Raw genomic sequence first — 115,343 nt, forward strand, 5'->3', positions numbered from 1 at the left:
GGTAGCGCCACCGTGGCGACCAGCAGCACCTGTCCGAAGCTCACGCCGGCCCCACCTCCCATCGCCGCCAGTGGAACCAATGCCGTCGACTGGCTCATCCGGCACCGCCCAGGATCGTCATCCGGCACCGCCCAACACCACGGCGGCCAGCCCGATCAGCAGCGCACCGGCGAGTACGGCGGTGGCCGCCCGAGGCAGCCCGGCCCGGTGCAGCGAGCCGAGCCAGCCGCCCAGGCCCGCCGCGCCCCGGCCGGTGCCCTCGACCACCCCGTCCACGACCGTCTCGTCTCCCCAGCGCACCGCGCGGGCCAGCGCCCGCACTGGGCGTACGACGAGGGTGTGCTGCACCTCGTCGAGCCAGAAGGCGCGGGCGAACGCCGGCCGCAGCGGGCCCAGCGTGCTGGCCGGGTCGCCGGTCGGATCCCGCCGCCAGCACCATCCGGCCAGTCCCGCCCCGAGCAGCAGCAATGCCACCGGCAGCAGTAGGAATCCGTTGAGGTGCACCTCGTCGAGCTGGAGTCCGGAGCGGAACGACGGAACGAAGACGGCCAGCCCGAGCAGGGCGCTGGGCACCGCAAGCAGCAGCACCGGCCAGCGCATCAGCGGCGGCGGGTCGTGCGGGTGGGCGGCCGGGGAGCGGGTGTCGCCGAAGAAGGTGAGTAGCAGCAGGCGGGTGGCGTACCAGGCGGTGACCGCGACGCCGAGCAGTCCGGCGAGCCACACCAGCCAGGCGAGCCAGACCGGCGTGGGGCCGGTGCCGTGCCGGGCGGCCTCTTCGGCGACGACCAGGATGCCGTCCTTGCTCCAGAACCCGGCCAGCGGCGGTACGCCGGCCAGCGCGCCCAGGCCGATGAGGGTGCACCAGAAGGTGACCGGCATGGTGCGCCGCAGGCCGCCCATGGTGGACATCAGGGTGCTGCCGATGGCGTGGATGACACAACCGGCGGCGAGGAAGAGCAGTGCCTTGAACGCGGCGTGGCTGAGCAGGTGGAACAGCGCGGCGGGCGGCGATCCGACGGCCAGCGCGCCGGCCATGTAGCCGATCTGGGAGACCGTGGACCAGGCCAGTACCCGTTTGATGTCGTCCTGTGCGGTGGCGGCGAACGCGCCGAGCAGCAGGGTGACCACCGCCATCACGCCGAGCACGGTCAGCGCCACCGGGGCCTGCTCGAACAGCGGGTAGACCCGGGTCACCGCGTAGATGCCGGCGGCCACCATGGTCGCGGCGTGGATCAGTGCCGAGACCGGGGTGGGGCCGGCCATCGCGTCGGGCAGCCAGGTGTGTAGCGGGAACTGGGCGCTCTTGCCGGCCACCCCGGCGAGCAGCAGCAGGCAGGCCACGGTCAGCGTGCCTCTGGAGTAGTCGTGGGCCAGCACGTCGGCGATCCGGAAGCTGCCCGCCTCGATGCCGAGCACCGCGATGCCGAGCAGGAAACCGACGTCGCCGACCCGGGTGACCAGGAACGCCTTCATCGCGGCGGCCGGTGCCTCGGGCAGTCGCCGGTCGTGGGCGATCAGGAGGTAGGAGCAGATGCCCATCACCTCCCAGCCGACCAACAGCATGATCAGGTCGCCGGACACCACCACCAGCAGCATGGCGGCGGTGAAGAGGCTGATCTGCGCGGCGTACGGGGCGTACCGGTGGTCGACGTCGCCCTGACCGGCGGGCGCGTCCCGGCACAGGTAGGAGATCGAATAGACCTGGACGGCGAGCGCCACGGCGGAGACGGCGACCGCCACCATGGCGGCGACGGCGTCGAGCCGGACCCCGAAGGTGACGGCCAACCCGCCGAAGTCGATCCAGACGGTGGAGGTCTCCGTCGGCCCGTCCAGGGTGGCGAGCAGCGCGATCGAGACGACCAGGGCCACCACCGCGCCGCCGATGCCGAGGCCGGCGGCGGTCCGGCGTACGCCGGGTTGGCGCACACCTCCGCCGGTGGCCGACCGACTGCGGGGTGCGGCCGGCAGCATCAGCCCGCCGAGGGCGGCGGCGAAGGGTACGGCCGGTAGCAGCGGCCCGAGTACGCCGACGGCGCTCACGGCGTCCTCACCTGCACGGTCGGATTGGCCGGCTCAACCGCCGGGCCGGTTTCGGCCGGCTCGACCGCTGCCTCGCCGGCTGGTCCATCCTGGATTCCCGGACGGTCGAGGGGCACCTCGTCCACGGCCACGCTGGCGCGCATCCGATAGAGCTGAAGCACGATCGCCAGCCCGACCCCCACCTCGGCGGCGGCGACGACGATGACGAAGAGGGCGAACACCTGCCCGGTGTGGGCGGCCGCCGGGGCGGCACCCGTGCCAGCGGCGGCCAGGGGAAGCGCTGCCGAGGCGGTGACCAGGATCAGGTTGACCGCGTTGAGCATCAGCTCCACGGACATCAGCAGCAGTACGGCGTTTCGTCGCCGCAGTACGCCGTAGACGCCCAGCCCGAACAGCAGCGCGGCCACGACGTACGGGATCACCGGTCTCATGGGCGGCGGCCGATCTCGGGACGGGACAGCACGATCGCGCCGATCAGGGCGGCCAGCAGCAGGACCGAGAGCACCTCGAACGGCAGTACCCAGGCGCTGAAGATCTCACCGCCGAGCTGCTCGGCGCTGCCCGGCTCGGTCGGCGGCTCCACCTTGGACCAGCGGTACGCGTCGACGAACAGTACGGCCAGGCCGAGGCCGGCTCCCCCGCCGATCAGGGCGGCCGGCCAGCCGGGCCGGTCCAGGTCGGTGGAGGCCCCGATCGGGGCTCGGGTGAGCATCACCGCGAAGAGCAGCAGTACGACGACCGCGCCCACGTAGATGAGCACCTGCACCCAGGCGACCAGTTCGGCGGTGAGCACCAGGTAGAGCCCGGCCATCGCCCCCAGGCAGACCACCAGGTAGAGGCCGGCGCGGACCAAGTGCTTCGTGGTCACCACCAGCGCGCCGGCACCGACCGCCACCGCACCGAGGGCTAACAGGAGCACGTCCGCACCGGTCATTCTGTCGCCCCGGACGCCTCGGGTGGTTCGGCGGGCTGGGCCGATGGCTCGGTTGACGCGGCCGGTGGGGCGGCAGAGTCCACTGGTGGGGCGGCAGACGCGGCCGGCGGTCCGGGTCGGGCAGGACGCGGTGGTCGTACTCCGGGGGTGCTGGCCGATCGGGCGGCCGGGCCGGGACCGGCGGCGCGGGGGGTTGCGGCCGGACCGGCGGCCTTACGCGCGGCGGCGGTCTCCTCCTTCGCCGGCTCGCCCCGCCGGTCGTGCGCGGGCGGCGGCGGTACGGTCGCCATCCACTCCCCGAGGTGGTCCTTGTCGTGCAGCAGGTCCTTGATGTCGTACTCGGCGTATTCGAACTCGGGGGACCAGTAGAGCGCGTCGAACGGGCAGACCTCGACGCAGATGCCGCAGTACATGCAGAGTGAGAAGTCGATGTCGAAGCGGTCGAGCACGTTGCGTTGGCGGGGGCGGGCCGCGCCCGGCACCACCACCTCTTCCTTGTGGGAATCGATGTAGATACACCAGTCGGGGCACTCGCGGGCGCACAGCATGCAGACCGTGCAGTTCTCCGCCAGCAGACCGATCACCCCGCGCGAGCGGGGCGGCAGCTCAGGGGCGACATCCGGGTACTGCTGGGTGTGCGAGCGGCGGGTCATCGTCTTGAGGGTGACCGCCAGCCCCTTCGCCAGCCCCTCTCCAGGCACGCTCATGGCGACCATCCTGCCCTGTCGGCCCCGTACGCGCGACCACCCCCTACCACTCCCTCCTCGTTGATCAAGAGGTTCGCGTCACGGGAACAGTCGAAATCCGACGCCGATCTCTTGATCAACCAGGGAGGGCGACATCAACCAGCGACATCAACCCGGGAGGGCGACGCGGACGGCGGCGGTGAGCACCAACTGGCCCAGTGCCACCGGCACCAGGACCAGCCAGCACAGCCGCTGTAGCTGGTCCTCGCGGAGCCGGGGGTAGGTCACCCGGAACCAGATGATCACGAAGGCCACCGCGAACACCTTGAGTAGGGTCCACAGCCAACCCAGGTACTCGTCGCCGAACGGCCCCTGCCAACCGCCGAGGAAGAGCACGGTGGTCAACGCGGAGATCACCACGATGCCGACGTACTCGGCGAGGAGAAGGAACGCGAACCGCAGCCCGGTGTACTCGGTCATGTAGCCGGCGACCAGTTCGGAATCGGCGACCGGCATGTCGAACGGCGGGCGGCGGATCTCGGCCAGTCCGGCGACGAAGAAGACGATCATCGCCGGGGCCTGCCAGAGCAGCCACCAGGGCTGCCAGGCCTCGACGATGCCGGAGAGGCTCAACGTGCCGGCGGCCATCGCCACACTGGCCGCCGCCAGTACGAACGGCAGCTCGTAGCCGAGCAGCTGCGCGGCCCCACGCAGGCCACCGAGCAGGCTGTACTTGTTGGCCGACGCCCAGGCCGACATCAGCACCGCCACCACGCCCACCCCGACCACGGCGAGCACGAAGAACAAGCCGATGTCCAACGGCTGCCCCACCAGGTCACCCGGCCCGAGCGGAATGACCAGCAGGGCCAGCAGGTACGGCACCAGCGCGACCACCGGCGCGAGCCGGAACACCGGCCGGTCCGCCTCCCGGGGCGTGACGTCCTCCTTCTGCACGAACTTCAGTCCGTCGGCGATGAGCTGGGCCCAACCGTGGAAACCCCCGGCGTACATCGGGCCGAGCCGGCCCTGCATGTGCGCCATCACCTTGTGTTCGGTCTGCCCCACCACCAGCGGCAGGACCAGGAACGCCGCGACGACGCCGACGATCCGGATGGTCAACTCCAACCAGACCGGCATCAGGCACCGCCCCACTCACCCGGGGCGGGCACGCCTGGCGGCCGCATCGCCTGCCGGCGGCTCCCGCCCGCCTCGGACTCGCCCGGCTCCTTTGCCCCCGGCCAGGGTTTGGCCACCCGGGAGGCGAGCACGAACTCCTTGCGTAGCGGGTGCCCCTCGAACTCCGGGGGCAGCAGGAGCGGTTTGAGGTCCGGGTGCCCGTCGAATTCGATGCCGAACATCTCGTACGTCTCCCGCTCGTGCCAGGACGCGCCGGGGAAGACGTCCACCACGGAACGGACCCGGGCGTCGGAGCGGGGGATCCGGGTCCGGATCAGCACTCCGTGCCGTCGGGTGGTCGACCACAGGTGGGCCACCACGTCGAAGCCGTCGGCCAGCTCGTCGACCGCCGAGAGCCAGTCGAAGAAGTCGCAGGCCAGTTCGGTGTCGTCCCGGGCGGCCAGCAGCGCCGGCCGCCAGCTGTCCGGCGGTACGTCGACGGTCGCGCGGGCGTACGTCTGCCCACCGGACAGTCCGACCGTCACGTCCGTCTCCGCGAGCAACGATCCCAGCCGCGCTCCGACCTCTTCCGGCGTCATGCCGCCGATCCTATGACCACCCGGATACGACCGGGACACCGTCGACCGCCCGGCGGCGGATGACGATACGAGTCGAGGCGGATGACGATGCAGGTCGGGACGGATGACGATGCGAGTCGATGGGGCCGTCAGCCAACCCGATCGACCCGAGAACTGTACGGATTCGGACGCGGCGTGCGGTCGGGCGGGGAAGAATCTCCGGTATGCGTGCCTTGACGGTCAGACCGGGAACCCCGGACTCGCTGCGACTCGTAGACGATCATCCGGAGCCGCCCACCGACGAGGGCTCGGTGCTCGTCGAGGCGCTGTCGGTCGGCATCTGCGGCACCGACCACGAGATCATCTCCGGCCAGTACGGTGAGCCGACGCCCGGCTCGACGACCCTGGTGATCGGCCACGAGTCGCTCGGGCGGGTGATCGAGGACCCCACCGGCACGTTCGAGCCGGGTGACCTGGTGGCCGGCATCGTCCGCTACCCGGATCCCGTACCCTGCCCCAACTGCGCGGTCGGCGAGTGGGACATGTGCCGCAACGGGCTCTACACCGAACACGGCATCAAGGGGCTGCCAGGCTTCGCCCGGGACCGTTGGCGCGTCCCACCAAAGTTCGCGGTACGACTCGACCCGAACCTGGCGCAGGTGGGGGTGCTGCTCGAACCCACCAGCGTGGTCGCGAAGGCCTGGGCGCACATCGAGCGGATCGGTCAGCGGGCGGCGTGGAAACCGCAGACCGCCCTGGTCACCGGGGCCGGGCCGATCGGCCTGCTGGCCGCCCTGCTCGCCAGTCAACGCGGGCTCACCGTGCACGTCCTGGACCGCGCCACCGGTGGCCCCAAGCCCCAACTCGTCGGTGCGCTGGGCGCCACCTACCACACCGGCAACGTGACCGACCTGGACTTCGAGCCGGACGTCACCCTCGAATGCACGGGCGCGCCGGTGGTCGTACTGGGCGTGATGCAGAAGGCCGCGCCTACCGGAATCGTCTGCCTGACCGGTGTCTCCAGCGGCGGACGCATGATCGACCTGGACGCCGGTGCACTGAACCGGGAACTGGTGCTGGAGAACAATGTCGTCTTCGGGTCGATCAATGCAAACCGGCAACACTGGGACATGGCCTCCGAGGCGCTGGCCGCTGCCGATGCGCAATGGCTCGCCGCGCTCATCACCCGCCGCCTGCCGGTTTCGGCGTACGCGGAGGCGTACACGCCGAGCGGCGAGGACATCAAGGTCGTAGTCGACTTCACCCAGCCCTAAACCGCTTTTCTGTCAGAAGGGCCCCTTTACCGGCAGAATCCGCCCCGATGACAAGGGGCCCTTCCTAACTCCCGGACTTTTACCGGATACGGCGATAATTTGCGCCCCTAGAAATTGGGTCGGCAGATATATACACTCCCCGATACCCATCGGGAGGTGTAATGGCCGACCTGCTCATTGGACCCGCCGGAATACGGTTACCGGTTGCCCGGCTGGACGAACTCCGTACGCTGCTCAGCCCGGTGCTCGGCGACCACACGGAGACGTTTCTCGCCGGTGGACTGGCGGCGCTGCGCGCACCTGAGTCGAGTCGGGACTGGGTACAGGTCGGTATTGCGCCCGGGGCGCACCGATGGTCGGTGGTCTACGCCGGACTGGACGAAATCGCCACCGAACTACTCGACAAGCAGATCGCCACCAACTTCTTCTTCATGCACAAGCCGCCGGGGCTGCGGATACGCTTCGAGACCGCGACCGGCCAGCACCAACCACTACACGACGCGCTCCACACCCGGCTGGACCGGCTCCGTACCCACCTCGACCAGCTGACCCCCGGCATCTACGAGCCGGAGCAACTGCTCTTCGGCGGGCCAGCCGCGATGCCGTACGTCCATCAGATCTTCACCGCCGACGCACGGGCCTGGCTGGGTTACCACCAACTCGCCGAGCCCCCCTCAGCCTGGGCATTCTCCCTCGCGCTGGTCCGTCAGCTCCTCAACGGCCTACGCATCGCCGGCTGGGAGGACCTGGAAGTGTGGGAGCGGATCAGACGACAGGCCCACCGGATGGTCCCCCAGGCCATCGACCCGGAGAAGGTGCGCTCGGTCGGTGGCGCCATCCGCACGATGTGGGCCGAGCCGGACCAGCTACGCAACAGCCTGCCCGCACCCGCGCTGGAGTTGGTGGACCGGTGGGGCGACACGGTCCGCACGATGGCCGAGCAGTGGCACACCGACTACTTCGCGGGGCCGGGGGCGTTGATCGGGGAACGGGAGGCCGCCGCCTTCGTCACGATCTTCCACTGGAACCGGGGTCGACTGTCGGCGCTCACCCAGGCGCTGGTCGCCGCCGCACTGGCCGACCGGACCAGCCGACCATGACCACGCCCACGGTGACCACCGCACCGATCCTCGGTGGGTCGGTGTTGCTACGAATGGCTGGACTGCCGCTGTCAGCGCTCGCCCAGGGCGGCGATCCACAGCTCGCCACCCGCCTCGCCGAGTGGGACCGGGACACTGCCATCTACCAGGAGCGGGCCAGGCAGGTCGCCAAACAACTCGGTGACCTGCTCGTACCGCATCCCGGGCTCCACCGCGCCCAGCGGGGCACCGCCCTGCGGGTCCGGCGAGCGCTGCACCGAGGTGACCCAGTCCCGGCCAGCTCCACCGGCCTGGCTGACCTCGCCGTGGAACTCCTGCCTGACTCCGGCCTGGCCGAGGCGCTACGCGAGACGCACGCCGCTGCCGACGCACTACGTCACGCCGGCCACGCCATCGAAGGCTCGGTGGCAGCGGAGGAGGCCCGGTTACTGGACCTGCCCTGGCGGATCCTGCACGAGCATCCCGCCGGCCGACACACGCTGCGGCACGGGGACGTGGCCATCTTCGAGGAGATCTCCCGCCGGGTGGTCCGAGGTGAGCCGTGGACGACCAAACGGATGCGTCAACGCAGCGAGTACCTGTGGCGGATGCTCACCCGGGGCAGCGCGCGGGCCACGCCCCGGGGTTGGCTCGCGCATGTCGGCCCGCTTCCGGTCAGCGAGACCGGTGCCACCGGCTGGCTGGCCGGCAAGGCGATCGTCGTACGGGACCTCGCGGCCACTGAAATCGTCGACAACCTGGACGAGTTCCGCAAACTACGGGCAACCTCGGCGACGGTGCTTGCCGACGATGGGGAGACGGTCGCCATCGCCCCACTGAGCTGGCAGGACGTCGGGCAGGTGGCGGTCTGGCTGGTCGATACCGAGCAGCACGGCCATGGTGAGCAGCCCGAACACGGCAAGCAGCACAGCCATGGTGAGCAGCCCGAACATGGCAAGCGGCACAGCCGGGACAAGCAGCGCAGCCGGCTCGTGGCGGTCCGCCTGCGCCGCAGCGCCGTCCTGGACGCGGTGTGGTCACTGCTCGACAGCGGGCCCCGCCCGGTCGTACGACTCGTCGACGCGCTGGCCGGCAGGGATCCGGACCGGCGGGACGCCCTACGCCGGTTCCTCGCGCACCTGGTCGAGGTCGGCGCGCTGCAACTGGGTGCCGCCCCACAGCCGAGATACACCGGATGGCAGCCGGTGGCGGCGTTCCAGCTGCCGGCCAACCCGAACCAGTTACCGGCCAACCCGGATCTGGCCGCTGCCCCGGCGTTCGTCGACGTCTACCGGCAGCCAGCCGGTGACCTGGGCCGGGCGTACGCGAGCGAACTCTCCGAACTGATCGGCCAGGCGCTACGGGTGATGGCGCTGGCCGGCTCGGACAGCCCTGCCACACCGCCCGCCCTCCCACGAGCCCTGACCGAGAAGCCGCGGCGGCTGTTGGACGTCGTCGCGGAGTGCGTCGAGGAGGACGACAGCGGCTTCAGCGGGCACGGTGACCACCGACACGACTGGCCGGTACCTCGCGACGCAGACTCCGGCTACGCCCGACTCTTCCGGTGGATCGACGCACGGCTGCCGAATGGCGCCGCTCGGGTCGACGGGGACGGGATCGACCTCGGGCCGGCAACGCTCGACCGGTGCGGCGCGCCCGAGCAGCCGGTCGACTGGCCAGTGGACGTCCTGCTGCGACCCATCGCCAGCCGGACGGTGTCCGACCACTCCAGGCCAGTAACACCCGTAGCCGACCGCTCCAGGCCAGTGCCAGCCATACCCGACCATTCCGGGCCGGTTGCGCTGCTGGCGGACCTCGCCCCGGCCGGGGTGCTGGACGCCCGGTTCCTCCCCGCGCTACGGCATCTGGGCGCAGATCTGCCCCACGCCGAGGCGTACCGGCGATTCCTGAATCGACTCGACGACCTCACCGACGTGCCCTTCGTCGAACTGCTCATCCCACCGATGTCCACAATGGCGGCCAACGCCGTACGTCGCCCCGGCTACACGCGGCTCTGGACCGGTGACCCGGACCAGACCGGCTACTTCCCGGACGGGGCACGACGACCGACGACCTACCTGCCGCTGTCCGCCATCACGCTGCGCGTCACCGACGGACGGGTGATCGCCGAAGCCGAAGGCCGGCAGATCTGGCCGGTCATGCACACCGCCCGAGTGCCCCGTCCCCCGTGGGACGTCATCCGGGCCCTGCTTCTGGGCGCATCACCGCAGACCGACCGGCGTGCCTGGCGGCCCCTGACCCACTCACTTCCCGCATGGCCGGACCGGAACTACGTACCCCGGATCACCGTTGGTGGCGGCCGACTGGTGCTGACCCCGGCACAGTGGCGGATCAGTCGAGCCGATGCTGGCCATCCCGACGAGCCGCTGGTCGACCGGATGCGAACTCTGGTGCGACTGCGCCACCGACTTGACCTGCCCCGTTGGGTCACGGTCGTCACCAGTCCGCACGACGAGCCGACCACCGTCGACCTGGAGAGCGTACGGGCCCCCCGGGTGCTGGACCGGCTGCCGGCCGGACACCCGGCGCTGCTCGTCAGCGAACTACTGCCAGCGCCGGACCAGTTGCCCGTACGCGACGAGGCGACGCCGGTCGACGGTGGGAGCCTGGCCGAGTTGATATTCCGGGTGCCCTTCGACACCACCGCCGACGCGGCGGCCGGACTGGTCGCCGCACGGATCCACCGACCTCCCGGCCCCTCGCCGGAGGCTCCGCCGGACCGACCGGTACCGACGGAGAACCCACCGCCCGACCAGAGGATGGTGCCCCATGGACCAGTTCGGAACCGCTGAGCTGCGGCTCGACGATGTGGACAGCCTGATCGCCGAGTTGGAGGTCGACTTCCAGGAACTGCGGGAGTTGACCCCGGAGGCGGCCAACGGGCTGACGAACAACAGCTGCTGCGGGATGGGTAGCTGCCACACCTTCTGATGTCCCTGGTTCCGGTGCGTCCTCTGCCGGGACGCACCGGAACCACCCATCGCGAGAGGTCCGCCGTGCGCTCTGCCGTCGACCCCATCGGGTACGCGCTGGCCCGCCGCACCCTCACCACCGCCGCCCAGCAGACGTCCGCCGCCCAGGAGGTCGCGGCCCGGGCCGACTGGGGCATTCCCCTGCTGGCCCGGCTGGTAACCACGGTCGAGTCGACTCCGGCGGCCGACATCGACCCGACGATCGGGGTGACCGCCCGGAGAGCTGTGCTGACCTGGGTGGCCCAGCGTCGGGGCGGGGTGGCGGCGGCCCGGTTGTACGGGGACGGGCTGGCCAGCCTGGTCGTCGGTCTGGGACACGCCTGTGCTGTGGAGCCGCGACTGCGTACAGTGGCGCAGCTGTCCCGGGACCGGCTCGTCGCGTGGTGTCGACAAGAGCCCCATCCCGACGGACCGCTGGCCGTGGACTACGACCTGGTCAACGGGGTCGCCGGCGCGGTGCTCGCGTTGACGGCCAGCCCGGATCCTCGCCCCGAGCACCTGCGACCGGGGCTGCACTACCTGCTGCGCCTCTGCACCGGACCGGGGTTGGCCGGGCTACGACACAGCGCCCGGGAGCCCGATTCCCGGCTGCGCTGGAACGTCGGTCAGCTCAACCACGGTCTGGCCCATGGCGTACCTGGGATCCTCGCCGCCCTGGTCGCCGCGCATCCCGTGGTTTGCGGAGCCGAGCGGGACGAGGTGACCGAGGTGGTCGCCCGGCTGGCCGGACATCTCTGCCGGTCGGCGATCCGTGACGGGCGCGGGGTGCTCACCTGGCGACGGGGCAGTGACGAGACGGCCGCCACCACCGATCCCCGCCGGCAGGCCTGGTGTTACGGCGCTCCCGGCGTAGCGTGGCAGTTGGCCGAGGCCGCCCGGGTGCTGGACGATCCGACCGTCTCCGAGGTCGCCCGGTTCAGCATGGCCTCGCTCTGCGCCGCCTGGGACGACGACTACTACCTGCGCGCCGAGTCTGCTGACGCGCAGCTCAGCCTCTGTCACGGCGCACCCGGGTCGTACGCGGTGGCCCGCGCCTTCGCCGACCACGACGGGCTGGCGGGCGCTGGCACCCTGGCCGAGCATCTGCGGGACCGCATAGTCGAACGGTTGCCCGGCTGGTACGACTCGACCCGTGCCGGGGCAACCATGCTCGCCGGCACCGCCGGCACCCTGGCCGTGCTGCTCGCGGATGGGCCGACCAGCCGGGGCTGGCTCGCCCCGCTGGCGCTGCGCTGATCGATCAGGCGGACGAGCGGCGCGCAGCTCAGGCGGATGAATGGCGCTGCGCTGATCGATCAGGCGGATGGGCAGCGCGCAGCTCAGGCGGACGGGTTGGTGGCGGGCGGCCGAACCAGGGGCGCGGTCAGCGATTCGACGCTACGCGCTTCGGCTGGCTGGTCGGTCGGCTGGTCCGCCGGGGAGGCGAGCGGATCCGGTCGGGGCACCCCACCGATCCCGGACTGCTCGGCGGCGATCTTCTCCTGGAGCCGCAGGATGCCGTGCAGCAGCGCCTCGGGACGAGGCGGGCAACCCGGAACGTAGACGTCGACCGGGATGATCTGGTCGACGCCCTTGGTGACCGAGTACGAGTCCCAGTACGGGCCGCCGCAGTTGGAGCAGGCACCGAACGAGATGACGTACTTCGGCTCGGGCATCTGGTCGTAGAGCCGCTTGATGGCCGGGGCCATCTTGTCGGTGACGGTGCCGGATACCACCATCAGGTCGGCCTGACGTGGTCCGTGGGCGAACGGGATCACGCCCAGTCGGATGAAGTCGTGCCGGCCCATGCTGGCGGCGATGAACTCGATCGCGCAGCAGGCGAGCCCAAAGTTGAAGACCCACAGCGAGTAGCGCCGACCCCAGTTGAGCACGAACCGGATCGGCTCCCCCAACACTCCCGGCAGCTGCACGGTCGTCCCCCTTCGGTCTGCCAACCGACAGTGAACCACAGCGGTGGGAAGGGTGGATTCGGCACGCGTCCCGACCGGGGTCGGGCAACATCCCGCCCGACGTCAAGCAAGCAGTTCGAGCATCTGGTCGATCTGGGCGGTACGCGACAGGTCGATCCGCCGGGCCAACTCCCGGGACTGCTGATGCACCCCGAGCCGGATCTCGGTACGGGCCAACTCCACGGCCCCATGCTGGTGCCCGGTCATCAGGTTGAGGAAGGTCCTGTCGAATTCGGCTCCGCTGAGCTGCCGCAGGGCGGCGATCTCCTCGGGGCCGGTGGCCGGCATGCCACCGTGGTCAGCGTGCGCATGTGCGTTCGGATCCGCCGAGGTCGGACGACCCCAGTCACGTAGCCAGCCCTGCATCGTGTCCCGTTCGGCGGACTGGGTGACGTCGATGGCGGCGGCCAGGATCTTCAGCTCCGGTCGCTGGGCCCGGGTCTCGGCGAGCCGTACCAGCTCGATTCCCTGCTCATGATGGGTGACCATCATCTGGAGGAACATCACGTCGGCGGCGTTGAACTCTCCGATGGCCGAGACGACGGCGGTCGGGGCGGGCGATGCTTCCGGCGGGGTGCTGGTCGGTGGGGTGGGCGCGGTGGCGCTGCCGCAGCCGGTGAGCAGTAGGAGGCTCGCGGCGAGCAGGCTACGACGGTAACGGGTCATGTCGTGGATCTCCGGCGTCTCGTCGTCGGGCGCGAGCCGGCCCGGTCGGGAAGGGTGCAGGTCCGGTCGGGAAGGGTGCGGGTCCGCGCCTGGGCCGGCTGGCTCACACGGCGCCAGCTCGTAGGCTGCCGGCTCGTGCAGTGCCAGCGACCGGACGCGGACCCGCGATGCTGGTCAGAGCTGCTGCCAGAGGGATGGAACGTTCGGAGGTTCCCAGCCGGGGATAGCGGTGTGCGCCTGTCGGCAGCGGTAGGTGGTGCCGCCGTAGGTGACGGCGCTGCCAACCTGGTAGGCGGTGCCGGCACTCCAGGTGCCGCCGGTCGGCGGCGGGGAGGTCGGGTTCGGATCGGGCGTGGACGTAGGCGTAACGGTGGGGGTCGGGTTCGGCCCGCCGCCGATCTGCACGTCGACGCAGGCGTAGAAGGCGTTCGCCGTGTCGGCGATGTTCCAGATGGCCAGGACCTTCTGCCGTCCGGTGTAGCCGCCGAGGTTCACCTGGTGGGTGACGGTGGCCCCGGGTTGGCGACCGCCGTCGTTGAACAGCGCGATCCGCTGGCTGCCGATGTAGTACTCCCAGGTGCTGGTGGCGTGCCGGGCGGTCAGCACCCAGCTGAACGTGGCAGAGCCGCCGCCCACCGAGGTGGCGGGCCAGCCCTTGCTCTCGTCGTCCAACTGGGCGAACCGGCTGTTACCACCGCTACAGCTGCGCAGCCCCTTGGGGCCTTCGACACTCTGCGGCTCCCACCGGATCTCGCCGCAGTTCGCCACCCGGCCCTGTGCACAGAGTGCCTGCCGGCTGGGCGGGGATGACACGTACCCGTGTGCCTGCGCGGGCGAGGCCACCACCAGGGCGCTTCCCACGACGGCGGCCACGGTCAGGAACGAAAGAACGAGCGGTCTTCGCATGACGGGACTCCTCACTCGACTTGAATCGGCAAGTTGCTCCCAAGTTAAAGTAAGGATTCTTAACAGTAAATACCTACGGACAAACAATCATCGATGGATCAGAGGTTGGCCACCCCACCCGTCACGGCCGATCGGCAGCCTCGGCAGGCCACCAGGCGTAGCGAGACATGTCGACCCGCTCGCTGCGGAACACGATGCCCTCCGCCATCAGGCGCGCCCGCGCCTCCCGTTCATGGCCAGGTGGCAGCCGGCCGGCGGCGTTGACCACCCGATGCCAGGGCACCCCGCCGCCGTGCCGAGCCATGATCGAGCCGACCAGTCGGGACGACGTTCGACCGGACCGCTCCGCCAGATGGTCGGCGATCGCCCCGTACGAGGCCACCCGCCCCGGCGGGATCGCCTCGACGCAGGCGAGCACGGTTTCGACGTACTCCTCCGGGGTCATCGACCCCTCCCGATCCGAATCGGTCAGGCCCAGGTCGGGCGCTGCAACAGGCTGAAGAACTCGACCAGTAGTCGTTCCCGCAACGCCGGCGGGGCGGCGTCGAGCAGCGTGTTCACCGTCGCCATCCGCTCGGGCGTGGGCCCGCCAGTCGAATCGGGACCGCCACTGCCGGCGGCACCGAGACCGATCCCACCGGCCAGGCCGGCGACCAACTCGGGGGTGAGCATGTCCGGGGTGAGGGTGGTGGCCAGCGCGCGCATCTCGTCGGGCAGCCGCACCGGACCGAGCTTGCGGGCGTCCGCCGCCGCAGCCGCCAGGTCCGGCCCGAACTCCGCCACCCGGGGTGCCACCGAGGCGGTCACCGTCAGGTGAATGCTGGCCGGCAGGTCGGCGTACGCCAACTGGGGCTGGGTGTGCCAACCCCGGGCGGTCAGCTCGTCGGCGAGGACGAAGAGGTCCAACTCGGCATCCGTGCTCGTGAAGCAGACCACGGTCGACTCCGGCTCGGCCATCAACCGCAGCCCCGGCACTTCGCGTACCGCGTCGGCGAGTCCCCGTACCGCACCGAGGGTCTGCTCGGCGAGCCGCAGATAGCCCTCGTCGCCGAGGTGCCGCAGGGTGGCGTAGGCGGCGGCGACCGGCCCACCCGAGCGGGTCGAGGCGATGCCCGGGTTGATCATCGTGTAGCCCGGCCAGTCAGCCGAGGCGAAGTACTGCGGCCGGCGTAGCCCGGCGTCCCGGTGCAACAGCACCGACACACCCTTCGGGACGTAGGCGTACTTGTGCAGATCCACCGAGATCGAGGTGACCCCGGGCACGGAGAAGTCGAACGCCGGCCCGTCGAACCCGAGCCGACGCAGGTAGGGCAGGGTCCAGCCGCCGAAGCAGGCGTCCACGTGACAGCGCACCCCCGCCGCCGCCGCGACCGCCGCGATCTGGCCGACCGGGTCCACCACCCCGTGGGCGTACGACGGCGCGGAGCACGCCACCAGCACGGTCTCCGGCCCGATCGCCACCGCGATGTCGGCCACCTCGGGACGCAACGTCTCCGGCGACACCGGCACCAGGTCGAGCGCCACCCCCAGGTAGTGGGCTGCCTTCGCGAACGCGGCATGCGCCGTCGCCGGGGCCACCAGCCGGGGCCGGGCCACTTCCGGTCGGGCGTCCCTGGCCGCCTTGACGGCCAGGATCAGCGACTCCGTACCGCCGCTGGTCACGCTCCCCACCACGTCCGGCGCGGTCGTGTCCGGGCCGCCGCCGAGCACCCGGGCCGCCGCCCCGACCAGGGCGTTCTCCATCGCCAGCAGCGACGGAAAGGCGGTCGGGTCGAGCCCGTTGACGTGCGCCGAGAGCGCGTACGCCGACATCGCCAGGTCGTCCAGCCCGGCCACCGCCGGGTCGTAGACATAGGCGAAGAGCCGCCCGCCGTGGGTCGGTCGGTCCGCGGCGCGCAGCCCGCGAATCTCGGCCAGCACCTGTTCCACCGGTACGCCCCGCGCGGGCAACGCCTCGATCATGGCGGTCACCGTACCGTCAGCCCGGTCGGAGATCACTCGCTGACCCGCTCAGCCGCCGGCGCGCCGGGACTCCGCTCGGCCGCTGCCATCCGTTCCGCTGCCATCCGTTCCGCTGCCATCCGTTCCGCCTCGGCGAGCCGCTCGGCGGTCAGGTCGTAGCCGCGCAGCAGCAGCACCGCGAACCCGACCAGCACGGCGGGCAGCACGGTGAAGCCGAGCAGCACCCCCAGCCGGGCCGAGTCGGACTGCACCGCCGTCGTACCGGTGGCCGACGAGGCGTACCCGGAGATCTGGAGGACCAGCCCGTAGATCCCCGGGCCGAGGGCCAGGCCGAAGGTCTCCCCCGCCGTCCACAGCCCGGTGAAGACGCCCGCCTGTCGCCGGCCGGTACGCGCCGCGTCGTACGCGATGCAGTCCGGCAGCATGGCCAGCGCGAACACCTGCTGCCCGGCGTAACCGCAGCCGATGGCGGCGACCAGCGCGTAGACCGCGACCGGCGGCAGCATCGGCGCGACGACCAGGGCGAGTGCCCCCACCGCGAAGATCGCGGAGGCCCAGCAGAAGGCCGGTAGCTTGCCGAGCCGGGCCCCCACCCGGCTCCAGACCGGCATCACCAGCAGAGCTGGCCCGACGAAACAGGCGAAGAGAACGGTCGGGCCGGCGGCGGAGCCACCCAGGACGTGATCCGCGAAGTAGTTGACCCCGGCCAGGATGGTGGCGATCCCCGCCGACTGGACGACGAAACAGATCAGCAGCACCCGGAACGGCCGATTTCGGGCCGCAACCGCGAGCTGGGCCCGAAAACTCGCCCCGGCCGACTCGTCCCGGTCGGCCGCCGTCCCGTCCCGGCTGGTTGCCGTCCCGTCCCAGTCGGCAGCCGTCGCGTCCCGGCTGGTCGCCACCTCGCCACCGGAAGCGGACCGAGTTGCCGTGCCGAGAAACGAGCCGACCGTCCCGAGCACGATCAGCGCGGCCACGAACAGTCCCATCCAGCGGTAACCCGGAATACCCTGGCCACCGGCGGCGACCACGGCCGGAGCGAGCGCGCCGGAGACCAGGATGGTCAGCGCCAGCACCGCGATCCGCCAGGTCATCAACCGGGTGCGCTCCTGGTAGCCGGTGGTCAGTTCGGCCGGCATCGCCACGTACGGCACCTGGAAGAAGGCGAACGCGGTCGCGGTGGCCAGGAAGGCGAAGGCGACGTACGCCCCGGCCCCCGGGCCGGTGCCGAACGGCGCGGCGAAGATGGCCGCGAAGAGCACCGCCAGGGCGAGCCCCGCCCCCAGGAGGTACGGCCGGCGGGCACCCCAGCGGGACCGGGTCCGGTCGGAGACCCGTCCGGCGATCGGATTCACCAGCACGTCCCACGCCTTCGGGCCGAGCACCAGCAGGGCGGCGACACCGGCCGCGACGCCCATGGTGTCGGTCAGGTACGGCAGCAGCAGCAACCCGGGCACGGTGCCGAACGCGCCGGTGACCAGCGAGCCGGAGGCGTAGCCGAGGTGCACCCGGCGCGGCAGTACATGGTCCCGGACGGGCGGCGACACTGACATGAACCTGAGTTTCATCCATGTTCCAGGTCCCCGGAATCCTCCGAAGATCCCCTGTCAGGGGCGCGGACGACCGCCACGATGTGGGAGGTGCGCGTCCTGGACCGGCCCCCACCACGCAGAATGGGCGGGTGCGGGAAACAGTCACGGCAGCCCAGCGGATCGTGGTCAAGGTCGGCTCGTCGTCCCTGACCACCACGGAGGGCGGGCTGGACACCGCGCGGATGGACGCCCTCACCGGCGTACTCGGTGGCCTGGTGGCCGAGGGCCGGGAGGTCGTACTGGTCTCGTCCGGGGCGATCGCCGCCGGGCTGGCCCCGCTCGGCCTGCGTCGCCGTCCCCGGGACCTGGCCACCCAGCAGGCCGCCGCCAGCGTCGGGCAGGGGCTGCTGATCGGGCACTACGCCGCCAGCTTCGCGCGGCAGGGGCTGACCGTCGGGCAGGTGCTGCTCACCGTCGACGACGTCACCCGTCGCGCGCACTACCGCAACGCGTACCGGACCCTGCGCAAACTGCTCGACCTGCGGGCCGTACCGATCGTCAACGAGAACGACACGGTCGCCACCGACGAGATCCGGTTTGGCGACAACGACCGGCTCGCCGCACTGGTCGCCGCCCTGGTCCACGCCGACCTGCTGGTGCTCCTCTCCGACGTGGACGCGCTCTACACCGGTGATCCGGCCCAGCCGGGCACCAGCCGGATCGCGGAGGTCCACGACGCCGCCGATCTCGCCGGGGTCGCGATCGGCCGGGCTGGCAAGGCAGGCGTCGGCACCGGCGGCATGGTCACCAAGGTCGAGGCAGCCCGGATCGCCACCGGCTTCGGCATCCCGGTGGTGCTGACCGCCGCACCGCTGGCCGCCGAGGCCCTCGCCGGTCACCCGGTGGGCACCTACTTCCACCGGGTACGACAGCGGCCGGCGGCCCGGCTCTTCTGGTTGGCGCACGCCACCTCGCCCCGGGGCCGACTACACCTGGACCCGGGGGCGGTGCAGGCGGTGGTGGACCGCCGTAAGTCGTTGTTGCCTGCCGGGATCACCGCCGTGGACGGTGCCTTCACCGCCGGCGACCCGGTCGACCTGGTGGACACCACCGGTGCGCCGGTGGCCCGAGGGCTGGTCAACTACGACGCGGTGGAGTTACCCGGTCTGCTCGGGCGGTCCACCGGGGAACTCGCCGCCGCCCTCGGCCCCGCCTACGAACGTGAGGTCGTCCACCGCGACGACCTCGTCCTGCTGTAAGTAAGGGCTCGTACAGATTGCTGTAAGGAAGGGCTCGCGCAGAAACCGAGAAGGAGGGGCCCTTCCTGACATCCCCGGAGAAGGAGAGCACGATGAGCGTCACGGAGCAGGCGCGGCGGGCCCGCGAGGCGGCGAGCATGCTCGCCACGGCCACCCGTTCCGTCAAGGACGGCGCGCTGCACGCGATGGCCGACGCGCTGGTCGCCCGTACCCCGGAGATCCTGACCGCGAACGAGGCGGACCTGGCGGCGGGGCGCGAAGCCGGCCTGTCGACGGCGGTCCTGGACCGGCTGGCGCTGAGCGCCGAGCGGATGGCCGGGATCGCCGACGCGCTGCGGCAGATGGCGGCGCTGCCCGACCCGGTCGGCGAGGTGGTACGCGGTAGCACGCTGCCCAACGGCCTGGAGCTGCGGCAGATCCGGGTGCCGTTCGGGGTGGTCGGAATCATCTACGAGGCGCGGCCGAACGTGACCGTGGACGCGGCCGGCATCTGTCTCAAGTCCGGCAACGCGGCACTGCTACGCGGCTCGTCGTCGGCGGTCCGCTCCAACGCGGCGCTGGTGGCGGTGCTGCGCGACGCGGTGGCCGGGGCCGGTCTGCCGGCCGACGCCGTCCAACTGCTGGACGCCACGTCCCGCGACTCGGTCAAGGAGCTGATGCGGGCCCGAGGGCTGGTCGACGTGTTGATCCCGCGCGGCGGCGCGTCGCTGATCAGGACGGTGGTCGAGGAGTCGACCGTGCCGGTGATCGAGACCGGGGTGGGCAACTGCCACGTCTACGTGGACGCCGCCGCCGACCTGCAGAAGGCGGTGGCGGTCACCCTCAACGCCAAGACCCAGCGCCTGTCGACCTGCAACACGGCAGAGTCCCTGCTGGTGCACGCCGACATCGCCGACGTGTTCCTGCCGGCCGTGCTGGCCGCGTTCGCCGAGGCCGGCGTGACCGTGCACGGCGACGAGCGGGTGCGGGCCTACTCCGACGCGGTCGTGCCGGTGAGCGAGGAGGATTTCGGGACCGAATACCTCTCCGCGGACATCTCGGCCGCCGTCGTCGACTCGCTCGCCGACGCGGTCGGGCACATCCGGCGGTACGGATCAGGGCACACCGAGGCGATCGTCACCGACTCGGCGGTGGCTGCCCGGGAATTCGTGGCCCGGGTCGACTCGGCGGCGGTGATGGTCAACGCCTCCACCCGGTTCACCGACGGTGGCGAGTTCGGCTTCGGTGCCGAGATCGGCATCTCCACCCAGAAGCTGCACGCCCGGGGACCGATGGGCCTGCCGGAGCTGACCTCCACCAAGTACGTGGTGACCGGCGACGGGCACATTCGCACCTAGTCTGTCCGACATGGACGATCATTCGCCGCATCAGCGGACCGCCGACTCGCGCCCGGAGCCGGCCGAGTCGGCGGCGGGGACAGTCATCGACCGACCACAGGCGGCGCGGCTCGACCGCATCCGAGCCACCTTCGCGCAGCTCAAGACGGTGGAAGCCGAGTGCGGATTCGGCGTGCTCCTCGCTGACGGGACGCCCCTGGAGCCGATCCCCGGTATCCCCGAAGCAGCCTTCGAGGTGTTTCGGATCGTCGGCGGGATCGAAGGAAGCAACTTCCGGTTCGAGCCGCCCCCGGAGTTGGGCAGTGCGGCGGTCTTCCAGGCCAATCCCCATGATCCGCACGATCCGATGGGTCCGAACCTGCCCATCGGCTGTGAGCTGCACAGCGTACCCAGGTGGCTGCGCGGCGAAATCAGGGGCGAGGGCATCTACCTCGACCTCACTGACGGTGACGTCTACCACTTCGACCCGGACGAGTACGTGTTCTGCTACGAGCATCCGGACGAGGATCTGGAGATCCACATCTTCGCGCCCGACATCGTCACCTTCTTCGACGAGTTCGTGCTGGGCCCCCGATACCTCGAACTGGTTGACACCGTCCTGTGGCCGGGGGCCCGGGAGCACCGGGTGCGGAAGGGCCGATTCCGGGGTCAGTACGAGGACACCTGGCTACGTCTGCTGGTGACCGCCGGAGTGGTTGACGGTCAGGAAGGGCCCCTTCCAGGGCAGAAAGCGACAAGAAGGGACCCCTCCTGACGTCAATACGTCAATACGTCAGTACGCGGGCAGCGACGGATCGATGTGCTTGATCCAAGAGAGCACACCGCCCTGGACGTGTACGGCGTCGCGGAACCCGGCCGCCTTGAGCGCGGCCAGCGCCTCGGCGGAGCGTACGCCGGACTTGCAGTGCAGCACGATCTGCCGGTCCTGAGGGAGCTGAGCCAGCGCCGCACCGGAGAGGATCTCGCCCTTGGGGATCAGCGTCGCCCCGGGGATGCGGACGATCTCGTACTCGGCCGGCTCCCGGACGTCCACCAGGAAATGGTCCTTGCCGCTGTCCTGCCACTCCTTCAGTTCCTGCGCGGTGATGGTGGCGTCGACCACCGCCGCCTCGGCCTCCGGCGAGACCGCGCCGCAGAAGTCGTCGTAGTCCTCCAGCAGGTCGGTGACCGTGGGGTTCTCCCCGCACAGCGCGCAGGCCGGATCCTTCCGGACCTTGATCTGCCGGTACGACATCTCCAGGGCGTCGTAGACCATCAGCCGGCCGACCAACGGCTCGCCGACGCCGGTAAGCAGCTTGATCGCCTCGGTGACCTGGATCGAGCCGACCGAGGCACAGAGCACACCGAGCACGCCGCCCTCGGCACAGGAGGGCACCATCCCCGGCGGCGGGGGCTCCGGGTAGAGGCAGCGGTAGCAGGGGCCGTGCTCGGCCCAGAACACCGACGCCTGACCGTCGAACCGGTAGATCGACCCCCAGACGTACGGCTTGCCGAGCAGCACCGCCGCGTCGTTGACCATGTATCGGGTGGCGAAATTGTCCGTCCCGTCGACGATCAGGTCGTACTGGGCGAAGATGTCCCGGACGTTGTCCCGATCCAGCGCGGTGTTGTGGATCACCACGTCGACCAACGGGTTGATCTCCCGTACGGTCGCTGCCGCCGACTCGGCCTTCGGCCGGCCGATGTCGGACTGGCCGTGGATGACCTGGCGTTGGAGGTTGGACTCGTCGACGATGTCGAAGTCGATGATGCCCAGGGTGCCGACCCCGGCGGCGGCGAGGTACATCAGCGCGGGCGATCCGAGGCCACCGGCCCCGACACAGAGCACCCGGGCGTTCTTCAGCCGCTTCTGCCCCTCGACCCCGACATCCGGGATGATCAGGTGGCGCGAGTAGCGGCGGATCTCGTCGACGGTCAACTCGGCGGCGGGCTCGACGAGTGGGGGCAGCGACACGGTGGACTCCCCGGTTGCGGTCCTCGCTCAGCGGCAGGCTGAGCATGACGGTGTGGCATGTCGGGCCATTGTCGCTCGCCACCCCGCGCATCGACCATGAGGCGGAACACCTGCCCGCCATCCGGGATCGGGAATAGACCACCGGTGCCGGCTCTGTACGCGGCGGCAGCACGACGCCGGCCGCAGCCGCACCACTCGCGAGAACCGGTCATTGCACCGCCGGGCCCGCATACCGCCGGCCGTTCGGGTACGGCCAGCCGTTGGCCCGGCACCCCGACAACCCGTACGTCTGTTGTTGCATCACCGGTGCCAGCCGGCCCTCGCCCGGACACGCCTCGTGTCCCGCACCGAGTTCGTGCCCCACCTCGTGGTTGACCGCATACGCCCGGTAGACGTCCAGCACCGCGCCGTACTCCGGCACTCCGGTCAGCCAGCGGGCGAGGTTGATGATCACCTTGCCCGGCACCTGGCATGAGGTGAACCGCTCGGTCTGCAACCCGCCGGCCGCACACATGCGTTCCGAGGTGGCCGGGGTGGCGAGGTAGACGGTGAAGTCGGCGGCGGAAGTGCCGGAAACCCGGCGCAGCCGCAACTCGCGGGAGGCGGTCCAGCCCCGGGAATCGCCGAGGATCACGTCGACCGCAGCCGCGAAGGTCGCGGCCCGCTGGCCAGTCCCGTCCTCGACCGCCACCCGGTAGTGGCGTACCGGCCCGGCGACGCCGCGTACCCGCGGCTGGCCGGTGGCGTACCGGAAGGTGCCCGGCCCGGTCTCGGGGTAGTCGGCGGTGGGGGCGCTCACCGGTCGTCCCGAGGCTGGCGGACCGGTCCCGGTGCCGGGTTCGCCACCGGGATCCCGAGGTCCGCCGCCCGGACCTGCGGACCCGACCACAGGCCCGGTGGGCGCGACACCGGAACCGGCGTCGGACGGGTCGATCGGGTCGGGCCAGTTGTGCGGAACGCCAGCGAGGTCCGATCCGAAAGGCGGAAGGCCCAGTAGCGGCGTTGGTCTACCCAGCGGGGTGGGATCACCGGTCGACCGGCCCGGGGTTCGGGTCGGGGACCCACCCCGGGTCAGGTCTGCGCCGACCAGGCCGGCGGCGATGAGCAAGACGGCCAGCACCGCCGTACGTCGACGGCGACGTCGCATCCGGCGGGCCCGGAACGGGTCCGGACCGATCGGCAGCCACCACCCGAAGGCCGGCACCGGCGCGGCCGGCGGTTCGGCCCCCGGGCGACTACGAGCGGGATGATGCGGATGCGTCATCATGGCGCACACAGAGTGTCACGACAGCTAGCGACAACCAGTAAGCGACGCGCCGACTATCCGGTTATTGCCGGATATCGCCTACTGTCACAGCGGTGGGCCGGCGTACCGCTTCCCGTTCACGTACGGCCACGGATTGGCGACACAGCCCCGGAGGAAAAGGGTCTGCTGCATCATGACCGGAGCGGTCCTACCGGCCCCCGGGCAGCGCTCGTGCCCGTGGCCCAACTCGTGGCCGACCTCGTGGTTCACCACGTACAGCCGGTAGCGGTCCAGCGGCACCTTGGCGGCGACGAAGTGCGGCACCGACTTGCGCCACCGGTCCAGGTTGAGGATCACCCTGCCCGGTGCTCGACAGGACGTGTACGGCTTCCCGTTCAGCCGGATGTCCACGTACCCGGCCTGGCACATCCGGCCAGCGGTGCTGGCGGTGGCCAGGTAGACGGTGAAGTCGTGACGCGACCCGTCGGGTACCCGCTGCAGGCGTAGCTGGCCGCTGCCGATCCAGCTGGCCGGATCACCCAACGCCCGGTCGACCGCCGCAGCGAACTCCTCGATGTCCTCGTTCGCGCCCTGTTCCACCGCGACCCGGAACCGCTGCAACGTCCCGGAACGCCCCCACACCGGCCCGCCGGTCCGGGCGTAGTCGAATCGCCCGGTCCCGGTGCCAGGCACCGTTCCGGGGAGCTGAAGCACCAACTCGGGACTTGGCGTCGGCGTCGGGGTGGCGACCGTGGGAGTGGCGACAGTGGACGGGGCGGGGGCGGTGTCGGGCACACCGCTGTGGTCGGCCGGTTGCGCCACATCATGCGCCTGGTCGTTGCCGCCCGGAAGCCGGTTGGTCACCGAGAGCAGGACCGCTCCGCCGCCCAGGAGCAGTACGACCACGGCCAGTAGTCCGCTCCACCGGATGTGCCGCCGGGCGGCGCGCTGAGCCGATGGTTTCGAATGGGAGTGAGGTTCGGTAGGGGGTTGCTTCTGCATCGCTTGGGTAGACGCTCCGCATGGTGGCTGACGTTGCATGATCACCACACGCTCCCGATGTGATCCGGATCGCGCGGGTCAGGCGAGGAGGGCTTCCAACCGTCGATTGACCGCCGCGAGGGTGGCCCGGACGACCGCCTGCCGGGGATCGCCGGAGACGAGCGCCGAGCCGGCGAGTTGCTCGACCCAGCCGTCACAGACCAGCAGGACGACCACGGTGGCCACCTCGCAGTTGCCAAAGGGGATGACCGCGACATGCTCCACGAAGCATCTACCCCGCTCGCTGACCCGGCTCGACCTGTCCAGCAGTTCGTCGATCGCGGTGCCGGCAGCGGTCGCACACAGTCGCAGTACGTACCCGTCGACCGCCGGCCCGGTAGCCAGTCCGGCCGCCCGTCGGCCGCCCGCAGCGACCCGAACCTCCACCGTGGCGTCGAGGCCGAAGGTGCTCACCTGGACGTGGTCGATGACGACCCGGGGGCCCGGGGGCCCGTCCGGGTTGAGCGGCCGTGAGGGTGCTGTCTCGGTGGTGGTGACCTGTCCCCCCGAGTACGACGTGCCAGCGGTGAGTGGCCCGCCCGGGGGTGTCCCGATGGGGCCCGGTGCCGTCACCTGGTCGGGAACGGCGGTGTTGGCGGAGGGTCCCCCGACGGTGGCACGCCCCTGGTGTGGGGGGGAGGCCTGACGACGGCGACGTGGGACGTTCGCCAACGGGTCGATCGGTGCGCTCGTAGCGGCCGGTTCCCGGCGGTCCGCCGCTGACCGTGCGGCCCGGTAGCTGGTCGCCGGGGCGGGCGGTTCAGCCGATGCTGGCCGATACGGTGCGGCGGTCCGCTCCATCCGTCCGGGACGGTACGGCGTGGCGGGTGGTTCCGGCGCGGACCGATAGGGCGCGGCTGCGGGGGCGGAGAGACCGGGTACGTTCTGCGGTGCCGCTGCGAGCCCCATCCGTTCCTGGAGCAGTCGGGCGACCTGGCGGCTCACCTCGGCCGGGTCGGCACCGTCGGAAAGGTCCAGTCGCAGACTGTGGGCTCCGGCGGGAGTGGTCCGCAGGGACGCACCCCGCACCCCGGCGACATCGCGTACGGCGTCGAGGATCGCGTCGACGTCGAATCCCTCGGGACGCTCCAACTGCGACGGTTCGTCCTCCCGTCGCAGATGTGTGGCGATCCGGGCCAGCTCCGGAGCTTCGGTCGAGGGTTCCACCGCTGGCGGCTCGGGCACCGTGGGTACATCCGGCTCGGCGGGGACCCGTTGCGGCAACGCGGCTGTCGACGAATCGGCCGGGCCGGACGGCTGGTCAGGCACTGGCGACTGGTCAGGCACCGGCGGCTGGTCAGGCACTGGCAACTGGTCAGGCACCGGCGGTACGGCCGGGTAACGGTTACCCCCGCTCGACGGCGGATACGGCTCGCGCTGCCTCGGCGCGACGACCGGCTCCTCACCACCGAGCGGATATCCCGATCGGGCCGCTACGGGCTCGGTGGCCGGGGGCACTGGCTCGGACCAGCGAGGTGCCCATTCGTCACCGGAACGACGGGCAGGCTGGGCAAACCGGGGAGTCTCGGGCTGCGCGGCAGCGGCCCGCCCCGGATCAGGCGACGACGCGGCGGGTCGCCCGGAGTCAGGCGACGACGCAGCGGCCCGCCCCGGATCAGGCGTCGGTGCGGCGGGCCGCCCGGAGTCAGGCGTCGGCACGGCGGGATGTGGAAAGGCCGGCGCCCAGGGCGGTGCCCACCCTGAGTGGGAACCGTCGGCCGCTGCCGCCCCGGTCCCGGGCTGCTCGCTCACTGCCCTCGGCACCCATCCGGAGGGCTCGGGCGGCTGGTAGGCGCGGTCCGACTGCCAGCCTTGATCCGGAATCCGCTGCCGGGACACCACCTCGGGCTCGACCTGGTCGGACTCCCAGGCACTTCCGTCCGGCCTGCTCGCCGGCCCAGGCGAGGTCGATGGCCCGTAGCCGGTTGCCGGCCGGAAGCCTGGCGGAGCCTCGTACGACGATTGCGCCGCAGGCGGTCCAGCCTCGTAGCTCGGCTGTCGGTATCCCGCCGGTTCCCCGGCTGCCGGCACCGGGCTGGCCGGCCAGCGGGTGGGCTCTCCGCCCGATCCGACGCCTCCAGATCTGGCGCCCCGCGGCCCGGGATCGTCGTCCAGAGCATGCCGGGCCGACTCGGTCTCGTCGGTCATCTCCATCGCGGGCTGCGACTCGGACAGGCCGGTACGGTCGGGCACCGGTGCCGGGCGCTGGGCTGGAAAGGCCAACCGCTCGTGGGCAGGGGCCGGGGCGTGGTTCGCGACAGACTCCTCATGCGCACGGGGCGGTGCGCTGACCGGTTCCCGCAGCGCCACGGCGGGAGCGTCCACGTACCGCTCGCCGTGGCCAACGTTGGTGCTCGGCTGCTGGCCACCCTGATCGACGGGATCGGTGGCTTGGTGCCCCCCATGGCCGACCCCATTCGCCGCCTGCTGACCAGCATGGCCGACCCCATTCGCCGCCTGCTGACCTGCATGGCCGACGCCGTTGATTGGTTGGTGTCCGTTGGTGGCTGGCCGCTGCGCGACCGTCGGCAGTGTCGGTAGGTGGGAATAGCGCGTCGACCGCTCCGCCCAGGCCGGTACGGGCTGGGGCTCGCCCGCCTCCCGCCGCTGGGACCGGGTCGAATCGGCGTCGGGACCGTCGGTCGCGACCGGCTCGGACCACGCCGCGCCACCCGGGGCCCAACCGTTGGACAGTCGGGTCGGATCCCCTTCTGGTTCTGTCCCGTTGCCATTCTCACCGGATCCGGCAACCCCGGGTTGCCCTGTTTCGTCCACCGTGCGCTCCTTGGTCGCCCCCGCTGAGGCTACCGTGTGGTGACAGTGGCGATAAGTTACAGCGGCGGGCTATTTCGGCGATCGGACAGCCGGCACGATCGGTGCTGGCGAAAGGTCGGTCCCGCGTAAGCGAACTTGGAGGTGCCCATGACGGCAGCGGGCAACGGTGCACAGACGGCCGGCCGACCCACTCGCCTGCCCCGATCGGCACGGCGCAAGCAGCTGCTGGCGGCGGCGCAGGAGGTGTTCGTCGCGCAGGGCTACCACGCTGCCGCGATGGACGACATCGCCGAGCGAGCCGGCGTTTCCAAGCCGGTGCTCTACCAGCACTTTCCCGGCAAGCTGGAACTGTATCTGGCACTCCTGGACACTCACTGCGACGCCATCGTGGGCAAGGTGCACGAGGCGATGCAGGCGACGAACGACAACAAGGAACGGGTCAGCGGGGCGGTCCGCGCCTACTTCGACTTCGTGGATCACAAGAGCGAGGCGTTCCGCCTGGTCTTCGAATCGGACCTGCGCAACGAGCCGGCGGTACGGGAGCGGGTCGAACGCGTCGAACAGGGATGCATCGCCGCCATCACGGATACCATCATTTCGGACACCGGTGTAAACCGGCCCAGTGCCGAGCTGCTGGCCTCCGGATTGGTCGGCGCGGCGGAGACGGCCGCCCAGTTCTGGCTCGCCGGAGGCCGCAAGGTCCCCAAGGCCGAGGCGGAGGGCCTGCTGACCGCGCTCGCCTGGCGTGGCATAGCGGGCTTCCCGTTGCAGGGCGAGTCAGCCTGACGGTTGCCACCACTGATCGGCTAGCCTTCAACGGCGCAGTTTTCCGTCCAGGTGAGGAGGCCCCCGTGGAGGTCAAGATCGGCGTGCAGTACGCGCCCCGCGAGCTGGTTATGGAGAGCGCGCAGTCACCGGCTGAGATCGAGCAGATCGTGACCGAGGCACTCTCCGGGGCCAGCACCCTGACCCTGACCGACGAAAAGGGCCGGCGGGTGATCGTGCCGGTCGACAAGCTCGCCTATGTCGAGATCGCCGAGGCGGCTCCGCGTGCGGTCGGGTTCACCGTTCGCTGAACGGCTCCGGTCGGGTTCGCCGTTCGCTGGAACGGCTCCGGTCGGGTGCACCTGACGTACCCGGCCGACAGGGAACGGCGCCAACCGGTAGCGAACGACTTCGACCGGTTGGCCGGATCAGACAGCCGGTGGGCCTGAATCAGTTGTTCAGGCCCACCGCCGTCATCCGGGTGGTGTGTGCGGCGGTGAGCCGCCGGAAGAGTTCCTGCACCCCGGTCTGGTCGCTGGAGCCGGTCACGATCAGGGTGGCCAGGGCGGTCCGGTCACCTGCCACCCGCCCCGCCTGCGACAGCCCTTCACCAACCAGGCGTCGGGCCCACATGGACAGCCGGTTGGCCACCTTCGGGTCGGCGGCGATCGCAGCCCGGATCTCCTGCCCGGCGAAGTCGTCGTAGCGGGTGTCGTGCAGGACGTCGAGGACCAGTTGCCGGTCGGGTCCGGTGAGGAATCCGGCCACTTCCCGGAAGAAGTCGTCCGCGATCGCATCGCCGACGTACGCCTTGGTCACCGCCTCCAACCAGTCCTTCGGCTCGGTCGAGTCGTGGTACGCCTGGAGCGCCGTCACGTATGGCGTCATCGCGTCGTCCGGGGAGACCCTCAACTGAACCAACCGGTCGGCGAGCCGGCGGTAGTTGGTGATCTCCACCGCCGCCATCTCACTGAGGGCGGCCCGCCGCCGCAGGTCGGGCGCGAGTCGGGCATCGGCTGCCATCCGATCGAAGGCCAGCAGTTCGCCGTAGGCGACCAGGCCGAGCAGGTCGACGACGGCATCGATCGACTCCGGGACGGTGTCGGACAGTGACGCGTCGCCGGGTGGTGACGGTGCGGTTCTCGGGCTGATCGTGGCACCCGGGGCACGCTCGACAGGTGCTGACTCGGCGGGTTCGGTGGGGGCGGACACGCCCGCAGATTACCGCCCGGACCGGTCGAGAGGGTGCCGGTCGGCGTACTGGGCGAATGCTTGGCCAAGATGTGGCCAATGCCACACCGAAGGACCCCGCCGCACCGTCTTCCATCAGAGCCGGGGCGACGTTTGCCCGGCTCAGGTAACATGGACCAGTTACCGCAGGCCAACGAACTCATCAAACTTCCTGCCTGCGTCGCGCGTGCGGCCCGGTTCGACCCCGGCACAACAGCCGTCGAGCCGTGTGGCCCGCGCCATTACCGAAAACCGCGCCCTACTCCACTGGCGGGGCGCACCACGAGAGGGCACCCCCACAACCAAATGGACATTAACCACGAAACGGCAGGCCAGGATTTGGCCGCCATCGCGCCGGTACGCCCCGAGGCTCCTACATTTGCCGCCCTCGGCGCGCGCCAGGAGACCGTCGACGCGCTTGCCGCGGTAGGCATCACCCACGCCTTCGCCATCCAGGAGTACGCGCTGCCGATCGGGCTGCGCGGCACCGACCTGATCGGCCAGGCACCCACCGGCACCGGCAAGACCCTCGGCTTCGGCATTCCGCTGCTGGAGCGGGTCTTCGCCCCGGGTGAGGGCGGGGACGGTCTGCCCCAGGCGCTGGTCGTCGTACCCACCCGCGAACTGGGTCTCCAGGTCGCCAAGGACCTCGCCGCCGCTGGCAAGACCCGAGGAGTACGGGTCCTGCCGATCTACGGTGGCGTGGCCTACGAGCCACAGGTCGAAGCGCTCCGCCGAGGGGTGGAGATCCTGGTCGGTACCCCCGGCCGGCTGATGGACCTGGCCAAGCAGAAGCAACTACGCCTCGACCGGGTGCACGCGCTGGTCCTGGACGAGGCCGACCGGATGCTCGATCTGGGCTTCCTGGACGACGTCGAGAAGATTCTGGCGATGTTGCCCGAGGACCGGCAGACCATGCTCTTCTCGGCCACGATGCCCGATCCGATCGTTGCCCTGTCCCGGCGTTTCCTGCGCCATCCGGTGACGATCCACGCGGGCCACACCGCGGAGACCGGACCGTCGCCGCAGACGCAGCAACTGGTCTACCGGACCCACTCACTGAACAAGATCGAGATCGTCGCCCGCATCATGCAGGCGGAGGGTCGCGGCCTGACGATGATCTTCACTCGTACCAAGCGGGCCGCCGACCGGGTCGCCGAGGACCTCGACTTCCGCGGCTTCGCCGTGGCGGCCGTACACGGGGATCTCGGGCAGGGTGCGCGGGAGCGGGCACTGCGCGCCTTCCGAGCCGGAAAGATCGACATCCTGGTCGCCACCGACGTGGCGGCCCGAGGGCTGGACGTCACCGGCGTCACCCACGTCGTCAACTACGACTGCCCAGAGGACCAGGACACCTACACGCACCGGATCGGCCGGACCGGTCGAGCCGGCGCGAGCGGCGTGGCGGTGACCTTCGTCGACTGGGACGACATGCCGCGCTGGCGGATCATCGACAAGACGCTGGGGCTGGAGATGCCCGAGCCGCCGGAGACGTACCACACCTCCGCGCACCTCTACACCGATCTGAACATTCCGACCGACGTCGCCGGCACCCTGCCGACCGCCGAGCGCACCCGCGCCGGGCTCGCCGCCGAGGTCGAGGAGGACCTGGGCGGACGGTCCCGGGGCAGCGGGCGGCGTACGGAAGGTCCCGGCCGGGGCCGACAGTCCCGTCGCCGGGGCCCGGACGGTGGCACCGGCAGCACCACCGACTCCGACTCCGGCACCGAGGAGCCGTCGGAGGTCAGCCGCCCGCCGCGCCAGCGGCGTCGGCGCCGGGCCGGTCAACTCGTCAGCGGCGCCGAGGCCGGCGAGGCAGGTGCCGGTGAAGCAGTCCCCACCGAGGCGAGCCGGGTGGCCGGCGACGAGCCCGGCGGGGCGACGGAGGAGGCGAAGGCTCGGACCCGGCGTCGCCGCCGTCGCGGCGGCCGTGGGTCCCGCGGCGAGTCCGCCGCCGCCGCCTCGGACGCACCGGCAGCCGACGTCTGAGCCCTGGACACACCCGATGGTGTCGGGACCGGTTGGCGGTCGATGAAGGATCGGACAGGTGAGGTCGCCGCGCTCGTCGAGGCGGGCGCGGACGGCAACCGACCGACCGACCAAACTGCCGCCCGGATCCAAGACCACTCCTGCCAGCACACTGTCCTCACCGGGCTGATCGGGGCCATCGCCGGCGTCCCGATGGCCCCGGACACGTTGCTCGCGGACACCGCCCGCCATCGTGGCCACCGTCGACCGTCACGAACCAGGACCCCACGAGCGAATCGCCGTACGTGGTCGGCATTTTCGCCGGACGCCCCGACGACCACCGCTGATCTGCGGCGGCGCAGAATGTCGACATGCCGGAACCGCTGGATGTGGTGCTCGCCGAGGTGCGCGCCCTACTGCTCGATCCGGGGCTGACCCGGGCCGTGGCCGCCGGCCGACGCCGGGGGCGGCTCCCCTCGGTCGTACGCGCCGAACTGCGGCCGGTAGCCCTCAAGGGCGGTTCTCGGCTACAGATCGTCAGCTCCGACGGTAGCCGGCCGTACACCCGCAACGTGGTGCCGGGGCCGGAGGCGGAGGTGGCGGTCGACGCTCTGCTGGCCGAGCCGTTCGGCAACTGGCATGTGGAGACCACGGACACCACCATGCAGGTACGGGTGACCAAGAAGGGCGACGCGCAGGTGCACCGGGCGGCTGCCACCCGGCCGGCAGCGCCGCCAGCCGGGCACGACCGGGAGAAGGACTACCTGCTCGACCCGGGTGATCCGCTCTTCGCCGCGATCGGTGGCAGTGCCGCAAAGCGCCGTCAGGTCGACGCGTTCCTGCGGGCGTTGGCGGCCACGTTGCCCGACGACCTGACCGGGCCACTGCGGGTGGTGGACCTCGGCTGTGGAAACGCCTACCTGACGTTCGCGGCGTTCCGCTACCTGTCCGACCGGGGCATCGAGGTGGACCTGGTCGGGGTAGACGTACGCGAGGACCAGCGGCGGCGCAACACCGAACTGGCCACGGAACTGGGCTGCGCCGGTCGGGTACGGTTCGTGGCCGGCACGATCCTGGACGCCGTCGTCGACCCGGCTCCCGACCTGGTGCTCGCGCTGCACGCCTGCGACACGGCCACCGACGAGGCGCTGGCCCGGGCGGTGCGCTGGGGGGCCCGTTGGGTGCTGGCCGCCCCCTGCTGCCACCACGACCTCGCGGCGCAGTTGCGCGACCGGCCACCACCCGAGCCATACCAGTTGCTCACCCGACAGGGCATCCTGCGCGAGCGCTTCGCCGACGTACTCACCGATGCGCTGCGTGCGGCGCTGCTGCGGTTGCACGGTTACCGGGTCGAGGTGGTCGAGTTCGTCGACTCCCGCCACACCCCCCGCAATCTGCTGCTGCGGGCCCGGCGCACCGACTCGCCACCGACCGGGCAGCAACGGGACGAATACCGACGGCTGGTGACGCAATGGCAGGTCACACCACGACTGCTGACCCTGCTGGGCGCGGCCGAGGAGTCGGTGCAGCCCAGGTCGGAAGGGTCTGTCCCGGCGGATCGAGCCTGATCGGCCACTGGCCCGGTGTCCCGCTGCCCCCTCGCCAGCGGGACACCACTGCCGCACCGGCGAACCGGCCCGTGCACCGTCGGGGCCGACCGGGAGGGGCCGCGCACGGGGCCGACGACCAACGGTGGCATCCACAGTAGTCAGTCTCGTCTACGGGACCAACAGGTTGCACAGCCGAATCCATCGCACCGGACTACGCTCTAGCCCAACCCGCCGTGATCTGTCAGGAAGAGGTCGTCCCCTGGGTGCGATGAAGGCCGCCGACGAGTCACCACAGGCGGCGTTCTCCCAATTCGTACGGCAGGTCGTTGACCATGCTCGGGACGAGCGCGGCTGGACCGTCACCGATCTGGCCGCGCACACCCGGGTGGGGCGTTCCACGGTGTTCCGCTGGTTGGCCGGCGACTGGCACGACTATCCGGAGTTGGCCAAGGTGCGCGGCTTCTGCGAGGCCCTGGACGTGCCCGTTGTCGCCGCCTTCTGGGCGCTGGGCCTGCCCGACGCGTTACCCGTCGGCCAGTCGGACCGCCGCCGGGCCGCCGCCGAGGACGCCAGTTCGGTGGCGGCCGATGTGCGGACGATCATGGCTCGGCTGGCCGACCCAGCCGTACCGGTCGCAGAGAAGCAGCTGATCCGCGACATGTTGCGCCATCTGGCCCGACGACCCGATTCGACACGTACGACGCAGCCCGCCTCGACACGTACGACGCAGCCCGCCTCGACACGGACGGCGCGGCCCGGCTCGACACGTACGGTCAGGGCACCGTCAGTGTGAACTCGGCGGTCCGGACGACACCGGCCACCTGGAAGTCGAAGAAGAGGCGGTAGCTACCGGGGCTCGGCACCGACAGCCAGAACTTGACCGCGCCGCCGACCAACTGCTCCTCCGGATGGACGTGCACGTAGCCGAGGTCGCCCTGACGCAGCGCCACCAGGTGCCCGTACGCGCCGAGGTAGCGCTCGATCCCGCCGACCGGGCTGCCGTCCTGGAAGACCCGGAACAGCAGCGGCTGGGTCGCGTCGACCTGTGGGGTGCCCTCGTAGGTGACGGTGAAGCCGTCGACGGTGGCCTCCCGGACGGCGACGGGCAACGGCCGGGGCGCGTAGTCCCCAGCGGCCACCAGGTCGACGCCGAGGGTCGACGCCGTCTCCCGGCCCGCGTCGTCCCGGGCGGTGAAGTCGGCGTACGCCCGCCAGATGCCCGCCTCGGGCAGGGTCAGCGGAATGCTCCAGGTGCCGTCGGGGGCCATGCTCGGGTGCAGGTGCTGGAAGCCGGAGAGGTCCCGGCGTACGACGATCAGATGCATCGGCTTCTCGTGCACGACCGCGAAGTCGGTCACCGCCGTACGATCGGCACGCCGCACCTGGAAGCGGAGATCCTGCTGCCGGCCGACCGGATACGAAGTCGTGCTAGGCACCAGGGTGAACCCGCCCGCGCTGAGCGACAGCCCGCCCACCGCGCTGTCGGCTGCGCTGCCCGTCGTGCCGTTGCCGGCGTGCTCGTGTGGTGCGGTGCCGGGCGGGTGGAGGTGGCCGTCGTCGGCGGTGCCGCCAACCGAACCGCCGGCTGCCGGGGCGGCTCCGGTGTCGATCCGGCCGATGGCGAAGCCCGCCAGCAGGGCGAGCACCAGACCACCCAGCACCAGTGCCAGGCGGAGCGAGCCGAGGTCCAGGCCCGACCGGATCTGCTTAGCGGACATTTAGCACAAACTCCCTGAATGACCGAGTACACGACAACGCGCACCCCGACGACCATGGCAAACCGGCACCATCACGTCGAGGATACCCCCCTGCCGTATTGACATTCATTCATTTCCTGCTCACGTAGCCTTTGACGGACATAAATCGTTGTACCGATCGTGCCGACAACCACCTTGCCGCGCCGCGCTGCCACTCTGGCAGCCGGGGTGACCGTGGCCCTCGCGCTCGTACCTGTCCCCGCTCTCGCCGAACCACCGGACGAACCGGGTCCGGAACGGGTCGCCGCCTCCGCGGACGGCCTGGAAAAACTCGTCGAGGAGCACACCGACCTACAGGAGGAACTGCGCTACACCCGCGCCCGCATCGCGGCCCTCACCGATCAACTGGTCGCCCTGGAGTATCGGCTCAAGGCCCAACGCGACCAGATCGGGCGGATCGCGGTGACCCACCGCAGCCGGGGAACCAATCCGATGGCCAACCTGGCCGGGGCCCGGTCGAACACCAACCGGGTGGATCCGCTGCTGACCCTGGAGCGACTGGACCGCCGGCCGGAAGAAGTCGTCTCGGATCTGTCCCGAACCACCGAACGGCTACTCGCGGACCACCGCGTGGTACGGGACGAAATCGTCCTACAACGCGCCCGTGAGCAGCAACTCGCCGTACGGAACCAACAGATCGAGGCCGAGATCAGCCGGCTGAACCGGCTCCGCGCGGAGCAGGGGGGCGCGCCACCGGTTACCGAGCCGGGGACCGAACGGGCCCCCGCCCCGCCCCCGGCCGGCGCACGGGTGGTCCGGTTCGCCTACGCGCAACTGGGCAAGAACTACCGCTGGGCCGGCTCGGGCCCGAACGGTTACGACTGCTCCGGGCTGACCCTGGCTGCCTGGGCGACGGTCGGGGTGAAACTGCCCCACAACGCCGCGCAGCAGTGGCGGGTGGTGACCCGGATCAACCGGGCCGCACTCCGCCCTGGTGATCTGGTCTTCTACTACCGTCACATCGGACACGTCGGGATCTACGTGGGGAACGACAAGGTGATCCACTCTCCCCGGCCCGGCAAGCAGGTACGAGTCGACAAGACCGACTTCCAACCCGTACACGGCTACGGCCGACCCCGCTGACCGAGCGACGTCAGAAGGGGCTGTCCAGCGCTGGACAGCCCCTTCTGACGCAGGTGGTGTGACCCGGGTACTCCGGTCGGGCCGGTCAGCCGGCGATCGCCAGGGCCAGTGGCAGCACGCCCGGCGCGCCGGCCTGACGCAGCAGCCGGGACACCATGGTCATGGTCCAGCCCGAGTCGACCAGGTCGTCGACGAGCAGCACCGGACCGGTCACGCCAGACAGGGCGGCCACCAACTCGTCCGGAATGACGAAGGCGTCGTGCAGCGCGCGTACCCGCTGGGCGCTGTTGCCCCGCGCCCCGCCGTCCCGCGCGGCCGAATCCCGAGCCGGCACCTCCCCGAGCAGGGGCAGCCGGCCGACGGTGGCGATCCGTTCGGCCAGGCTACGTACCAGCCGGGGCCGGTGGGCCGACCCGACGGCGACCACCCCGACCGGCCGCTGCGCCCACCGGTCATCGCCGTGGGCCCACGCCTTCAGCACCTCGATCACCGCGCCGGCCACGTCGTCCGGCACCGGCCCGTCGGCCGCTTCCGGGCCGACCAGGGTACGCAGTCGCCCACCCCAGCCGAGGTCGGAGAGGCGCCCGACGGCCCGCCCCGGCAGCGCCTGCTCGTCCGGGCTGATCTTCCCGCGCAGGGACACGCCGACCGTCGCCAGTCCGGTGGGCCACATCTTCTTCGGCATGATCTCGGACCCGGGGCGACCGAGGAACGCCTGCGCGGCGGCGAGGGCCGGGGCCGACACGTCGGCGTCGTACTGCGGTCCGGCACAGCGGTCACACCGACCGCAGCGGGTGGCCCCGTCATCGTCCAGGCATCGGCGCAGGAACTCCATCCGGCAGCCGGTCGTTGCGGCGTACTCCCGCATGGCCTGCTGCTCGGCGGTGCGCGCCTGGGCGACGCGCCGCAACCGCTCGGCGTCGTAGTGCCACGGCTCGCCGGTGGCGAGCCAGCCGCCGCGCACCCGGCGGACCGCGCCGTCGACGTCGAGGACCTTGAGCATCAGTTCGAGTCGGGTACGGCGCAGGTCGACGATCGGTTCGAGGGCGGCTGTCGACAATGGACGGTCCTCGGGGAGCGCGTCGAGCACGGCCCGCACCTGGTGTTCCGGCGGGAACGCCAGCGAGGCGAAGTAGCGCCAGATCGCCTGGTCCTCGACCCCGGGCAGGAGCAGCACCTCGGCGTGCTCGACCGCCCGTCCGGCTCGGCCGACCTGCTGGTAGTACGCGATCGGGGAGGAGGGTGCGCCCAAATGCACCACGAAACCCAGGTCGGGCTTGTCGAAACCCATCCCCAGCGCCGAGGTGGCCACCAGCGCCTTGATCTTGTTGTCGAGCAGGTCCTGTTCGGCGGCCCGCCGGTCGGCGTCGTCATCCTGGCCGGTGTAGGAGGCCACACTGTAGCCCCGGGAGCGCAGGAACTCGGCCGTCTCCCCCGCCGCCGCGACGGTCAGGGTGTAGATGATGCCCGAGCCGGGAAGCTGGTCGAGGTGGTCGGCAAGCCAGCCGAGCCGGTGGGCCGGGCTGGGCAGATCGAGGACGGCCAGCCGCAACGACTCGCGGTCGAGCGGACCGCGCAGGACCAGGGCGTCGCTGAGCTGGGCACCAGGATCGTCGACCGGAGCGCCGACGGTGCGGGTCTCGGTGCTGAGCTGTTCGGCGACGTCGGCGGTGACCCGGCTGTTGGCGGTGGCGGTGGTGGCCAGTACCGGGGTGCCGGCCGGCAGGTTGGCCAGGAACGTGCGTAGCCGGCGGTAGTCCGGCCGGAAGTCGTGCCCCCAGTCAGATACGCAATGCGCCTCGTCGACCACGAGCAGCCCGGTGGTGGCCGCCAACTGGGGCAGGACGCTGTCCCGAAAGTCCGGATTGTTGAGCCGTTCCGGGCTGATCAGCAGTACGTCGACCCTGCCGGCGTGGATCTCCCCGGTGATCTCGTCCCACTCGTCCAGGTTCGCCGAGTTGATGGTGCGGGCGCGGATGCCGGCTCGGGCCGCCGACTCGACCTGGTTACGCATGAGCGCCAGCAGCGGCGAGACGATGACCGTCGGTCCGGTTCCGGCGGACCGGTCGTCCGGACCGGCGTCGAGGGCACGGAGCAGGGCGGTGGCCACGAAGTAGACCGCCGACTTTCCCCAACCGGTACGTTGCACGCAGAGCACCCGCCGCTTGTCGACCACCAGCGCCTCGATGGCCCGCCACTGGTCCTCCCGCAGCCGGGCCTGTTCGCCTGCCAACCGGCGCAGCACCGCCTCGGCCTGTTCCCGTACCGCCACCCGATCGACATCCATCCGGCATTTCTACCAGGATCGGACGGGGCATCACCGCCAGCCGGGTCGCCCGTCAACGCCCTGCTCGCACTCGGGCCACCGATCCGCCGGCTCGCCGGGTGTTCTGGCGACGGCCGCCGCGCCCGTTCCTGACCGCGATGGCCATCGGCACGATGCGTGGGGGTTTCCTGGCCGTCGGCTATCAACTGCTGCGGGAAGCTACCGCAAACGCCTGGCCAGGTCGAGCACCTCAGACAGTTGCTCGCTGGTCAGCCGCCGGGCATCCCAGGCCAACCGGGCAAGTTCAACGTGGTTGCGGTGCAGTCGTGGATCAGTGGCTGCAGCAACCCCGGCAACGGCGGCCAGGTCGTCGTCCGGGATACCCAGGACGGTGGCGAACGCGGTCACATACTGCGGTGTCAGCCGCGTTCGGCCGGGTCCCAGCATCGCCATCGTGGAGTACGACACCACCGGCCCGTCGCCGATTAAGTACAACACCTTCGGGCTGTACGGCCTGATGTTGCGGTTCAGCAGTAGCCGCAACATGATCTCGCCAGGGCCCAGCGGGTAGCTGTGATGCGGTGGTGCAGGCGGCCACACCGGCGGATGCTCGGGGAGCGACCGGACGAACTCGTGCAACTGGCGCAGTGACTGCTGCGCCGACTTGGCCGCCATTTCCAGTACCGTCCCGACATGCCAAGGCCCGGTACCGCTGGCAGCCACCAGATCTTGCGGCAAATCGAGCCCGGCGACCACAAACAAATCCGCCGTATGCATCCCGAGCGTCGGTGCCAGCCGCCGCACCAACGAAGAACTGGCCACGCCGCCGCTAAGCACGGCGTCGAGTTCCGGCCGCAGAGCACCCGCTGTCACGGCGACCTCCAGCCACCGGCGCGCCAACAACCGCCTAAACGCGGTTCCGCTCTCAGCCTCCACCATCGGGGCAGCGTAGCCACCAACAAGCACCCACAGCTTGTACGCGTCCGCATGGCCCGCCTCCGAGAGAGCACCACACCTCAAGGCGTTGCCACCGTTCCGGTACGCCTGGGCCTCAGTCGTCAGCGTTCAGGGACGGACGGGCTGACTGTGCCGAGCGGTATGCGCGGGCGACCGTGGACGAGGTCGCGGCCAGCTGCGGACGGGCCGGCAGCCAGACGGTCTGAATGCCGAGTTTCTCGTTCATCGCAGCAAGCTGGTACTCGTAGTGAAGATCCACGGCCGTGCGTACGCCACGGACGATGACCGTGGCACCGCGGCGCAGGCAGTAGGCAGTGGTCAGGCCGGTCCAGGTGTCCACCTCGACATTGCCCCAGGCCGCCGGCATGGCGTCGCGCACGAGTACGGCCCTGGTCGTGGCCTCGGCCGTCGGCCGCTTGTCGGCGTTCACCGCCAACAACACGATGATCCGGTCGAAAACCACCCGGGCCCGGGCCACCAGGTCGCGGTGCCCCGGGGTGAACGGATCGAACGTACCGGGATAGACCGCCAATGAACCGTGTACCGGCGCCGCTCCGCGATCCGATGTAACCGTCACCGAGACTCCAACCACATGGCCACGATCATCTCAGTCGTGTGCGCTACGGCTCGCCATCGACCATCACGTTCCGTACGCCGCTCTGACCGGCCCGGTCTCAGTGCGCTTCGAGGACAAAGAAGATGAAGCAGAGGAACGACGTGCGGTCCCCGAGTTGTGGGGGCAGGAGTTCGCGCGGAGTCTCGGGAGAGATGGGGGGTTCGCTGATGACCGAGATGCGGAAGCCCGCGTCGGTGAACGCCTTCGTCATCGCGTGCAGCGGCCGGTGCCAGAAGGTCAGCTCCGTGCGGTGACCGTCGAACGTGTACTCGTCTGTCCAGCGCGCGAGGGCGAAGTAGTCGGAGCCCGGGTGCACCGTCGGGTAGGTGATCGGGTGGTTCAGGGACAGGAAGAGCCGGCCCCCTGGCCTCAGGATCCGTCGCAGCTCAGCCAAGGGTGCAGCCCAGTCCTGCAGGTAGTGCAGGACCAGGGAGACGACGACGTCGTCGAACGCACCGTCGGCGAAGGGAAGCGGCTTACTGAGGTCGGCTACCAGCAGTGTGACGTCCTCGCCCAGCCGCCGTTGGGCCAGCTCGACCATGGCGGGACTGGAGTCGAAGCCGGTCACGATGGCCCCTCGTTCGCGAAGAGCCGCAGACAAGGGACCTGAACCGCAGCCGGCATCGAGGATTCGCCGACCGTTCACATCCCCGGCGAGTCCGATCATCGCGGGCCGCTCGTAGTAGCCGTTGATGAGGTTGACTTCGTTATCCGCGGAGTAGCACTCGGCGAAACTGTCGTAGTGGCCGGCCTTCACCAGGCTGCCTCCTAGACATGTACTCCAAGGTCGAAAGCACGAGCCTGCCATGGAGGCGGAGCCACCACTACCCCTGCCGCGCAGTCCGATGCGCGCTCATGCCGCGATCCGGGCGTCGACCGGAGCAGCAACGACAACGCCCCCGCATCGGCACGATGCGGGGACGCGTCGGAAGTCTGTCGTCAGGACTGCTTGGCGAAGCCGACGAAGGCCCGCCAGGCGGCCGGACCGAAGGTCAGGGTGCCGCCGTCCCGGTCCTTGGTGTCCCGCACCAGGACCACACCGGGCAGGTTGTCGGCGACCTCCACACATGCCCCGCCGTTGCCGCTGGAGCGGGTCGACTTGCGCCACTTGGCGACGGTCATGTCCATGTCTTCGCCACCTCCTTGATCAAGTCGATTGACTGGCGGCGGGGAAGCGCGATGGAGCGGATCGCCTCCCACGTCTTGGCGAGTCTAGCAATGTCCATCGAATCGTCCATGATCTGTGCGCGGAGCTGGTTGTCCGCATAGGCGACCCGGCCGCCGTCGGCCAGTTCGGCGATGATGAATTGACCAGCGAACCCGAGATAGATCCCCTCGGCCGGCACGACATGCAGTTGGACGTTCTCCCGCTCCGCGTCTGTCACCAGCCGTTCCAATTGCTCGGCCATCAGCCCTGGATGCTCCGGCACCGGCCGGCGCAAGATCGCCTCGTCGATCACGGCGATGAAATGCGGCGGGCTGTCCCGGTCCAGGATCGCCTGGCGTTCCAGTCGAGCCGCGAGCTGCTGCTCGACCTCCTCGGCGGTGAACCGGCCGCCGGCCAGGGTCGCCCGTGCGTAGGCCTCGGTCTGAAACAGCCCCGGAATGACCAACGGCTCGAACCAGCGCAGGGTGGTCGCCTGACGCTCGAAGATGATCCACTCACGCAACCAGATTGGCGTCGCCTCCAACGCCCCCAGTTTCTTGAGCATCCGCAGGAAGAGCCCCCCGGTCTGGAGGCCCGCGTCCACGGCCTCCATGTAGGACAAGGTGGGCGACCGCTGCCCGGTTTCCACACTGCTGACGTGGGACGCCGAAAATCGGATCAGTTTGCCGAACTCCTCCTGACTGAGACCTCGTGAGGTACGCGCAAGCCGTAACTCCCCCAGAATGTACTCCATTGCTACGCTCATCGATCCCCCAGACTCTACCCAAATTCTCCCCGGATTTGCCGTGCCGAATTCCGATCACACACGCATAGGCACCAGAACTGCGCGGACGGCAATGAGGTATTCCGAGAGTAGCGGTTCGGATACCAACATGTCTCTATCGGATGTGGTGGTCCGGCAAGGCCACGTCAGAAACGCATCCGGCGCGGGGCCATCGCGGCCTTCCCACCCGACCAACGTGATGGCCCCGCCCCAGCCACTTTCCCGGAGGCGACCCACCATGACCTACAGCGGCGACTACGAACCGATCCCACACCGGCCGCTCCAACCATTGCGCGGCCAAGACGCAGCGCCCGCCACCGACGGCGACACGGTTCATGATCCGCTATTCGGAACGGATTCCGGCGCGGAATCCGAGCCGGAATCCCAACTCTCGTCAAAAGCTCCCACCGAATCGGCGATTCGCCAACGTACGCCAAACCGCCGCTCTATCTGATGTGGAGTGAGCAGTGCCGCCTTCCGGCTCTGCCGTACCCGCGTCGCGTACTCGGCTGAGATCGTGACCTCCCGCCAGGCGGCGGTGACGCGCTCCACGATCTTGGCTGCGTACGAGTGAATCATCCGCTTATGTCGAGATGACGGGCTGATCCCGTGATATCCAAGGGCGGGTGAGGGCTCGGGGATTGACGGCGTCCGTCCTGCGATACCCGGTCCGGGCCGTACCGCTGGCCTTCCTGGGGGCGATCGCGGTGGTGACCGCCCTGCTGATGCTGCCCGCCGCTCGGGCCGGCCCAGGCAGCGCCTCGTTTCTGCCGGCCCTCTTCACCGCCACGTCGGCGGTCTGCGTCACCGGCCTCAACGTCACCGACACCCTGGAGTACTGGTCCACCTTCGGCCACGTGCTGATCACGGTGGCCACCCAGATCGGCGGCTACGGCATCATGACCGTGGCACTGCTACTGGCACTTCTCGTGTCGCAACGGCTCGGTCTACGCAACCGGCTGCTGTTGCAGACGGAGAGCGGCGGGCTCTCCCTCGGCGACGTACGGTGGGTGCTGTTGCGGGGTGCCCTGATCGTCCTGGTCTGCGAATCGACCATCGCCGTGATACTGGCCGCACGGCTCTGGCTCGAATACGCCTACCCGCCGGGTCGGGCCCTCTGGTACGGCGTGTTCCACGCCGTACAGGCGTTCAACAACTGCGGATTCGCACTGTTCGACGGCAGTCTGACGAGGTTCGTCGGCGACGCGTGGATCTGCCTGCCGATCACGTTCGGGGTGATCGCCGGGTCGATCGGCTTCCCGGTGCTGTTCGACCTGCGACGGTGGTGGCGGCAACCAGCCCACTGGTCGGTGCAGACCCGGCTGACCATCGGCGGTTCGATCACGCTGCTGGTGGTGGGTTTCCTGGCCATACTCGCCGCCGAGTGGGCCAACCCGCACACGCTCGGTCCGTTCGACGTGCCGACCAAACTGCTCGCCGCCTTCGTACAGGGCACGATGCCGAGATCCGGCGGGTTCAACAGCGTCGAGTACGGCCAGATGCGGGACGAATCAATCGCAATCACCATTGGGCTGATGTTCGTTGGTGGCGGTAGCGCCAGCACCGCTGGGGGTATCAAGGTCACCACGTTCTTCCTGCTCGCCTTCGTACTCTGGGCGGAGATCCGCGGCGAGCCGGACGTGGTAGTCGGTCGGCGGCGAATCGCCACGGCCACCCAGCGCCAAGCCATGACGATCGCACTACTCGGCGTGGCGATGGTGGCGGTCGGAACGCTGCTGATGATGGCGTTCACCCGGGGCCTACGTTTCCACTGGGCCATGTTCGAGGTGGTCTCGGCCTTCTCCACCACCGGCCTGACCGGTGGCGTCACCGGGGCGCTACCGACCGAGGGACAGGTCCTGTTGATCGTCCTGATGTACGTCGGCCGGCTCGGCACGATCATCGCCGCATCGGCACTCGCGCTGAACACCCGGCACCGGCTTTACCAATACCCGGAGGAGCGACCCATTGTCGGCTAGAAGGAACGCCAGGAGGAGCGCTGCGGCGGCCGGAGGTGTCGTGGTGATCGGCCTGGGCCGGGTCGGCAGCCAGGTGGCGATCACGCTGACCCAGCTCGGGCATGAGGTGCTCGCCCTCGACCGAGACCCGAAGGTCGTCCAGAGCCTGTCCCAGCAGCTCACCCATGTCGTACAGACCGACTCCACCGACGAGACGGCACTACGGCAGCTCGGCGTGCCGGACTTCGAACGGGTGATGGTGGCCCTCGGCAGCGCCGTCGAGGCTAGTCTGCTGACCGTCCTGGCCCTGACCGAGATCGGCGTCTCGGAGATCTGGGCCCGGGCGTCCTCCAACGCCCACGCCAAGATCCTCAACGCGATGGGTGTCGCACACGTGATATTTCCCGAGGCTGCGATGGGCCAGCGGATCGGCCATCTACTGGTCAGCAGGATGCTCGACTTCGTCGAGATCGGTGCCGACTTCGCCCTCGCCAAGGCCCGGGTGCCAGGCGACATGGTCGGTAGGTCCGTAGCGGAACTATGTCTCTGGGAGCGGTACGGAATCTCGCTGATCGGAGTCCAGAGCCCCGGTCAGAACTTCGCCCACGCCCACCCTGACCTGGTGCTGCCGCCGGACAGCATCCTCATCGTGGAGGGCACGATCGATCAGGTCCAGGCCTTCGCCGCCCTGACCTGAGGGTGCGAGCCGACGACGAAACCTAGTCGTCGCCATCGTCATCGTCGCTATCACCCTTCTTTGAGCCATTGCCGCTGCCCTGGCTGTTCTGGTCGCCCTGACCCTTCTGGGATTTGTTGCCCTTTTCGCCCTTCTTGGCGCGATCGCTCTCCGGACCAGCCCCGGAGCCCTTCCGGTTACCGGCCCCCGTCCCGGCGAGCGGTGTCCGAGCGCTCGGCGGATCAGCCGATGCGGCAGTCACCCCAGAATCAGCGGCACTCCCCGCAACACCGGACACCTTGGCCGCACAGGCCGAATCGCCGAGCCGGAACTCCACCGGGAGCGGATTACCACCTGCGTACTCGCCGGTCAGGCCGAGCGCGGTAGAGCCGCCGGGGGCAAGTACGCCCTGTCCGACGGTCGGCCGGACCACCACCTGCCTTCCCCGCTGCTCCCACCGACCCGACTTCCCCTTGGTGATCGCCTGGTCCCCGGGGAACGAAAAGATCAACGACCAGTCCCGTACCGCCTCGACCCCGGTGTTGGTGACAGTCAGATCGGCGTCGAAGCCGCTGCCGGAGTCCTGGCGTAACGCGTACTCGACCTGGCAGGTCGGCGTCGACGCCGGTGCCTGCGCGGCGGGCGCGGCACCGCCACTGGCTGGCGGTTGCGCGGTGGCCGACCAGACCAAGCCGGTCAGCGCCAGCAGGCCGACACCGGCTGCGGCAACGCCGCTCCGGCCCGCCAGCCACGCCCCGCCCCGACCTCGGGGAGCGTCGTCCACGCGCCACGCCTCGGTCGACCAGTCCAACTCCAGCAGGCGGCCGGTTGCCTGTGGGTCCCGGTCCGGCCCGGCCCCGGACTGCTCGTCGGCAGCCACCAGACCAGCCGCCGCATCCGAGCCAGTCGCCGCATCCGAACCAGTCGCAGCCACCAGACCAGCCGCCACATCCGAGCCAGTCGCAGCCACCAGACCAGCCGCCACATCCGAGCCCGCCGCCGCGCCCATCGGTGAGTCGATCAATGGCCTGGTCAGTGTCGCCGGGCCGGCGGCGGCCATCAACACGGCGGCCACCTCCGCGCTGCTCGGCCGCTCGCCGGGTGACTTCGCCAGGCACCGGGTACACAGCTCGACCACCTCGTCGGGAAGGCCGTCCAGCGCGGGCATCGGCTCCGGCTCCCGACGTCGATGTGCCCGCAGCACCTGGGTGGTGGTGCTCACCCGCCACGGTAGGCGACCACTGAGGGCGCGATAGAGCAGCAGTCCGAGCGCATAGACATCGGCGGCCGGGGAGACCTGGCCGCCATCCAGCCGCTCCGGCGCCAGGTACGCGGGGGTGCCGAGCAGACTGCCGTCCTGGCTGACGTCGCGCTCCCCGATCAACGCGGAGATGCCGAAGTCCACCACCTTCGCACCGGTCGAGGTGAGCATGACATTGTTCGGAGTGATGTCCCGGTGCACCACACCCCGGGCGTGCGCACCGGCCAGCGCGGCGGCCACCTCGGCGCAGACGACCACGGCATCGCGCCAGGGCAGCCGTTCCCGCTCGGTGAGCAGGGCCGCCAGAGAGCGGCCATCGACGAGTTCCATCACGACGTACGGGATGGTCAGGCCGTCGTGGCGGGACTCTCCGTAGTCGTACACGTTGGTGATGTGCGGGTGGCACAGCCGGGCTGCCGCCTTGGCCTCCATCCGCAGCCGGTTTCGGAAGGCCCGGTCGCCGGCCAGCCGGGGAACGAGCATCTTCACCGCGACCTCGCGACCCAGAACCTCGTCGTGCGCTCGCCACACCACCGACATGCCGCCCACGCCAAGTCGGTCGACGAGCCGGTAACGCCCGCCGAGCGATTGCCCAACGTAACTGCCCGTGCCTCCCATGACCAGGGTTTATGCCCGTCGCGCGCACCACTTACACCTTGCCGGCGCGGTTCTGGTGAATCGTTCTCGGATCAGGAGGTGGCGAGCAGCTGGTCGACCGGGGCGTACTCGTCGGTGAGCACCAACGCCCCGCCGACGAAGTCGGTCAGGGCGGAGCCGGAAAGCAGCGTGACCGGCCCGTCGCTCACCACGTCGAGGCGCGCCCGCAGCGCGGTGAGCGGTAGCGGCGTCTGGGCCGCGACGATCACGAAGTTGGCCCCCTGCGTACCGGTCAGCGCGTCCGGCTCGGTGATCAACGCGACGTGCGAGAACTCGGCGGCGACGGTGGCCAACTCGGCTCGGATGAACCGCAGCGGCGGATAGTCGATCACGTTCTGCACGTAGCTGCCGTTCGGCCGGACGACCCGCCGGATCTCGGCGGCCATCTCCCGGGTGGCCAGGTGCCAGGGCACCGCGATGTGCCCGAAGGCATCCCCCACCACCAGGTCCGCGCTGGCGTCCGGTCGCGCGGCCACCAGCATCCGGGCGTCCCCGACCACCGCGCGCAGGTCCGGCCCGGGGCGGGCCGCCAACTCCCGCTCGGCCAACTTCACCAGCTCGCCGTCGATCTCGTAGACCACGTTGTCGGTGCCGGGCCGGGTCGCGGTCAGGTATCGCGGCATGGTGAACCCGCCGCCGCCGAGGTGCAGGGCGTCGAGTCGTACGCCGGGCGGGGCCAGCACGTCGGCGACCGCACCGAACCACCGGGTGTAGGCGAACTCCAGGTGGGTCGGATCGGCGAGGTCGACGTACGAGTGCTGTGCCGAGTTGAGCAGCAGCATCCGGCCGCTCGGCTTGGCCGGGTCGGTGGCCACCCGGGCACAGTGGTACGCCGTCTCCACGTCGCACGGGTTCGGGGCAACGGTGGTCAGCCCCGCGCCGACCAGGCCGAGCACCGCCACGACCGCCTTGATCCGGGGCTTGCCGGGGACCGTGGTCCGATTCTGCCGACGCAGGTAGACGCCGAGGGCGATGCCGGTGACCCCGAGCACCCCGGCGAGTCCGAGCATGATGGCGCTGCTCGGCAGTGCCGCGACCAGCACGAATCCGGTGCCCAGGGTGGCGGTGATGCCACCGAGCGTGCCGATGCTGGAGAGCCGACCCACCACCTGACCGGTCCTGCGCAGGTCGCCGAGCTGCAACTTGACCACCAGCGGGGTGATCGCGGACAGCAGGGCCGCCGGCAGGAACACCGCCAACGCGGTCAGCAACAGGATCCCGGCGGTCGCCCCGCCGCGCAGCACCTCACCGGCGTAACGGACCAGTGGCAGGGTCACCGCCGTGGCGATCCCGGCGAGCACCAGCGCCGGGGCCAGCAACGGGCGCGGGTCACGCCGGTCGGCGGTCCACCCGCCGAGCCAGGCCCCGTACGCGATGGCGGCCAACGCCACCCCGATCACCGAGCTGGTGACCTGGAGGGTCACTCCGACGTACGGGCCGACCAGGCGCAACGAGGCGGTCTCCAGTACGAGCACCGCGCCGCTGGACAGGAAGACCAGTACGGCGGCCAGGGGGGACGGCAACGGGCGGGGTGCCACCACCTGCCCGTCCGGTACGGGGTGGGTGGCGGCGACGTCCGACGGTGGAGTTTCCATCGCTGAGATGGTACGCAGCGTCATCCCCGCTGCGGGTCAAAGCATCGATAGATGAACATGGTTCGTGTGATCGCTGGCCGGGGAGCCACCGCCGTTGTAGGCCCGCCAGCCGGTGCCCGGCATCCAGATCTGCCGATACCAAATCACATAGAGTACGCCGAGCCGGTTGGCGTTCTTGACGTAGTAGGCGGCCAGGTTGTTGCCGTAGGTCCGTTCCGCCCCGGTCGCATTGGAGTTCTTGAAGCCGCCCTTGGCCGAGGCGAAGTCGCACGCCTTGCCCTTGGGGTGCTCACCACCGCCACCACTGCGATAGCAGGAGACGTACCAGGTGAAGCCGGCGGCCTTGGCCTGGTTCATCGCGTGCAGGGTGCGCGGGCTGATGCAGCCGCTGGTGGTCGGGTCGTTGACCGTGCAGGACTCCTTGGGCCAGGAGCCGTCCGAGTTGCGGGGAGCCGGTTTGGCCGCTGGGGAGTTGGCGTTGACGTAGCCGCCGCTGCTCCCACCACCGACGGCGGCCAACGCCCGCTCCGCGTCCTGCTTCCGCTTGGCGATGATGGCGAGCTGCTTGGCCTGTTCCGTCACCTCGTTGTCGATCGCGGCCTTTGCCCGGGCCGCCTGCTCGCGCGCTGCGGTGAGCGCTTTCAACTGCCGATCGTCACGCTGCGCCATCATCTCCAGCATCGCGGCCCGTTCCAGGAACGCGTCCGGGGAGGCGCTGTTGAGCAGCATGCTCGTCGGGGTCAGTCGCCCCATCCGGTAGGACTGCGCGGCAACCACGCCCACCCCGGCGGTGAGGTCCACCAGCCGCAGTTCGATCTTCTGGAGCTCGGTGGCCAGTGCTGCCTGCTGCTTCTGTGAACTCTCCAGCTTGGCCTTGGCCTCGATGTGTCCCTTGGACGCGGCTTCGAGGGCCTCGCGCAGGTTCTTGCTGCCGCCCTCGTCACCGGGGCCCGGTACGGCGAGCGCCGGTGTCACCGGGCCGCCGAGGGAGAAGACCGTCGCGGCGACCATGAGCACGATCGACCACAATGTGCGATGCCGGTTGACTGCCGTCCTGGGCACGAAGCACAAATCCTTCCGTCGGCCGCCCACCCCCGGTGTGGTCAGCTGACCAGTCGGCGGCAGTCACCGCCGGCACCCGGATGGACACCAGGGCGGCGACCGCGGGTCAGCCTACCGGACCCCTGTCGTTACCTCGATCCGCCAGCCCGTCCGCCCCGGCGAGCAGCGCCTCGTGCACCTGCGACCAGACGCGTTCGTTGGCGGCCACCAGCAGACCGGTCTGCTCGTCGGTCGGGTCGTAGGGGTTACCGTCCAGTCGCCGGACCACCCCGCCCGCCTCCTGCACCAGCAGTGCACCGGGGGCGTGGTCCCACGGCAGCGTCCGCCAGAAGAGTGCGAACTGCTGTACGCCGAGCACAATGTCCGGATATTCCTGACCGGCGCAGTGCTGCCCGGGCAACAGCTCGCCCAACCCTTTCGCGCCGGCCACCACCCGGACCTGTAGGGCTGTGGGCAGGAACCGGGTCGACACCGCACCACGTAGGGCCGAGCGGGGCAGCGCCAGGTCCGCGCTGCGCACCCGCACCCCATCCAGGTACGCCCCGGCACCGGCCCGGGCCACCGCCAGCCGGTCGGCCACCGGATCGAGAATCCAGCTCGTGTCGGTGACCCCGTCGCGCAACAGCGCCACCATCACGGCGAAGGGCCGCTGGCCGGTGGCGAAGTTGGCCGTACCGTCGAGCGGGTCGACCAGCCACACCGGTGCCGTGCCGTGCAGATGGCGCAGCAGCTCCGCGTCGGCGGCGACCTGCTCCTCACCGACCACGACGGAACCGGGCAGCAGCCGCCGCAGCCCGTCGGAGATGATCTGCTCGGCCTCGCGGTCGGCCACCGTCACCAGCTCGCCCGGGGTCTTCTCCTCGATCTCCGCCTCGTCCAGCCGACGGAACCGGGGCAGGATCGCGGTGGCGGCAGCCGCTCGTAACAGCGACCCAACCTCTTCGATCATGGCGTCACTTGCGCGGCGGCAGCTTGACCACGCTGACGAAGAACTCGTCGATCTGCCGCACCACGGTGATGAACCGCTCGAAGTCGACCGGCTTGGTCACGTACGCGTTGGCGTGTAGCTGGTAGCTGCGCAGGATGTCCTCGTCGGCCTGGGACGTGGTCAGCACCACGACCGGGATCCGGCAGAGCTGCTCGTCCTTCTTGATCTCGGCGAGCACCTCCCGCCCGTCCCGCTTGGGCAGGTTGAGGTCGAGCAGGATCAGATCCGGGAGCACCACATCGGCGTACTCGCCCTCCCGGCGCAGGTAGGCCAGGGCCTCCGCACCGTCGGACACCACCGTCAACCGGTTACGCAGCTTGTGCTCCTCGAACGCCTCCTGCGTCATGAGCACGTCGCCTGGATCGTCCTCGACGAGCAGTACCTCGATGGGGCTCTTGCCATCCGCTGGGGCCGTCATGTCGTCACCTCATCCCGCTGTTTCCGCTTGGAGTCTTCTTCGTTTTCGTCCGCCGTCGGTCGGTCACCGGACGGGTTCTCGCCCGCCACCGGCTGCTCACCGGACGAGTCGCCGGCCGTCTCGGCAGCGGGCCGCTCGCTGGCCGTACCGGCAGTCGCCTGATCGACCGGTCCAGTCTCGTCGATGGTTTCGGCCTCCTCGGCACCGGGCCCCTCCACCAGGTCGTCCAGGCTCGCGACTGCCGGCAGGGTGAACTTGATCTCCGTACCGCCGCCCTCGGCGGGCACAGCCCAGATCCGGCCGTCGTGGTACTCGACGATCTTCTTGGCGATCGCCAAGCCGATGCCGGTACCGGGGTAGGCGTCCTTCGAGTGCAGCCGCTGGAAGATGACGAAGATCTTGTCGGCGAACTCGGGCTCGATACCGATGCCGTTGTCCCGACAGGTGATCTCCCACTCGTCGCCCGCCCGCTTGGCCGTGACATGTACCCGGGCTGGCACGTCGGGCCGGCGGAACTTGAGTGAGTTGCTCACCAGGTTGACCAACAGGTTGGTCAACAATGCCTCTTCGCCCCGGACGACCGGCAGCTCCGACCAGGTCAGCTCACCGTCGGCATTGCGTTGGGCCGTCTCGGTCTGCGACGACACCTCCGTCATCAGCTGGTTCAGGTCGATGTCGGAGAAACCGCTGGTCAGCCGGCCGATCCGGGAGAAGGCGAGCAGGTCGTTGATCAGCCGCTGCATTCGCTGGGCCCCGTCCACCGCGAAGGCGATGTACTGGTCGGCCCGCTCGTCGAGCTGTCCCGCGTAGCGGCGTTGCAGCAACTGACAGAAGCTGGCCACCTTGCGCAACGGTTCCTGTAGATCGTGTGAGGCCACGTAGGCGAACTGCTCCAGGTCGCGGTTGGACCGGACCAACTCCTCCGCCTGCTTCTCCAGTTGGCTGTTGACCCACTCGATCCGGGTGCGCGCCTCGCGTACCTCGGCCAGATCCTCGGCGATCTTCCGGCGCATCCCGTCGATGTCCTCGGCGAGCCGGGCCAGCTCCGGCGGCCCAACCCGCTCGATGCTCCGGTCGTAGTTTCCCTTCGCCACCTGACGCACCTGCGCGGCGAGCGCGGTCACCGGGCCGATGATGAGCCGGTTCAGCGAGGTCAGCAGGGCGGTCCCGGCGACCAGTACGACGACCGCCGCGATGATGAGCAACAGGACCAGTGCGTTACCGCTCTGCCTGGCGTCCTCGGCGACCCTGTTGCGCAGCTCCAGAATCTGTTCCCGCAGTACGTCCACAGCGGCGCGTAACTGGTCGAACAGTTGCGTACGCTGCGCCGTGAGCAGGGCCTGTCCGGCGTCCGTACCGCTGGTGGCGGTCGTGTCGATGGCCGGTACGGCGACCGTGACCCGCCACTGCTCGGCCTGGTCCCGCACGGCGTACAGCTGCCGGCGGATGGCGGGCTGGCTGTCGAGCAGGGCGTCCATCGACGCGATCAGTTCCCGCTCCTTCTCGACGCCGTCGCGGTACGTCCCCAGCTCGCGCTGGTCCCCGGTGACCGCGTAGCCCCGGACCCCGTTCTGCTGGTCGACCATCGCGTTGAGCAGCCCCTGCACGTCGATCCGCAGCGGGCCGGTCTTGTTGAGCAGAACGTCCAGGTACTCCCGGTTCTTGGCCGCCACCGTCGCCTCGCCGGCGGCCAGGCCGGAGAGCACCAGTCCGACCACGACCACCAGCACGCTGACCCGCCGACGTAACGTCCAGCGGCCCCGCCCCGAACCCGATCCGGCCTTGCCCATCACCGACCACCTCCCCGACTCACCAGCAACATCGCCACATCGTCGGCGAGCGGGCCGCCGTTGAGTTCCTCGGTCCGACCGACCAGCCATCCGGGCAGTTGCGGCAACGGCACGTGGTGCGAGTCGCCCGCCCCGAGCAGCGCGCTCAGGCCCGGCACGTCGAGCCGTTCGTTCCCCTTGCCGACCCGGCCCTCGATGAGGCCGTCGGTGTACAGCAGCAGTGACCAGTCCTCCGTGTCGAAGTCCACCTCGAAGGCGACCGGCCGGCGGGGCTGCACGCCGAGCAACAGGCCGCTCGGGGCCGGCACCGGTGAGACCGTCCCGGCGGAGAGGATCAGCGGCGGCGGATGGCCGGCGAGCCGGACCGTGGCCCGGTTGCGGGCCAGGTCGAGTCGGACAGCGGCCACGGTCGCGAAGATCTCCCGCGCCGACCGCTCACTGATCAGCACCTGCTCTACGGCGGGCAGCACCTCGTCATCGGCAACACCGGCCAGCGTCAGCGCCCGCCAGGCCACTCGCAGCTCGACGCCGAGCGCCGCCTCGTCCACCCCGTGCCCACAGACGTCCCCGATGATCAGATCGATCCGGTCCGGCGCGGTCTGCACCACGTCGAGGAAGTCACCGCCGATCAACGCGGCGTGTCGACCGGGACGATAGAAGGTGTGCACCGCCACCTGGTCGGTGTCCATCAGGGGCTGCGGCAGCAGGCCACGTTCCAGCCGAGCGGACTCCATCTGCCGCAGTTCCACCTCGCGCAGCCGACGGGCGTTCTCGTCGGCCCGCTTGCGCTCCACGGCGTAGTGCAGCGCCCGACTCAGCAACACCCCGTCCACCTGGCCTTTGACCAGGTAGTCCTGCGCGCCCTCGGCCACCGCGCCGATGCCCAGGTGCTCGTCCTTGCGGCCGGTGAGCACGCACACCGCCGCCCGACTGGACATGTCCAGGACCTGGCGTAGTCCGTCGAGCCCCTCGGCGTCGGGCAGGCCGAGGTCGAGCAGCACACAGTCGACCCCGCCGATCCGCTGCCGGGCCTGGGTCAGGCTGGTGGCGACGACCAGGTCGACCGCCGCGTCGGCCTCGGCCAACAGCTCGCGGACCAGGAATGCGTCTCCCTCGTCGTCCTCGACGAGGAGAACCCGGAGTCGTTCCCTCTGGGGCAGACGTTGGGGATCACCGGGACCGCCGGGCACCTGGGCCACTCGCGGTACGGTGGAGGAGCCGGTCATATCGCCACCTCGCTCCTGCCGATGTATGGAATCTTCCCGAGCGCTCGCTGATCCTGCCTTACGCGGCGTAGCCACACAACACAGGCGACATCCGTGCCCGGTGCCGTCATCCGAACCGTCATCCGAGGGGTCTCTCCGCGTCCGTTCCAGCCGCCCACTGGACCCGTTCCGCCTGCTCGGAGATTCGTTCCGCCCGCTCGAAGATCACTGCGCCGAGCACCCCGTGCAGGCGACCGCAGTCCTGGCAGTGCAGGTTGTCGTCGAGTCGCCGACCACCACAGCCCGCACAGGTGCCCCGATCCGCCGGATCACGGTAGCTGGCCAACGCCTCGACCAGCGCCCGGGCCAGGTGCGGTGTGAGTCGGAACTCCCCCGACTCGTGGCCGTGGTCGATCCCGACCGTGCCGACGGTGGCCGCCGGATCCGGGTCGTACGGCGTGATCCGCTCGACGAATTCCCGCAGCGCGGTGAGCGGATCAGACACATGTGCTGATGCCATACGTTCCACGCTATGCGACCGGCCGGATGACCGGTAACCCACCGCGCCCGAGGGCGCGGCAGGATGGTGAGCCCCGACACCATCTCAGGAGGAAACCCGTGGTGGGCCCACCTCTCACACACCCGGCCGACCGGGCGCTGGCCCGGCCCGCGCGCCGTCCACTAGCCGCCGTGGCGGCGCTCGCCGCACTGCTCGCCGTCGGCGCCGCCGTCCTCTTCGACATCCGTACCCCCACCCCGCTGGGCGTGGACGCCCCCGCCGACCGGTTCAGCGCCGAACGGGCGTACGGGAACCTGCGAGTCGTCGCCGACCGGACGCATGTCGCCGGCAGCCCGGCCAACGATCAGGTCCGCGCCCACGTCGAGGGGGTGCTGCGCGGTCTCGGCCTGGAGACCGAGGTGCAGGACACCATCGGCGGGGAGGCAGGCGAACTCAGTGGCGGCGCGGGGGGCAGCACCCTGGCCCACGTCCGCAACGTGGTGGCCCGCCTGCCCGGGACCGACTCCACCGGTCGGATCTTCCTGGTCGCGCACTACGACTCGGTGCAGGTCGGTCCCGGCGGCAACGACAACGCCGCCGGCACCTCGGCCATCCTCGAAGTGGCCCGGGCGCTGACCACCGGCCCTCGGCCCCGCAACGACATCGTCTTCGTGCTCACCGACGCCGAGGAGGCGTGCCTCTGCGGCGCGGCGGCGTTCGCCGCCAGTCACCCGCTCGCCGCGGACGGCGGCGTGGTCATCAACCTTGAGGCCCGGGGCAGCACCGGACCGGTCGTCATGTTCCAGACGTCGGAGAACAACGCCGCCCTGGTGGACGTCTTCAGCCGGGCCGCACCGCACCCGGTGGGCACGTCCTTCGCCGTCGAGGTCTACCGGCTGCTGCCCAACGACACCGACTTCACCGCCTTCCTGGACAACGGCTTCACCGGCCTCAACTCCGCCTACATCGACGGGGGCGCGATCTACCACACCCCGTTGGACACACCCGAGTCGGTGGACCGGGGCAGCCTGCAACACCATGGCGACAACGCGCTGGCCCTGGCCCGCGAGTTCGGCCGAACCGACCTGACGAGGCTGGAGTCCTCCACCGACGCCACCTACTTCCCGGTCCCCGGCGGTCTGGTCCGCTACCCGGGCTGGCTGACCTGGCCACTGGCGCTCCTCGCGGTCGGCGCGGTCGGCGTGCTGGGTTGGTTGGCCCGACGGCGGGGACGCACCTCGTGGCCCCGGATCGCCGCCGGGTTCGGGCTGGCCCTGGTGCCCCTGGTGGTCGCGCCGCTGGCCGCGCAACTGCTGTGGTGGGCAATCACCACGATCCGCCCCGGCTACGCCCAACTACTCGACCCGTACCAGCCGTGGTGGTATCGCCTCTCGGTGATCGCGCTGGCCACGGCGGTCCTGTTCGTCTGGTACGCCCTGACCCGTCGACGCACCGGTCCGGTCGCACTGGCCATCGGCGGGCTCGGCTGGCTGGCCGTACTCGGGGTGGTGTTCGCCGGGCTGGCCCCCGGCGGGTCGTACCTCGCGACGTTGCCGGCGCTGGCCGGGGCGGCGGCGGGTGTGGTGGCGCTCCTGGTCCGACCGTCCGGACCGTGGGCGGTGGTCGCCGGGGTGGCCGGTGCGGCGGTCGGCGTGGTCATCCTGTTGCCGACCGTGGTGCTGCTTTTCCCCGCGCTGGGCATGAAACAGGGCGGGGTGGCCGCGCTGGTCACCGTGCTGCTCGGGCTGGCCGCGTTGCCGGTGGTCGACCTGCTGCATCCGCAGGCTGGCGGGCAGCGGGCCATGGTCGCGGTCCGGGCCCGGCGGGTCGGTGCCATACCGGCGCTCGCCGCGACCCTCGCGGCGGTGGTCTTCGCCGGGGTCGGCCTGACCGTCGACCGGTTCGACGCCGCGCATCCCGCACCCACCCACCTGATGTACGCGTTGGACGCCAGCTCCGGCACCGCCCGCTGGCTGAGTCGTGAGACGGATCCGCAGCCGTGGACCGCCCAGTACGTCGACGCGCCCGCCCCGGTCAGTGACGACTTCCCGGGCATCGGGCTGCCGGCCGCCAGCGGCGGAAAGCTGCGCAGCGGCCCGGCCCAGGCGGCCGACCTGCCCGCCCCGGAGATCGAGAAGCTCGCCGATACCACCTTCGGCGGGCTGCGTACGCTGCGTCTGCGACTGCGCCCCCAACGGCCGGTGCGTCTGGTGACGCTGCACGTCGACGGGACGACGGCGACGGTGGAACAGGCGACCGTGGCCGGTCGGAGCGTTCCGGTGCAGTCCGGCCCGGCCGAGCGCTGGAGCTTCGGCCTGGTCTTCCACGCCCCGCCCAGCGACGGCATCGAGGTCACCCTGGTGGTACGCCCGATCGGTGGTCAGGTGTGGTTGCGGGCGATGGACGCCAGCGACGGGCTCGCCGGCCTGCCCGGTTTCCGGCCTCGTCCGCCGGACGTGGGCATCGTCGGTTCACACAGTTCGGAGATGGTCGCGGTCGCCCGTACCTTCGCCTTGTGATCCTTGGGCAAGTGGCGGGTCGGCCTGGGCCGACCCGCCGCTCGGCTCGCATGCCATCGACATCAGACATTGCGGGTGGACAGTCGACGGGTGCCGCCTATTGCGAGCCGAGCACATAATGAAAGTTCTCCCGCTCGCCATCACCACATCACCACCGACATCCTGCTGAACTGCCGACTACGACCGGTTGATCATCGCGCCACCGTACCGGATTCACGACAAATCACCGCTATATCGGAACCATTCATCATGGGAGACGATAATGCAGATAGGTCGATCCGAAGAGCAACCACCCGCCAAGGCCCATCGACGACTGATCGCCAAGATCCTCATAAGCCTCGCCGGCTTCCTCGTGACATTCAGCATTTCCACCTTCCTGCCGTTGGGCAATCGGTCCGACTTGCTGTGGAGTCTCGGCGTCTCCCTCTTCGTCGCGGCAGTGGTGTTCATCGCGCAATACCTGTTCGAGGTCGAGAAGCGGCTCTACGCACTGGAGCAGAGGTTCGACGAGTACCAGCAACGGACGCAGACCGAACTGGCCCGGCACGCGGAGGCCACCGAACGACACCTGTCCGAGGGATTCTCGAAGATCCACCTGGCCACCGAACTGTTCGGCCTGGTCGAGGCGTCACAACTGAAGCCCGGTGAGATGGCTCAACTGACCAAGCTCGTGCGCAGCCGCACGAAAATCACCTCGGCAACGAGTCCGCTGGTGCAGGAGTTCGCCCAGACCGAGATCACTCGGCTGGCCGAATACCTCAAGCAGATCGGCGACGGCAGCGACCTGACGTACGAGGGAGAGGACCGGGACTGGATCCTCGGCCTGACAAAGGCGGCCAAGTCAAGCATCAAGGCCACCAGTCTGAGCACGGTGGACGCCGGCGGCCGGAGCTTCGTCGACGGCGGGGTCTGGCAGACCGATCTCGGTCAGCGCTACCTCGCCCTGCAACGCCAGGCGATCAAGCGGGGGGTACGGGTCCAACGGATCTTCATCATCGATCGGGACGAGTTGCCGGCGAAGGACCTCGACCAGGTCCTCCAACTGCACTACAGCATCGGAGTCGAGGTACGGACCCTGGACAACACCGCAGCGGCAGCCTTCCACTCCCGGCTACGCGACTTCATCCTCTTCGACGAGGTGCTCAGCTATCAGTCCACGGCGGCAACAACCTTGCGGCAGCTGAATCCCATCATCGTCAACACGTCCCTGGTCACCGACCCGGAGCGGGTGAACAAGCGCATCCTCGAATTCGCGGATCTCTGGAACGCCGAGGATGCTCGGGAGTTCCGGCCCTGACCCACCCGCGCACTCCACACAGAGTTGGGTAGGCACGGTCACGGTGCGGGATCCGGCAACCCGGATCCCGCACCGACGGATGTCACTGTGGGTCGGTAGTCGTCCGGCCCGTGGCAACGATCATGCCGCTGTAGCCATCCCGGAGCGGTGCGCCAACCTCGATCGACGTGACCGTGACGCCGGTGGCGACCGTCGCCAGACAACTCTCCACCTCGGTGGCGTCGATGGCGACGGCAGGGAACCAATCGTCACCGACGAAGTACCCCTGCGACTTCGCCATGAACGCGGTGGCGAACGGTGCTCCCGGCTTGAGTGCTCCGACGAAGGCGTGCACCGCCCGGCGAAACTCGGTCAGATCAGTCGAGAGCGAGCAGGCGACGAAGAACATCGTGCCCAGGTCCCACCGGCGATCGGGCAGGTCGAAGACGCTGGCCTGGTGCACCTCGGTACGTTCGGCAAGCGCCACTCGCGGGTCGCTCAACGCGGCGTAGGCGGGCTGCTCACGGTAGATGTCCCAGAAGGCGTCCCAGTTCTCACCGAACCCCGCCACCTGACGCCTGAGCCAGGCGACGTTGGACGCGCTGTACTCCCAGAGATCCAGGTGACTACAGAACGGCAGCATCGCCAGCGAAGGGTAGAGGTTGGTGCCCGCTCCCACATCGACCGCCCGCCCACGGGAATCGATATCCGCGTTGGCGAAGAAGTCCCGAACGATCTTCATTATCTCGCGATCGTCGTCCCGTACCGCGCGATAGTTGTGATCGAAATAGGCGTCGGAATCGAAATGGTCCCAGTCGAACTGATCATTAAAGACATGATCAGCCGCACCCACATGGCCTTTGGCAACCCCTTCAACGCTCTCGGGGTACGGCCTTACGGCACTCATCCGATTATTCCCCCTTCACGTTGCCCGATCACCGGCGAACACCTGGCAATCGGCTAGCACCCTGGCAGTCACGACCACCAGAAGAATGCGGGATCTTTTCGGACTTCAAATCTGAAGCCTGAAATGACGATACGCGCAGCAGGCAAGGGACACAATTCGCCGGACGATGGATTGATATCGCCAAAACGTCTGCTTTGCGGCGCTTTTTGGCGGATCGTCGGCGCTCCGGGCGGTGGCCCCACCCGCCCACGGGAGCAGAGGACAGCCAAGATACCGCCCTCCCCACCCCCGGCCGCCCCCAACCCTCTCCCATCGACACCACCTCTCCTGGCATCACCTGCCGACCAACGTCACCACCTCGTCCGCACATCCCCAGGAAAGGGTCAGTCCCGCACCGCCGTGCCCGTAGTTGTGGATGACCGGCACGCCTGACACCGAGTCACGCTCGACCCGTACCCGGGGTCGACTCGGACGCAGCCCCACCAGGATCTTGCGGATGGTGGCGTTCCGGAACCGTGGTTCCACTTCGGCGCACCGCTCCACGATGGCGATGGCGGACGCCCGATCCGGTTCGAGACTGTCCGAACGGCGCAACGCACACCCGCCGAGGACCACGTGATCGCCGTGTGGCAGGAAGTAGGTCAGGTCCTCGTTCTCGGCATTGTCCTGAAAGAAGGTCTCCACGCCAGGGTTGTCGACGACGACCAGCTGACCTCGGGTCGGATAGACCTCGTCGTCGGGGACCAGGAACCGGGAGCCCAGTCCGGTGCAGTTGACCAACAATCCCGCACTGCCGGCCACCTCTCGCAGCGAATTGATCGCACCGATCTCGACGACCACCCCGAGAGCAGCCAGCCGCCGGGTCAGGTAGGCGAGATAACGCGGCATCTCCACCAGAGGAATCGTGTATCGCCAGCCGCTGACGTACCGGGGTGGCAACTCGTCGGCCCGGCACAACTCGAAGTCACCGACCCCGAGCGCCCACTGTGGCGGGTCCATCGGATAGGGCGCCGCTTCCAGCCCTCGCACCAGACGAACACCGGAGCTTGCGTCCGCCGCGAGCTTCTCCAGGGTGAGTCGGGTCTGTTCACTCCAGTGCAGCACGCGGGGATCGCTGACCATGTACGGACCCCAGCTCGCGCCAGCAGTGGCGGAGGTGGTCTCCAGTGGCGGACGCTCCGCCCGGACCCGAACGGAGAATCCCGCTTCGGCGAGACGAATCGCGGCGGTGAGGCCGGCTACACCCGCTCCGACTACCAGAGCGTCAGACTCTCCAGAGGTCGCCATTCGCTAATGCTATCGCCAGATCGACACTCATCAGCAGATGAGTTTCGCCCCAACCGCCCCACAAATCAACAGAAGACTGTCGGGATGGCGACAGTCTGACAGTCGCGGGATTCCTCGACGTTCGACTTCCAGCCGATACGATCAATAGACGACTGACAACTTCCACGCGCAGCTCAACGCCAACTTGTCATTTCCACCGGAAATGCACGAAGAGTCGGCCGAAGTTCTTCGAGTCCTTCTCCACCCGGTGGTAGAGCTGCTTGACGTCCTTCTGGTCCAGGAAGCGCAGCACCCGCTTCTTGAGCTGCCCAGAGCCCTTGCCCGGGATGATCTCCACCAGGGTCGCCTTCTTCGCCACCGCCTCATCGATGATCCCGCGCAGCGCCCGGTCGATGTCGTGGCCCCGGTTGAAGATGTCGTGCAGGTCGAGTTTGAGCTTCATCGCGTACCCGCCACCTGGTCAGCTCCCATGACGGCCAATCGTAGGCCGACCGGTCCGAACACCGGTGCAACCATCTCCCCCGGCCAAGCTCCTGCCGGAGCTACGTACCGGTGAGCCCGGCGTCGACCGGGGGCCATGGCCACGCTGGCTCCGTCTGTCGACGGCAGGCGTAGTGGCGTCCATGGGGCTTGCCATCGTCATCATCGTCCGAAGGCGCCGAGGTTCGCGGCCCTTGACGACAGCGGGCAAAGCAACCGGGCCATAACGAAAAGCCGGGCGGGGACAGCCATCCGACTGCCCCCGCCCGGCTGTCATGCCGTCCTGCCCGGCTGGCCATCCCGCCCGGCTGTCCTGCCGTACGCCGATCGCCGGACGTGTGGCGGTCAGCGCCGGGAGCCGACCCGATCCTCCACCCGACGCAAGGCGGTCAGATAGTCCTCGTCCCCCGCACGCATGGCGGCAGCGATGCGGAGGTGACTCAGTGCCTCGTTGGGGCGTCCGACCCGTTCCAGGGTGCGGCCCAGTACGTGGTGCGCGTAGTGGTCGCTGGGGTCCCGTTCCACCAGGACCCGCAGCTGTTCCTCCGCCCGACCGAGCTGGGCCGACTGAAAGTACGCCCGAGCCAGCAGTTGCCGTACGGCGGAGTTGTCCGGTTCCGCCGCGATGATGGGTTCCAGCAGCCGGGCCGCCCCGGTCGGGTCCCCAGCCTCGAAGAACATGGTCGCTCGCCGGTACTCCTCCAGAAGATCCACACCCCACCTCCTCGTTCGCGCCACCGCCTTCATCCGACGCTGACACAACCCCGCCAGCCCCGCAGATCTTCCCGGTTCCTCGTCACCGACCCGCTCGGTCAGCCGGCGCGGATCGTCCAGGCACGTACGCCGCCGAGGATGCCGGCGGTGTTGGGCACGACCACCACGTCGTCGCCCATCCGGGCCACCTGATCCGGCCGGAGCAGTCGCGAGTTGCCACCTCCCAGATAGAGCCGGTCCCACAGGAAGACCGGCCGTAGGCCCTCGACGACCCCGCGTACCCGACGGGACCAGAACCCGTCGCCCAGCCGGCGCCGTTCCGGCTCCCCGACGTAGGTGTCGTAGCTCGTCCCCCACCGGAACGACGCCTGGGACAGCTCCAGGTGCGGCGCGAGCGCCCCCCCGTCGAAGAGGGCACACCCCAGTCCGGTGCCGAGGGTGAGGACCAGTTCCAGCCCGGTCCCGGCCACCACCCCGGCACCGTGCACCTCCGCGTCGTTGAGCACCAACACCGGTACGCCGAACGCGTCGGCCAGACCGCTCTGCACATCGAAGCCGGCCCACTCGGCGACCAGCTCCGGATCGACCCTGGTTCGTGGGCCGGCCCGGGTGACGTAGTGCGGCGTGGACACCACCACGCCGTGCCGGATCATCCCGGGCATCCCCACCGTCACCCGGTCGGCCCGAGGCAACTCGGTACTCAGATCCAGCAGGGTCTTGATGAAGAGCGCGGGAGGCAACGGGTACGGCGTGGGTACCCGGATCGGGCGGGCGCGCATCGTCCCCGCCTCGTCCAGTACCGAACCCTTGATCCCGCCGCCACCGCAGTCGATGGCAAGAGTGGTCACCACAGGCACAGTCTGCCCGGGGCGGACGGAGCCCATCGGGCCGGCGGCAATTCGCTCGACTTCTCCCCCCGTCCCGCTAGCATCGACAGGCCATGAGTGCCACGTTGATCGCCAAGGACCTCACCGCCGGACACGGCGATCGTCTTCTCTTCTCCGAGCTGGACCTGGTCGTCGCCCCGGGTGACGTGATCGGACTGGTCGGCGTCAACGGCGCCGGCAAGTCGACACTGTTGCGCATCCTGGCCGGGCTGCACCCCGCCGAGCACGGCACGGTGCAACTCAGCCCACCGACCGCGACCGTCGGACATCTGCCGCAGGAACCGGACTGTCGACCGGGCGAGACGGTACGGGCGTTCCTGGCCCGCCGTACCGGGGTCACCGCCGCGCAAACGGCGCTGGATGCCGCGACCGAGGCCCTGACGGTCGGCGCACCAGGGGCGGACGACGCGTACCCGGTCGCCCTGGAACGCTGGCTGGCCCTCGGCGGCGCGGACCTGCCCGAACGGGCCGAACAGGTGGCTGCGGAGTTGGGGCTGGCGGTCGACCTCGACCAGCCGATGACCACTCTCTCCGGCGGCCAGGCGGCCCGGGCCAGCATGGCCTCGCTGCTGCTCAGCCGATACGACATCTTCCTGCTCGACGAGCCGACCAACGACCTCGACCTGGCCGGTCTGGCTCGGCTGGAACAGTTCGTCACCGGCCTGCGGGCCGGGACGGTACTGGTCAGCCACGACCGGGAGTTCCTCACCCGCACGGTGAACCGGATCGTCGAGCTGGACCTGGCCCAGCAGCAGGTCCGGCAGTACGGCGGCGGTTACACCGCCTACCTGGAGGAGCGGGACATCGCCCGCCGCCAGGCCCGCGCCGACTTCGAGGAGTACGCCGACACGTTGGCGAACCTGGAGGCGCGGGCGCGCACCCAGCGGGCCTGGATGGAGAAGGGCGTCCGCAACGCCCGCCGCAAGGCCACCGACAACGACAAGAACGTCGCGCACTTCCGGGGCGAGACGAGCGAGAAGCAGGCCGCCAAGGCGCGACAGACCGAACGGCTCATCGAGCGGCTGGACGTGGTCGAGGAGCCGCGCAAGGAGTGGGAGCTGCGGATGGAGATCGCCACCGCACCCCGCGCCGGAGCGGTCGTCGCGGCGCTGCGGAACGCCACCGTACGCCGGGGTGACTTCACCCTCGGACCGGTGAACCTCCAGGTGGACTGGGCCGATCGGATCGCGATCACCGGCGTGAACGGATCGGGCAAGACGACGCTGTTGGCCGCGCTACTCGGCCGGTTGCCCCTGGACTCGGGACACGCCTCGCTCGGCCCCGGGGTGGTGGTCGGCGAGGTCGACCAGGCCCGGGGGCTCTTCTTCGGCGACCAGCCGCTGCTGGACGCCTTCGGTGCCGCCGTACCCGAGTTGAACTCGGCCGATGTGCGGACGCTGCTGGCGAAGTTCGGGCTCCGGTCGGCGCACGTACTGCGCTCGGCGGCCACCCTCTCCCCCGGGGAGCGCACCCGGGCCGCGCTCGCCCTGCTCCAGGCACGTGGAGTGAACCTGCTCGTCCTGGACGAGCCGACCAACCATCTCGATCTGCCCGCGATCGAGCAGCTGGAGTCGGCGCTGGCGGCCTACCCGGGCACGCTGCTGCTGGTCACCCACGACCGGCGGATGCTCGACGCGGTGCAGACGAACCGGCGGATCCGGGTCGAGGCCGGGCAGGTCACCGAGGAATGATCGGCCGACCGGGTTGTCGCCAGCCGACCGGTGACCGCTGGCGGGCATGACCGGGCCGAATCCGGGTAGCCCCGGCCGGGAGGTGACCGCCAATGGTCGTGCTGACGCCATCGTCGCCCTCCGCCACCCGACTCCGGGCGGTGGACGACTTCCTCGGCGATGCGTACGCCGACCTGGTCAAACACGACGACCGGTTGCGCGACACCGCGGTCGAGGTCCGGTTCGACCGCGGCGTCGCGCACCTCACCGGCGACGTCGCAGACGCGGCAGAACTGCTCCTGGTACGGCAGCTCGTCGGCCGGCTCGACGGGGTGTTCGCCGTCTGGTCCCGGGTACGCGTCGGCGGCCGGGCACCGGTCGTGCTGGACCTGGGCTGCGGCCCGGCCAAGCAGTACCCGGACAACCTCGGTTTCGACCTGCGGGTCGCACGCGGGGTGCACGCCCAGGCCGACCTGTCCCGGTCGCTGCCGGTCGCCGACGACTCGGTGGACGTGATCTTCACGGTGCACATCCTGGAGCACCTGATCGACTTCCTGAGCCTGGTGGACGAGTGCCACCGGATACTCCGGCCCGGCGGTGTCCTGCACGTGATGAGCCCCTGGTGGGGGCATGTCAACGCGGTCGCCGACCCAACCCACGTACGGCTGCTGGACGTACAGACGATCAAGGGGATCTGTCAGCGGCCCCCGGGCACGCCCCGCTGGTATCCGCTGCACGCGGGCTGTGACGGCGCGTCGATCTTCGCCGACCTCACCCCGTTGGGCGTGGACGATCCGGACCCGTCGGCCAGCCACATGGCCCGGTTCTTCGACTAGCCGGCTGTTGGCTTTTCCGTCTACGAGGTCGCTGTTGGCTCTTCCTTCGACGAGGTGGCCGCCGCGTCGAGTGCGGCGAGCAGCTTCTCCGTGAGCCGGTGCAGCTGCGGGTCGAGGGTGTCGAGTGGCTCGCTGAGCAGTTGGCGTGGGGTCACCCAGCGGATGGCCGAGAACTCCTCCTCGTCGTACCAGGTGACTGTTTCGGCGTCGGCTTGCAGGACGTACCAGAACGAGACGTCGACGTGTTGCCCGATGCCTCTGGTGGTGGTGACGGTGACGAAGAACGGCCGCGTCCCGGTCAGCGGGGACGGTACGGCGTCGACCCGCAGTTCCTCCCGACACTCCCGCCGTACGGTCTCCCACGGGTGTTCCGCCGGTTCCACGTGCCCACCGGGCGGTAGCCACAGCCCGGCCTTGCGATGTGCGACGAGCAGCAGCTCACCGCGCCGCGCGTCGACCAGCACGAAGTAGCTGACCAGGTGTTTCGCCGGTACGTCCGGCTTACGGATGCGATAGAGCGGGCTGCCGTCGGCGATCCACTCGGCCGTGTCGACGATGTCGGCCCGTTCCGCGTCGTCCCACGGCTCGATCCCGGACAGCAGCTCCAGCAGGCGCAACCGGCGCAGCTGCTCGGCAGTGTCTGGTGTGCGGCCACGAGTCATGATCACTGCGGCATCTTGCCAGCGCCCTACGACATCGCCCAACCGGTTTCCAGCACAGTGCCGCACACCCCGTACGGGTCTCTGCGGCCGGAAGGGGTGGCTCAGGCTGCGTCCAGCATGGATCGGAGCGCCGAGGTCAGGATCTGTTCGACCCCGTCGGGCGAGCTGACATTCGGTTTACCGCGGAAATGCCCGATGCAGTTGTAGACGGTCATCGAGCCACCGGCGATCCCTGGGAAGTCGGGATCAATGCCCGCCGCATAGGAAGAATTCTTGCGCAGCAGCTCGTCACTGGGAATGTACGCCGGGACCTCGTTTGCATAGCCAGCGAACAAAAGCCGACTCGAACCACCATAGGTATTTCGGAAGTACACCCCGTAACCGGATACCACCTCGCCTCCGACAAGTGCGATGCGGAGATCCGGATCGCCGGTCAAGCGCCACACCTGAAGCGGCAGGGAAACCGAGGTGACAATGTTGCCGGACTGGATCTGCGCGATCATCCTCTCAGCGTGTCGGCGACAGTAGCCAGGAAGTGCCGTGTTCGCCAACCGGGTTGCGTAGGCGTTTTGGACGAGCGTGAGATTTCCCGGCGTCAAGGTCACGTCCAGCGGTAGCGACACCGACTGGTAGCTGGTGCGAATAGGTCCAGAAACCAGCCGACCCGGCGTGCTGACCGCACTCGTGACGCGGTCACCCAGCTCCTGGCCAAGTCGGTCCCTAAGGGCCCAACCAAGGCTTCCGCTGGGATTCTGGTCGCCGGCTGGGCCGAGAAGGAACTGAGCAAAGGCGCCAGTGGCACCTTCGATCGCCGACACCGCCGCCCCCGGGTAGTCAGGATCGAAGAGGGTCTGCGAGCCAGCCGCAACCGGGTGGCACCCGTAGCTGAAGAGAACTGCCAGCGGGTCGCCGGAGGCATCGCGTGCGACCAGAATGGGAACATCTCTTTCGACGTACGGCAGGCCTTCTCGGTTGACGGAGAATTCCTGAGTCGCTACCTGGTAGTCAAGCACGCACGGTTGCCGTGTAGCGAGCAACGTCTCTTCAACCAGTTGCACGATCCTGTCGACCAGCCAGTCGCTGTACGACTCGACAGCAGCGATCTGCTCTGGGGTCATCGCGTACGAGATATAGGGATCGAGCTTCTCAGCGAGGCTCGGGCCATTGTGGGTGTGCGTCGCGGTCAAGACGAAATCCGAGTTGCCTACGCCGAGACCCATCACCCGGTTGCGGATCGCCTGGTGCATACGCGTGCCGAACCCGAGAACGTCGACGGTAACGAAAACGTTGGGAAATCCGTTGTCCCAGAAAACCATGCATCGGGCAAATAATGGCGCATAGGTTCCGGTGGCGGTGCGTGGCCGGTTGACTCCGTACCCACCGAGAGCGGCCCCCACAGCGGGGGTAATGTCGGCCTTCCCAACCGATATTGCCATGCTGGTCGCCGCTCGTGCGGCTTCCGAAAGCAGTTGCGGTGCCACCATGGTTGACACCGTCAATACGGCACCTTGGGTCAACAGACGACGTCGAGAACTCATTGCACTCCTCGCCTCACTGCGTGATTGAGACGGTGACGGTGCCGATCAGGATGCGGTGGTCGGAGCAGGCACCGCCGCAACTGGTCGAGATGGCGAGCGAGTCACCGTCGTACGCTCCGACGATCTTGTTCTGTCGTACGAAGATCATGTCGATCTTCTTGCCCTGGCCGCACAGTCCTTCGGTGTTGCCGTCGTACACGGTGGTTTCGCCGTAGCCGACGCAGCGGGAGTCGGTGTCGTCGAGTTCGCGGTAGAAGCCGGTGTTGCCGGAGTTGTTGGGGACGGTCAGGCTCGTCGAGTACCACGGGTTCATCCGCCCGTAGTGCGGCTGGGCGTTGAAGTCACCGCCGACGATGACGGTGTCCCCGGCGGCGTGGAACGCCTCCAGTCGGGTCAGCACCTGCCCCAACTGGGTTTCGTTGATCTTCTCTCCGTTGACCACCTCGTTGGACGGGGTGATGTGGGTGGTGCAGAACCGCAGATGCGGCCGGGCCGACAGCGGCGCACAGAGCAGCTTGCGCGTCTCGGTGGTGCCGTCAGCCGCCAGCGCGTACCGGTTGGCCGCACCGAGGGGTGCCTTGCTGAAGATGGCCACCCCGAACGGCTCACCACCGCAGGCGGTGTCGTTGTGCGGCTCGAAGCGGGAGAAGTTCTCCACGTCCTGCGGCCAGCCGGAGTTGCGCAGGTTGGCCTGCACCGCCTTGTACTGACTCCAGCACAGCTCGTTGAGGGCGGCGAAGTGCGCCGAGCGGTTACGGATCGAGTTGCTCAGCGCAGGGATCAGACCGTTGCCGGTGGAGCCACGGTGCATCTTCCAACCGGCGACGTTCCAGGACCAGACGTTGTAGGTGGTGTTGACCGTCGCCGCCTGCGCCGGCACCGGGCCGGCGAGTGCCCCCAGCGTCGCGGCCACCAACACGGCCAGGGTCCGACCAAGTCGCATCTCGTCCCCCATGGATCGTCGATCGGTCCAGGCGCACTCCCGGGTCAGCCGATCTTCACATAGATCGAGCTGGAGTTCCATGAATGCCCAATGGTGGATTTATCGGTAAAGCTTGACTACCATCCGCAGTTGGCGCATCACTCAAAGTCAATGTCACCGGGTTGACGTGCGGAAACGCGTCCGTCCTCGGGCGACGAGGGGAGTCAGAAGATGACCGACCACCAGCAGATCGCCGATGCCCGCAACTACCCGTTCACCGCCCCCGACCGCCTCCAGTTGGATCCCACCTACGGCGAGCTTCGCGAGAAGCAGCCGCTGGTCCGGGTACGGCTGCCGTACGGCGAAGAGGCCTGGCTCGCCACCCGGTACGAGGACGTGAAGACCGTCCTCGGCGACCTGCGGTTCAGCCGCGCCGCCGCACTCGGTCGAGACGAGCCGCGCAGCACGCCCCACTCCATCCAGGAGGGCATCCTCACGATGGACCCGCCGGACCACACCCGACTGCGCAAACTGGTGGCGAAGGCGTTCACCGCCCGGCGGGTGGAGCAGCTTCGGCCGCGTACCCAGCAGATCGCCGACGAACTCCTCGACGCCATGATCGCCGCCGGTCCCCCCGCCGACCTGGTCGAACACTTCTCCACTCCGCTGCCAATCCGGGTCATCTGCGAGCTGCTCGGCGTCCCCATCGTCGACCAGGGCCGCTTCCACACCTGGTCGGAGGCGATCGTCTCCACCACCTCGTTGAGCCCCGAGCAGATCGACGAATACCTCGCCAACCTCTACGCCTACATCGCCGAACTCGTCGCGCAGCGCCGCAAGGAACCAACCGACGACCTGATCAGCGCGCTGGTCCGGGCCCGCGCAGAGGACGAGGACCGGCTCACCGAGGACGAACTGGTACGACTCGCCGCCGGGCTGCTCGCCGCCGGACACGAGACGACCGTCACCCAGATCTCCAACTTCGTGTACGTCCTGCTCACCCACCCGTCCGAACTGGACCGGCTTCGGGCCGACCCGGAGCTGATCCCGGCCGCGGTGGAAGAGTTGCTGCGCTACGTGCCGCTCGGCGCGGCCTCGGCGTTCGCCCGGTACGCCCGGGAGAACGTGGAACTCGGCGGCGGCACGGTCCGGGCCGGGGAGCCGGTGCTGGGCGCACTCTCGTCGGCCAACCGCGACGAGCGGGTCTTCGCCGACCCGGACCGGCTCGACCTGACCCGGCCGACCAATCCGCACGTCGGCTTCGGTCACGGCGTACATCACTGCGTCGGAGCACAACTGGCCCGGATGGAACTACAGGTGGCCCTCGGCTCGCTGATCACCCGCCTCCCCGACCTGCGGCTCGCCGTACCGGAACCGGACCTGGCCTGGAAGAGCGGCCTCCTGGTGCGGGGCCTGACCGCGTTGCCGGTGGCCTGGTGAACGGGGCCTGGGAAGTCACCGTCGACCGGGACCGCTGCATCGGGGCGGGCATCTGCGTCGGCATGGCCCCCGGACACTTCACCCTCACCGACGGGAGGTCCCGCCCGAACGCGGAAACGACCCCACCGGTCGAGGTGGTGACCGACGCGGCCGAGTCCTGCCCGGCCGAGGCGATCACCGTCCGGGACGGCACCGACGGTCACCTCATCGCGCCCGAGCCGTAACCCGAACTCCGCCGACCCCGCAGATCACCGCCGGGGTGAGTGGTTTGCGCAGCCAGTGGGTACCGAGGCGACAACGATCGAGTAGCCGATCGCTGAGCGCTCCGGAAGCGGTCCGGACCGGCGGAGGGACGTTCGGTTATGCGGACACGATGGTGGGCGGCGCTGCTGATCGCACTTGTCGTCGGTGTGTGGGGAGTTGGCGGATACCTGGCCACCACGCCGACCGACCGGCACGACTACCGCAAGACCGCCGTGCAGGCGGCCCAGTCGGCGTACGGGGCGGTCACCACCGCCCGGCTCACCGCCGAGGGCCGGGCGGACGCCCGTCTCTACCGCCGATACGCGGGCACCATGCTGGACGACGCCCGGGACGCCCTAGCCGGCGCAGCCAAGCAGTTCAGCGCCACCACACCACCGGACGACGTCACCACCGGCATCCGGGCACAGCTCGCACCCCTGCTGGTGGACGCCGACACCGCCCTCGGCGCGGTGGAGCGGGCCGTCGACGACGAGGACGACGCCGCGCTGCGGGCGGCGGTGACGGCCCTGGAACCGGTCGGCACGGCACTCGCCGACTTCATCGAGGCACACAAGTGAGCCGGCGGGGTGGTCCGCCGAGTTGGCGGATTGGTCAGCTGAGCCGGCGGGGTGGCCGACGGAGGCTACGGGGTGGACGGCGGTGAAGAAGTTCCTCGGCATCACCCTGGGCATCCTCACCGCGATCGGCGGCTTCGTCGACATTGGCGACATCGTCTCCTCGTCCGAGGCGGGCAGCCGATTCGGGCTGGCACACACCTGGGTCCTCGTCGTCGGGGTGATCGGCATCTGCGTCTACGCCGAGATGGCCGGCCGGGTCACCGCGGTCAGCAACCGCCCGGTGTTCGACCTGATCCGGGAACGCCTCGGTCCCCGGGTGGCGGTCGCCAACCTGATCGGGTCGTACCTAGTCACGCTCCTGACCCTGGCCGCGGAGATCGGCGGCGTCGCGCTGGCCCTGCAACTGCTCAGCGACGTCCCCTACCTGGTGTGGGTGCCGTTGGTCGCGCTGGTGCTGTGGTTAGCGCTCTGGCGGGTACGCTTCGAGACCCTCGAACGGATCTTCGGCCTCGCCGGGCTCACCCTGGTCGTCCTGGTGATCGCCATCCTGTGGCTGAACCCGCCGTTCGGGGAGTTGGCCGGGCAGGCGTTGACGCCGGCCCCGCCCGAGGGCGAGAACTGGCCCACGTACTGGTTTTTCGCCATCGCCCTCTTCGCCTCCGCGATGACCCCGTACGAGGTGTTCTTCTTCTCCTCCGGCGGCGTGGAGGAACGCTGGACGGCGAAGGACCTGGTGGTTTCCCGGATCAACGTCTTCGTCGGATTCCCGCTCGGTGGCCTGCTGGCGTTCGGTTTCCTGGCCACCTCGGCGATCGTCTTCCACCCGCTGGACGTGGGGGTGGACACCCTCGGGCAGGCGGTACTCCCCGCCGGTCTGGCCTTCGGCAAGGTCGGGCTGGCCCTGATCATCCTCGGTGTCTTCGCCGCCACCTTCGGTGCGGCGATGGAGACCAGCCTGTCGTCGGGGTACGCGGTCGCCCAGTACTTCGGCTGGTCCTGGGGCAAGCTGCTGCGACCCCGCCAGGCGATCCGCTTCCACACCGTGGTGCTGGTCAGCATCCTGCTCGCCGTGGCGGCCCTGCTCACCACGATCGACCCGGTGCAGCTCACCGAATACATGCTGATCTTCAGCGCGGTGGTGTTACCCCTGACCTACCTGCCGATCCTCGTCGTCGCGAACGACCGGGGTTACCTCGGCGACAAGGTCAACGGGCCGTTCGCCAACACCCTCGGGGTGGTGTACCTCGTCATCGTCATGGCCGCCGCCGTGGCAGCCATCCCCCTGATGGTGATGACCGGAATGGGAGGCTGACCATGCTGATCAGTTTCGACCTGCTCGACCGGCAGATCGTCGACCGGGACGGCATCCCGGTCGGCAAGGTCGACGACGTCGAACTCGGCAGGACCGACGAGGGACGGTTCTACGTGGCCGCGCTGCTCACCGGGCAGCAGGCGCTCGGCGCACGCTTCGGGGGCGCGCTCGGCCGATGGATCACCAACATCGCCGTACGCCTCGACGAGCATCGGCTCGGTCCCCGCCGGATCGGGTACGACCTGGTGGCCAGCATCGACAGTGCGGTACACCTGAGCATCCGGCGGGACCTGCTGCCCGCCCCCGCACTGGAGACCTGGCTCGACACGCACCTGATCGGACGGATCCCCGGAGCCGGCGATGCCGGCTGACCTGCCCACCCCGGCCGACCGCCTGCCTCCGGCCGACCGCCTGCCTCCGGCCAACCACTCGACTTCAGCCGACCACCAGGCTCCGGCCGGGCAGCCGTTGCGGGTCAGTGACCTGCTCGGTCGGCGGACCGTGGACGCCGCCGGCCGTTACCTCGGTCGGGTGGTGGATGTCGTCACCGAACTCGACGAGCAGGGCCGGCCGGCGCTGACCGCCGCAGTGGTCGTACGCGGCCCATGGGGGCGGTTACTCGGCTACGACCGGGACCAGGTCCGGGGACCGTGGCTACTCGAAACCCTCGCGCGGCGGATCCTGCGCCGGACAATGACCCGGGTCACCTGGACCGAGCTGATCTGGCAGCATCCGCCATCATCCGACCCGATTGCCCCTGGACGGTGACGGTGCAGGGCTGACGGCGGTGGCTCAGGACTGGAGGATGGCGGCAAAGCGCCTCTCGGCGAGGTCGAACTGGTCCAGAATGTGCTGCTTCGCCTCGTCGTCGAGCGGAGTGTCCGGCCGCACCACCAGGTCACGCAGAATCGGCACCAGCGGCCGATACTTGGTGGCCGCCCGGTGGATCTTCGAGCCGGTCGTGTGGATCACGCCGACGCCATTGTCGGTGAAGTCCGAAACCTTGATCACCCGAGCCCACGGGTCCCGACTCAGGCTCTCCGCCACGTGTTCGCGGTACTGCTCGTCCCGGTCCCGGTCCGGGTCGTACGCCGGGTTGGTAACCGACCGGACCAGGTCCGCCACCCGCGGGCCGAAGTCGCGGGCCAGCACCCGCAGTGCCGCCTCGGTCGGGTCGGCGGGCTGGCCGCCGGCCAGGGCCTCAGGATGGTCCTCGACCGCGTCGTGCAGCAGCGCGGCGACGATGACGTCGACGTCGTACACCCGGTAGTAGCAGATGATCCGAATCGCGACCCGGAGCAGGTGGTTGAGGTACGGCTCGCGTACCCGCCGGTCGTCACGGTGCAGCCGGGCCGCGAGGGTGAGCGCCCGATCCAGCTTGGCCCGGGCGGCCTCGTCGAATCGGGCGATCTCCAACGCGAACCGTTGCCGTAGCCCCTCCTCGCCATAGACCTCGGTGACCGCGTGCAACGGCAGGGACAGCAGGTACGTCGGGATCAGCTCCTCCACGTTGCATGTCTACCGGATGCCACGCATCGACGGTGTCCCGGTGTCGATCAGCTGTGGTGTCCCGGTGTCGATCACCTGCTGCCCCACCCTGGATCAGGGACGCACGTAGCCGAGCAGTTGCTCGGTGCGCTGTCCCTCGCACCCCGAGTCGGCGCTGACGAAGTGGTCCCCGTTGCTCGGCAGGTAGCACCAGTACAGCGGAACCGTCCCGGTCGTGGCAGCGGTATAGGCGTAGCCGACCGGGCCGAGCGGGAACTGCCCCTCGCACCCCCGCTCCCGGCTCAGCAACGAATGCTGACCGACCTTGCACTCGTAGAGCAGAACCGTCCCGGCAGCCGGGCTACGCAGCAACCGCCACCGCCGCTCCTCGGCGAATCCGGTCGGCAGTTGCCGGGTCGTGGCGACATGTCCGGCGCTGGCCTTGTATCCCCGGGTCAGCACGGTATACGGCAGCTGCTCGAACCCACAGGAGAGTCGCGGCGGGTTGAGGTCGCTGCGGTTGGCCAGCGCCCAGGTCGACCAGGCCGGTTTGGCGCTACCGTCGGCCCGACGCAGGCCCAGCCGAAGCTGCCCCTCATCGGGATTGTCCTGCATCCGGTGGTAGAGGTAACTCTCGATACCGGGCGTGCCGAGGATGTTGCGGAAGCTCTGACAGATCCCGCTCGCCTGTGCGGCCTCGCTGGAGGGGGAGCTGGAGTTGACCCCCTGCTCGGTAAGCTGCACCTGCCAGGCCGACGGGGTGTTCGGGAAGGTGGCGTGCAGCCAGCCCACCAGCACCCCGATGTTGCCGAAGGTCACCTTCGGATAGTCGTCGGCACCGAACCCGGGGGCCAGCAGGTTCGGCGGGTACGGGTGGAACGCCACCCGCCAGGCGCGACCCTGGGCACGGGCGGCCACCTCGCGAATGATCCGCTGACCGGCGAGCAGCGGCTGGTTGATGCCGGGCTGGTCGTACGCCGGGCCGAAGTGGTGGTCCAGCGAGATGAGCACCTTCGCGGTGGACTGCTCGGCGACGATCCGGTCGTACGCGGCGTTGTAGTTGGCGGAGTATTCGGTGACCCAGCGCCCGATGTCGCAGGTGACGCCCTGGCCGCATCCAATGTCGAACCAGGTGTTCGAGTTGACCTCGTTGTGGATGACGAAGTCCGCGATCCGGCCGTTGCCGAGTTGGCCGTTGTAGCGCCGGGCCAGGTAGCCGGTGAAGCGGGCGTAGTCCGCAGCGTTGTTCGGCGTACAGAAGATCTCGAAGCCGGCGGCGGCCGGTGAGCAGGTCTTGCCGTTCCGGGCCCAGGCCGGTACGCCGTAGACGATCGCGGTGACCACGAGACCTCGGGCGGTGTAGTCCCGGATCGCCGCGTCAACGGCCGTACTGACCTGGAAACACTGACCGTCGTACGCCTCCTGGCCGGCTCCGCACGGCGCGGTCTGCCGGGTCGGCTGCCAGTGCGCCCAGATCAGGTTCATCGAGACGCCACCGGTGTTGTTGCCGACGATCTCGTCCTTGTTGGGCCAGAAGTCGGGCTGAATGCCCTTGATCCGGTAGTCCGACCGGGTGGGGTACGGCAGCGCCGCAGCGGCCGACACCTGGCCGCCCGCCGCGCCCTCCCCCGCTGCACTGCTCGGCGATCCGCTCGCGGACCCGGCCACGGTCAGCGCGCCGATTCCCAGCACCAGGCTCAGCCCGACCGCGAGTAGCCGTCTCCGTACGCGCACACGATCACCCCATCAATCGACAGATATCGAACCACAGGGGGACCATGCCAGATCCGCCGCGACAGCGCTACCCGCTGGTTCGGCGTCCCTGGCCGGGCTCCTCGTGCGGGTGATCTGGCATCGTGGTGACTCCTCTGACTCCTGAAGGCGTCAGCTTCTCAGGCCGGTTGCGCGGTCTGAAGGGCAAGCCCTGCCCTGAGTACATTGCTGGCGGCGACGACATCGGCGTGCCCGTGGTAGCCGCAGGCGACGCAGGTGAAGTCGGCCTGGGTGGGGCGGTTCTCCCGCGCACAATGCCCACAGTGTGGGCAGGTGCGGGAGGTGTTGGCGGGGTTCACCGCGATCACCATGCGGCCGGCGCTTTCAGCCTTGCTCGCGAGCACTCGCAGGAACACCCCCCAACCCGCGTCCAGGATCGAACGGTTCAACCCCGACTTCGCGGCCACGTTGACGCCGGGAGCGTCAACCGTGCCGGCCGCCGAACGAGTCATATTCGTGATGCGCAACTTTTCGTGGCAGATCAGATCATGGTGGGTGACGAGCCAACGAGCGGTCTTATGGGCGTGATCGAGCCGCTGCCGGGCCACCCTACGGTGCACCGCCGCCACCCGGGAACGGGCTTTACCACGGCGCCGCGACCCGCGCTCACACCGGGCCAGTGCCTGCTGCGCCTGGGTGAGCCGGTCGGCGGATGCGGCCAGGTATCGAGGGTTGGGCACCTGCACGCCGTGGTTGGTGGTCAGGAACGCGGCCACACCCATGTCGACACCCACCGGGCTGTTGACCGGTGGCAGGGTTTGCGCGGGCACGTCGCCGCAGGACAGGATCACGTACCAGCAGGTGCCTTCCCGCTTGACGCTGATCGTCTTGACCCGGCCCTCAACCCTGCGGTGGGCGTGTACCCGAACATGTCCGACACCCTGCAGGTAGACGCGGGTCAGACCGGAGTCGGGCGGTGGGTCCCACCGGCATCCGTCACCGTCTTTGGGCCACACCACCGTGTCCCACCAACCCCGGCCCTTGAACCTGGGGTAGCCCGGCGTTTGGCCAGCCTTGACCCGGCGGAAGAACCCGTCGAACGCCAGGTTCAACCGGCGCAGCGTGGCCTGCTGCGACGAGAACGACCAACACGCCTGGCCAGGGTCGGCACGGCGGATGTCCTTCAACTGCGCCGACTGATCCCCATACCGGATTGTCACCCCGGCCCGCTGCCACGCCTCCCGACGCTCCTGCAACGCCGCGTTGTACAACAACCGATGCGCCTCCAGACACTCCCCGAGTGTCTGGACCTGTTTGACGGTAGGGCGCAGCAGAAACTTGTAGGCCCGCCTCACCGCGTCTGCCCCCCACGCCACCACCACACGACCGGAGCGTCGACATACCGCCGCACGGTGGTAGCCGAAACCGGCCCGACCGACGCGATCACCAACAACCAGAACCAGAGTCGCGGCCGCCGATACTGTCGACACCACACCACCGGGTATCCGAGAACATACCCCCCGGCCGACACTTGCACGTCACCGACCACACACCGAGGGTATGTGCGGCATGTGACACACCCACTGTTGGGTGGATGGTTGACGCCGGACCGGCCGCACCACCTCATGCGACCACCGGGAGGACCATGTCCAGACCGACACCACCGCTGGCCGGGCCGACACCGCAGCGACGTACGGCACCCCGGGCCAGGGGAATCGCCACGCTGACCCCGGGGAGCGGGTCCGCGCGGATCACCGACGAACGGGCGTTCTCGACGACCGCGGGAAGTCCGAGCGGGCCACCCCGGGTGGTCGCGTTCGTCGCGGGTAACGGAGGCGTCGGCACCACGAGCACGGCAACGGCCGTCGCGCTCACGCTCGCCACTCTGCTACCGGGACAGGTAGCCCTGGCAGACACCGGAACGGCGACGGCATCCCTCGCCGTCCGACTCGGCGGCTCCACCGGGGTGGACTCGATGGCGGTCGCGTCGCGAGGCAACGAACCGGTCGTGGTGGCCGGGGTGACCGTGGTGGACGGTGCGCCGTGGGAAACCCCGCTGTCCCGGCCCGCGCTAGCCCGCATCGTTGCCGACCTGCGCGAAGAACACCACTACACCTTGCTGGACGTCGGCAACGACGCCAGCGACGTTGGCCACGGCGCACTGGCTCGCGCCGATCGGATCGTGGTCGTCACGACACCGGCACCGGACGCGGTCGCCGCCGCTGGACGCACGCTGCACCGGGTACGCGCATTGGACCAGGATCGGGTCCGGAACGTCGTCTTCGCGCTGGTCGACCTACCGGGGGGTGGTTGGCGACACCGATGGGGCAGGGCGCAGCCACAGATTCCCGACGTGGACCGGTCGACAGTCATCGACGTGCCATGGGAGCCGACGTTGTCCGCTGGCGTACCGGTCGACCTGCACCGGATGCACCGTCGTAGCCGCGCCGCGCTCCTGCGCCTGGCCGCTGTCGGATGTGCCGACTGAGCCGCCCTGCGGATGTGCCGACTGAGCCGCCCTGCGGGTGTGCCGACTGAGGACGGGTAACGATGACGGTCCACTGTGGTTGGTATTCGACTGCCTCGGGCCATTGGGTGGATAGACAAGCTCGGTTAGGCTGACGGCGCGCGCCCGTTACCGGCGAGAGCCGGTGTGCACAACTGTCTGTCGGTGATCCGGCGAGGCCCGGAGGTGTGGCCGTGAGTTGGCTCCGCTCGATTGGCGCTCGAATTCGTCACGGCTCCTCCGGGGCGATCGTCACGGTGGTCACGGCGGCGCTGCTGGGCAGCGTCCTCACCCTCGGAGCAACCGGTCACGCACCGGAGGTCTTCGACGGCAACGCCTGGCTGTGGAGTCGGCAGGCCGGTGAACTGGCCCGGGTCAACGCCAACTCCGGCACGGTCGACCTGCGCACCCCGCTGCTCGACTCACGCGGCCATCCGGTGCGGGTGACCCAGGACGACCAGAACCTTCTGCTGCACGACCTGAAGACCGGCCGGGTCACCTCGATGGACCTCACCCGAATGGGGTTCTCCGGCTCCCTGGCCCTGGCTCCGGGTGCCGACGTGACGATGCTGCTGTCCCAGGGGCTTGCGGTGATCGTCGACCGTGCCCGCGGCCTGGTCCGCTCGGTCGACCCGGCCAGCCTCCAGGCTCGCGGGGAGCCGCTGCAACTACCCGCACCCCTGGTGGGGGGCGCGTTCGACGCCTCGGGCACGCTCTGGCTCGGTCTGCCCGAGCAGGGCACCGTGGTCGCGATCGGTGCGGCCAGCAAGGGAAAAGTCGAGGTACGACGTACCGTGCCGGTCGCCGCTCCCGGTCAGCAACTGGCGATCAGCGTGCTCGATCGCGGTGTGCTGGCGGTCGACCGGGGCGGCGACCAACTCGTGGTCGTGGTCGGCCAGCAGGTCCACCGGGTGACCTCACCGGTACGACTGCGTGGCGCGCTGGTCCCGGAGCGCACGGTCGGCGCGCTCGCCGCCGTGACAGTCCCGCAGGCCGGGGCCATCGTCGCGGTCGAGAACACCGACCGGGGCGGACCGGTACACCGGCTCCCACTGCCCACCGGAGAACGGACGGACCAGCCGGCGCTGCCGTTCTCCGGTCGGGTCTACGTCCCGGACCAGCCATCAGGCACGGTCCGGGTGCTCGACCTGGCCGGCACCGAAGCCCCGCCGCTACGCCTGCCCCAGGCGCAGGGCGACCTGGAGTTGCAGGTACGCGAGCAGCACCTCTTCATCAACTCGGCGGACGCCCCGGTCGCCTGTGTGGTGGACGGTCGCGGCACGGTGAAGGTCGTCGACAAGTACGGGCCGAAGGCGAGCGTCCCCGGCCCGGGTGATCCGACCGCGAGCCCCACTCCCACCCCCACCCCGGACACTGGTACGGGTGCCCCGGGCACCCGGCCGACGCCGGGTGAGAGCGAGCGACCGGACGAACCCGACGATCCGGGTGCCCAACCACCGGGCCCACCGGTGCCGGTGACCGCACTGGCCGGCGACGGACGGGTCGAGCTGCACTGGGGACGAGCCGCCGCCGGTTCCGCCCGGGTCGACGGCTACCGCGTCGAGTGGGCAGGGGGCAGCACCCAGGTGACCGGCCGCACCCTCTCCACCACCATCCGGGGCCTGCGCAACGGTGAGACGTACCGGTTCCGGGTGACCGCGCACAACCGGCACGGCTGGGGGCCGCCCGCGCTCTCCGGGCCGGTCGTCCCGGTCGACCGGGTGCCGGCATCGGCCGGTACGCCCACCGCGTCGGCCAGCCCCGGGCGGGTCATCGTGACCTGGGCCGGAGTCTCCGGTGCCCGGGACTACGTGGTCGTCCCGCTTCGCAACGGCGACGCGGGCAGCGATCCGCCGCAGACGGTCACCGGCACCTCGGCCGAGTTCGCCGGCCTGGCTGCCGGCCACCGCTACCGGTTCACGGTGACGGCACGCAACGACGCGGGTGGGGCCGCTCCGGCCAGTCCACCCAGCAACGAGGTGGTGCCGTACGCCGTACCGGGGCGGCCGGGCACGGTAGCCGGGCGCCAGGTCGGCCCGAACCGTTACGAGATCACCTGGACGGCGGCGGCAGCCAACGGCCGACCGGTGCAGCAATACCAGGTACGCACCGGCGACGGTCAGTCGCTGGGCAGTACGGCCGGCGGGACGCGCCGGCTGACCGTCTCCGCCACCGGGCTGACCCGGGTGACGGTGACCGCGGTCAACGAGGCCGGGGAAGGTGCTGCCGGCTCCGGGGCGGTGACCGCCGCGACCGCACCGGTCGTCCAGATCACCGACGTGTCGGTCACCGCCTTGTCGGTGCGGGTCCGGTTCACCGTCCGAGACGGCGGTATCACCGCCACCTGCACCACCACGGCGGGCGAGCGCTCCGCGACCGGCTGCGGCACCACCACGGTGACCGGGCTGGCCGCCCACACCAGCTACGAGGTGAAGGTCCAGGCACGTAACCCGATGGGGACCGGCCAGGCCACCACCACGGTGACCACCGACTACCCACAGGTGGGCGGGGTGGTCACCTGCCGGGATGCACCGACCAACAAGGACCCGGAATACTGCACCTCGACCGGGGGCATCCGGGTCTTCCCCCGCGCACGTTGGCAGCCCGGCACCGAGCTGCGGCGGCTGATGCCGGGCAGCCGGATCGTGGCGACCTGCCGGGTCACCGGCGAACACCTGGAGGCCGGGGTCTACAACCGCCACAAGGCGAGCGACCAGTGGCTACGCCTGACCACCGGCGGATACATCGCCTGGGTCTGGGTGACCCTCGACAACGGTGACGACATCAATGCCCTACCCCGTTGCTGACCGCACCGACCGACCCAGTTTCTGACCGACCCGAGGAGCACCGTGCCGCCACCCCCCAACCCTGACGAGGTCGGTACGGCCGCCACGGCGCTCGCCAGCCTCACCGACGCCATCGCCACCGTGCTGCTCGGCAAGACGGAGACGATCCGGTTGGCGGTGACGGCGCTCGTCGCGCAGGGGCACCTGCTGATCGAGGACGTGCCCGGGGTGGGCAAGACGACCCTGGCCCGGGCGATGGCCGCCGCCGTCACCGGGCAGTGGCGGCGGATCCAGTTCACCCCGGACCTGCTGCCCTCGGACGTGTCCGGCGTGACCATCTACCACCAGGCCAGCGGCACCTTCGAGTTCCATCCCGGCCCGGTGTTCGCCAACATCGTCATCGCCGACGAGATCAACCGGGCGTCCCCGAAGACCCAGTCGGCACTGCTGGAGGTGATGGAGGAACGGTTCGTCACCGTCGACGGGGTACGTCACCCGGTGCCCCGACCGTTCCTGGTGGTCGCCACGCAGAACCCGGTCGAGATGGACGGCACCTACCGGCTTCCCGAGGCCCAACTCGACCGGTTCCTGATGAAGCTGTCGATCGGATATCCGGACGAGGCAGCCGAACTGGAGGTGATGCGGGGCGACGCGGAGCGTTCTCCGGAACGGATCGAGCCGGTCCTCGACACCGCTGCGGTGGCCCGGTTGGCGGAGCTCGCGCGGCGGGTCGACGTACACGACGAGATCTACGGTTACATCCGGCGGATCGCGGTCGCCAGCCGGCGTCACCCCGACATCCGGGTCGGCCTCTCCCCCCGGGCGTGCGTGGCGCTGGCCCGCGGTGCCCGCGCCCACGCGCTCGGCACCGGCCGGGGCTATGTGCTGCCCGAGGACGTCAAGTCCCTGGCCCCGACGGTGTGCGCGCACCGGCTGCTGATCACCCCTGACGCCGCCCTACGCGGGCAGACCGGCGCCGACGTGATGGCCGGGATCGTCGCCGAGGTGGCCGCACCCCACCCGGTGTCGGCCGCCCGTTGATGCCGACCGTACGCGGTTGGACGGTGCTCGCGGTCAGCGCGCTGCTGCTCGTCCTCGGCCTGGTCGTCGGCTACCGGGAGTTGCCCGTGCTGGGTGGCGTGGGGATGGTGGCCGTCAGCGTCGCTGCCGGCTGGGTCGGTTGGCCACCCCGACTGGCGGTGGATCGCACCCTGCGCCCGGCCCGGACACACCGGGGCGGAAGTTGCCAGGTGGTGCTGGACCTCCACACCGCCTCCGGCCGCACCCGCCGGTTCACGGCCACCGACGCGCTGGTCGGGCCGGTAGGCCAGCAGGGGCGAGACCGGATCGTCCCGGTACCCGCCGTCCAGGTGCGTGGTGGCATGCCGACCCGGCTGACCTATCCGCTGCCCACCGACCGGCGTGGGGTGTTCGGCGTGGGCCCGCTACGGATCGCCCGTACCGACCCGCTGGGGCTCTGTCGAATGCAGCGGCGGGTCGGCTCCAGCGACCGACTGGTGGTACGACCGCGTTGGCATCGACTACGCGCCCTGCCGGCCGGGATCGCGCCCAACCTCGACGGCACAGTGGACGGTGCCCGGCACGGCAGTATCGCGTTCCACGCGTTGCGGGAATACCGCACCGGTGACGACCTGCGGCACGTGCACTGGCGCACCAGCGCCCGGGTAGGTGAGCTGATGGTCCGGGAGTACGTGGACACCGCACTACCCCAGGTCGTGCTACTGCTCGACGACCGAGCCGAGGCGTACCAGGGGCACCCGGAGCTGATCGAGGAGGCCGTCGAGGTGGCCGCATCGCTCCTGGTCAGCACCCTGGACTCCGGCACGCCGGTAAGCCTGCACCTGGCGTCGGCCCAAGGCGTGGCCGCGACGACCAGCTCCGGGCTGGACCTGCTGGCCCAGGTGCGACCGGTGGCCGGGGTGGACCTGGCCGGGGCGGTACGCCGTACCCGCAGCGACGGCCCGCGCCGGGACACGTTCATCCTGGTCACCGGCTCGGACGTGGACCTGGCCCCGGCCGTCGCCGCAGCCGACGGATATCCGCAGGTGATGGTGGTGGCGCTCGGCCCGACTACCGTCCGACGGTCCGCACCGCCGGGCGACGTCGCCCTTGTCAGCGCCGGCGACGCGGTGGAGTTCGCCAGTCGATGGGACCGGCCGGCACGATGGGCATGAGAGACCTGGTCGCCACCGGGGCGGCAGCCACGGCGTGCGCGGCGGCGGCGCAGCCGATCACGGCCAGCTACGCGCCGGGACCACTGCCGATCCTGTTACCGGTCGCCGCAGCAGGCGGGGCCGCCCTGGTGGCCGGGGCACGTGCGCTGCGGATGCCACCCGCCGCCGCACTGCTGATGGGACTCGCCGGGCTCGCCGCCGGGCTGCTGGCGTTGGCCACCTGGCTGCCCCGCACCGACGGAGGACTGCTCGGTGCCACGCTCACCGCCGTACGAGGCTCGGGGGCGCGGATCCTCACCAGCGCCACCCCACTCGAATCCACCATGGACACCGTGGCGCTACCGCTCTGCGCAACCTGGCTGGCTGCGGCCACCGCCGTCGGGCTGCTCCACAGCCGGAGGCCCGCCAGCGCCACACTGCCCCCGGTCGTGCTCTTCCTCGGCATGCTGATCGTGGTCGGCCCCGAGCCACGGCCGGCGTACGGGCCCGCCGTGATCCTGGTCGGCGCGCTGGCCCTCCTCCTCGGGGTGACCAGTGGGTACGCCGGGCCCCGGTTCGCCCTGCTCGGTACGACAATCCTCGCCGCCCTGCTGACCGTGGCCGTGGTCCTCGTCGGCTCGCCGATGCTGGCCGGCGTCCAGCGGCAGCCCCCCGACCTGCGGACCTACCTCCAGCCGCCGTTGCGACATGCCGAACAGGTCAACCCGCTCAGCCTGCTCTCCGGCTGGGCAGCCGAACCGCAACGCCCACTGCTGGAGGTACGCACCAACCACCCGTACCGCCTCCGCTGGGTCACCCTGCCCGACTTCACCGGCATCACCTGGCTGCCCGCACCCAGCTACCGGGCAGCAGGAGCACTGCTGCCCGCTGCCCCGGACCCGGCACCCCGCACCGTTCCGGTACGGCAGGAGGTAACCGTCGCCGGGCTGACCGGAACATGGCTACCGGTCCCCGACGGCACCCGCGAGATACACGGCATACGGATCGCCGTCGATCGGGACTCGACGACGGTGGCACTGCCGGACGGGCTCACCGCCGGGACCCGCTACACGGTCGAGGCGGGCATTCCTACGTGGACGCCCACCGAGCTGGCCGCAGCCCGGCTCCCTTCCGACCCCGACTACGACCGGTACCGTCTACTGCCTCCGGGCTGGCCCGCCCGTCTGTTCGAGCTGGCCCAGCTCGCAGCCGGCACCGGAACACCTCATCAGCAGGCGGTACGGCTCGCCGACTACCTGCGCCGGCAGTACCGCTTCGATCCTCGGGCCCCGGGCGGCAACGGCTATCCGAGCCTCGACCGGTTCCTGACCCAGCCTGCGTCAGCCGGTGGCGGCCGGGGCACCTCCGAACAGTTCGCCACCGCGTTCGCCGTACTCGGTCGGGCACTGGGGATGCCGACCCGGGTGGTGGTGGGTTTCCAGCCCGGCCAGGCGCTCGGCGGCGACCGCTACCTCGTACGCAGCGGCGACGCGCTGGCCTGGCCGGAGGTCTACTTCGCCGGGATGGGCTGGATCGGCTTCGATCCGACCCCGGCGGCGTCCGTGGCCGGGGACCAGGTCGTCGAGGAGCAGCCGGCTCCGCTGACCGAGCCGAGCCGGGGGCCGGACGAGGCCACCGCGCTGCCCGACGAGGAGCCGCTCGATGAGGTACGGGCCGGGCCCGGACCGGTCAGGCCTGGGTCGCCGCTCGCACCGATCGGTGCCGGTCTCGCCGTACCGGTGGTGCTGGCGGGCCTGGTCGTCGCGTTACGGCTACGCCGCACCGCCCGGCGGTTCGGCCACGCCGATCCCGGCCGCCGGGTCCTCGGGGCCTGGGCCGAACTGTGCGACGGGCTGCGCCTGGCCGGCCGGGCACCCGGCCCCGCACTGGTCGCTGACGAGGTCGCCGCCCTCGCCCGCGCCGCTGTCGCCAGTGGGCCGGACGGGGTGGGTGACCCGGCCGGTCGGCTCGCCGGGCTCGCGGGCACCGTGAACGCGGTGGCGTTCGCGGGCGTCGTACCGGATCGGGAGACCGCCACCCGGGCGACCGCCGAGGTACGCGCCTACCTGCGGATCCTGCGCCGCCGGACGGGTGGGTTTCGGCCGTGGACCTGGTGGCTCGATCCGCGACCACTCTGGTGGCGATAGGTCGCCGTCTCCCGCTGTTTCCCGCCGCCCGTGCTGCCTCCCGCCATCGGCGCTGTCACACCGCCGGGTCGGGGTACGGGTCAGCGGCTCGGCCCGGGCGTGGACCGGCGGGTGCACACCTCCTCGGAGTGCGCCACCTCGTCGACCGAGAGCACCGTGACGACCACGAAGCAGTAGTCGACGGTCGGGTTCAACCCGTTGACCCGGACCGAGGTGACCCCGGCAGCACCGTTGGCCAGGGTCGACGGCGGCCTGCCGACGGGTCCGCCGACCACGTACGACGGTGCTTGTCCGGCACTGCCGTCCTGCCAGGTCAGGGTCACCGCGATCCGCTCATCGCGGAGCCCGACCTGCCGGGGCGCGGCCAACTGGTTCTGCGACGCCGATGGGGTCGGCTCCGGCCCGGCCTGGGGTTCGGCGCCGGGCCGGATGACCAGCAGCACGGTGGCCGCACCGAGGACGAGCCCGATCACGGTGGCGACGGCGCGATGGGCACCCCAACGGCCGTGCCATCGTGGTGCACCAATTGCCGGTGGGGCTGGCGGTACGACTACCGCCTTCCGCATCGCCGACGCGCCGGTGTAGGCCGTATCCGCTGCTGGCGTGGGTGTGGACGGGTCAGATGCGAGCGGGGCAGGGAGGGGCGGAGCGGATACGACAGATGCGGGCGAGACCGATGCGAGCTGGTCGGGTACGACAGATGCGGGCGAGACCGATGCGAGCTGGTCGGATACGACAGATGCGGGCGGGGTCGGTGCGAGCTGGTCGGATGCGACAGATGCGGGCGGGGTCGGTGTAGGCGAGGCAGGTGCGACCGATGTGGACGAGCCGGATGCGGCAGACTCGGCCGGGGCCGGCAGATCGGGCGTGGACGGCGATCGGCCTGGGCGGACCCGTTCCGGCGGGCGGATCGGCTCCTGCCTGCCGCCCCCGGTGCTGCCGGTAGGCGTACTGCCGGCGGCCGGCACCTCGATGACAGGTCCGGCACGCCCCGCCCGACCTGCCGGGGTCGCCGGGGTCGCCGGGGTCGCCGGGGTCGCCGGAACCGTCAAGGCCGACTGATCCGACAGGGCGGCAGGGTCCGACAGGGCAGCGGAGTCCGACAGGGCAGCGCCGAACTCGGCGGCACTGCCGAAACGTGCCTCCGGGGTCTTGGCCATGCCCCGGGCCAACAACGCCTGCAACCCGGCCGGCACCTCCACGCGAGGCACCTGTGGCACCGGACGGTGCAGGGTGTCCTCCCGATAGGCGAACGGATCCGGTGTCCGGTCACCCGCCACCGCAAACGGTGGATGGCCGGCGAGCAGGGTCCACAGGGTGGAGGCGAGGCTGTAGACGTCGGATCGGGCGTCCTGCCGTTGCCGACGCAGCGCCTCCGGGGCGGCGTGGGGCGGGGTGAGCCGGTCGAGGGCGACGGTGCCGGCCAGTTCGTCAGGATCGGCCGCGATGCCGAAATCGGCCAGCACCGGGCCGGTCGCCCCGCACAGGATGTTGTCCGGGGTCACGTCGCGGTGGATCAGCCCCGCGTCATGGATCACCTGGAGCGCCTCGGCGATGGCGGCGGCGACCCGTACTGCCTCGGCCACCGGCATCGGGCCGCGCCGGGCGAGCACATCGGCGTACGAGCCGTCCGGGTGGTACGTCATCGCCAGGTACGGTCGCCCATCGTCGGTACGACCGGTGCCGACGACACGTACCAGATGTGGGTGCGCGGGAAGGCGAGGCAGCAGGGCCAGTTCGGTGGCCTGCGCGGTCTCCGTGCGGAGCACCTTGAGCGCCACCGGTTCGTCGCCGTCCTCGGTGAATGCCCGGTACACCGTCGCGTCCGGCCCTCGACGGATGCGCTCCTGGATCCGGTAGCCGGATACCGTCGGGGCGTTCCGGGGCGGGTCGACGGTCATCGGGCCCGGCCCGGCCTGCGGTCACCGCTGGTCGCCGCCTTCCGAGGCGGTTCCTCGCTCCGCCGATTCAGCTGGTCCTGGTGGGTGGCGATCGCGTCGGTGTCGACCCGTACCTGTCCGCCACCCGGGGTGGCCTCGCCATCCGACACGTTGACGCTCCTGTCATCGGAACCACCCGGGCCGACCATCTGTCGTCCGAGTGCACGCGCTGGGTTCGATGGTAGTGGCGGAGGCGGTTTACTCAAGGTCCCATTAGGACGTTCTCACGAGACGGGGTGCTGTTGGGCAACCCGTACGACCGGCTCAACTTCTCAGAATGATGGCTCCGCGCGTGCACTCAGGCTGGCGAACCGGTGTGCCGCCCCTCCTCGATCGCCAGGGTGAGGTCTGCGACGGTGAGCTGGCGCAGTGCGTCGACCGTCGGCCGCTGCCCGCTCCCCCGCAACCGTTGGGCCTGCGCCTGGCGTACCGCCTCGAACAGCCGGCGGGCCTCGCGGGCGTTACCGAAGTTCGGTTCGTGCCGGAGCCGCTCGAAGTGCTCGCCCAACAGTGGCTGCGTCTCGGGGACGAACTCGTAGTCGGCGGCGCGGGCAAGCCGGGTGATGATCAGGACCAGTTCCTCGGAGTGGTAGTTCTCGAACTCGATGGTCTTGGAGAATCGGGAGGCGAGTCCCGGGTTGGCCGAAAGGAACTCGGTCATCTCCGTGGTGTAGCCGGCGGCTATCACCGCCACGTTGTCCCGATGGTCCTCCATCAACTTGACCAGCGTGTCGATCGACTCCTGGCCGAAGTCGCCGCGGAGCCCTGCCCGGGACAACGTGTACGCCTCGTCGATGAAGAGCACGCCACCAGCCGCCTCCTCGAAGACAGCCGCCGTCTTGATCGCCGTCTGGCCGAGGTACTGGCCGACCAGATCACGCCGGGCGACCTCGCGGAAGGCGCCACTGGGCAGCACCCCCAGCACGGCGAGCAGACGACCGTACAGCCGGGCGACCGTGGTCTTTCCGGTGCCCGGTGCGCCGGCGAAGATGAGATGGTGACCGGTCTGTTCCACGGCCAGGCCGGCACCCCGCCGCCACTCGTTCACCTGCAACTCGTCGATCAGCCCTCGGACCTGGGCCTTGACCCCGGCCAGTCCGACCATCGCGTCCAACTCGGCCAACAACGAACCCAACACCGCCTGGTCGCGGCTGTCATCGGCGGCGTCCGGCCGACCGGCCCGGTCGTCGCCGGTGCCGGTGACCCGGGTACTGGCGTCCGGCGCGACCTCGATGCCTGGCGACCGGACGTTCTCCACCCGACAGCTGTCGATCTCTCCCGCGCAGCCCCGGCCCACCTGGATCGCCACGCCCTGGGTGTCGTGGATCCAGCACCGCCGCAGGACCGGTGAGCTCTCGTGTGCGATCTCCACCCCGACGGCACCGACCTGGGAGATCTCGCATCCTTCGACCACCGGTTTGCCCAGTTGGTAGACGTAGATACCTCGACGTTGGCAGCGGCTGATCGTGCTGGCCCGGATCTGCGGGTCGGCACCGAGTCGTACGATCATGCCGTCGTCGACATCACTCACCTCGCAGTCCTGCACGGTGCCGCCGGAGTCCTCGAAGAGGAACCCGAACTGGCCCCCGGTGATCCTCGTCTGGAGCGCGTCGCAGCGGCTGCGGTCCCGGACGTCGATCGCCGCGTCATATCCGCTGGAGATCTCACACTGTTTGATCGAGATCGAGGAGCGCCTACCGGCGATCGCCGGATGGTCACCGGCTCGTACGGTCAGCCCTTCGATCGAAAGCTCACCGTTACGGACGTCGAACGCCGGATGCGGCAGGCCGCGCGCGTCGAGCTCGACCGTGCCGGAGTCGTCGGCCGCCGTCACCCGGACCGACATGTCGACCACGAACAGTGCCTCGTGGTACGTACCCGGGGTGACCAGGATCGTCACCCCGGACGACGCGGCGGCCAACGCCGCGCCCACCGTGGCGTACGCGCCGCGCTGCTGGGGTGCCACGAGAAGAGTGCGCGCCATCGCTCCGACCGGTATCAGATGGGACCCTACGACGTCTTGCCCGCCAGCATAGTGCCGTCGCCATCCACTGTCGCGAGTAGACTGCGCCGGCCTGTTGCCGCCCATCGTGGGTCGGGTTGCGGCGTACCACCGGCTCCCCGGCCGCCGCCCTTCTCCAAGAAGAATCTCGTCGTGCATGTCGAAACGGCGTAGCCGGCTCGGATGTATCCGCGTAAGAGCCAAGCGACGCGGATGGAGCAGACGATGTCGGACGAGCAGTACACCCAGGTCACGCCGGAGCCCAGCACCCAGGTACGGGTCCTAGACCGTCTGGTCGGCACCTGGACGGTCAGCGGTGGGGCGGTCGGAACGGTCACCTACGAGTGGATGGCGGGTGGCTACTTCCTGATCCAGCGGGTGGACCTGGAGCAGTACGGGCAGCGGATCCACGGGGTCGAGATGATCGGCCACCTGCGCCCGTTCGGCGAGCAGCCCAGCGCGGACGTGTACTCGCGGTTCTACGACAGCACCGGCAACACGCTGGACTACGTGTACGAACTCGACGGGGACACCCTGCACATCTGGGGCGGGGAGAAAGGCTCGCCGGCGAAGTTCACCGGCACCTTCACCGACGGGGATCGGGTCATGGACGGTGCGTGGGTCTACCCCGGTGGCGGCGGCTACCCGTCCACCATGACCCGTACCGACGCCTGAGACGCACGGAAGGCGTCCGACGATGACGATAGGAACAAGCCAGCGAGCAGCGGGGGTCGACGGCGCACCCCGCGTACACTCGCTCCGGCCCGGCCGGCTGCTCGCCGCCGGCCTGCTCGCTGGGCCACTGTTCGCCGCCCTGGTAGCGGTTCAACTGGTGGCCCACCGAGACTTCGACCTCAGCCGGCACCCGATCAGCATGCTCGCCACCGGAGACCACGGTTGGGTACAGGTGGCCACCTTCGCCGTGACCGGGCTGCTGGTCGTGGCCGCCTCTCGTGGCGTGCACCATCGGCTCACGGCGGGTCGGGGCCGGGTCTGGGTGCCCCGACTGATCGCCCTGTTCGGGATCGGTCTGATCGCTGCGGGCATCTTCGTGCCTGATGCCGAGAACGGCTATCCGGCCGGCACCCCCGACGGGCCCGTCGCGACAATGAGCTGGCACGGGATCGCCCATTCCGCCAGCGCTGCGATCGGCTACAACGCCCTGATCGTCGCAATGGTGGTGTTCGCGGTACGTCTGGCCATCTTGCGGAGACACGGCTGGGCGGTGGCCAACGCCGCGGTCGCACTGACGTTGTTGGTGCTGCTGTCCCTGCCCATGGCCGACGGGGTGAGTATCCGAATGGCGTTCGGAGGTGTCGTGGCCTTCGGCTGGCTGGCCGCGCTGTGCGGATCCCTCCGTCTCGGCCGGGCCCGCCGGCCCGGCGAGCCCCGTCACCCCCGGTGACCAGGGTCCTGCCACCCTTTGGTACGGAAAGGAGAGTCGCGATGAAGTACCTGCTGCTGGCGTACACCAGCGCCAACACCTGGACCGAGGAGGACGTCAGCGCCGAGGAGGTCCAACGGATCTGCGACTTCTACGCCCAGTTCGAGAAGGAGTTGACCGAGTCCGGGGAGTGGGTCGGCTCGGAGGGTTTGGCGGATCCGTCACACACCCGGACCGTCCGCAAGGTCGGCGGAGCGCCGGTGGCCACCGACGGCCCGTACGTCGAGGCGAAGGAGACCCTGGTCAGCTTCAGCATCGTCGATGTGGCCAGCTACGACCGGGCGGTGGAGATCGCCGCACGGGTCGTCGACTTCACCGGCGAGACGATCGAGGTCCGGCCGGTCATGCAGGTCGACTTCGGCGGCGACGACTGATGCACCTGAGGATCGACTGATGCACCTGGATCCACCCACCGAGGACCTGCTTCGCCGGGAGGCACCGCAGGTCCTCGGTGCGCTGGTACGGCGCTACGGCCGATTCGACGTCGCCGAGGACGCCGTCCAGGAGGCGCTGCTGGCCGCCGCCCGGCAGTGGCCGGTCGACGGGATACCGGAGAAGCCACGTGGTTGGCTGATCCGGGTCGCCTCCCGGGCCATGACCGACATGCTGCACAGCCAGTTCGCCCGGCAGCGGCGAGAGGAGCAGGTACATTTCGCCATCCCACCGGACCGGTTCCTGGCCCCCGCTGCGGACACCGTCCGGCAACCCGAGGACGACAGCCTGCTGCTGCTCTTCCTCTGCTGCCATCCGTCGCTGTCGGCAGCGTCGCAGGTCGCGTTGACGTTACGGGCCGTGGGCGGACTCACCACCGAGGAAATCGCGCGGGCGTTCCTCGTACCCGCCGCCACCATGGGGCAGCGGATCAGCCGGGCCAAGGCCACGGTGGCGAAGTCCGGCGCCGCGTTCCGGATGCCCGCCGGGAGCGAGGTCGAGGCCCGGCTGCGCGCGGTCCTGCGGGTGATCTACCTGATCTTCAACGAGGGGTACGTCGCTTCCGCCGGTGCGGAGCTGACCCGCATCGATCTCAGTAGCGAGGCCATCCGGCTGGCCCGCATACTACGACAGGCCCTGCCTGACGATGGCGAGGTCGCCGGACTGGCCGCGCTGCTGCTGCTCACCGAGGCCCGCCGACCGGCCCGGGTCGCCGCCGACGGGGCGGCCGTTCCGATCGCAGAGCAGGACCGGGAACGGTGGGACCGCCGGCTCATCAGCGAGGGCACCGCCCTGCTCGACAGTTCGATGGGCGTCACCCGGCTGGGGCCGTACCAGATCCAGGCGGCGATCGCCGCCCTGCACGACGCCGCCCCACGCCCCACGGACACCGACTGGCCGCAGATCCTCGCGCTCTACACCCTGCTCCAACGGTACGACGACAGCCCGATGGTCACCCTGAACCGGGCGGTGGCGGTGGCCATGGTGCGGGGCCCCCGGGCAGGGCTCGACCAACTCCGGGATCTCGACGGTCTCGGCGACCACCACCGTCTCCATGCTGTCCGCGCACACCTGCTGGAACTCGCCGGAGATCGGGGGGCAGCACGAAGCGCCTACCGGCAGGCCGCCCGGCTGACCTTGAGCGTGCCCGAGCGTCGTCATCTCCTGCACCGCGCCGACCGCCTCGGTGACGGCACCGCCGGCACCCGCTGAGGCCGTGACGACGCCACCCGAGATCTGCCCCAGTGTGGGCGTTGGTCGAGGCCACCGGCAACCAGCCGTCCACGACACGTGCCTATCGATCGACTGTCCCCGACTCCAGGTGCAGCAGATCGGTGTCGTTGTCGAAGTCGCTGGCAAGCGCGTCTGGAGCGCGCATCCGCCACGCGTCGGTGACGAGTTCGGTCAGGCGATCGAGGTTCACCTGCGCGAGCCGCAGCATGACCAGGGGTACCCCGTCGTAGGCAGGCGTCGTGAAGAAGATCTCCGGTTCGCCAAGCAGTAGCGCCTGCTTCTCCGCCTCGTCGCCGACGTACAGCACTGCGATGTCGGTCCGGATGACCCGTGGCCCGCCTGGTTTACGCTCGGGATAGGACCAGACAAAACCCTTGTTCCCAACCCGGAAGTCGAAGCCGTCGCTCGCGATTTCGATCACGTGCGGCAGAGCGAGTGCCAGACGACGAACATCACGGGCGTCAGCCATCGAGGTCGCTCTCGGATACCAACTCCTGCATTGGCACAGGCTAGCCGCCACGTCGGGGACGGCCGGCGCGGGAGCCGAGTAGCGCCACCGCTCAGCGGAAGGCCCCGAGGCCGGCGTACGAGTGCGCAGCAGGCCACGATGTGAAGAGCGGGTTGGGGCATGGTCCTCGGGTAGCGCTGCCAGTGGTGACAGAATTTGCGGGTCCCTGTCGCCCGTCATCTGCCGGTGCTAGGTACCCTGAAGCCTCGCGCCCTCGTAGCTCAGGGGATAGAGCAACGGTTTCCTAAACCGTGTGTCGCAGGTTCGAATCCTGCCGGGGGCACCTCGAAGATCAGCAAAAACACAGCCTGACCAGCGGATACGCTCTCGCGTCAATCGGTCGACCTGTGCAGTCAGATGCCACCCGAAGCCGCCGTTTGTCGCCAGTCGTGCAAAATACGTGCAATGATCTTGGTCGAGTTTCCGCAGGTCAGACGGCACAAATGCAACAAGGCCGCAGCGTCAGCCACGACCTCCCGCACCCTACCCGTAATCCTCATCGGCTCAGTACCACCTCGATCCGCTCGCTCACTTGGCGATCGTGGCCAGAAACGTCCGCGCAGCCTGTTCCCCGGCACGATCCTTGGCCCAAACGCCCCAGCGGCTGCGAGCAGCACCTTTATAGACAGCAGCGAACGTGTGCCAGACGTGCACCCTGAACCCCTCCTGCTCCCACCACTGCTCCGTATGCCCGGACCCCTCCGACAACAGGGTCAACCCGGCTGCGCCCGCTTCGATCGCATCCACAGACACAAGCTCGTCAAGCCGCACGCGCGTCCACGCGGTGCACTCCTGGTAGATGGCCTCGGCCTCAATTAACGCATCGACCGATGCGAACACAGGCACGTTGGAAGCGGTGAAGTCGTGTGCGAAGTACGAAACCTCACCATTGCCCCGAAGCCAGACCTGGTGTGGGTGCGCCACGCTGTGCTCTAGGAGATCCGACATCGGTTCCACATCGTCCGAGTCATAGTCACCCGCATCCCACGGCCACGGCCCCAGCGTGACTACCTCATCGAAAGACCATGCAACACTGCGGAACCGCAGCCCTCCGTACCGTGCCTGAGTTTGTCGGAACAGCGCCAGAGCCGCCTCGACGTCCACTCCCGGCAGCCCGCCAAGCGTCGACCTAAGCTCCGCGTCAGTCGGCCCCTCCCCTACATCAAACGGCACTCTGTCGGCCCGATCGGCCAGAAACCGCTGTGCCCGCTCAGACAGCCCTGTCGGATCATCCAAGATGTGTCGCATGCGTTCATAATCATGGTTACGCATCAGCCATGACCTCCCGCACCCTACCCGTGATCATCATTGGCTCAGCGCCGCCTCGATCCGTTCGTTCATCCGGCTGCGGTCCCCGTCGAGGCACTTCGCGTACACCTTGAGCAGGACATCAACCGAGTGCCCCGCCCGCTCGGCGACGTCCGGAGCCGGGACGCCAGCGTTCAGCCAGAGCGAGACGCCCGCGTGCCGCAGGTCGTACGGCCGCCCGGCCAGCGGAGAAGCCACCCGATCCGGAGGCAGGCTCAACGCCCGTGCCTCGTCCCACACCCGGGAGTACGTCGACGACGCCACCACGTTCCCGCGCCCGCTACGGAACAGCCGCCCGTCCGCGCCGATGCCGAACCGGTCGATGTGCTCCCGCAGTATCGCCACCAGCTCCGGCGGTATGGGCACCTCACGCGCTTCCGTCTCGCCTCGGTGCTTCAAGCCCCGGTCATCGTGCACTTCCCCGCTGTCGGTGTACCGCTTCCCGGCCGCCGGACGGGACTTCTCGACTGTCAGCAGGCCCCAGCCCTGCTCGGGCAGGTGGCAGTCACGTTGCCGAAGGCCCAGCGCCTCACTCGGCCGCAACGCCGCGAAGTAGAGACAGGCGAAGAACGCCCGCAACCGTTCCCCTCGACGCCCCTCCTTTCCACGGGTGCCGACGTAGGTCACGCCCGCCAGTAGCTCGCGCGCTTGCCGAACGTTCACCACCACCCTCCGGTCGACCTCGCCGGCGACCTTGCGCCTGGTCGACCGGATACGCAGCTTGTCCACCGGGTTGAAGTCGAGAAGTTCCAACTCGACCGCGTACTGAAGCACGTTGTAGAAGACCGAGCGTCGCCGCCTGGTCGTCGTCGCGGCTGCCGAAAGCCCATCCATCCGCAGCCCCAACGCATCCAGCGCAGGGCGTACCACCGCGGATTCCGCCAGCGCGGGCAACGGCAGCGACGCTTTGCCGAGCCAACGCAGGGCAGCGGCGATGTCCGCCGGCCGGTCGAGTTGCCGAGCGGCCGGCGGAAACTCGTACTCCCGAAGCGCCCGCCGCAGCAACGCCGGATTAGGCCGGTCGGCCAGGTCCCGGACCAGTGCGCCGGTCACAGTCGCCAGCGCGTCCGTCATGCTCTCCCGCGACTTGGCGGCGGCACCGGGCCACTTCATGTCGATATACCGGAGTACGAAGCCAAGCCAGGTCACCGCCTCTTCCGGCTTGAGCAGCGACTCTGGCATCCCGGAAGCCTGGTCGAACGCCTCACCACGATTCGCCGCCTGCATCAGGTCGGACCGGAAGTTGTCCGCCAGCGCCCGGGTGCTGAACGTCCGCGACTTCGGCTCGCTGCCCACGATCCACCGGACCGTGTACGACTTCTTCCTGCCCGCCAGCGCGTTGACCTGAATCCCGCGAATCCGGACCTCGCGCGACTTCACGCCGCCTCCCGGTGCTGTTCCAACCACGCCCGAAGGTCGCGCCGCTCGATGCGTAGCTCACCGTTGGGGAGCTTGATGCACTCCGGCGCGATGCCCAGCTCACGCCAGCGGTAGAAGGTGCGACGCGACACGCCGTTGAGCACGTCGAGCACCTGCGGAACAGTCAACAGCTCACTTTCCATAAGGGGTGGAATCCTCCGGACGATCAGGCTGCGAGGGCGAGGGGTGTTGCGGTTGCCGAAACAGCGACGGCTGTTCGTTGACGGGCGGCATTGAGATCAGCCCGCCAACGGATACGGGCCGATACGGCACGCAGGATGCGATGTTCGAGGGGTAGGACGTCAGGGTCTTCCGGTCGGGCCAACTCGAAGCGGTATCGCTGTGGCCCGTCCGGTTCGGTGCCCGCCTGGTGCGGGTCCTGGTCGTGTTCTTCGGTGTCGGCCATGCCGCCGGCGAGGATGGCTCGTATCCAGGCCCGGTTGTCGGCGCGGTGGTCGGCGAGGGTTTTGCCGGACCACTGGCGGGAGACGAGGACCCGCCGGCCGGTGAAGCCGAGCGTGGATCGTTGGTGGACCTTCCCGGTGCAGCGGCCGGGGGTCAGGCCAGCTCTGACCCCATCGGGCTGGACACCGTAGAGAAGCCAGTTCGCACACGTCGGCGAGCACGGCAACACCGACAGCTCAGCGTGGAGCCGGTCGAAGTGCGCCTTCTGCGCGTCCGACCGGGGTTTGGCCTGGTCGGTCAGATCCTTGGTGACGTATTTGGTGACGTAGCGGATGGACCGCTCGGCATCCTTGGTGCCCTGCTCGATGCCGCGTGCGTCGATCCGGCCGAGCCTCGCGACGTAGGCCGGGCGGCTGTCGGGTTCCTCCAGCTCGTCGAGGGCTTCCGCCCAGGTGGGCAGCGGCTGCTTCGTCTTGGGGTCGACGTACGCCTGTTGGTCGACGTCCCACACGGGCGGCTTGTCGACCGAGTAGACGAGTCGGTCGAAGGCGGGCCACCACACCTGGTGATACGTCGCGGCGGCGATCTGCTTCAACAAGCGACGCGGCAGGGTGCCCCGGATGGCGAAGTGAGCATGCGGAGCCAGTCGGCGTTGCAACTCGACCGCCCCGGCGTACTGGACGTTCCAGCCGGCCGCACGGCGGACGTTCTGCCACCACCGGTCCAACACCCGGGCGAAGTGGATCGCATCCAACGCGGCGCGCCGGTAGTCGTAGCTGGCCGGGTCGACGGGGGTGCCGAGCACGTCATCGTGTTTGCCGTGCCGTTCCCCGCACTCGCAGGGGGCGATGTAGGCACCTCGGCGTAGGTGGGAGTGCACCGGGCCATGTGAGCCGAGGGTGAGCGTGACCAGCATCGACGGCCGATGAGTCCTGCCCGCCTTCCCAGCATAGGCCCGGCCCACGGTGCGTGGGTCGACGGGAAGCCGAGGCAGATCAGGCGAGTCCTGCCGCCGTTTCGTGGACCGCTTCCGCCGAGGCCGCTCATCCCGCTCCTTCGGGGTCAGGTGCCCGCGTAGGTTGGTTTCGGCCAGGGCCTCATCCAGCTCGACGATGCCCTGATCGAGGTCGGCGATCAGCGCGACCCGGTCATCGGGGTGCATCGGCTGGTAGTTGAGTGCTTCCCGTTCGAACTCCATGTGCGCCCGCACCCGCACCAGCGCGAGGACGTCCTCGCCCGGCTGGTCGGGTCGGATGGCGGGTTCGTCGGCCAGGTGCCAGCCCTCGCGGATCTGTTGGATGCGTAGCCGCCGGTTGCGCTCCGCGCACGGCTTGCACTTCACTGCCAGGGTCGCGCCGCAGGGCACTTCGACGACTTCGGTCACCCCGGTCACGGTGTCGGTACGCCGCAGCGCCAGCGGCCGGACACACACGCCGTTTTCCTCAGCAAGGCGCTTGAGCGCGTCCTTGGCCAGGGGCATACGCATCCGGTCGGCCCGGGAACCCGGCCGAGGCGGGGAAGGTACCCCTGCCGGGATCGCGATGGTTGGTTGGGGGTGGGTCATGGGGTGGCCTCCTCCGCAGGTGCCGAAGGGTTGACCCGGGTGCCATTACGTGGGGCGAACGCCGTTGCTGGTACGGGGACCAGTCCGGGCCGGTCAGACTCCCGGCGGACCAGATCGACCATCGCCACCTGGTCGACGGAGTTGATCTGTTCGTCGGACCGGTCGGGCTGCTCGTCGTCCTGGTCGACCTGCGCCGGGGTGGGTTCTTCGTTGTCGTCGTCCTCGACTGGAACCAGGTCCACGAAGTGCGGTTCAGCGGATGGTGGCGCCGGTTTGACGTTGAGGACGAGTTTCGACAGGCCGAGGAACGCCAACGCGGGGACGGCGGACAGCAGCCACCCAGACAGGCCCGGCTTGGCTACCGCCAACTGTGCTGACAGGGACAGGGCCACGGCGGCGACGAGCAGGAACATGGGGTAGCCGACCGGCCCGCCCGTGCGTCGCCGTTTGCGGATGGTGAGCAGAGCGGCGATGGGGATGAGTTCGGAGATCGCGGCGTTGGCCCAGCCGAACCAGTCCCCGGTACCGGCCGGGGAGTTGGTCATGGTCCAGTCGTGGACGTGGGTGAACGACGCCGCCCCCGCAAGTCCGCCGACGGTGAGGAGGATGAGGACCAGGACCACGCCCTCGAACCGGTCACCCATGCTGGTCACGGTGGTCTTCACGCCGCCACCTCCCGCCCGGTGTCGGTGTCGTCCAGCCGCCGGTAGTCCCGGCCCAGGTCACGAATGTCGGTGTCAGAGAGGTAGGAGAAGCGGACCCGGACGGGTTCCCGCACCCCATCCAGGGCGACGTAGCCCACCCCGGGCGAGGACTCGGGAATCCGGTCACACACGGCACCTCGGTTGCGGGCGCCGTCGCCGAGGACCATGTCCACCTGTTCCGGTTCGGTCAGCCGCAACGCGATCCGGGTCGGGAACAGGTCCCGGAACGGCAGCACGTCCTTACGCGGGTCCTGCAACGCCGCCACCACATGCACACCGACCGCACGGCCCTGCGACAACAACAGCCCGAGAGCCTCCTTGATCCGGTCGCGGACCTTCCGATCAGTCAAATACGCCGTGAGCGCGGCCAGCTCGTCGACGACCAGCACGATCAGCGGCTCATCCACGGTCGGGACGTGTTGACGGGTGACCCCACGCAACTGGGCGGCGCGTTGCCGCATCCGTTTCACGGCCTCTTCCAGGACCCCGGCCATGCTGTCCGGATCGTCGTACGCGAACCTGGCGAACAACGGCACCCCGGCCGCCAACTCCATGCCGCCCTTCGGGTCGAACGCCCACAACTCCACCAAGCCCGACCGGACCCCACCCGCAAGCGACCGGATCAGGGACCAGATCACCGAGCCCTTGCCGGAATTCGTCGCCCCCGCGATCAACACATGCGACCCGGCCAACCGCAGCCGATACAGGTCCCCGTCTTCCCGCCGTCCGAGAGGCAGGCCGTCCAGGTCCGGCACCACCGGCACCGGCAACGGCTTCACCGTGGAGGCGAGGGGGTCGCGGCGGACGAAGTGCAACACCACCCGATCCGGCCGCCCCGTTGACTTCGCCCGGCCCTCACGCAACCGGAACGCGTAGGCGAGACGTTCCGCGGCCTGCCCCCAGTCATCCGGAATCTGGCCCGGCAGCATCCGCACCGTCACCCGATCCCCGAACCGGTCACACCGCACGGCAAGGAGTTGGGGCACGTAGCGGTCTCCGGCGAACGCCGTCGCCAACCCGCAGGTAGCCATCACCGACGCCCAGCCACGCCGATACACCCATAGGCGACGCCACCGCGCCACGACCGGAAACCAGCCGAACCGCAGCCATGACGCCGGATGCCACCGCCACCACCCGAGACAGAGACCAGCCACGGCCAGGACCACGCCCACCAGAACCGGCCAGCCGAACCGTGCCCAGATCCACAGGGCAGCCATGGTCGGGGCGGTCAGCCACCAGTAGCGGACCGCCAACACCGACAGGCGAACCACGCCCCGTAGCAGCCACCAGAAGACCAGCAGCCAGCCCGGAATCCGCCAGGCCGGAAGCCGCAGGTTCATCGGTGCGACCGGGACCTTCTCCCCGGGAATCACATTGATCAACGGCACGACCAGTCACCACCCAAGATGACCCGGGAGCGGCGCGGCCGAGCCAACGTCGCCAGGCACATACGGCACGCCATCCGCCGCAGATCAAACCGACGAGGCTTCACCCACTCCTCACAGTGCGGGCAGTAGATCGCCACCACCCGAGCCGAAACCGGCGACAAACCGAACGCACGACGTAGAACGGCTTCGACCTCACGGACCGCGTGCCGCAACCACACGAGACGAGTACGGCGCATCACGACCACCGGCCCGGCAGCGGTGGGAAGCGCTCAGAGGAGTGATCGGGGGCAGGGTGAACTACGGTGGGCACAAGGCCCTCCTTCACGAGTTGAGGGGTGGGTTCAGGCGCGGGACGGGCCGGGACTCTTGGCGGAAAAACGGCCCGCCCCGCGTTGTGAAACTGGTCAGGCGGCAGCGGCAGCGACAGCGGCCGGCTTGATCGCCGTAGCCCGCAGCGAGTACGCCATCCGCGCCTTGCACTGCCCCGACGACTTGCACCGCTGCGAATCCACGTACGGGGTCAGCGTCAGACCCTCGAACTGGATAGCCGGCGGGTAACCCGGCACCGCCGACGCCGGAGGAACCGGCTGATGCGGCGCGATCACCTTCACCTTGACCTCAGTGGACCGACCAAACTTCCCCGCATCCGGGTCCAGGTCCAACACCCGAACCACCCACACCCGCTCACCCGTCTCCTTGTCCCGAGCCTGGTTATCCGGCTCTGAACGCCGGTCAAAGTCCACCTGCGCATCCACCCCGAGACACAGCGCCCCGGCCGGAAAGACGTAGTCAAACGGAACCGGCACCTTCAACGTCAGCGGAACCACGTGCAACCTCCAAGCCTCACCAGACGCCCTCTGACATCCGGTTGGTTTACCAAGTTACGTCAGCATGTAAACACAAGCAAGAGTCTAGGTGAGATTCGCACACATTGGACGGAGGCGGCCGAGCTTCACAGCAACGCAGTCCGCAGAATGGCTAACGCCGCGCGGTGTGGCTGCGAGCTGAAGGAAGGCGTGGAGTGAACTACCGAGAACTACTACGCAACGTACGAAAGCGGCCCGGCCTCTACTTCGGACGCGGCCAGTTGTCCTACGACAGGCTGGTTACGTTCCTTCAGGGGTTGGACATCGGTGCACAGGGGCTTGTGCTTGACGGCTTCCGGGAGTTCCTGGTTCTCAAGCTCGATGACGGGGACAACCTGACCTGGTGGGGTCTGGTCGAACGTCTGGTACTCGACGGCAACGTCGGACGCCCGCTCAACGCAGCGGACGATCAGACTGCCAGTGCTGGACTGTTCGATCTACTCGACGAGTTTCTTGCCGAGATGAGCAGCCCAGGTAGCCGCAGGCGACTACATCACGAGTACTGGATTTGGAGGCAGTCCCGAAGCTGGTACGACCTGGATCTCGCACGCTTCCACAGCTCACCCCCACCCCCGATGCTGCGCGCCGAAGAAGCCATGGCCCTACTCGGTGCCAGCAGACCCGTCCTCTACGACCTGATAGCGGAAGGGAAACTACGGCCCGCACGAGTGGGAGCCGACCTGCTCTTCTACGAGCGTGCAGTCGTTGCCCTCGCCGCTGAGCTACAGGAGAAGTCTGCAGGGTGAAGCCAGCAGGGAACGCAGTCCCGCTCAGGACAGCGGGTAGGTGTCCTCGATCTCGTGCCGACTGCCTGGCATCACCAGCACCGAGGTCATGATGGGTTCACCGGACGCCTGAAAGACGGTGATCACCGCGCTGAGCACCGGCTCATCAGTCGGTACGGCGAGGGCTTCGGCTTCGTCTTTGCTAACCCGGCGGGCGGTCATCCGTTCGGTGGCGTAGTCGCCCCGCAGGCTCTTGAGCCGGGCGATGTGTTCCAGCAGGCCACCATCGATCGGATCAGCTTTGGTGATCCCCGTACCGACGGCGATGTCCACCGGCACGAACGTCGCCACCAGGTCCACCGGCCCGAACTGCGACACCGTACGCCGACGCCGCTCGTACACCGGGGTACCTTCCGGAATGTTCAACTCGGCGGCGATCCGGGCCGAGGCCAGCACCGGGCCGACATGCAGGATCTCCGTGTCGGCGGTCTCGTCCAGCTCCACCGCGTCCCGGGCATACTGCGGCGAGGTACGGCCCGACGGCGGACGGCCCCGTACGAAGCTGCCCCGGCCCTGCTGAGACTCGATCCACCCGTCCTGCTTCAGGATGCCGAGCGCCTTGAGCACCGTAGGGCGGGACACCCCGAACTCTGTGCAGAGTTGGCTTTCCGAGGGCAGGGCCGCGCCGGGCGGGTACGTGTCGTCCTCGATCCGGCCCCGCAGGGTGTTCAACACCCGCAGGTACTTCGGCGTCGGAACCTCGTACGCCATCACAAGCCCCCCAGCAACAAAGATCACATAATGTCAATACAGGAGCGTAGATGCTCGCAACATGACAGCACAACCCGGGTCAGCCGTTCGACGGCACATCCCCAGCCGGAGGGGCCAGCCACCCCGACCACGAGCCACCACCCACAATCAACTCTGGACGGGAAGCGCCCGGCCACCGCCGAGGCATGCACCCGTACCGGCCGAACACCCGCAACGCCGCCCGCCGCAACGCACACGGCCCGACCTCACCACAGCCCGAACACCGGCCGTCGCCGCTCGACGGCGTGTGTCGGTCAAGCCGGTCCTGCGCCGCCGCCAACTCGGCACGCACGGCGGCGGACAGGTAGACGCTCACGGCTGGACGGCCAACGGCGACAGGGCCGACGCGCGCACCAACACCTGTACCTGCGCGCCGAGCTTGCCGCCGGGAAGGACCTTGAACCCCTCCAGCCACACCCAACTGTGCGACTCCGGCCGGTTGGTTACCAGACGTACCCCGGTCACCCGCAGCGCAGTCGGCCCGTCCTCCGGGTGGTACCTGTCGGTGGCGGAAAGGCGATACACCTCGCCAAGACGTACCCGGATGTCAAACACGACGACCCTGCACCGCCTTCGCGGCCGGCTTGCTGGCGACGGGCCGAAGACCGGACTTCATAACGAAGATCTCCCGCTTCTCCACCGCAAGACCAGCCTGATCCAGCACGTAACCCGTGATCCAGGCCCAGCCCCGGTAGGTGTCCTTCTTGCACACCGAAATCACCCGGAAGACCAACGCGCACTCGCCCCGAAACTGCACAGACGCAGCACCATCAATCCGCAGCACATCACCTGGCTCCGGTGTCACCCGCTACCCCAATCCGAGAAAGTTGGATGGCACCGGGACGGGCGGGCTCCCCTGCGGCCACACTGAGCCCTCTCACGGCCGCATCTCCAGCACCCATCCCGGTGCCAGCTCACGAGGCCGCCAGGCGGCCAGACCCGCCACAGTCCAGACACGACCGGCGAGCCAACGCCCGCCCAGGTCGCGCCGCCTGCGCCATCACCCGAAGCGCCACCCGTTGCACGACGTACTTCCACCCCGCACCCGCGCAGAAGGAGCAGACCGGCGAAGTGGGTGGAGTCGACACGGCGTCTGGGCCAGGAAGGCTAGACGCGCCTGAGCCGAGACCAGTCAATGCCAGACCAGACATAACCGGAGCTACCGGAGCAACAAGCATCAGACTCTCCCCAGACGCAGAGCGTTAGAACTAGCTCTATAGGACAGCAAAGCGCATCCTTCTGTCAATAGAGCTAGCTCTAATGGTGGATCGTCTAGCATTCAACCTGACGGTGATAGCTTCAGCTGGCTCATGACGAGGAGGAACAGGTGAGCATCGGCTACCGAGAGCTGGCGGGCCTCCTGCGTCAAGCCATCCAGCGTGGCGACTATCCCGAGGGCGGCACGCTACCCAAGCAGAACGAGATTGCCGCAGCCCACGGCGTCAACATCAACACCGTGCGGCAAGCCGTACGGGTTCTCGAAGCCGAAGGGCTGGTGACGCCGGTCCGCCGTCGGGGAACAGTCATCCGGCCACAGGTCCCTATGAAGCGGCTCGGCATCGAGCGATACGCCAAGAGCAAGTGGAAGTCTGGCCTCGTTGCGTTCGCCGCCGACCGGGAAGCAACCGGTCGCGCCTGGGCACCAGGAGATCAGACCCAGACCGTACGGATGACCGAGGCTGACTCCGAGGTCGCCGAAGCCTTGGGCATCCCGGCAGGAGCGCCCGTCTATGAACGTGCCCGGCTCGTAAAGGAATCGGATAGTCCCACGCATACCCTGACCAGCTACTACCGACCTGAGGACGTTGAAGGAACAGCGCTGGTCGACCCGACCCCAGGCCCAGCCGGTCGCGGTGGCGGATTCGCAATCCTCACCGACCGAGGCTTGGAGCCGGATCAGATCACCGAGACCGTCCGCGCACGTATGCCCACACCGGACGAGGTTGAACTGCTACAACTACCCGCAGGTGAGCCGGTCATGATCCTGCATCGCACGACGCACACGGGTGAGGGTCGACCGGTCGAGTTCGCCCGGGGAGTGCACGCCGCATCCCGCTTCACCTGGTCGTACACCTTCAAGATTCCTGACTGAAAGCCAAGCCATGACGATGCCCACGGTCATCCCGTCAGCCCACCGCGCAGACGTCGAGTGCCTGTGGGACTACCACAACATGCACCACCAAATCCGGCCCTGCGATGTCGGGATCGGACTGGGCAGTCATGACCTCGGCGTCGCCAAGATTGCCACCGAACTCTTTCACCGGAAGATGTACCCGCGACTGGTCTTCACCGGGGCCAATGCGCCCACCACCGTCGAGCAGTTCCCCCGTGGTGAGGCCGTGCACTACCGCGAGTACGCCGTTGAGCACGGCGTACCGGCCGACGCGATCCTCATCGAGACCGCGGCCAGGAACACCGGCCAGAACATCGAGTTCACCCGCGCCCTACTGGCCGAGCACCAGGTCGAGACACAATCCGTGATCCTGATGTCCCGGCCCTATCAGCAGCGCCGCGCCTACGCCACCTGCAAGAAGCTCTGGCCCGAGGTCGATGTCATCTGCGCGTCCCACCCGCTCTCACTCGATGACTACGTCACCAGCATCGGCAACGCCACCAAGGTCATAGACATGCTCGTCGGCGACACTCAACGCATAGACAAGTACGCCGAACTCGGCTTCGCCATCCCCCAGGACGTACCCGCCGAGGTGCAAGCCGCCTACGCCCGCCTTGTTGACGCCGACTACATCAGCAGACTCATTCGTTAAAAGCTGGTCGTCTAGAACAGCGCCATCGACCCGGCATGTGTTATTTGCGTCGAGCCGACCACACGGCCCACTTGAGGCGGAATTGTCACATTTTCTTCCTTCAAAAGCATCCGCACAGCGTTCAGGGTCTGACCAGGGCGAAAGATTGTCTTGAGTAGGGTAAACCGACGCAACTCGTCCAGTGACGCACTCCGTCCCGGCAGGCCCGCTAGGTGCTCCAGGAGGAGACGACGAAGCGGTCCGAGTTGAGGCATAGGTCGTATTGGCAGAGTTTCCTGATTGGGGTCTCTGGGATCCCTATACCCGATGCCCTGATATGGATCGACACGCCAGATTGCATCCTTCATCTTTTCGACACCCTTTTCGGAATTGGTGCCGTAGACGAGGTATAAGAGATTGCTGCGCTCGTCGGCTAGTTCGAAGTCTAGAACGTACTGGAAGCCCGCCTCGTTTAGCACCCGACGATACTGCGACTTGATGTATTTAGCCTTTGCACCCTTAGGCTGAGCTTGAACTTCCCGCCACATCACAGGGCCGAAGACTCTGTCTCCATAGTGCCGGGGGTCAGAAGCGAACCTCCAGAACTGACTGGGCTGCATCGTTACGATCACTTCGGCCGCCTTACTCTTGGCCGTCTTGGCCAAAATTTCGAAGTCGACGGCGGAGCCCCATGTATCGAGGATCAGCAGTAGAGGCTTGTTCCATACTCGATGTTTCTCAAGAAGAGGGACGAGGTCGTCCCGGCAGTTTCCTTTCTGAGGATCAACTACCAATCCGCGCGCCGCTAACGCGGCCTTGTCCAACGTGCCAAGCTCACGGAAAAGGACGTTACGCAAATGGTCGACGCGTCCTTGGTCATCTTCAAGAAGGAGAAAACGACCCTCCCGCCCTGGCCTCGGCGGGGAAACGCAACCCAGAGCTGCCCTCAGGGCAATGACTGGAGATCCCGGCGATCCATCCTCGTATTCGCCGGGACCAGAAAATCCTTCGGCGTAGGTAACACCTTTCGAGCTATACACCGACTGGAGCAGAATGGGGAACCAGGCATTGAGATAGCTACGGTACACAAGGTGCTTGGCCGCTGTGTGCGGGTCCTTCTTCCACAGCACTTCATCAGGCGTTGACAAGGCCCCCCCTGTCTACAGTGCGCAGTCGTCTCGACACCGTAAGACATGTTGGCCTTGGTTCGCTACCCCTCTATCCGACCGTCGTGACGGCGGCAGCCCTCAGCTGCGGCATCTCGTCCCATGTCTCCCCGTCTAAGGTTCGACCGCCAGCCTTCGGCGTCCTGCCTCCCCACTGCTTAAAGAAGAAGGCCACCTTCTGCAACTGACACTGATCACGGAGATCACGCACCCATGCTGGATCGATGGGCCGGGCGCCTGCCCCTGACTCACCGCCTGCAATAAGCCAATGGATGCCCGTCAAATCTAGCGAGGCCAGAGGGCCGAGAAGGGGTTCAGCAGAGATGAAGCGCACGGCCGCCGGTACGGCCCGTAGAGGATCTATCCGGACGACCTCAGATGCGTCCTCCACACTGACGCCGATCCAGACGTTCGCGGGCCAGGTTAGCCGTGGGGCGAGCTTGACTAAGCGAGAAGCCCTCTTCGTTAGTACCTGGTAGGTGTGCTGTGGAGTAGCCGCCATGACCTCGAAGACTTGCTCGACAAATTCAAAGGGCACCTTCGCGTGGAACAAGTCACTCATCGAGTTAACGAACACAACCCGGGGGTCCCTCCAGCGCAAGGGCAGGGTCAGCTCTCCCGGATGGACGGCGACGCCAAAACCTGGCCCGGAGGTGCGCGGGTCACCGTCCGTCTGGTACTTGGGCGAGCCCATAGCCTTCAGGCGCTTCGCAAGTGTAAGGGCGTAGCAGTGGTCACAGCCGCGCGAGATCCGATCACAACCAGTAGTCGGATTCCACGTTGCTTCAGTCCACTCGATGGAACTCTTGTCTGCCATTACCACACTCCCTGGCCGGCTTACCTAATTCTGTCGAACATGCGTACGGATTGGAAGGTATACGGTCGGTCTTTCTTGTGGATCAAGAGAAAGACGTCTCGCATGGTGAACCGTTGGGTAGCCCTTACAGCAACGGTGGAAGATAGCGACTGGGACGAGGACGACCAGGATGTACCGCCCTACGGACCCTCGGCCGGGTACTGGCGACCGGCACAGACGCTGGCAGACGGTCCGCAGACCACTCGGAAGCAAGGAGATTGGCAGCGTGAAGGCGCATGACTGATCTCCGTGGTGGGCCTTCACGCGGACGGCGTGGCAGGGGCTAGTGTCCTGCGCCAGAAATTCGCCTACAAAATCGTGCGAGTGATTCGAGGATCTCTTCGGCGGTCTTGGTCCAGATGAAGGGACGTGGATTGCTGTTCCAGTCGGTGATCCACGCCCGGATGTCCGCCTCAAGGGACCGGACGCTCTTGTGCGCGCCACGACGGATCTTTTGTTCGGTGAGGTAGCCGAACCAGCGTTCGACCTGGTTGAGCCAGGACGAGCCGGTCGGGGTGAAGTGCATGTGGAAGCGGGGGTGTCTGGCGAGCCAGGCCCGGATGGCCGGGGTCTTGTGGGTGCCGTAGTTGTCGCAGATCAGGTGGATGTCGAGGTCGGCGGGCACGGTCTTGTCGATCGCGGTCAGGAACTTCTGGAACTCGGTGGCGCGGTGCTGGCGGTGGAGTTGGCCGATCACGGTGCCGTCGGCGGCGTTGAACGCGGCGAACAGGCTGGTGATGCCGTTACGGACGTAGTCGTGGGTGCGGCGTTCCGGCATGCCGGGCATCATCGGCAGTACCGGCTGGGAGCGGTCCAAGGCCTGGATCTGGGATTTCTCGTCGACGCACAGCACCACGGCCCGTTCCGGCGGGTTGTGGTACAGGCCGACCACGTCAACGACCTTCTCCATGAACTGCGGATCGGTGGACAGTTTGAACGTGTCCGCCCGGTGTGGCTTGAGGCCGAAGTCCCGCCAGATTCGCCCGATGGTGGACTTCGACAGCCCGGATCGCTCGGCCATTGACGTGCGGGACCAGTGCGTGGCGTTGCGTGGTACCTGCTCCAGAGTCGCGACCACCACCTGTTCCACCTGGTCCAGGCTGATCGACGGCGGACGGCCCGGCCGTTGCTCGTCGATAAGGCCGTCGAGCCGCAGCTTCAGGAACCGCCGCCGCCACTTACCCACAGTGGACAGATGGACACCCAGCTCCGTCGCCACGTCGACGTTCGAGGCGCCCTCGGCACACGCCAGGATGATCCGTGACCGCATCGCCAGAACCTGCGACGACTTCGCCCGCCGTGACCAGCGCGTCAACGTCGCCCGCTCTTCGTCCGTCAGCGTCAACGGTGGGGTCGGACGCCCGGTTCTTGGCATCCTCGTAGCCTACACCCACTTATAAGGCGAATTTCTGGCGCAGGACACTAGTACGTTAGGCGACAAGTCGGTGGTCTGAGAGGTCGGTTCGAGGATCTTTGAGTTGATCTATGCCGTGCGTCCGGTTGAGGGTCTTTGATCGGGTCCCCGCTGTTGATAGCCGGCCCTCGATGCTGTGAATGTGAATCGCGGTCGTGACCTTCGGGTCACGGTGGCGTTAGCCCGGTCATGGGTGATCGGAAGCCGTACCCCAGTGATGTCACCGACGCGCAGTGGGCGCTGATCGGGCCGTTCCTGCGGGCATGGAAGGCCAAGCGCGTCTCGGTCTCGGGCCATCAGGGCGACTACGACCTACGGGAGATCGTGAACGCGATCCTCTACCAGAACCGGACCGGCTGTCAGTGGGCGTACCTGCCGCACGACCTGCCGCCGAAGTCCGCGACCTACTACTACTTCGCCCTATGGCGCGACGACGGCACCGACCAGGCGATCCACGACCTGCTGCGCTGCCAGGCCAGGGAGAAGGCCGGCCGGACCGAGGACCCGACCGCGGTCGTGCTGGACAGCCAGTCGGTCCGGGCGGCGAACCATGTCCCGGCCGCCACGACCGGCAAGGACGTCGGCAAGAAGGTGTCCGGCCGCAAGCCCGGCCTGGCCGTGGACACCCTCGGTCTGATCATCGCGGTCGTGGTGACCGCCGCGTCAGTCACCGACAACGCCATCGGCATACGACTGCTCGACAAGGTCGTCGAACACACCCCGACGGTCACCCGCGCCTGGGGCGACGCCGGCTTCAAACAGGACTTCGCGCTGCACGGCGCCGTCCTCGGGGTCGACGTCGAGGTCGTCAAACGATCCGACTCCCGCCCCGGGTTCGTGCCGGTACGCAAGCGGTGGATCGTGGAACAGACCTACGGCACCTTGATGCTGCACCGTCGTCTCGTCCGCGAGTACGAGAGCCGCCCAGAATCGGCGGTGTCACGGACGTTGTGGGCGTCGATGGTCACCATCGTGCGTCGGCTGACCGGCACCAGCACCCCGTCCTGGCGGCACCGGTGAACCTCACCGTGATCCTCGACCTGATCACCGCACGCGAAGCCACCGCCGGTCAGGCCGCCGACCGGCTACGCGAGCAGATCACCGCCCTCACCGCCGACCTCACCCGCATCGAGGGCGAACTGGCCGCCCTGACGACCACCCGCACCACCCTGAGCGCCCTCACCGCTGCCGAGTTCACCGCCGACGCCCCGACGATCGCCAGCGCCCCCTACCAGCAGATCCTGGACGTCCTCACCACCGCGCCCGCCGGCATGCGAGCCAAAGCTATCTGCATCGCACTCGACGTCGAGCCCTCACCGAACCACGTCGAGAGCACCCGCGCGAAGCTGAAACGAATGGTCCACCGCAACGTCCTCACCGAAGACGAACCCGGCGTATTCACCCTCATCTCGAAACGGACCTAAACCTTCGAACCGCCCTCTCAGGAGCTGCTGGGGCGCCGGCTGTTTGGTTCCTGTGTCGCCCGGTAGTCCTTGGGGGATATGCCGTATGCGTTGCGGAAGACTCGGCTGAAGTGGGCCGGGTCGGTGAATCCCCATTCGGAGGCGATCCTCTGGAGCGTTCGGTGGGCCAGGAGTGGATCGGCAAGGTCGTGGCGGCAGCGTTCGAGCCGACGGTGACGTATCCACCTGGCCACGGTGAGGTTTTCGTTTTCGAACATCCGGTGCAGGGCGCGGACCGAGATGCCGTGCGCGAGGGCCACCATCTGCGGGGACAGGTCGGGGTTACGGATTCGCCGTTCGATGAAGTCATCGATGCGAAGCCGTAGCACCCGTTGCCGCGTCTCCTCCAATGACCGGAAGTCGTCCAGATGCTCGCTGTGCAGGAAGGCGGTGAGGAGGTCCACAGCGATCGTGGACAGCCGAGGTAGGTCGGTCGACCGGTAGCGGTCAGCGTGTCGGACCAGTTCGACAAGGTAGCGAGCGAAGAGAGGGCCGAGCCCTTCCTGGCTGGGCAGAGCCGCCCCGAAGAGTGAGGTGGCGGCCTTTGGCATGGGAAGCAACTCCACCGGCATCTGTATCAGCAGCCCTCGGACCGGATTGCGGGCGAGGAAGCGGAAGGGCTGCCAGCTATTATAGATCATCGCCTTTCCCTCATCGATGAGGGAGGAATCACCGTTGGCGAGGTCGAATCCCAAGCCGTCACTCAAGCTCAACCATGTGATCACCTGCCCTGGATCATGCCGGCGGATCAACTTTGGGGATCGGTAGGAATTGAGCGGTGTGAAGCCCAGGGCAGACACCTGGATGTCACCAAGGTCCACCATTCGCGCTGACGCCTGGAAGTTGTCCGTGTGCTCAGTACGCATGACAGCGGGCAGGATGCCGCCATCGACGGCCTCCTGCCAGGCCGCGAAGCGCTCCGCCTGCGGCAGGCCTTCGGTCCGGAAATCCGCATAGGCGTCCATCCACAACCCCCATGGTCAGCCAAGATCTTCCACTATGCGTCAGCCCGCCGCAGGCGCCTGGCGCGGATAGTCAAGAGTCAGGCGCTAGCGGTCAAGGCATATGCTACATCGATCGTCGACACTTGGCGTAGAAAGATCAGCGAATCGAAAGGAGGAACGTTGACATCTAAAGGATGCCTCGCATTTTCATAGTGGCCTGTGGCGGATTATGTGTCCGGGTGCAAGTGATCGTCACGGCATGCTCGGAGTGATCCTCCCGCTCGTCAGAATGTGGACCGCCCAGTTTTGCCGAATCGCATTGATTGGAGATCGAGTGTCAAGAGTTCTGCGTAAAGTCGTAGCTACGTCAGCCGTCTCGCTACTGAGCGCCGTGGGTCTCGCCGCCACCCCATCGCAAGCGTCCGCGATGCCCAACTCCGAAACCATTTCGACCGTGACTCATGTAAGTACAGACCTTTCGGATATCCCGACGCCTGCGGTGCTTTATGGCAGGTACGCAACGCTGTCCCAGTGTATAAGCGTGGGAAGCAAGGGGGAATTCCATGGTCGGTGGCTGAGCTGGAGCTGCTACGACAACAGGCCCATCGACGTACAGCTCTGGGTGGTGTATAGCTGATCGGTTCAGTCGAGCCTGATCGGCTGACGCGCGGCGTACCTCTGCCACCGCCACCGGGCATGGCGTTACGGAGATGCAGGGCACGGAGGCCGGTCGGCACTTTTCGATCGGCCTCGCGCTCCCGCGCGGCACCCGCCGACGCGACCATCGCCAGCCCTGCCTACCAGCAGATCCTCGCAGTCTTCCACGCCACCACCGACGGGATGCGCGCCAAGGACACCGAAGCCCTACGCGCCAGACTCAAACGCCTCGTCGCCCGCCAAATCCTGGCCGAACCCGAACCCGAACCCGGCCTGTTCACCCTCGCCTCGCCAACGCGGCGCCCCGGACAGCCTTGCGAGCAGGACTTCCAACCTCCAGCCAAACCCACAACGGACATAACCTCTCGAACCACCCTCTGAGACCGCGCTTCAGTCGAGCCGTTGCAAGCCACGGAAGAGCCACGCTCAGTCTGGGCTAATCACACCACTGCCGAAACATTCTCATTAGGATCAAGGCGCCGCGCAAGCGCGGCGCAGGCCCGCCCGCGCTCGACCTGCTGGCGGCCTCCGGCCGGCATCGGCCGGCGCGGCGGGCCGCACCATCACGCCTCGCCCCACGATCAGGTCTGGTCCGAGCAGTGCTTCAGCGACAGCGGTAAAGGGGGATCCCTACTGCATGCCGAGCACCGCTACGGCCATGGTCCGCAACCGGCCGTAGTACCCGCGCTCTTGTTGACCGGTCAGGATCGGTAAGACGCGGTCAAGGTCGGCCATGCAGCGGGTGAGAGTCCTTTGGCGTCTTCCGTCCAGGCTGCCTCGATTACCCAGCCGGGTGCTGACACAGCCCGCAATGTCGGCGTCGAGCATCACCATGTCAACGCCAAGCAGGTCTACTCCCCTCAGGTGTTCTGGGAAGGCTGCCCGCAAGTGGGCGTCCCACAGTCGCGCCACGGCTTCGAGTTCTTCGCCCTCTGTCCGCATTCCACGATGATCCCAGCCAGTGACAGCCGTGACGATCGCGAGGGTGGCTGGCCGCCGTCGTGGTTAGGGCGATCGCTGCCGCGCCGCTGCGCGGCTTGCCACCGAAGTACGTGGTACAGGCGCGCAGAGAGCCGGCGGCACGGCAAGCCGCCCCTGGCCGGAAAGGCCGGGGGCGGTGAGCCGCACACCGCCGGACAGCCGCGCGCCCATCGCGCGGCCGTGCCAGCCACGTGCCATAAGCCGGTGTCGCGAGCGGTCACCAGCGGGCAGGGGCGGGCACCACGACACCGCCAGCGACCAGGCACTTCAGACAGATCAGGTCAGCGGATCACGATCTTCCAAACTGGCGGCCTGGCGCTGCTATGGTGCGGCCGTGTCGGATCCCGTAACCGTTGCCGCTCTACTTCGCCCGCTCCTGGGCAGACGCCTGCTCGCGGCAACCGAGGCACGGCACTGGTTCGACGAACGGCCAGTGACGGGAATTAGCGGCCTGCTGCATTTCTGGCTGCACTTCGAGGGAATGCCAGCCATCATGGCCCACGGCTGCGGTGAGCTGCTGATGCTCACCGAGGAAGAGCCCTACCCGTCGTACGACATGCAGGAGCACGGACAGACCGTGGTCGGGCCGGTCCACCCCACCGACCTGCTCGGCGAGGTGGCTGGGCAACGCCTCGTCGACGTGGGCCTCATCCAGGGGCACAGCACGATTCCGACTGTCGGCGGAGTCCTGCTCCACTTCGAACGGACCGAGCTACTCATCGCGACCCTGGCCGACGAATGGGTCTGCCAGCCAGGACCGATCCCGGACCAACTCCGCCAGTACCTGTCGTTCATCGGCTGGCTGAGCAGCCCCGCACTCACTACCGAAGGGCAGTGACGTCGGTGGCCAGGGCCACGGACTATTTACGGACTGATCTTGAGAGAAAGCGGCCGCGCGTGAACCGTTTCAGCAGGTCAGAGGGCCGCACACCGGCTGAGCCGTACTCCATTCCTAAACCGTGTGTCGCAGGTTCGATTCCTGCCGGGGGCACCTCGAAGATCAGCAAAAACGCCACCTGACCAGCAGATACGCTTCCCAGTCGAGTTGACCACGTAGACGGCCATAGTCCACCCTCAGCCGCCGCCTGTCGCCAGTCGTGCAGAATACGTGCGAAGATCTTGGTCGAGTTTCCGCAGGTCAGGCGGCACAAATGCAACGAGGTCGCAGCGTCAGCCACGACCTCCCGCACCCTACCCGTGATCAACTGCCCTCCTCCTGCACGCTGACTGGCCCGAGACCACGTCACATGGCAACGGGAAGTGTCTCGATCCAGCAGTCATCGACCTTTGGGATGATGGGGTTGTTCCGGGAGAATGTCTGGCCCCTCGGGCCGAAGCTGTTTCGCCGATGGGGTTGCCGTTGACTTTTCGAGTCTGCTGCGACCCCGGTCAGGCCACGATGTCCGGATAAGGACTCCTCATCGCGCCGAAGTAGGCCTCGGGCGCTCCTTCAATATGCTCGGGCAGTTCATCCATGAAGGCGCGCAGCAGAGGGGTCGCGTTGTGCCGGTCGAGGTCCTCCCGCGAACGCCAGACCTCATAGAGGAAGAATCGGCCGTCCTCCTGCTCGTGAAGGTGGTATTGAAGGTTGCCCTCGTGCCCTCGAGACGGCTCGACGAGGCCCATCAGGAGCTTTCCGAACTCGTCGGCATGTCCGGGCTTGGGGGTCAGGAATCCGTAGAGCGCAACGGGCGCTGGTGCAGTAGAAGTCGTCGTCATGTGATCAACATAGGATGTGACATAAGTGTTAGATTCAAGGCGTTTTCTTATGAGGTGGGTCACATGAAGATCGGGGAGCTGTCCCGCGACACGGGCGTGGCCGTACGTCTGCTCCGCTACTACGAGGCTCAGGGGCTGCTCACCTCCAGCCGCAGCGAAGGCGGCCACCGCCATTACGATCCCGAGGCCCCTGCCACCGTCGCGCGCATCCGCACCCTGCTCGCCGCCGGGCTCCCTACCAAGGTCATCCGCGAGCTCATGCCCTGCTTCGTCGGCGACGGCACCGAGCTCCAGGCCTGCGTTCTCGACCACCTCAGAACCCAGTACGCCGAGTTGGACTCCCGCATAGCCGACCTCACTCAAGCCCGTACGGCTCTGGGCGGCATCCTCGAAGCCTCCGACCTAGCACTCACTCACACCTAAGAGGTTTCATCACTCACTCACGCCTAAGCGGTTTCATGAGTCGATTGATGGGATCGTGAGGCTGGTCGCGGCGAGGAACGACCACAGCACGACAGCGTCGCGGCGGCTGCGTTGCAGGCCGTGGAACGGCTGTCGACAGCAACGCCGCCGGACGGCAGCACACCGACGAGCGCAGGCCACGGACGAAGCTCCAAGCATGCAGCCGTTGCCGGACGCGTTCGGACACGACGCACAAAGCTTGCAAACGAGATGCGGACCTTGCAAGTGACGCCACTGCCAAAACATTCTCACCAGGATCAAGGCGACCTGCTGGCGACCTGCGGCCGGCGCATCGGCCGGGCCGGCCGGCCACGCTGACGGGACAAGAGCACGAGGGCTGAGGCGGGACGATCGCCATCGGGTTGCTCTCTGTCGAGGTCGGGGCGATCAGCTGCCGTGCAGCGGAGCTACTTGGCCCCGGATTCTCGTGGGCACCGTCCGCGGTCGATGACGACGAGGACCAGGTCGTGACCCGTCCCCCGGATGCCGGATTCTCTACGCCGCCCGCCCGGCGTCAAGGGCGCTGCGCGTCGGCACGCCGATGGCCTACGGTCGCCCTTGACTCCGACCGGGGCGACACAGACTTTGGCATCTTCTATCCGGGGGACGGGGGCAGCATGGCGGCCAGTCCGCATCGAGTCCACACGATCGCGAGCGCGGACCGAGAACGATGCGAGACGATGAGAAGCCCCCGCGCAGGTCAGGCCGGGGGAGCCCAGGTCATCGCGCAGGGGCAGCTTGATCTCGACATCTATCGGGTGAGGAGGAATGGCGGGTCACACCTCATCACAGCGAACAGCTCGACCTTGCTCCGGGGCATGCTGCCGCTCCCTCAGACAAGTCCCTCGTGAAGGAATCGCGCTCAGCGCTTCGTCTCGTACCTGGTCAGGATCACGCCGCCGGGAAACGTACGCGTCTCCACCAGGTTAAGGTTCACCCAGCCGTCCAGCGCACTGAAGAACGGTGTGCCGCCGCCCACGAGGACCGGATGGGTGACGATCTCGTATTCGTCGATCAGCCCGGCCCGCATTACCGCCCCGGCGAGCGTTGCGCCACCGACCCTCATCGGCCCGCCGTCCTCGGCCTTGAGCCGGGTGATCTCGGCGATCGCGTTGCCGGTTACCAGGCGAGTGTTCCAGTCGACCTTGTCGATCGTTGAGGAGAACACCACCTTCGGCGTGTCCCGCCAGTTCCGCGCGAACTCGATCTGCGCCGGGGTGGCTCTCGGCTGCTGGTCGCCGGTCGGCCAGTAGGCGCTCATGCTCTCCCACAGTCGGCGCCCATACAGAAACAGGCTGATCACCCGCTCCTGATCGAGCCACCACTGGAAAAGCTCATCGCTCGGCCCGCTCCATCCGATGTCGTCGCCGGGCGCCGAAATGTAGCCGTCCAGGGTCAGGTTCATGCCGTAGATCAGTTTCCGCATAGCACCATGCCTTCCGTCAGTCGGTCTCGGAAGACTAAACCAGTCGAGCGGAGGAAACTGATCGGTGCGCAATCTGTTCGTACGGAGCGGCTCCCGACCCTCGCTCAAGACTTCCAAGCCGCTCGTCCCGTACACCTTGGTTCGTGCCATTAGCGTGCCATTAGGGCGAGTAAACCACGGTCACTCGCGGCATTGGTCGAGGCACTTACACGCGGCGAAGATGCCTTCATGATGGCTTCGCTCGATTTCCCAAGCTGCCGGTATCTGACCCCAGCCTGACCCCAGCACGACGCCCACAGCCGTCACCGAATGAACGCCGGCCCCGAGCCAGCGGGCAGGCGAGGCGGGTAGCAGCGGATGCGGAAGGTTCCTACGGATCAGAGGGTGGCTGTACAGCCATCCGTACAGCCAAGCTGGCCGACATGGGCAGTCCGAGGCGACGGGAGCGACAGGACGAGCAGGCCAGCGGCAGCCACCGACGCCAGCCGACAGGTGTCTTGATCCCTGCAAGACAGAGGTAGCCGCCACGCTCGCGGCCTGCCCTACGGGGGCGCCTCCGGCCGTCCTCGGGTGTCCGCAGCGCACCGTGCCGAGCGCCTGCCATGATCTTGGCTCGCGAAGCCGGCAAGCAGCCAGCCCGCCCAGGTCACGGGCACGGGCGTCACACTGCCGCAGTCGCCTTCCTAAACCGTGTCGCAGGTTCGAATCCTGCCGGGGGGCACCTCGAAGATCAGCAAGAACGCCACCTGACCAGCGGATACGCCTCCCAGTCGAGTTGACCTTGTAGGCAGCCGTAGGCCGCCCTCAGCCGCCGTTTGTCGCCGGCCGCGCAAAACACGTGTAATGATCTTGGATCGCTGACATGGTCTTTTTCCCAGCTCAACGCCTCCACGCTGAAGCGAGAAAGGGCGCTGGACGTCCGGCAGGATCACGGCCGTGATTGACCCGGGGCCGAGCCCGCCAAGCCGTCTTGCCGTGGAGACCCGCTTCATAGCGCTCCTTGACGGCAGCCAGTCACGGGATGGGGTGGACCGGTGGGCCAGCCGGGTCATGCTCGACCTTGACGGATTCGAGGTCGATGAGGCGGTGTGGTGGGCACTCGGCGTCCTCGCCGGCATC

General features: G+C 68.8%; 107 protein-coding genes, 1 tRNA gene and 1 pseudogene (2 of these 109 running past the window's edge). 44 read left to right on the forward strand and 65 right to left on the reverse strand.

What is annotated here, in order from left to right; translation table 11 throughout:
• The 7 genes from FHR38_RS09915 to FHR38_RS09945 all read right to left on the reverse strand — a co-directional run.
• A protein-coding gene (locus tag FHR38_RS09915) for a complex I subunit 4 family protein (RefSeq protein WP_376771395.1) crosses the window boundary here: on the reverse strand, positions 1–44 show its 5' end (the start). 1,486 nt of this gene lie to the left of the window's left edge; the window shows 44 of its 1,530 coding nt (coding positions 1–44); the start codon lies at positions 42–44; its stop codon lies beyond the left edge, outside the window.
• A 73-nt stretch (positions 45–117) separates the two neighbouring features.
• The gene (locus FHR38_RS09920; protein ID WP_184534391.1) at positions 118–2,040 is read right to left on the reverse strand and encodes an NADH-quinone oxidoreductase subunit 5 family protein; all 1,923 of its coding nucleotides are present in this window, start codon (positions 2,038–2,040) and stop codon (positions 118–120) included.
• Complete coding sequence (nuoK, locus tag FHR38_RS09925; protein WP_184534392.1) at positions 2,037–2,471, reverse strand: NADH-quinone oxidoreductase subunit NuoK; 435 nt, start codon at positions 2,469–2,471, stop codon at positions 2,037–2,039. The genes FHR38_RS09920 and nuoK overlap by 4 nt, the downstream gene beginning before the upstream one ends.
• Positions 2,468–2,974, reverse strand: a complete 507-nt coding sequence (locus FHR38_RS09930; protein WP_184534393.1) for an NADH-quinone oxidoreductase subunit J family protein — start codon at positions 2,972–2,974, stop codon at positions 2,468–2,470. The genes nuoK and FHR38_RS09930 overlap by 4 nt, the downstream gene beginning before the upstream one ends.
• Positions 2,971–3,690, reverse strand: a complete 720-nt coding sequence (locus FHR38_RS09935) for a NuoI/complex I 23 kDa subunit family protein (RefSeq protein ID WP_376771396.1) — start codon at positions 3,688–3,690, stop codon at positions 2,971–2,973. The genes FHR38_RS09930 and FHR38_RS09935 overlap by 4 nt, the downstream gene beginning before the upstream one ends.
• Positions 3,691–3,828: 138 nt before the next feature.
• A complete protein-coding gene (gene nuoH, locus FHR38_RS09940) occupies positions 3,829–4,797 on the reverse strand; it encodes an NADH-quinone oxidoreductase subunit NuoH (protein ID WP_184534394.1) in 969 nt (322 codons plus the stop codon).
• On the reverse strand, positions 4,797–5,375 hold the full coding sequence (locus FHR38_RS09945) for an NADH-quinone oxidoreductase subunit C (RefSeq protein ID WP_184534395.1): 579 nt from the start codon (positions 5,373–5,375) through the stop codon (positions 4,797–4,799). The genes nuoH and FHR38_RS09945 overlap by 1 nt, the downstream gene beginning before the upstream one ends.
• A 203-nt stretch (positions 5,376–5,578) precedes the next feature.
• Between FHR38_RS09945 and FHR38_RS09950 the strand changes: the two genes are divergently transcribed.
• The 5 genes from FHR38_RS09950 to FHR38_RS09970 all read left to right on the forward strand — a co-directional run bounded on the left by FHR38_RS09950 (position 5,579) and on the right by FHR38_RS09970 (position 11,936).
• Positions 5,579–6,628, forward strand: coding sequence for a glucose 1-dehydrogenase (locus FHR38_RS09950; protein ID WP_184534396.1), 1,050 nt, complete (start codon positions 5,579–5,581; stop codon positions 6,626–6,628).
• A gap of 161 nt (positions 6,629–6,789) precedes the next feature.
• Entirely contained in the window at positions 6,790–7,728 is a 939-nt protein-coding gene (locus FHR38_RS09955) for a thiopeptide-type bacteriocin biosynthesis protein (protein ID WP_184534397.1), read from the forward strand.
• The gene (locus tag FHR38_RS09960; protein ID WP_184534398.1) at positions 7,725–10,520 is read left to right on the forward strand and encodes a lantibiotic dehydratase; all 2,796 of its coding nucleotides are present in this window, start codon (positions 7,725–7,727) and stop codon (positions 10,518–10,520) included. The genes FHR38_RS09955 and FHR38_RS09960 overlap by 4 nt, the downstream gene beginning before the upstream one ends.
• Complete coding sequence (locus FHR38_RS09965) at positions 10,498–10,659, forward strand: hypothetical protein (RefSeq protein ID WP_184534399.1); 162 nt, start codon at positions 10,498–10,500, stop codon at positions 10,657–10,659. Before FHR38_RS09960 ends, FHR38_RS09965 begins: the two co-directional genes overlap by 23 nt.
• A 65-nt stretch (positions 10,660–10,724) precedes the next feature.
• Positions 10,725–11,936, forward strand: coding sequence for a lanthionine synthetase LanC family protein (locus tag FHR38_RS09970; RefSeq protein ID WP_184534400.1), 1,212 nt, complete (start codon positions 10,725–10,727; stop codon positions 11,934–11,936).
• Between the two features lie 83 nt (positions 11,937–12,019).
• Here FHR38_RS09970 and FHR38_RS09975 read toward each other — a convergent pair whose 3' ends face one another.
• The 6 genes from FHR38_RS09975 to FHR38_RS10000 form a co-directional block, all read right to left on the reverse strand.
• Positions 12,020–12,610: an NADH-quinone oxidoreductase subunit B gene (locus FHR38_RS09975; protein WP_184534401.1), complete on the reverse strand. Its 591-nt coding sequence runs from the start codon at positions 12,608–12,610 to the stop codon at positions 12,020–12,022.
• Positions 12,611–12,712: 102 nt separating this feature from the next.
• Entirely contained in the window at positions 12,713–13,315 is a 603-nt protein-coding gene (locus FHR38_RS09980) for a DUF305 domain-containing protein (protein WP_184534402.1), read from the reverse strand.
• 174 nt (positions 13,316–13,489) lie between these two features.
• Entirely contained in the window at positions 13,490–14,221 is a 732-nt protein-coding gene (locus tag FHR38_RS09985; RefSeq protein ID WP_184534403.1) for a lytic polysaccharide monooxygenase, read from the reverse strand.
• Between the two features lie 121 nt (positions 14,222–14,342).
• Positions 14,343–14,666: an MGMT family protein gene (locus FHR38_RS09990; RefSeq protein WP_184534404.1), complete on the reverse strand. Its 324-nt coding sequence runs from the start codon at positions 14,664–14,666 to the stop codon at positions 14,343–14,345.
• Between the two features lie 23 nt (positions 14,667–14,689).
• A complete protein-coding gene (locus FHR38_RS09995; protein WP_184534405.1) occupies positions 14,690–16,183 on the reverse strand; it encodes a pyridoxal phosphate-dependent decarboxylase family protein in 1,494 nt (497 codons plus the stop codon).
• Between the two features lie 32 nt (positions 16,184–16,215).
• Entirely contained in the window at positions 16,216–17,736 is a 1,521-nt protein-coding gene (locus FHR38_RS10000) for an MFS transporter (protein ID WP_246446411.1), read from the reverse strand.
• A 128-nt stretch (positions 17,737–17,864) separates the two neighbouring features.
• Here FHR38_RS10000 and proB point away from each other — a divergent pair, with 128 nt between their 5' ends.
• The 3 genes from proB to FHR38_RS10015 all read left to right on the forward strand — a co-directional run bounded on the left by proB (position 17,865) and on the right by FHR38_RS10015 (position 21,065).
• Positions 17,865–18,974: a glutamate 5-kinase gene (gene proB, locus FHR38_RS10005; protein WP_184534407.1), complete on the forward strand. Its 1,110-nt coding sequence runs from the start codon at positions 17,865–17,867 to the stop codon at positions 18,972–18,974.
• A gap of 92 nt (positions 18,975–19,066) precedes the next feature.
• Positions 19,067–20,311 carry a glutamate-5-semialdehyde dehydrogenase gene (locus FHR38_RS10010; RefSeq protein WP_184534408.1) on the forward strand — a complete coding sequence of 415 codons (1,245 nt, stop codon included), beginning with the start codon at positions 19,067–19,069 and terminating at the stop codon, positions 20,309–20,311.
• Between the two features lie 10 nt (positions 20,312–20,321).
• Positions 20,322–21,065 (forward strand): hypothetical protein, encoded by a 744-nt coding sequence (locus FHR38_RS10015; protein ID WP_184534409.1) that lies wholly within the window; start codon positions 20,322–20,324, stop codon positions 21,063–21,065.
• Positions 21,066–21,083: 18 nt separating this feature from the next.
• On the opposite strand, the gene moeZ is transcribed toward FHR38_RS10015, so the two are convergent.
• The 4 genes from moeZ to FHR38_RS10035 all read right to left on the reverse strand — a co-directional run bounded on the left by moeZ (position 21,084) and on the right by FHR38_RS10035 (position 27,327).
• Positions 21,084–22,265, reverse strand: a complete 1,182-nt coding sequence (gene moeZ, locus FHR38_RS10020; protein ID WP_184534410.1) for an adenylyltransferase/sulfurtransferase MoeZ — start codon at positions 22,263–22,265, stop codon at positions 21,084–21,086.
• Positions 22,266–22,473: 208 nt separating this feature from the next.
• Complete coding sequence (locus FHR38_RS10025; RefSeq protein WP_246446413.1) at positions 22,474–23,529, reverse strand: DUF3152 domain-containing protein; 1,056 nt, start codon at positions 23,527–23,529, stop codon at positions 22,474–22,476.
• A gap of 87 nt (positions 23,530–23,616) precedes the next feature.
• Entirely contained in the window at positions 23,617–24,513 is an 897-nt protein-coding gene (locus FHR38_RS10030; RefSeq protein ID WP_184534411.1) for a DUF3152 domain-containing protein, read from the reverse strand.
• A 78-nt stretch (positions 24,514–24,591) separates the two neighbouring features.
• Positions 24,592–27,327 carry a hypothetical protein gene (locus tag FHR38_RS10035; protein ID WP_184534412.1) on the reverse strand — a complete coding sequence of 912 codons (2,736 nt, stop codon included), beginning with the start codon at positions 27,325–27,327 and terminating at the stop codon, positions 24,592–24,594.
• 147 nt (positions 27,328–27,474) lie between these two features.
• On the opposite strand from FHR38_RS10035, the gene FHR38_RS10040 reads away from it, so the two are divergent.
• On the forward strand, positions 27,475–28,113 hold the full coding sequence (locus FHR38_RS10040) for a TetR/AcrR family transcriptional regulator (protein ID WP_184534413.1): 639 nt from the start codon (positions 27,475–27,477) through the stop codon (positions 28,111–28,113).
• Positions 28,114–28,178: 65 nt separating this feature from the next.
• Positions 28,179–28,403, forward strand: coding sequence for a DUF3107 domain-containing protein (locus tag FHR38_RS10045; RefSeq protein ID WP_184534414.1), 225 nt, complete (start codon positions 28,179–28,181; stop codon positions 28,401–28,403).
• Between the two features lie 139 nt (positions 28,404–28,542).
• Here the strand turns inward: FHR38_RS10045 and FHR38_RS10050 are convergent, their stop codons facing one another.
• Entirely contained in the window at positions 28,543–29,304 is a 762-nt protein-coding gene (locus tag FHR38_RS10050) for a ferritin-like fold-containing protein (RefSeq protein ID WP_312882013.1), read from the reverse strand.
• 324 nt (positions 29,305–29,628) lie between these two features.
• On the opposite strand from FHR38_RS10050, the gene FHR38_RS10055 reads away from it, so the two are divergent.
• The 3 genes and pseudogenes from FHR38_RS10055 to FHR38_RS10065 form a co-directional block, all read left to right on the forward strand.
• Complete coding sequence (locus FHR38_RS10055) at positions 29,629–31,311, forward strand: DEAD/DEAH box helicase (protein ID WP_184534415.1); 1,683 nt, start codon at positions 29,629–29,631, stop codon at positions 31,309–31,311.
• A gap of 350 nt (positions 31,312–31,661) precedes the next feature.
• Entirely contained in the window at positions 31,662–32,858 is a 1,197-nt protein-coding gene (locus FHR38_RS10060; protein ID WP_184534416.1) for a class I SAM-dependent methyltransferase, read from the forward strand.
• A gap of 250 nt (positions 32,859–33,108) precedes the next feature.
• Positions 33,109–33,525, forward strand: a pseudogene (locus FHR38_RS10065) (helix-turn-helix domain-containing protein); the annotation flags it as partial.
• Between the two features lie 88 nt (positions 33,526–33,613).
• Here the strand turns inward: FHR38_RS10065 and FHR38_RS10070 are convergent.
• Entirely contained in the window at positions 33,614–34,558 is a 945-nt protein-coding gene (locus tag FHR38_RS10070; RefSeq protein WP_184534418.1) for a DUF8832 domain-containing protein, read from the reverse strand.
• 159 nt (positions 34,559–34,717) lie between these two features.
• On the opposite strand from FHR38_RS10070, the gene FHR38_RS10075 reads away from it, so the two are divergent.
• Positions 34,718–35,680 carry a C40 family peptidase gene (locus FHR38_RS10075; protein WP_184534419.1) on the forward strand — a complete coding sequence of 321 codons (963 nt, stop codon included), beginning with the start codon at positions 34,718–34,720 and terminating at the stop codon, positions 35,678–35,680.
• 85 nt (positions 35,681–35,765) lie between these two features.
• On the opposite strand, the gene FHR38_RS10080 is transcribed toward FHR38_RS10075, so the two are convergent.
• The 6 genes from FHR38_RS10080 to FHR38_RS10105 form a co-directional block, all read right to left on the reverse strand.
• A complete protein-coding gene (locus FHR38_RS10080; RefSeq protein ID WP_184534420.1) occupies positions 35,766–37,967 on the reverse strand; it encodes a RecQ family ATP-dependent DNA helicase in 2,202 nt (733 codons plus the stop codon).
• A gap of 198 nt (positions 37,968–38,165) precedes the next feature.
• Positions 38,166–38,846 carry a hypothetical protein gene (locus tag FHR38_RS10085; protein WP_184534421.1) on the reverse strand — a complete coding sequence of 227 codons (681 nt, stop codon included), beginning with the start codon at positions 38,844–38,846 and terminating at the stop codon, positions 38,166–38,168.
• A gap of 151 nt (positions 38,847–38,997) precedes the next feature.
• Entirely contained in the window at positions 38,998–39,480 is a 483-nt protein-coding gene (gene coaD / locus FHR38_RS10090) for a pantetheine-phosphate adenylyltransferase (protein WP_312882014.1), read from the reverse strand.
• Between the two features lie 97 nt (positions 39,481–39,577).
• Entirely contained in the window at positions 39,578–40,276 is a 699-nt protein-coding gene (locus tag FHR38_RS10095) for a class I SAM-dependent methyltransferase (protein WP_312882015.1), read from the reverse strand.
• A 182-nt stretch (positions 40,277–40,458) separates the two neighbouring features.
• A complete protein-coding gene (locus FHR38_RS10100; protein WP_184534423.1) occupies positions 40,459–40,647 on the reverse strand; it encodes a DUF397 domain-containing protein in 189 nt (62 codons plus the stop codon).
• The gene (locus tag FHR38_RS10105; RefSeq protein ID WP_184534424.1) at positions 40,638–41,432 is read right to left on the reverse strand and encodes a helix-turn-helix domain-containing protein; all 795 of its coding nucleotides are present in this window, start codon (positions 41,430–41,432) and stop codon (positions 40,638–40,640) included. The genes FHR38_RS10100 and FHR38_RS10105 overlap by 10 nt, the downstream gene beginning before the upstream one ends.
• 644 nt (positions 41,433–42,076) lie before the next feature.
• Between FHR38_RS10105 and FHR38_RS10110 the strand changes: the two genes are divergently transcribed.
• Entirely contained in the window at positions 42,077–43,429 is a 1,353-nt protein-coding gene (locus tag FHR38_RS10110) for a TrkH family potassium uptake protein (protein WP_312882016.1), read from the forward strand.
• A complete protein-coding gene (locus FHR38_RS10115; RefSeq protein ID WP_221448973.1) occupies positions 43,419–44,105 on the forward strand; it encodes a potassium channel family protein in 687 nt (228 codons plus the stop codon). The genes FHR38_RS10110 and FHR38_RS10115 overlap by 11 nt, the downstream gene beginning before the upstream one ends.
• A gap of 22 nt (positions 44,106–44,127) precedes the next feature.
• On the opposite strand, the gene FHR38_RS10120 is transcribed toward FHR38_RS10115, so the two are convergent.
• From FHR38_RS10120 to FHR38_RS10155, 8 genes are all read right to left on the reverse strand, one after another.
• Positions 44,128–45,963 (reverse strand): serine/threonine-protein kinase, encoded by a 1,836-nt coding sequence (locus tag FHR38_RS10120; protein ID WP_184534426.1) that lies wholly within the window; start codon positions 45,961–45,963, stop codon positions 44,128–44,130.
• A gap of 71 nt (positions 45,964–46,034) precedes the next feature.
• A complete protein-coding gene (locus FHR38_RS10125) occupies positions 46,035–47,597 on the reverse strand; it encodes a fused MFS/spermidine synthase (RefSeq protein ID WP_184534427.1) in 1,563 nt (520 codons plus the stop codon).
• A 36-nt stretch (positions 47,598–47,633) separates the two neighbouring features.
• Positions 47,634–48,608, reverse strand: coding sequence for a coiled-coil domain-containing protein (locus tag FHR38_RS10130; protein WP_184539477.1), 975 nt, complete (start codon positions 48,606–48,608; stop codon positions 47,634–47,636).
• Positions 48,609–48,765: 157 nt separating this feature from the next.
• Positions 48,766–49,608 carry an inositol monophosphatase family protein gene (locus tag FHR38_RS10135; protein WP_184534428.1) on the reverse strand — a complete coding sequence of 281 codons (843 nt, stop codon included), beginning with the start codon at positions 49,606–49,608 and terminating at the stop codon, positions 48,766–48,768.
• Between the two features lie 4 nt (positions 49,609–49,612).
• Positions 49,613–50,065 (reverse strand): response regulator, encoded by a 453-nt coding sequence (locus FHR38_RS10140; protein ID WP_184534429.1) that lies wholly within the window; start codon positions 50,063–50,065, stop codon positions 49,613–49,615.
• On the reverse strand, positions 50,062–51,855 hold the full coding sequence (locus tag FHR38_RS10145) for a sensor histidine kinase (protein WP_246446416.1): 1,794 nt from the start codon (positions 51,853–51,855) through the stop codon (positions 50,062–50,064). The genes FHR38_RS10140 and FHR38_RS10145 overlap by 4 nt, the downstream gene beginning before the upstream one ends.
• Positions 51,855–53,081, reverse strand: a complete 1,227-nt coding sequence (locus FHR38_RS10150; RefSeq protein ID WP_184534431.1) for a PP2C family protein-serine/threonine phosphatase — start codon at positions 53,079–53,081, stop codon at positions 51,855–51,857. Before FHR38_RS10150 ends, FHR38_RS10145 begins: the two co-directional genes overlap by 1 nt.
• Positions 53,082–53,199: 118 nt before the next feature.
• Positions 53,200–53,580, reverse strand: a complete 381-nt coding sequence (locus tag FHR38_RS10155; RefSeq protein ID WP_184534432.1) for a hypothetical protein — start codon at positions 53,578–53,580, stop codon at positions 53,200–53,202.
• A 101-nt stretch (positions 53,581–53,681) separates the two neighbouring features.
• Between FHR38_RS10155 and FHR38_RS10160 the strand changes: the two genes are divergently transcribed.
• A complete protein-coding gene (locus FHR38_RS10160; RefSeq protein ID WP_184539478.1) occupies positions 53,682–56,078 on the forward strand; it encodes a M28 family peptidase in 2,397 nt (798 codons plus the stop codon).
• A gap of 262 nt (positions 56,079–56,340) precedes the next feature.
• Positions 56,341–57,375, forward strand: coding sequence for a phosphatidylserine/phosphatidylglycerophosphate/cardiolipin synthase family protein (locus FHR38_RS10165; RefSeq protein ID WP_184534433.1), 1,035 nt, complete (start codon positions 56,341–56,343; stop codon positions 57,373–57,375).
• An 82-nt stretch (positions 57,376–57,457) separates the two neighbouring features.
• On the opposite strand, the gene FHR38_RS10170 is transcribed toward FHR38_RS10165, so the two are convergent.
• The 5 genes from FHR38_RS10170 to FHR38_RS10190 form a co-directional block, all read right to left on the reverse strand.
• Positions 57,458–58,261 (reverse strand): SCO2525 family SAM-dependent methyltransferase, encoded by an 804-nt coding sequence (locus FHR38_RS10170; RefSeq protein WP_246446419.1) that lies wholly within the window; start codon positions 58,259–58,261, stop codon positions 57,458–57,460.
• Positions 58,262–58,594: 333 nt separating this feature from the next.
• Positions 58,595–59,548: an FAD-dependent oxidoreductase gene (locus FHR38_RS10175; RefSeq protein WP_184534435.1), complete on the reverse strand. Its 954-nt coding sequence runs from the start codon at positions 59,546–59,548 to the stop codon at positions 58,595–58,597.
• Between the two features lie 187 nt (positions 59,549–59,735).
• Positions 59,736–59,990: a Smr/MutS family protein gene (locus FHR38_RS10180; RefSeq protein ID WP_184534436.1), complete on the reverse strand. Its 255-nt coding sequence runs from the start codon at positions 59,988–59,990 to the stop codon at positions 59,736–59,738.
• A 383-nt stretch (positions 59,991–60,373) separates the two neighbouring features.
• On the reverse strand, positions 60,374–60,742 hold the full coding sequence (locus FHR38_RS10185; RefSeq protein ID WP_184534437.1) for a tetratricopeptide repeat protein: 369 nt from the start codon (positions 60,740–60,742) through the stop codon (positions 60,374–60,376).
• 98 nt (positions 60,743–60,840) lie between these two features.
• Positions 60,841–61,593: an ROK family protein gene (locus tag FHR38_RS10190; RefSeq protein WP_184534438.1), complete on the reverse strand. Its 753-nt coding sequence runs from the start codon at positions 61,591–61,593 to the stop codon at positions 60,841–60,843.
• Positions 61,594–61,682: 89 nt separating this feature from the next.
• Between FHR38_RS10190 and FHR38_RS10195 the strand changes: the two genes are divergently transcribed.
• Together FHR38_RS10195 and FHR38_RS10200 are read left to right on the forward strand one after the other, a co-directional pair.
• On the forward strand, positions 61,683–63,320 hold the full coding sequence (locus FHR38_RS10195) for an ABC-F family ATP-binding cassette domain-containing protein (protein WP_184534439.1): 1,638 nt from the start codon (positions 61,683–61,685) through the stop codon (positions 63,318–63,320).
• A 92-nt stretch (positions 63,321–63,412) separates the two neighbouring features.
• Positions 63,413–64,135, forward strand: coding sequence for a methyltransferase domain-containing protein (locus tag FHR38_RS10200; protein WP_184534440.1), 723 nt, complete (start codon positions 63,413–63,415; stop codon positions 64,133–64,135).
• Between the two features lie 20 nt (positions 64,136–64,155).
• Here the strand turns inward: FHR38_RS10200 and FHR38_RS10205 are convergent, their stop codons facing one another.
• From FHR38_RS10205 to FHR38_RS10215, 3 genes are all read right to left on the reverse strand, one after another.
• Positions 64,156–64,797 (reverse strand): NUDIX hydrolase, encoded by a 642-nt coding sequence (locus tag FHR38_RS10205; protein WP_184539480.1) that lies wholly within the window; start codon positions 64,795–64,797, stop codon positions 64,156–64,158.
• Positions 64,798–64,898: 101 nt separating this feature from the next.
• Entirely contained in the window at positions 64,899–66,281 is a 1,383-nt protein-coding gene (locus FHR38_RS10210; protein WP_246447131.1) for a neutral/alkaline non-lysosomal ceramidase N-terminal domain-containing protein, read from the reverse strand.
• A gap of 67 nt (positions 66,282–66,348) precedes the next feature.
• Positions 66,349–67,278 carry an endonuclease/exonuclease/phosphatase family protein gene (locus FHR38_RS10215; protein ID WP_376771474.1) on the reverse strand — a complete coding sequence of 310 codons (930 nt, stop codon included), beginning with the start codon at positions 67,276–67,278 and terminating at the stop codon, positions 66,349–66,351.
• Positions 67,279–67,488: 210 nt separating this feature from the next.
• Between FHR38_RS10215 and FHR38_RS10220 the strand changes: the two genes are divergently transcribed.
• The 6 genes from FHR38_RS10220 (at position 67,489) to FHR38_RS10245 (ending at position 71,598) form a co-directional block, all read left to right on the forward strand.
• On the forward strand, positions 67,489–68,697 hold the full coding sequence (locus FHR38_RS10220; RefSeq protein WP_184534442.1) for a cytochrome P450: 1,209 nt from the start codon (positions 67,489–67,491) through the stop codon (positions 68,695–68,697).
• A complete protein-coding gene (locus tag FHR38_RS10225; protein WP_184534443.1) occupies positions 68,694–68,921 on the forward strand; it encodes a ferredoxin in 228 nt (75 codons plus the stop codon). The genes FHR38_RS10220 and FHR38_RS10225 overlap by 4 nt, the downstream gene beginning before the upstream one ends.
• Positions 68,922–69,059: 138 nt before the next feature.
• Positions 69,060–69,518, forward strand: coding sequence for a hypothetical protein (locus FHR38_RS10230; RefSeq protein WP_184534444.1), 459 nt, complete (start codon positions 69,060–69,062; stop codon positions 69,516–69,518).
• An 82-nt stretch (positions 69,519–69,600) separates the two neighbouring features.
• Positions 69,601–70,830, forward strand: a complete 1,230-nt coding sequence (locus FHR38_RS10235; RefSeq protein ID WP_184534445.1) for an NRAMP family divalent metal transporter — start codon at positions 69,601–69,603, stop codon at positions 70,828–70,830.
• A gap of 2 nt (positions 70,831–70,832) precedes the next feature.
• Complete coding sequence (locus FHR38_RS10240) at positions 70,833–71,201, forward strand: hypothetical protein (protein ID WP_184534446.1); 369 nt, start codon at positions 70,833–70,835, stop codon at positions 71,199–71,201.
• A complete protein-coding gene (locus FHR38_RS10245; RefSeq protein WP_184534447.1) occupies positions 71,191–71,598 on the forward strand; it encodes a PRC-barrel domain-containing protein in 408 nt (135 codons plus the stop codon). The genes FHR38_RS10240 and FHR38_RS10245 overlap by 11 nt, the downstream gene beginning before the upstream one ends.
• Before the next feature lie 24 nt (positions 71,599–71,622).
• Here FHR38_RS10245 and FHR38_RS10250 read toward each other — a convergent pair whose 3' ends face one another.
• From FHR38_RS10250 to FHR38_RS10260, 3 genes are all read right to left on the reverse strand, one after another.
• Positions 71,623–72,330 (reverse strand): HD domain-containing protein, encoded by a 708-nt coding sequence (locus tag FHR38_RS10250; RefSeq protein WP_246447142.1) that lies wholly within the window; start codon positions 72,328–72,330, stop codon positions 71,623–71,625.
• A gap of 102 nt (positions 72,331–72,432) precedes the next feature.
• Positions 72,433–74,052, reverse strand: coding sequence for a DUF5722 domain-containing protein (locus FHR38_RS10255; protein WP_221448978.1), 1,620 nt, complete (start codon positions 74,050–74,052; stop codon positions 72,433–72,435).
• Positions 74,053–74,210: 158 nt separating this feature from the next.
• The gene (locus tag FHR38_RS10260) at positions 74,211–75,386 is read right to left on the reverse strand and encodes an RNA-guided endonuclease InsQ/TnpB family protein (protein ID WP_184534448.1); all 1,176 of its coding nucleotides are present in this window, start codon (positions 75,384–75,386) and stop codon (positions 74,211–74,213) included.
• Between the two features lie 290 nt (positions 75,387–75,676).
• Here FHR38_RS10260 and FHR38_RS10265 point away from each other — a divergent pair, with 290 nt between their 5' ends.
• The 5 genes from FHR38_RS10265 to FHR38_RS10285 all read left to right on the forward strand — a co-directional run bounded on the left by FHR38_RS10265 (position 75,677) and on the right by FHR38_RS10285 (position 83,644).
• Positions 75,677–76,519 carry a CpaE/TadZ family protein gene (locus FHR38_RS10265; RefSeq protein ID WP_184534449.1) on the forward strand — a complete coding sequence of 281 codons (843 nt, stop codon included), beginning with the start codon at positions 75,677–75,679 and terminating at the stop codon, positions 76,517–76,519.
• A 212-nt stretch (positions 76,520–76,731) separates the two neighbouring features.
• Positions 76,732–79,344, forward strand: a complete 2,613-nt coding sequence (locus FHR38_RS10270; protein ID WP_184534450.1) for a fibronectin type III domain-containing protein — start codon at positions 76,732–76,734, stop codon at positions 79,342–79,344.
• Between the two features lie 42 nt (positions 79,345–79,386).
• Positions 79,387–80,364: an AAA family ATPase gene (locus FHR38_RS10275; RefSeq protein WP_184534451.1), complete on the forward strand. Its 978-nt coding sequence runs from the start codon at positions 79,387–79,389 to the stop codon at positions 80,362–80,364.
• Positions 80,364–81,518 (forward strand): DUF58 domain-containing protein, encoded by a 1,155-nt coding sequence (locus FHR38_RS10280; RefSeq protein WP_184534452.1) that lies wholly within the window; start codon positions 80,364–80,366, stop codon positions 81,516–81,518. The genes FHR38_RS10275 and FHR38_RS10280 overlap by 1 nt, the downstream gene beginning before the upstream one ends.
• On the forward strand, positions 81,509–83,644 hold the full coding sequence (locus FHR38_RS10285) for a transglutaminase TgpA family protein (RefSeq protein WP_184534453.1): 2,136 nt from the start codon (positions 81,509–81,511) through the stop codon (positions 83,642–83,644). The genes FHR38_RS10280 and FHR38_RS10285 overlap by 10 nt, the downstream gene beginning before the upstream one ends.
• 80 nt (positions 83,645–83,724) lie before the next feature.
• Here FHR38_RS10285 and FHR38_RS10290 read toward each other — a convergent pair whose 3' ends face one another.
• The 3 genes from FHR38_RS10290 to FHR38_RS10300 form a co-directional block, all read right to left on the reverse strand.
• Entirely contained in the window at positions 83,725–85,545 is a 1,821-nt protein-coding gene (locus FHR38_RS10290) for a serine/threonine-protein kinase (RefSeq protein WP_184534454.1), read from the reverse strand.
• A complete protein-coding gene (locus tag FHR38_RS10295; protein WP_184534455.1) occupies positions 85,542–85,694 on the reverse strand; it encodes a hypothetical protein in 153 nt (50 codons plus the stop codon). Before FHR38_RS10295 ends, FHR38_RS10290 begins: the two co-directional genes overlap by 4 nt.
• Positions 85,695–85,882: 188 nt before the next feature.
• On the reverse strand, positions 85,883–87,568 hold the full coding sequence (locus tag FHR38_RS10300; RefSeq protein ID WP_184534456.1) for a right-handed parallel beta-helix repeat-containing protein: 1,686 nt from the start codon (positions 87,566–87,568) through the stop codon (positions 85,883–85,885).
• Positions 87,569–87,811: 243 nt separating this feature from the next.
• Here FHR38_RS10300 and FHR38_RS10305 point away from each other — a divergent pair, with 243 nt between their 5' ends.
• The 4 genes from FHR38_RS10305 to FHR38_RS10320 are packed head-to-tail and all read left to right on the forward strand — an operon-like array spanning position 87,812 to position 90,674.
• Entirely contained in the window at positions 87,812–88,261 is a 450-nt protein-coding gene (locus FHR38_RS10305; protein WP_184534457.1) for a hypothetical protein, read from the forward strand.
• 22 nt (positions 88,262–88,283) lie between these two features.
• Complete coding sequence (locus FHR38_RS10310; protein WP_184534458.1) at positions 88,284–88,991, forward strand: DUF998 domain-containing protein; 708 nt, start codon at positions 88,284–88,286, stop codon at positions 88,989–88,991.
• Positions 88,992–89,032: 41 nt separating this feature from the next.
• Positions 89,033–89,404 carry a YciI family protein gene (locus FHR38_RS10315; RefSeq protein WP_184534459.1) on the forward strand — a complete coding sequence of 124 codons (372 nt, stop codon included), beginning with the start codon at positions 89,033–89,035 and terminating at the stop codon, positions 89,402–89,404.
• Positions 89,405–89,423: 19 nt separating this feature from the next.
• On the forward strand, positions 89,424–90,674 hold the full coding sequence (locus FHR38_RS10320) for an RNA polymerase sigma factor (protein ID WP_184534460.1): 1,251 nt from the start codon (positions 89,424–89,426) through the stop codon (positions 90,672–90,674).
• A gap of 82 nt (positions 90,675–90,756) precedes the next feature.
• Here the strand turns inward: FHR38_RS10320 and FHR38_RS10325 are convergent, their stop codons facing one another.
• Complete coding sequence (locus tag FHR38_RS10325; RefSeq protein ID WP_184534461.1) at positions 90,757–91,164, reverse strand: MmcQ/YjbR family DNA-binding protein; 408 nt, start codon at positions 91,162–91,164, stop codon at positions 90,757–90,759.
• 249 nt (positions 91,165–91,413) lie between these two features.
• On the opposite strand from FHR38_RS10325, the gene FHR38_RS10330 reads away from it, so the two are divergent.
• A tRNA-Arg gene (locus tag FHR38_RS10330) sits at positions 91,414–91,486 on the forward strand.
• Between the two features lie 245 nt (positions 91,487–91,731).
• Here the strand turns inward: FHR38_RS10330 and FHR38_RS10335 are convergent.
• From FHR38_RS10335 to FHR38_RS10365, 7 genes are all read right to left on the reverse strand, one after another.
• On the reverse strand, positions 91,732–92,451 hold the full coding sequence (locus tag FHR38_RS10335; protein WP_184534462.1) for a hypothetical protein: 720 nt from the start codon (positions 92,449–92,451) through the stop codon (positions 91,732–91,734).
• 57 nt (positions 92,452–92,508) lie between these two features.
• Positions 92,509–93,891 (reverse strand): tyrosine-type recombinase/integrase, encoded by a 1,383-nt coding sequence (locus FHR38_RS32115; RefSeq protein WP_184534463.1) that lies wholly within the window; start codon positions 93,889–93,891, stop codon positions 92,509–92,511.
• The gene (locus FHR38_RS10345) at positions 93,888–94,073 is read right to left on the reverse strand and encodes a helix-turn-helix transcriptional regulator (protein ID WP_184534464.1); all 186 of its coding nucleotides are present in this window, start codon (positions 94,071–94,073) and stop codon (positions 93,888–93,890) included. Before FHR38_RS10345 ends, FHR38_RS32115 begins: the two co-directional genes overlap by 4 nt.
• A 23-nt stretch (positions 94,074–94,096) precedes the next feature.
• The gene (locus FHR38_RS10350) at positions 94,097–95,899 is read right to left on the reverse strand and encodes a replication initiator (protein WP_184534465.1); all 1,803 of its coding nucleotides are present in this window, start codon (positions 95,897–95,899) and stop codon (positions 94,097–94,099) included.
• Positions 95,896–96,543 carry a DUF2637 domain-containing protein gene (locus tag FHR38_RS10355; RefSeq protein WP_184539488.1) on the reverse strand — a complete coding sequence of 216 codons (648 nt, stop codon included), beginning with the start codon at positions 96,541–96,543 and terminating at the stop codon, positions 95,896–95,898. Before FHR38_RS10355 ends, FHR38_RS10350 begins: the two co-directional genes overlap by 4 nt.
• Positions 96,544–96,560: 17 nt before the next feature.
• Complete coding sequence (locus FHR38_RS10360; protein ID WP_184534466.1) at positions 96,561–97,991, reverse strand: FtsK/SpoIIIE domain-containing protein; 1,431 nt, start codon at positions 97,989–97,991, stop codon at positions 96,561–96,563.
• A gap of 404 nt (positions 97,992–98,395) precedes the next feature.
• Positions 98,396–98,818: a hypothetical protein gene (locus FHR38_RS10365; RefSeq protein WP_184534467.1), complete on the reverse strand. Its 423-nt coding sequence runs from the start codon at positions 98,816–98,818 to the stop codon at positions 98,396–98,398.
• Between the two features lie 194 nt (positions 98,819–99,012).
• On the opposite strand from FHR38_RS10365, the gene FHR38_RS33195 reads away from it, so the two are divergent.
• On the forward strand, positions 99,013–99,603 hold the full coding sequence (locus FHR38_RS33195; RefSeq protein WP_184534468.1) for a helix-turn-helix domain-containing protein: 591 nt from the start codon (positions 99,013–99,015) through the stop codon (positions 99,601–99,603).
• A 24-nt stretch (positions 99,604–99,627) separates the two neighbouring features.
• On the opposite strand, the gene FHR38_RS10375 is transcribed toward FHR38_RS33195, so the two are convergent.
• From FHR38_RS10375 to FHR38_RS10385, 3 genes are all read right to left on the reverse strand, one after another.
• Entirely contained in the window at positions 99,628–100,353 is a 726-nt protein-coding gene (locus tag FHR38_RS10375; RefSeq protein ID WP_184534469.1) for a GntR family transcriptional regulator, read from the reverse strand.
• 351 nt (positions 100,354–100,704) lie between these two features.
• Positions 100,705–100,947, reverse strand: coding sequence for a hypothetical protein (locus tag FHR38_RS10380; protein ID WP_184534470.1), 243 nt, complete (start codon positions 100,945–100,947; stop codon positions 100,705–100,707).
• Positions 100,940–101,149 carry a hypothetical protein gene (locus tag FHR38_RS10385; protein ID WP_246446426.1) on the reverse strand — a complete coding sequence of 70 codons (210 nt, stop codon included), beginning with the start codon at positions 101,147–101,149 and terminating at the stop codon, positions 100,940–100,942. The genes FHR38_RS10380 and FHR38_RS10385 overlap by 8 nt, the downstream gene beginning before the upstream one ends.
• Before the next feature lie 570 nt (positions 101,150–101,719).
• Here FHR38_RS10385 and FHR38_RS10390 point away from each other — a divergent pair.
• Together FHR38_RS10390 and FHR38_RS10395 are read left to right on the forward strand one after the other, a co-directional pair.
• Positions 101,720–102,484: a GntR family transcriptional regulator gene (locus tag FHR38_RS10390; RefSeq protein ID WP_184534472.1), complete on the forward strand. Its 765-nt coding sequence runs from the start codon at positions 101,720–101,722 to the stop codon at positions 102,482–102,484.
• 10 nt (positions 102,485–102,494) lie between these two features.
• Entirely contained in the window at positions 102,495–103,157 is a 663-nt protein-coding gene (locus tag FHR38_RS10395; RefSeq protein ID WP_246446429.1) for a YdcF family protein, read from the forward strand.
• A gap of 11 nt (positions 103,158–103,168) precedes the next feature.
• Here the strand turns inward: FHR38_RS10395 and tcmP are convergent, their stop codons facing one another.
• The 3 genes from tcmP to FHR38_RS10410 form a co-directional block, all read right to left on the reverse strand.
• On the reverse strand, positions 103,169–104,284 hold the full coding sequence (tcmP, locus tag FHR38_RS10400; protein ID WP_184534473.1) for a three-Cys-motif partner protein TcmP: 1,116 nt from the start codon (positions 104,282–104,284) through the stop codon (positions 103,169–103,171).
• A 70-nt stretch (positions 104,285–104,354) separates the two neighbouring features.
• Positions 104,355–105,119 (reverse strand): DUF5131 family protein, encoded by a 765-nt coding sequence (locus FHR38_RS10405; RefSeq protein WP_184534474.1) that lies wholly within the window; start codon positions 105,117–105,119, stop codon positions 104,355–104,357.
• 322 nt (positions 105,120–105,441) lie between these two features.
• Positions 105,442–106,533: an IS630 family transposase gene (locus FHR38_RS10410; protein WP_184534475.1), complete on the reverse strand. Its 1,092-nt coding sequence runs from the start codon at positions 106,531–106,533 to the stop codon at positions 105,442–105,444.
• Positions 106,534–106,761: 228 nt separating this feature from the next.
• On the opposite strand from FHR38_RS10410, the gene FHR38_RS10415 reads away from it, so the two are divergent.
• Both FHR38_RS10415 and FHR38_RS10420 read left to right on the forward strand, forming a co-directional pair.
• Complete coding sequence (locus FHR38_RS10415; RefSeq protein WP_184534476.1) at positions 106,762–107,592, forward strand: IS5 family transposase; 831 nt, start codon at positions 106,762–106,764, stop codon at positions 107,590–107,592.
• A complete protein-coding gene (locus FHR38_RS10420; RefSeq protein WP_184534477.1) occupies positions 107,589–107,996 on the forward strand; it encodes a hypothetical protein in 408 nt (135 codons plus the stop codon). Before FHR38_RS10415 ends, FHR38_RS10420 begins: the two co-directional genes overlap by 4 nt.
• Positions 107,997–108,013: 17 nt before the next feature.
• On the opposite strand, the gene FHR38_RS10425 is transcribed toward FHR38_RS10420, so the two are convergent.
• Both FHR38_RS10425 and FHR38_RS10430 read right to left on the reverse strand, forming a co-directional pair.
• Positions 108,014–109,000 carry a helix-turn-helix domain-containing protein gene (locus tag FHR38_RS10425; RefSeq protein WP_184534478.1) on the reverse strand — a complete coding sequence of 329 codons (987 nt, stop codon included), beginning with the start codon at positions 108,998–109,000 and terminating at the stop codon, positions 108,014–108,016.
• 1,266 nt (positions 109,001–110,266) lie between these two features.
• Positions 110,267–110,578, reverse strand: coding sequence for a hypothetical protein (locus tag FHR38_RS10430; protein WP_184534479.1), 312 nt, complete (start codon positions 110,576–110,578; stop codon positions 110,267–110,269).
• Positions 110,579–110,951: 373 nt separating this feature from the next.
• Between FHR38_RS10430 and FHR38_RS10435 the strand changes: the two genes are divergently transcribed.
• A complete protein-coding gene (locus FHR38_RS10435; protein WP_184534480.1) occupies positions 110,952–111,455 on the forward strand; it encodes a hypothetical protein in 504 nt (167 codons plus the stop codon).
• A gap of 551 nt (positions 111,456–112,006) precedes the next feature.
• Here FHR38_RS10435 and FHR38_RS10440 read toward each other — a convergent pair.
• Positions 112,007–112,336 (reverse strand): putative quinol monooxygenase, encoded by a 330-nt coding sequence (locus FHR38_RS10440; protein WP_184534481.1) that lies wholly within the window; start codon positions 112,334–112,336, stop codon positions 112,007–112,009.
• 63 nt (positions 112,337–112,399) lie between these two features.
• Here FHR38_RS10440 and FHR38_RS10445 point away from each other — a divergent pair, with 63 nt between their 5' ends.
• Positions 112,400–112,759 (forward strand): MerR family transcriptional regulator, encoded by a 360-nt coding sequence (locus FHR38_RS10445; protein ID WP_184534482.1) that lies wholly within the window; start codon positions 112,400–112,402, stop codon positions 112,757–112,759.
• 901 nt (positions 112,760–113,660) lie between these two features.
• Here FHR38_RS10445 and FHR38_RS10450 read toward each other — a convergent pair.
• Positions 113,661–114,224 carry a dihydrofolate reductase family protein gene (locus FHR38_RS10450; RefSeq protein ID WP_184539493.1) on the reverse strand — a complete coding sequence of 188 codons (564 nt, stop codon included), beginning with the start codon at positions 114,222–114,224 and terminating at the stop codon, positions 113,661–113,663.
• A 936-nt stretch (positions 114,225–115,160) separates the two neighbouring features.
• On the opposite strand from FHR38_RS10450, the gene FHR38_RS10455 reads away from it, so the two are divergent.
• Positions 115,161–115,343 carry the 5' portion of a YxzC family protein gene (locus tag FHR38_RS10455; protein WP_184534483.1) on the forward strand. Its footprint extends 99 nt past the window's final position, so 183 of the gene's 282 nt are visible here — the first part of the coding sequence; its start codon is at positions 115,161–115,163; the stop codon falls past the right edge of the window.

Source organism: Micromonospora polyrhachis, from assembly GCF_014203835.1.
GTDB lineage: Bacteria > Actinomycetota > Actinomycetes > Mycobacteriales > Micromonosporaceae > Micromonospora_H > Micromonospora_H polyrhachis.

Coding starts and splice junctions, on each gene's coding strand:
- FHR38_RS10000 (WP_246446411.1), bottom strand. CDS start 17,736: ATGTCAGTGTCGCCGCCCGTCCGGGACCATGTACTGCCGCGCCGGGTG.
- FHR38_RS10240 (WP_184534446.1), top strand. CDS start 70,833: ATGCTGATCAGTTTCGACCTGCTCGACCGGCAGATCGTCGACCGGGAC.
- FHR38_RS10170 (WP_246446419.1), bottom strand. CDS start 58,261: ATGAGTGCCGTAAGGCCGTACCCCGAGAGCGTTGAAGGGGTTGCCAAA.
- FHR38_RS10195 (WP_184534439.1), top strand. CDS start 61,683: ATGAGTGCCACGTTGATCGCCAAGGACCTCACCGCCGGACACGGCGAT.
- FHR38_RS10145 (WP_246446416.1), bottom strand. CDS start 51,855: ATGGGCAAGGCCGGATCGGGTTCGGGGCGGGGCCGCTGGACGTTACGT.
- FHR38_RS10100 (WP_184534423.1), bottom strand. CDS start 40,647: ATGGACATGACCGTCGCCAAGTGGCGCAAGTCGACCCGCTCCAGCGGC.
- FHR38_RS10450 (WP_184539493.1), bottom strand. CDS start 114,224: ATGCGGAAACTGATCTACGGCATGAACCTGACCCTGGACGGCTACATT.
- FHR38_RS10120 (WP_184534426.1), bottom strand. CDS start 45,963: ATGGGAGGCACGGGCAGTTACGTTGGGCAATCGCTCGGCGGGCGTTAC.
- FHR38_RS10290 (WP_184534454.1), bottom strand. CDS start 85,545: ATGACCGTCGACCCGCCCCGGAACGCCCCGACGGTATCCGGCTACCGG.
- FHR38_RS10030 (WP_184534411.1), bottom strand. CDS start 24,513: ATGCAGAAGCAACCCCCTACCGAACCTCACTCCCATTCGAAACCATCG.
- FHR38_RS10335 (WP_184534462.1), bottom strand. CDS start 92,451: ATGCGACACATCTTGGATGATCCGACAGGGCTGTCTGAGCGGGCACAG.
- FHR38_RS10395 (WP_246446429.1), top strand. CDS start 102,495: ATGACGATGCCCACGGTCATCCCGTCAGCCCACCGCGCAGACGTCGAG.
- FHR38_RS10125 (WP_184534427.1), bottom strand. CDS start 47,597: ATGGAAACTCCACCGTCGGACGTCGCCGCCACCCACCCCGTACCGGAC.
- FHR38_RS10405 (WP_184534474.1), bottom strand. CDS start 105,119: ATGGCAGACAAGAGTTCCATCGAGTGGACTGAAGCAACGTGGAATCCG.
- FHR38_RS10430 (WP_184534479.1), bottom strand. CDS start 110,578: ATGCGGACAGAGGGCGAAGAACTCGAAGCCGTGGCGCGACTGTGGGAC.
- FHR38_RS10040 (WP_184534413.1), top strand. CDS start 27,475: ATGACGGCAGCGGGCAACGGTGCACAGACGGCCGGCCGACCCACTCGC.
- nuoK (WP_184534392.1), bottom strand. CDS start 2,471: ATGAGACCGGTGATCCCGTACGTCGTGGCCGCGCTGCTGTTCGGGCTG.
- FHR38_RS10135 (WP_184534428.1), bottom strand. CDS start 49,608: ATGATCGAAGAGGTTGGGTCGCTGTTACGAGCGGCTGCCGCCACCGCG.
- FHR38_RS10345 (WP_184534464.1), bottom strand. CDS start 94,073: ATGGAAAGTGAGCTGTTGACTGTTCCGCAGGTGCTCGACGTGCTCAAC.
- FHR38_RS10315 (WP_184534459.1), top strand. CDS start 89,033: ATGAAGTACCTGCTGCTGGCGTACACCAGCGCCAACACCTGGACCGAG.
- FHR38_RS09990 (WP_184534404.1), bottom strand. CDS start 14,666: ATGACCCCGGAGGAGTACGTCGAAACCGTGCTCGCCTGCGTCGAGGCG.
- FHR38_RS09980 (WP_184534402.1), bottom strand. CDS start 13,315: ATGACCCGTTACCGTCGTAGCCTGCTCGCCGCGAGCCTCCTACTGCTC.
- FHR38_RS09960 (WP_184534398.1), top strand. CDS start 7,725: ATGACCACGCCCACGGTGACCACCGCACCGATCCTCGGTGGGTCGGTG.
- FHR38_RS10220 (WP_184534442.1), top strand. CDS start 67,489: ATGACCGACCACCAGCAGATCGCCGATGCCCGCAACTACCCGTTCACC.
- FHR38_RS09945 (WP_184534395.1), bottom strand. CDS start 5,375: ATGACGCCGGAAGAGGTCGGAGCGCGGCTGGGATCGTTGCTCGCGGAG.
- FHR38_RS10210 (WP_246447131.1), bottom strand. CDS start 66,281: ATGGTGGCACCGCAACTGCTTTCGGAAGCCGCACGAGCGGCGACCAGC.
- FHR38_RS09935 (WP_376771396.1), bottom strand. CDS start 3,690: ATGGTCGCCATGAGCGTGCCTGGAGAGGGGCTGGCGAAGGGGCTGGCG.
- FHR38_RS10155 (WP_184534432.1), bottom strand. CDS start 53,580: ATGGCATCAGCACATGTGTCTGATCCGCTCACCGCGCTGCGGGAATTC.
- FHR38_RS10415 (WP_184534476.1), top strand. CDS start 106,762: ATGGGTGATCGGAAGCCGTACCCCAGTGATGTCACCGACGCGCAGTGG.
- FHR38_RS10140 (WP_184534429.1), bottom strand. CDS start 50,065: ATGACGGCCCCAGCGGATGGCAAGAGCCCCATCGAGGTACTGCTCGTC.
- FHR38_RS09930 (WP_184534393.1), bottom strand. CDS start 2,974: ATGACCGGTGCGGACGTGCTCCTGTTAGCCCTCGGTGCGGTGGCGGTC.
- FHR38_RS10350 (WP_184534465.1), bottom strand. CDS start 95,899: ATGACCCACCCCCAACCAACCATCGCGATCCCGGCAGGGGTACCTTCC.
- FHR38_RS10150 (WP_184534431.1), bottom strand. CDS start 53,081: ATGACCGGCTCCTCCACCGTACCGCGAGTGGCCCAGGTGCCCGGCGGT.
- FHR38_RS10300 (WP_184534456.1), bottom strand. CDS start 87,568: ATGGCGCGCACTCTTCTCGTGGCACCCCAGCAGCGCGGCGCGTACGCC.
- FHR38_RS10025 (WP_246446413.1), bottom strand. CDS start 23,529: ATGACGCATCCGCATCATCCCGCTCGTAGTCGCCCGGGGGCCGAACCG.
- FHR38_RS09955 (WP_184534397.1), top strand. CDS start 6,790: ATGGCCGACCTGCTCATTGGACCCGCCGGAATACGGTTACCGGTTGCC.
- FHR38_RS10055 (WP_184534415.1), top strand. CDS start 29,629: ATGGACATTAACCACGAAACGGCAGGCCAGGATTTGGCCGCCATCGCG.
- FHR38_RS10180 (WP_184534436.1), bottom strand. CDS start 59,990: ATGAAGCTCAAACTCGACCTGCACGACATCTTCAACCGGGGCCACGAC.
- FHR38_RS09965 (WP_184534399.1), top strand. CDS start 10,498: ATGGACCAGTTCGGAACCGCTGAGCTGCGGCTCGACGATGTGGACAGC.
- FHR38_RS10425 (WP_184534478.1), bottom strand. CDS start 109,000: ATGGACGCCTATGCGGATTTCCGGACCGAAGGCCTGCCGCAGGCGGAG.
- FHR38_RS10200 (WP_184534440.1), top strand. CDS start 63,413: ATGGTCGTGCTGACGCCATCGTCGCCCTCCGCCACCCGACTCCGGGCG.
- FHR38_RS09985 (WP_184534403.1), bottom strand. CDS start 14,221: ATGCGAAGACCGCTCGTTCTTTCGTTCCTGACCGTGGCCGCCGTCGTG.
- FHR38_RS10355 (WP_184539488.1), bottom strand. CDS start 96,543: ATGGGTGACCGGTTCGAGGGCGTGGTCCTGGTCCTCATCCTCCTCACC.
- FHR38_RS10410 (WP_184534475.1), bottom strand. CDS start 106,533: ATGCCAAGAACCGGGCGTCCGACCCCACCGTTGACGCTGACGGACGAA.
- FHR38_RS10205 (WP_184539480.1), bottom strand. CDS start 64,797: ATGACTCGTGGCCGCACACCAGACACTGCCGAGCAGCTGCGCCGGTTG.
- FHR38_RS10070 (WP_184534418.1), bottom strand. CDS start 34,558: ATGTCCGCTAAGCAGATCCGGTCGGGCCTGGACCTCGGCTCGCTCCGC.
- FHR38_RS10305 (WP_184534457.1), top strand. CDS start 87,812: ATGTCGGACGAGCAGTACACCCAGGTCACGCCGGAGCCCAGCACCCAG.
- FHR38_RS10215 (WP_376771474.1), bottom strand. CDS start 67,278: ATGCGACTTGGTCGGACCCTGGCCGTGTTGGTGGCCGCGACGCTGGGG.
- FHR38_RS10280 (WP_184534452.1), top strand. CDS start 80,364: ATGCCGACCGTACGCGGTTGGACGGTGCTCGCGGTCAGCGCGCTGCTG.
- FHR38_RS10325 (WP_184534461.1), bottom strand. CDS start 91,164: ATGGCTGACGCCCGTGATGTTCGTCGTCTGGCACTCGCTCTGCCGCAC.
- FHR38_RS10440 (WP_184534481.1), bottom strand. CDS start 112,336: ATGACGACGACTTCTACTGCACCAGCGCCCGTTGCGCTCTACGGATTC.
- FHR38_RS10175 (WP_184534435.1), bottom strand. CDS start 59,548: ATGGCGACCTCTGGAGAGTCTGACGCTCTGGTAGTCGGAGCGGGTGTA.
- FHR38_RS10105 (WP_184534424.1), bottom strand. CDS start 41,432: ATGAGCGTAGCAATGGAGTACATTCTGGGGGAGTTACGGCTTGCGCGT.
- FHR38_RS10320 (WP_184534460.1), top strand. CDS start 89,424: ATGCACCTGGATCCACCCACCGAGGACCTGCTTCGCCGGGAGGCACCG.
- nuoH (WP_184534394.1), bottom strand. CDS start 4,797: ATGCCGGTCTGGTTGGAGTTGACCATCCGGATCGTCGGCGTCGTCGCG.
- FHR38_RS10010 (WP_184534408.1), top strand. CDS start 19,067: ATGAGCGTCACGGAGCAGGCGCGGCGGGCCCGCGAGGCGGCGAGCATG.
- FHR38_RS10245 (WP_184534447.1), top strand. CDS start 71,191: ATGCCGGCTGACCTGCCCACCCCGGCCGACCGCCTGCCTCCGGCCGAC.
- FHR38_RS09950 (WP_184534396.1), top strand. CDS start 5,579: ATGCGTGCCTTGACGGTCAGACCGGGAACCCCGGACTCGCTGCGACTC.
- FHR38_RS09995 (WP_184534405.1), bottom strand. CDS start 16,183: ATGATCGAGGCGTTGCCCGCGCGGGGCGTACCGGTGGAACAGGTGCTG.
- FHR38_RS10230 (WP_184534444.1), top strand. CDS start 69,060: ATGCGGACACGATGGTGGGCGGCGCTGCTGATCGCACTTGTCGTCGGT.
- FHR38_RS10080 (WP_184534420.1), bottom strand. CDS start 37,967: ATGGATGTCGATCGGGTGGCGGTACGGGAACAGGCCGAGGCGGTGCTG.
- FHR38_RS10130 (WP_184539477.1), bottom strand. CDS start 48,608: ATGGTCGCCGCGACGGTCTTCTCCCTCGGCGGCCCGGTGACACCGGCG.
- FHR38_RS10445 (WP_184534482.1), top strand. CDS start 112,400: ATGAAGATCGGGGAGCTGTCCCGCGACACGGGCGTGGCCGTACGTCTG.
- FHR38_RS10310 (WP_184534458.1), top strand. CDS start 88,284: ATGACGATAGGAACAAGCCAGCGAGCAGCGGGGGTCGACGGCGCACCC.
- FHR38_RS10015 (WP_184534409.1), top strand. CDS start 20,322: ATGGACGATCATTCGCCGCATCAGCGGACCGCCGACTCGCGCCCGGAG.
- FHR38_RS10060 (WP_184534416.1), top strand. CDS start 31,662: ATGCCGGAACCGCTGGATGTGGTGCTCGCCGAGGTGCGCGCCCTACTG.
- FHR38_RS10375 (WP_184534469.1), bottom strand. CDS start 100,353: ATGGCGTACGAGGTTCCGACGCCGAAGTACCTGCGGGTGTTGAACACC.
- FHR38_RS10165 (WP_184534433.1), top strand. CDS start 56,341: ATGCAGATAGGTCGATCCGAAGAGCAACCACCCGCCAAGGCCCATCGA.
- FHR38_RS10265 (WP_184534449.1), top strand. CDS start 75,677: ATGTCCAGACCGACACCACCGCTGGCCGGGCCGACACCGCAGCGACGT.
- FHR38_RS10285 (WP_184534453.1), top strand. CDS start 81,509: ATGGGCATGAGAGACCTGGTCGCCACCGGGGCGGCAGCCACGGCGTGC.